General features: G+C 68.3%; 66 protein-coding genes and 3 pseudogenes (1 of these 69 only partly in view). 44 read left to right on the forward strand and 25 right to left on the reverse strand.

Annotated elements, in window-relative coordinates; all coding sequences use genetic code 11:
• From ABZW18_RS00220 to ABZW18_RS00230, 3 genes are all read left to right on the forward strand, one after another.
• Window positions 1-664 carry the 3' portion of a metal-dependent hydrolase gene (locus tag ABZW18_RS00220; protein ID WP_356179815.1) on the forward strand. 59 nt of this gene lie to the left of the window's left edge, so 664 of the gene's 723 nt are visible here — the last part of the coding sequence; its start codon lies beyond the left edge, outside the window; its stop codon occupies window positions 662-664.
• Window positions 664-1242, forward strand: coding sequence for an XRE family transcriptional regulator (locus ABZW18_RS00225; protein ID WP_356179817.1), 579 nt, complete (start codon window positions 664-666; stop codon window positions 1240-1242). The genes ABZW18_RS00220 and ABZW18_RS00225 overlap by 1 nt, the downstream gene beginning before the upstream one ends.
• A gap of 203 nt (window positions 1243-1445) precedes the next feature.
• The gene (locus tag ABZW18_RS00230) at window positions 1446-2429 is read left to right on the forward strand and encodes a DMT family transporter (RefSeq protein WP_356179818.1); all 984 of its coding nucleotides are present in this window, start codon (window positions 1446-1448) and stop codon (window positions 2427-2429) included.
• A gap of 535 nt (window positions 2430-2964) precedes the next feature.
• Here ABZW18_RS00230 and ABZW18_RS00235 read toward each other — a convergent pair.
• A complete protein-coding gene (locus ABZW18_RS00235) occupies window positions 2965-3852 on the reverse strand; it encodes a Ku protein (RefSeq protein ID WP_356179821.1) in 888 nt (295 codons plus the stop codon).
• 335 nt (window positions 3853-4187) lie between these two features.
• Here ABZW18_RS00235 and ABZW18_RS00240 point away from each other — a divergent pair, with 335 nt between their 5' ends.
• From ABZW18_RS00240 to ABZW18_RS00275, 8 genes are all read left to right on the forward strand, one after another.
• A complete protein-coding gene (locus tag ABZW18_RS00240; protein WP_356179824.1) occupies window positions 4188-4670 on the forward strand; it encodes a hypothetical protein in 483 nt (160 codons plus the stop codon).
• Window positions 4671-34829 carry a UvrD-helicase domain-containing protein gene (locus tag ABZW18_RS00245; protein ID WP_356179827.1) on the forward strand — a complete coding sequence of 10053 codons (30159 nt, stop codon included), beginning with the start codon at window positions 4671-4673 and terminating at the stop codon, window positions 34827-34829. It abuts the gene before it with no gap.
• Window positions 34830-35867: 1038 nt separating this feature from the next.
• Complete coding sequence (locus tag ABZW18_RS00250; protein WP_356179829.1) at window positions 35868-50180, forward strand: hypothetical protein; 14313 nt, start codon at window positions 35868-35870, stop codon at window positions 50178-50180.
• A 12-nt stretch (window positions 50181-50192) separates the two neighbouring features.
• On the forward strand, window positions 50193-52247 hold the full coding sequence (locus ABZW18_RS00255; protein ID WP_356179832.1) for a hypothetical protein: 2055 nt from the start codon (window positions 50193-50195) through the stop codon (window positions 52245-52247).
• Window positions 52248-52279: 32 nt separating this feature from the next.
• Window positions 52280-52474: a hypothetical protein gene (locus ABZW18_RS00260; protein ID WP_356179835.1), complete on the forward strand. Its 195-nt coding sequence runs from the start codon at window positions 52280-52282 to the stop codon at window positions 52472-52474.
• 605 nt (window positions 52475-53079) lie between these two features.
• Complete coding sequence (locus tag ABZW18_RS00265) at window positions 53080-53619, forward strand: winged helix-turn-helix domain-containing protein (protein WP_356179838.1); 540 nt, start codon at window positions 53080-53082, stop codon at window positions 53617-53619.
• A complete protein-coding gene (locus ABZW18_RS00270) occupies window positions 53616-54140 on the forward strand; it encodes a transposase (RefSeq protein ID WP_356180116.1) in 525 nt (174 codons plus the stop codon). The genes ABZW18_RS00265 and ABZW18_RS00270 overlap by 4 nt, the downstream gene beginning before the upstream one ends.
• An 86-nt stretch (window positions 54141-54226) precedes the next feature.
• Window positions 54227-54697 carry a DUF5959 family protein gene (locus ABZW18_RS00275; protein WP_356179841.1) on the forward strand — a complete coding sequence of 157 codons (471 nt, stop codon included), beginning with the start codon at window positions 54227-54229 and terminating at the stop codon, window positions 54695-54697.
• Between the two features lie 319 nt (window positions 54698-55016).
• Here ABZW18_RS00275 and ABZW18_RS00280 read toward each other — a convergent pair whose 3' ends face one another.
• Window positions 55017-55730 (reverse strand): NUDIX domain-containing protein, encoded by a 714-nt coding sequence (locus ABZW18_RS00280; RefSeq protein WP_356179844.1) that lies wholly within the window; start codon window positions 55728-55730, stop codon window positions 55017-55019.
• Window positions 55731-57124: 1394 nt separating this feature from the next.
• On the reverse strand, window positions 57125-58459 hold the full coding sequence (locus ABZW18_RS00285) for a hypothetical protein (protein ID WP_356179847.1): 1335 nt from the start codon (window positions 58457-58459) through the stop codon (window positions 57125-57127).
• 376 nt (window positions 58460-58835) lie between these two features.
• Between ABZW18_RS00285 and ABZW18_RS00290 the strand changes: the two genes are divergently transcribed.
• From ABZW18_RS00290 to ABZW18_RS00325, 8 genes are all read left to right on the forward strand, one after another.
• Complete coding sequence (locus ABZW18_RS00290) at window positions 58836-60101, forward strand: TfuA-like protein (protein WP_356179850.1); 1266 nt, start codon at window positions 58836-58838, stop codon at window positions 60099-60101.
• A complete protein-coding gene (locus ABZW18_RS00295; RefSeq protein ID WP_356179853.1) occupies window positions 60088-61236 on the forward strand; it encodes a YcaO-like family protein in 1149 nt (382 codons plus the stop codon). Before ABZW18_RS00290 ends, ABZW18_RS00295 begins: the two co-directional genes overlap by 14 nt.
• Window positions 61233-62117, forward strand: a complete 885-nt coding sequence (locus tag ABZW18_RS00300; protein WP_356179856.1) for a class I SAM-dependent methyltransferase — start codon at window positions 61233-61235, stop codon at window positions 62115-62117. Before ABZW18_RS00295 ends, ABZW18_RS00300 begins: the two co-directional genes overlap by 4 nt.
• Window positions 62114-63127 (forward strand): NAD(P)H-dependent glycerol-3-phosphate dehydrogenase, encoded by a 1014-nt coding sequence (locus ABZW18_RS00305; RefSeq protein WP_356179859.1) that lies wholly within the window; start codon window positions 62114-62116, stop codon window positions 63125-63127. The genes ABZW18_RS00300 and ABZW18_RS00305 overlap by 4 nt, the downstream gene beginning before the upstream one ends.
• 68 nt (window positions 63128-63195) lie before the next feature.
• Window positions 63196-63549: a hypothetical protein gene (locus ABZW18_RS00310; protein ID WP_356179862.1), complete on the forward strand. Its 354-nt coding sequence runs from the start codon at window positions 63196-63198 to the stop codon at window positions 63547-63549.
• On the forward strand, window positions 63536-64390 hold the full coding sequence (locus ABZW18_RS00315) for a hypothetical protein (RefSeq protein WP_356179865.1): 855 nt from the start codon (window positions 63536-63538) through the stop codon (window positions 64388-64390). The genes ABZW18_RS00310 and ABZW18_RS00315 overlap by 14 nt, the downstream gene beginning before the upstream one ends.
• A 436-nt stretch (window positions 64391-64826) precedes the next feature.
• Window positions 64827-65810 (forward strand): hypothetical protein, encoded by a 984-nt coding sequence (locus ABZW18_RS00320; RefSeq protein WP_356179868.1) that lies wholly within the window; start codon window positions 64827-64829, stop codon window positions 65808-65810.
• Window positions 65807-66460 carry a hypothetical protein gene (locus ABZW18_RS00325; protein ID WP_356179871.1) on the forward strand — a complete coding sequence of 218 codons (654 nt, stop codon included), beginning with the start codon at window positions 65807-65809 and terminating at the stop codon, window positions 66458-66460. The genes ABZW18_RS00320 and ABZW18_RS00325 overlap by 4 nt, the downstream gene beginning before the upstream one ends.
• A gap of 239 nt (window positions 66461-66699) precedes the next feature.
• Here the strand turns inward: ABZW18_RS00325 and ABZW18_RS00330 are convergent, their stop codons facing one another.
• From ABZW18_RS00330 to ABZW18_RS00365, 8 genes are all read right to left on the reverse strand, one after another.
• Window positions 66700-67257, reverse strand: coding sequence for a hypothetical protein (locus ABZW18_RS00330; RefSeq protein WP_356179873.1), 558 nt, complete (start codon window positions 67255-67257; stop codon window positions 66700-66702).
• Window positions 67250-69106, reverse strand: coding sequence for a TraM recognition domain-containing protein (locus ABZW18_RS00335; protein ID WP_356179875.1), 1857 nt, complete (start codon window positions 69104-69106; stop codon window positions 67250-67252). The genes ABZW18_RS00330 and ABZW18_RS00335 overlap by 8 nt, the downstream gene beginning before the upstream one ends.
• A gap of 220 nt (window positions 69107-69326) precedes the next feature.
• Window positions 69327-70685 carry an ATP/GTP-binding protein gene (locus tag ABZW18_RS00340; protein ID WP_356179878.1) on the reverse strand — a complete coding sequence of 453 codons (1359 nt, stop codon included), beginning with the start codon at window positions 70683-70685 and terminating at the stop codon, window positions 69327-69329.
• Between the two features lie 6 nt (window positions 70686-70691).
• Window positions 70692-72197, reverse strand: coding sequence for an SCO6880 family protein (locus ABZW18_RS00345; protein WP_356179881.1), 1506 nt, complete (start codon window positions 72195-72197; stop codon window positions 70692-70694).
• 18 nt (window positions 72198-72215) lie between these two features.
• Window positions 72216-73511 carry a hypothetical protein gene (locus ABZW18_RS00350; protein ID WP_356179884.1) on the reverse strand — a complete coding sequence of 432 codons (1296 nt, stop codon included), beginning with the start codon at window positions 73509-73511 and terminating at the stop codon, window positions 72216-72218.
• Window positions 73511-73927 carry a hypothetical protein gene (locus ABZW18_RS00355; protein WP_356179887.1) on the reverse strand — a complete coding sequence of 139 codons (417 nt, stop codon included), beginning with the start codon at window positions 73925-73927 and terminating at the stop codon, window positions 73511-73513. Before ABZW18_RS00355 ends, ABZW18_RS00350 begins: the two co-directional genes overlap by 1 nt.
• A complete protein-coding gene (locus ABZW18_RS00360; protein WP_356179890.1) occupies window positions 73917-74711 on the reverse strand; it encodes a hypothetical protein in 795 nt (264 codons plus the stop codon). The genes ABZW18_RS00355 and ABZW18_RS00360 overlap by 11 nt, the downstream gene beginning before the upstream one ends.
• Complete coding sequence (locus ABZW18_RS00365) at window positions 74711-75028, reverse strand: hypothetical protein (RefSeq protein ID WP_356179893.1); 318 nt, start codon at window positions 75026-75028, stop codon at window positions 74711-74713. The genes ABZW18_RS00360 and ABZW18_RS00365 overlap by 1 nt, the downstream gene beginning before the upstream one ends.
• A 362-nt stretch (window positions 75029-75390) precedes the next feature.
• On the opposite strand from ABZW18_RS00365, the gene ABZW18_RS00370 reads away from it, so the two are divergent.
• From ABZW18_RS00370 to ABZW18_RS00385, 4 genes and pseudogenes are all read left to right on the forward strand, one after another.
• The gene (locus tag ABZW18_RS00370) at window positions 75391-76479 is read left to right on the forward strand and encodes a M23 family metallopeptidase (RefSeq protein ID WP_356179896.1); all 1089 of its coding nucleotides are present in this window, start codon (window positions 75391-75393) and stop codon (window positions 76477-76479) included.
• A 69-nt stretch (window positions 76480-76548) separates the two neighbouring features.
• Window positions 76549-77244: a hypothetical protein gene (locus ABZW18_RS00375; protein WP_356179899.1), complete on the forward strand. Its 696-nt coding sequence runs from the start codon at window positions 76549-76551 to the stop codon at window positions 77242-77244.
• A gap of 141 nt (window positions 77245-77385) precedes the next feature.
• Window positions 77386-77592, forward strand: a complete 207-nt coding sequence (locus tag ABZW18_RS00380; protein WP_356179901.1) for a hypothetical protein — start codon at window positions 77386-77388, stop codon at window positions 77590-77592.
• A 34-nt stretch (window positions 77593-77626) separates the two neighbouring features.
• Window positions 77627-77731: pseudogene (locus ABZW18_RS00385) on the forward strand (IS5/IS1182 family transposase); the annotation flags it as partial.
• A gap of 22 nt (window positions 77732-77753) precedes the next feature.
• Here the strand turns inward: ABZW18_RS00385 and ABZW18_RS00390 are convergent.
• Entirely contained in the window at window positions 77754-78731 is a 978-nt protein-coding gene (locus tag ABZW18_RS00390) for a proline dehydrogenase family protein (RefSeq protein WP_356179904.1), read from the reverse strand.
• Between the two features lie 478 nt (window positions 78732-79209).
• Here ABZW18_RS00390 and ABZW18_RS00395 point away from each other — a divergent pair, with 478 nt between their 5' ends.
• Window positions 79210-80319: a hypothetical protein gene (locus ABZW18_RS00395; protein ID WP_356179906.1), complete on the forward strand. Its 1110-nt coding sequence runs from the start codon at window positions 79210-79212 to the stop codon at window positions 80317-80319.
• 283 nt (window positions 80320-80602) lie between these two features.
• Window positions 80603-82477 carry a hypothetical protein gene (locus ABZW18_RS00400; RefSeq protein ID WP_356179909.1) on the forward strand — a complete coding sequence of 625 codons (1875 nt, stop codon included), beginning with the start codon at window positions 80603-80605 and terminating at the stop codon, window positions 82475-82477.
• A 235-nt stretch (window positions 82478-82712) separates the two neighbouring features.
• Here the strand turns inward: ABZW18_RS00400 and ABZW18_RS00405 are convergent, their stop codons facing one another.
• The 5 genes and pseudogenes from ABZW18_RS00405 to ABZW18_RS00425 all read right to left on the reverse strand — a co-directional run.
• A complete protein-coding gene (locus ABZW18_RS00405; protein WP_356179911.1) occupies window positions 82713-83582 on the reverse strand; it encodes a hypothetical protein in 870 nt (289 codons plus the stop codon).
• Between the two features lie 348 nt (window positions 83583-83930).
• Window positions 83931-84659 (reverse strand): tetratricopeptide repeat protein, encoded by a 729-nt coding sequence (locus ABZW18_RS00410; protein WP_356179914.1) that lies wholly within the window; start codon window positions 84657-84659, stop codon window positions 83931-83933.
• The gene (locus ABZW18_RS00415; RefSeq protein WP_356179916.1) at window positions 84617-85939 is read right to left on the reverse strand and encodes an NB-ARC domain-containing protein; all 1323 of its coding nucleotides are present in this window, start codon (window positions 85937-85939) and stop codon (window positions 84617-84619) included. Before ABZW18_RS00415 ends, ABZW18_RS00410 begins: the two co-directional genes overlap by 43 nt.
• 231 nt (window positions 85940-86170) lie before the next feature.
• Window positions 86171-86416, reverse strand: a pseudogene (locus tag ABZW18_RS00420) (BTAD domain-containing putative transcriptional regulator); the annotation flags it as partial.
• Between the two features lie 56 nt (window positions 86417-86472).
• Window positions 86473-86829, reverse strand: a pseudogene (locus tag ABZW18_RS00425) (winged helix-turn-helix domain-containing protein); the annotation flags it as partial.
• Window positions 86830-87163: 334 nt separating this feature from the next.
• On the opposite strand from ABZW18_RS00425, the gene ABZW18_RS00430 reads away from it, so the two are divergent.
• From ABZW18_RS00430 to ABZW18_RS00440, 3 genes are all read left to right on the forward strand, one after another.
• The gene (locus ABZW18_RS00430) at window positions 87164-87724 is read left to right on the forward strand and encodes an RICIN domain-containing protein (RefSeq protein ID WP_356179919.1); all 561 of its coding nucleotides are present in this window, start codon (window positions 87164-87166) and stop codon (window positions 87722-87724) included.
• Window positions 87725-87755: 31 nt separating this feature from the next.
• A complete protein-coding gene (locus ABZW18_RS00435; RefSeq protein ID WP_356179922.1) occupies window positions 87756-88268 on the forward strand; it encodes an RICIN domain-containing protein in 513 nt (170 codons plus the stop codon).
• 238 nt (window positions 88269-88506) lie between these two features.
• Window positions 88507-89277: a hypothetical protein gene (locus tag ABZW18_RS00440; RefSeq protein ID WP_356179924.1), complete on the forward strand. Its 771-nt coding sequence runs from the start codon at window positions 88507-88509 to the stop codon at window positions 89275-89277.
• Window positions 89278-89631: 354 nt separating this feature from the next.
• On the opposite strand, the gene ABZW18_RS00445 is transcribed toward ABZW18_RS00440, so the two are convergent.
• Window positions 89632-91311 (reverse strand): hypothetical protein, encoded by a 1680-nt coding sequence (locus ABZW18_RS00445; RefSeq protein WP_356179927.1) that lies wholly within the window; start codon window positions 91309-91311, stop codon window positions 89632-89634.
• Window positions 91312-91600: 289 nt separating this feature from the next.
• Here ABZW18_RS00445 and ABZW18_RS00450 point away from each other — a divergent pair, with 289 nt between their 5' ends.
• The 4 genes from ABZW18_RS00450 to ABZW18_RS00465 all read left to right on the forward strand — a co-directional run bounded on the left by ABZW18_RS00450 (window position 91601) and on the right by ABZW18_RS00465 (window position 95547).
• On the forward strand, window positions 91601-91975 hold the full coding sequence (locus ABZW18_RS00450) for a hypothetical protein (RefSeq protein WP_356179930.1): 375 nt from the start codon (window positions 91601-91603) through the stop codon (window positions 91973-91975).
• A complete protein-coding gene (locus ABZW18_RS00455; RefSeq protein WP_356179933.1) occupies window positions 91972-93639 on the forward strand; it encodes a hypothetical protein in 1668 nt (555 codons plus the stop codon). Before ABZW18_RS00450 ends, ABZW18_RS00455 begins: the two co-directional genes overlap by 4 nt.
• A 37-nt stretch (window positions 93640-93676) precedes the next feature.
• Window positions 93677-94861 (forward strand): hypothetical protein, encoded by a 1185-nt coding sequence (locus ABZW18_RS00460; protein ID WP_356179936.1) that lies wholly within the window; start codon window positions 93677-93679, stop codon window positions 94859-94861.
• 224 nt (window positions 94862-95085) lie between these two features.
• The gene (locus ABZW18_RS00465; protein WP_356179939.1) at window positions 95086-95547 is read left to right on the forward strand and encodes a DUF3263 domain-containing protein; all 462 of its coding nucleotides are present in this window, start codon (window positions 95086-95088) and stop codon (window positions 95545-95547) included.
• 112 nt (window positions 95548-95659) lie between these two features.
• Here the strand turns inward: ABZW18_RS00465 and ABZW18_RS00470 are convergent, their stop codons facing one another.
• Window positions 95660-96961, reverse strand: coding sequence for an ATP-binding protein (locus ABZW18_RS00470; RefSeq protein WP_356179941.1), 1302 nt, complete (start codon window positions 96959-96961; stop codon window positions 95660-95662).
• 618 nt (window positions 96962-97579) lie between these two features.
• Between ABZW18_RS00470 and ABZW18_RS00475 the strand changes: the two genes are divergently transcribed.
• From ABZW18_RS00475 to ABZW18_RS00495, 5 genes are all read left to right on the forward strand, one after another.
• On the forward strand, window positions 97580-97942 hold the full coding sequence (locus ABZW18_RS00475) for a hypothetical protein (RefSeq protein ID WP_356179944.1): 363 nt from the start codon (window positions 97580-97582) through the stop codon (window positions 97940-97942).
• Between the two features lie 22 nt (window positions 97943-97964).
• The gene (locus ABZW18_RS00480; protein WP_356179947.1) at window positions 97965-99461 is read left to right on the forward strand and encodes a DNA polymerase Y family protein; all 1497 of its coding nucleotides are present in this window, start codon (window positions 97965-97967) and stop codon (window positions 99459-99461) included.
• Window positions 99454-102579, forward strand: coding sequence for an error-prone DNA polymerase (locus ABZW18_RS00485; protein ID WP_356179950.1), 3126 nt, complete (start codon window positions 99454-99456; stop codon window positions 102577-102579). The genes ABZW18_RS00480 and ABZW18_RS00485 overlap by 8 nt, the downstream gene beginning before the upstream one ends.
• Window positions 102580-102873: 294 nt before the next feature.
• A complete protein-coding gene (locus ABZW18_RS00490; protein WP_356179953.1) occupies window positions 102874-104460 on the forward strand; it encodes a hypothetical protein in 1587 nt (528 codons plus the stop codon).
• 159 nt (window positions 104461-104619) lie between these two features.
• A complete protein-coding gene (locus ABZW18_RS00495; RefSeq protein ID WP_356179956.1) occupies window positions 104620-105759 on the forward strand; it encodes a hypothetical protein in 1140 nt (379 codons plus the stop codon).
• Between the two features lie 26 nt (window positions 105760-105785).
• Here the strand turns inward: ABZW18_RS00495 and ABZW18_RS00500 are convergent, their stop codons facing one another.
• From ABZW18_RS00500 to ABZW18_RS00515, 4 genes are all read right to left on the reverse strand, one after another.
• The gene (locus ABZW18_RS00500) at window positions 105786-106181 is read right to left on the reverse strand and encodes an HNH endonuclease signature motif containing protein (RefSeq protein ID WP_356179959.1); all 396 of its coding nucleotides are present in this window, start codon (window positions 106179-106181) and stop codon (window positions 105786-105788) included.
• 279 nt (window positions 106182-106460) lie between these two features.
• A complete protein-coding gene (locus ABZW18_RS00505) occupies window positions 106461-106895 on the reverse strand; it encodes a hypothetical protein (RefSeq protein ID WP_356179962.1) in 435 nt (144 codons plus the stop codon).
• 277 nt (window positions 106896-107172) lie between these two features.
• The gene (locus tag ABZW18_RS00510; protein WP_356179964.1) at window positions 107173-108150 is read right to left on the reverse strand and encodes a restriction endonuclease; all 978 of its coding nucleotides are present in this window, start codon (window positions 108148-108150) and stop codon (window positions 107173-107175) included.
• A gap of 80 nt (window positions 108151-108230) precedes the next feature.
• The gene (locus ABZW18_RS00515; protein WP_356179967.1) at window positions 108231-108797 is read right to left on the reverse strand and encodes a hypothetical protein; all 567 of its coding nucleotides are present in this window, start codon (window positions 108795-108797) and stop codon (window positions 108231-108233) included.
• 192 nt (window positions 108798-108989) lie between these two features.
• Here ABZW18_RS00515 and ABZW18_RS00520 point away from each other — a divergent pair, with 192 nt between their 5' ends.
• From ABZW18_RS00520 to ABZW18_RS00530, 3 genes are all read left to right on the forward strand, one after another.
• A complete protein-coding gene (locus ABZW18_RS00520) occupies window positions 108990-110186 on the forward strand; it encodes a hypothetical protein (protein ID WP_356179970.1) in 1197 nt (398 codons plus the stop codon).
• A 222-nt stretch (window positions 110187-110408) separates the two neighbouring features.
• The gene (locus ABZW18_RS00525; RefSeq protein WP_356179973.1) at window positions 110409-110657 is read left to right on the forward strand and encodes an antitoxin MazE7; all 249 of its coding nucleotides are present in this window, start codon (window positions 110409-110411) and stop codon (window positions 110655-110657) included.
• Between the two features lie 4 nt (window positions 110658-110661).
• The gene (locus tag ABZW18_RS00530; protein WP_356179975.1) at window positions 110662-111039 is read left to right on the forward strand and encodes a toxin Doc; all 378 of its coding nucleotides are present in this window, start codon (window positions 110662-110664) and stop codon (window positions 111037-111039) included.
• A 91-nt stretch (window positions 111040-111130) separates the two neighbouring features.
• Here ABZW18_RS00530 and ABZW18_RS00535 read toward each other — a convergent pair whose 3' ends face one another.
• Both ABZW18_RS00535 and ABZW18_RS00540 read right to left on the reverse strand, forming a co-directional pair.
• Window positions 111131-111490, reverse strand: coding sequence for a hypothetical protein (locus ABZW18_RS00535; protein WP_356179978.1), 360 nt, complete (start codon window positions 111488-111490; stop codon window positions 111131-111133).
• Between the two features lie 103 nt (window positions 111491-111593).
• Window positions 111594-112220 carry an HAD family phosphatase gene (locus tag ABZW18_RS00540; RefSeq protein WP_356179981.1) on the reverse strand — a complete coding sequence of 209 codons (627 nt, stop codon included), beginning with the start codon at window positions 112218-112220 and terminating at the stop codon, window positions 111594-111596.
• Window positions 112221-112396: 176 nt separating this feature from the next.
• Between ABZW18_RS00540 and ABZW18_RS00545 the strand changes: the two genes are divergently transcribed.
• From ABZW18_RS00545 to ABZW18_RS00560, 4 genes are all read left to right on the forward strand, one after another.
• Window positions 112397-113620, forward strand: coding sequence for a helix-turn-helix transcriptional regulator (locus ABZW18_RS00545; RefSeq protein ID WP_356179985.1), 1224 nt, complete (start codon window positions 112397-112399; stop codon window positions 113618-113620).
• 82 nt (window positions 113621-113702) lie between these two features.
• Window positions 113703-113942 (forward strand): hypothetical protein, encoded by a 240-nt coding sequence (locus ABZW18_RS00550; protein WP_356179988.1) that lies wholly within the window; start codon window positions 113703-113705, stop codon window positions 113940-113942.
• A gap of 235 nt (window positions 113943-114177) precedes the next feature.
• Window positions 114178-114606, forward strand: coding sequence for an ATP-binding protein (locus ABZW18_RS00555; protein ID WP_356179990.1), 429 nt, complete (start codon window positions 114178-114180; stop codon window positions 114604-114606).
• Window positions 114607-114947: 341 nt separating this feature from the next.
• On the forward strand, window positions 114948-115148 hold the full coding sequence (locus ABZW18_RS00560) for a hypothetical protein (RefSeq protein WP_356179993.1): 201 nt from the start codon (window positions 114948-114950) through the stop codon (window positions 115146-115148).
• Window positions 115149-115343: the final 195 nt, after the last annotated feature.

Genomic DNA, 115343 nt, shown 5'->3' on the forward strand with positions numbered 1-115343 from the left:
CACGTACCTGGATCAGGCCGATACGCGGGTGATCGCCGTGGGTGAGCGGGACGGTGCACCGTGGGCAGCCGTCGAGCACTGCCTGTTCCATCCTCAGGGCGGCGGCCAGCCCGCCGACCGGGGCTGGTTGGAGGACGTGGAGATCGTCCCGGTCCGGGACCGCGAGTCGGGGCTGGTCGTAGCGGTGGCACCCGAGGGCGGCGATCTGCCGCTCCTCGCCGAGGGGCAGGAGGTGCGGGCACGGATCGATGTGCAAGCCCGTACGACGCACGCTGCACTGCACACGGCAGGACACCTGGTCGAGGCGGTTGGGCGGATGCAGGGGTGGGAGATGCTTAGCAACATCCACTTCCCCGGTCAGGCACGCATCGAGTTCCAGGCGCCGCAGCCGGACGCCCGGCTCGCCAACCCCGAGGGGCGGGAGGAGGTCACCGCCGCTTTGCGGGTCGCGGTGGCCGCCGCGATCGCCGATGACCTGCCCGTCTTCGCGCGATATGAGAGCGAGGGGCAGCGCGTGGTGCACCTGGACGCACTGCATGCCGCTCCGTGCGGGGGCACCCATGTGCGCAGCCTCGGCGATCTGGACGAGGTGGTCCTGCCGACGCTGAAGGTGAAGAAGGGCCGTATCCGCGTGTCCTACACCGCGACCCACCGGAGTCCCTGATGGCTGCGACGTCTGGGGCCGGTCGGCAGCCGGTGAGCAGTACCGCAGTCGCGGTCGGCGCGAAGATCCGTCTGCGCCGCCAGCAGCGCGGCATGAGCGCCGCGGAGATGGCCCGACGCGCCGGGCTGAGCAAGGCGACGCTGTCGCAGCTGGAGGCGGGCAAGGGCAATCCGACGATCGACACCCTGGACGCGATCGCCGTCGCACTGCGCATTCCGCTCGCGGATCTGCTGGCGCGCGACGCCGACACCGGGCCGGTCTACCGGCCGGGCACGCCCGCCGAACCGGGCGAGGTCGCACGGGAGTTGCTGCGCCGCATCAGCAGCGGCAACAGCCTGGAGATCTGGCGGCTGCGTATCCCGCCCGAGACGGAGATGGCCGGCGTGCCGCACGCCACCGGCACGATCGAGCACCTGCTCATCTCCGCCGGGCACGTGACCGCCGGTCCGGTCGATGCCCCGCAGGACCTGGGCCCCGGCGACATGCTCGCATTCGCCGGCGACGCCCCCCACTTCTACCGCACCAGCACCGAGGCGGTAGACATCACCGTCGTCTTCGCCTCCCCCATCAGCACCTGACGGCAAGGAACCCCACCCATGAGCACTTCCACCGATGCCGTACCCTCCGGCCGGGCCGTCATCAGCGACAACAGGGCGGCCGCACCCGGAACAGCGCACTATTCGCTTGTCTCCAAAGACTTGGATCTTGCAAGCTTGCCGCTCACGTGCGCACGCAGGGCGCACGCAGAGAGCTACGGGAAGACGCGATCGTGAGTCGGCGGGTGGGAACGGCAGCGGCGGATAGTGATGCCAGGTCCGCGAGCAGGGCGGATGGCCGCGCGCTCGCCGCGGCCTCTGTCACCGTGCTGCTGTGGGCATCGTCGTTCATCGCGATCCGCAGCTCCGCTGCGCATTTCGGGCCGGGCGCGCTCGCCTTCGGCAGGTTGGCGGTGGCGTCTGTCGTGTTGAGCGCCCTCTTGCTGGCTCGGCGCGGCGGGTTCCCGCCCCGTGAAGCGTGGCCCGGCATCCTCGCCTCGGGAGTCCTGTGGTTCGGCGCGTACATGGTCGCGTTGAACTGGGGTGAGCAGATCGTGGATGCCGGTACGGCGTCCCTGGTCGTCAATGTCGGGCCGATCCTGATGGCGCTCCTGGGCGGGTGGCTGTTGAAGGAGGGCTTCCCGCCCAAGCTGATGGCGGGTGTGGCGGTGTCGTTCGTCGGGGCTGTGGTGGTCGGGCTCTCCACGTCCGGTGGGGGAGGGTCGTCTCTCATGGGCGTACTGCTGTGCCTGTTCGCGGCGGTGGTGTACGCGGTGGGTGTAGTGGTGCAGAAGCCGACGTTGAAGCACGCCACACCGATGCAGGTGACGACGTTCGGTGCGCTCGCAGGAGCGGTGGTGTGCCTGCCGTTCGCCGGGCAGTTGGCGTCGCAGGTGAGCCAGGCTCCCGTGTCGGCGACGTTGCAGGTGGTGTACCTGGGCGTCTTCCCGACGGCTCTCGCGTTCACCACGTGGGCCTACGCGGTCTCTCGTACGACGGCAGGGAAGATGGGTGCCACGACCTACGCGGTACCGGTGCTCGTCGTCTTCATGTCGTGGCTGTTCCTCGGCGAGGTGCCCGGCTGGCTGACGCTCCTCGGCGGCCTCCTGTGCCTGTCTGGGGTCGCAGTGTCGCGGATGCGGGGGAAGGCGCCGGCGCCCATCCCGGAGGGCACGCAACCGAGCCGAGCGGCTGCGGAGCCCGACGTATCAGCGGAGTCTGCACGGTAGGCGGCGGTGTCGGGGTCGCGAGCGATGATCCGCGACTACATCGACTCCTGGAACGAGAACGCGAAACCCTTCACGTGGACCGCGACCGCCGGTGAGGTGCTCACGAAGGTCCGCCTCGCCCCAAACCAACATGAAGAAGCTGGTCAGGAATAACTCGAAGTGACATGAACGGAATCACGAGACACTAGCTCAACACGGTGCAGGTGCGGCCGGCCTGCAGTTTCGATCGCGAGAGCCGACCTCGCGTTCTCAGGAGCCGGAATCCAAGTAGCCGCGCGGGCCACTGGATCTGTTCAGCCAAACGGGGGTCAGTTGGACCCACCCTGGGAATGTGCGATGACCGATGCCTGTGTCAGTGGCGCAGTCAGAGGCAATGTCGCGCGACTGGCTGACGGTGCCGGGAGGCACGCTCAGCTCAACGTTCACGGCCTCAAGGCTGCCGATCCTGATAGCGGCCTCTTGTGCCAGGTCGAAGTCAGTGGGGACAAGGAGCACGTGGAGCCCGCCTGCGGGACCTGGACTCTGTGGGGCGGGGTCAGGCCCGCTTGCGCGGCTTGCTCGTGGTCTTCTTCGCGGGCGTCTTCTTCGCGGTCTTCCTGGTTGCCGTCTTCTTCTTCGCACCCGATTCCTTCGGCTGTCCGCCGCGGGCTTCCTGGGTTTTGCGGACGGACTGTTCGAGGGCGGCCATGAGGTCGACGACACCTCCGCGCGGCGCCTCCGGCTGCTCGATCTTCGGTGGCGGCCGGTGCTCAAGCTTCGCCGTGACGACTTGCTCGAGGGCGCGGGTGTAGTCGTCGTGCAGCTCCTCCTCCGGCACCTGGTCCATGGAGTCCATCAGCTCGAGGGCGCGCTGGAGTTCCTCGTCGGTGAGCTGCACCTCGCGGTCTGGGGCCATGCCGGCGTGTGGGCGGATCTCGTCCGGCCACAGCATGGTGTGCATCGTGAGGGCGTCGTCGACGACACGGATCATGGCCAGTACTTCTTTGCCGCGCAGGGCGACTTTGCCCACGGCCGCTTTCCCGGAGCGGACCAGTGCGTCGCGGAGCAGGACATATGGCTTGGCTGCCGCTGGGCCGTCGGCTTGCATGTAGTAGGCGCGGTCGAGCTGGAGAGGGTCGATGTCCTCGCCGGGGATGAACGCGAGGATTTCGAGGGTTTTCGCTGTGGGGATGGGCATCTGGTCGAGCTCGTCGTCGGTGAGTGTGACGACGGTGTCCTTGCCGACGGGATAGCCCTTGGCGATGTCCTCGTTCGGGACTTCTCCGCCATCGATTTCGCACACTTTCCGGTTTCGGACGCGGCTCGAGTCGACGGTGTGGACGCGGTGGAGGCCGAGGTCGTGGGATTCGGTGGCGCCGACGACCTGTACGGGGATCGTGACCAAACCGAACGAGATCGCCCCTCGCCAGATGGGTCGCGGCATGGTGGTTCCCTTTCGCCCGGGGTTGCCACGCTAGGTGTGGTCGGGCGGTCTAGCGACCTGGGCTGAGCCACCAAAATAGAACAAACGAACGACTTTGGAGGTTGGGTAAGCCCACCTGGCGGGAGGACCCAGGCCGACCGCCCTTGAGTCACCGTTCCCGTCACATAGGACGCGGAGCAAGATCCTTCCCACTGCTGTTCCGTCTCGCGAAACGAGCGAGGTCACAGGCACATTTGCCTGTCGTTGCACACCGAACATCGGCTCTGGTGGTGCAGCGCACCCGCGCGAGCCCTTGATCGCTCTGCCCTGCCCACCGGACGTGGGGAGTGGTGGACATGAATGGGTACGGGCGCCGAGCACAGCGGCACTGGCAAGAGTTCCGGCCGCAGCAGGCGGCGGGACTGGATGACCCCGAGGCGTTCTTCGCACAGCTGGGCACAGACGCCGCGCGTGAGGTCAGCACCCTGTGGAGTGCCGAGCGCCTGGCGGAGCCGCTCGTCGAAGGCGAGTCCTTCCTGGAGCGCGCAGGGCGATTCCAGCGCATGCGACAGGAAGCTGAGTCCGCGGTCCTGGGTGAGCTGGTCCTGCTGCCGGCCGAGGCCGATCCGGACCTACTGGACGACCCGCACCTCGACAGCGCTGAGCTGGCCGAGGAGCAGTGGCGCGAGCACCATCTTCATGGGCTTCTGGCTGGCCGGTGCGCGCCCGGGGACTTCACCGCGGGGGAGCGGGAGCGACTGAGGGCCGATGCCCCGGCACGTCTGCTGGAGCTCACGGGGCTGTCGGATGCCGCTCTGCGGCGTCAGGGGCTGCTGTAGATGGCGGCCGATGAGGAGGGCTTCCGTCCCCAGGACCAGAACGACCTCGCCCCTGCTGCGCCGATGGCCCGCTTGGAGGCCAACCTGGAGGCCTTGCGCGTACTGCGCCGCATCCAGGCAGAGGAGCGAGCCGCGACGGACCAAGAGCGTCGCGTCCTGGCGCGCTGGTCGTCCTGGGGCGCGCTACCGAACGTCTTCGACCCGTCGAAGGAGAAGAGCAAGAGACAGCGCCGGCAGTTCGAGGAAGCGCAGGAGGAGCTGCGGGAGCTGCTGAGCGAGAGTGAGTACGCGGCAGCGCGGCGCACCACGCTCAACGCCCACTACACCGACGCCGGGTTCGTTCGGGTGATCTGGCGGGCGCTGCAGGCGCTCGGCTTCCAGGGTGGCCGGGTCCTGGAGCCGGGCAGCGGGGCAGGCGTGTTCATCGGCATGGCGCCCGAGGGTGCCGAGATGACCGGTGTGGAACTCGACGGGGTGACTGCGGCGATCTGCCAGGCCCTGTACCCGGAGGCGCGGGTCCGCAATGAGGGATTCGAGGACACCAGGATCCAGATCGGCGGCTATGACGCGGCGGTCGGCAACGTGCCGTTCCACCGCACCCCGCTGGTCGATCCGCGGCACAATCCCGGCAACTATCCGATGCACGACCACTTCATCATCAAGGCCCTGGAAGGCGTGCGGGTCGGGGGAGTGGCTGCTTTCATCACCTCCACCGGCACCATGGACAAGCCCCGTAAGGCCGCCCGCGCGGAGATGGCGGAGCTGGCCGACCTGGTCTGCGCGATCCGGCTGCCCAATGGCGCCCACGCAGCGGCGGCCGGCACCGATGTCGCCACCGATCTGCTCGTCTTCCGGCGCAAGGCCCCGTCCCACAAACGGCAGGGGGCAGCGTTCGCCAAGACACTGGAGATGCACCCGGTTCCGGGCGACGAGAAGGTCATCGACCTCAACGAGTACTTCCTCAAGCACCCCCGCAACGTCCTGGGTCAACTGACAGCGGGCCGCGCCCGCGGCGACAAGCACCGCGCGGAGGTGGCCTCACGCGGAGGCGACACGGCGCAGGCCCTGGAGCGCGTCCTGGAGCGGGAGATCGCGGCCGCGGCCGAGGCGGGCTTGGTCATGACCCCCAACCCGGCACGACGCGCGGAGGAAACGGGCGGGCCGGACGCCCAGGAGCTGTTCGGGGCGGATGCGGCCCGGTTCGACGGCCGGATCGTCGAATTGCCGGACGGATCGTTCTGGTCGGCGCACCTGGAGGACAGCGAACCGCACGCGTGCGCCAAGACCCAGCGTGGCGAGCTCAGGGCGCTGTTGGCGATCCGGGACGCCGTAGTGACGCTGCTGGATGCGGAGACGGCACCGGTCTCCGATGAGACGTGGCTGGACTTTCTGCGGGCCGGACTCAACCAGGCATACGACACTTACGTGGCCGAGTACGGGCCGGTCAATCGCTTCACTCGCAAGGAGATGACGCGCAGGCTCACCTGGGATGACCTGCCGGAAGAGTTGGCCGATGAGATAGCCGACGCCGCGCTGGCCGTGTCGGGGCGCCGGCTGGGGCCGAAGCAGCGGCAGGCGTTGGACAACATCGGTGACGGCGTGCTGCAGGATTCTGACCTGGAGATACTGCTGGGCTGGGATCCCGACAAGGCTCCGGGTGGTCTTGGAAAGACGCTGACCCTGTTGCGGGCCCTGCGGGAGACCGCGCGCGAGAGCGGTGCGCTGAAGGTGTGGGCGCGGGTCCCGCCGCCGCAGGGCGGCTTCGCCGACGACCCGCATGCCGCGCTGGTGTATGCGCTGGAAGAGTACGAGGAGGAGTCCGGCACCGCCCACAAGGCGGAGATCTTCACCCAGCGGGTGGCGGTGCCCCGCAGCATCCCCGACCGTGCGGACACTGCTGAAGAGGCCGCGGCGATCAGCCTGGACCTGCACGGCAGCATCGACCTCGACATCGTCGCCCGCCTGCTCGGTCTTGCGGATGCGCGGGCTGCGCGAGAGGCCCTGGGCACGATCGTGTACGAGGAGCCCCACACGGGCCGACTGGTGCCGGCCGCTGAATACCTCTCGGGCAACGTCCGTCTCAAACTCGCCCAGGCCCGGGACGCTGCCGACGTCGATGACAGGTTCGCCGTCAACGTTGCGGAGTTGACGCGTGCCCAACCGCCGGATGTGCCGCCGGAGGAGATCCGGGTCAAGCTCGGTGCCCCGTGGGTGGCGGCTGCCTACGTCCAGCAGTTCCTGCGTACCACGCTGCGTGATGACTCGATCAAGGTGGAGCGGGCTGCCGGGGCTACCTGGACGGTGACCTGCGGTCGCGAGATGACGGTGATGTCCACCAAGGTGTGGGGCACCGAGCAGATGAACGCGGTACAGATCGTGACCGCGCTGCTCAACCAGCGCCCGATCCGCATCACGCCGACGTTCCCGGAAAAGGCCACACGGGCGGTAAAGGCCCAGTTGCGGGCTGAGGCGATGACCGCGACCACGGTCGCCAACAAGCAGGCCGGCCGACTGAACGAGGAGTTCCGCAGGTGGCTGTGGAGCGATCCCGATCGGGCCGAGGAGCTCGCGGCGCTCTACAACACGCGCTTCAACTCCGTCGTCCTGCGTAACTATGACGACCACCCGCCGATGGCGCTGCAGGGCCTGTCGACGGCCTACACGCCCCGATCTCATCAGACGGCTGCGGTGGCGCGGATCGTCAACGAGCCGGCCGCGCTGCTGGCGCACGAGGTCGGGGCCGGCAAGACCCTCGAGATGGCCATGGGCGCCATGGAGTTGCGGCGCCTGGGCATGGTCCGTAAGCCCGCGATCGTGGTGCCCAACCACATGGCCGAGCAGTGGACGCGCGAGTTCCTCCAGGCCTACCCGTCCGCGAAGCTCCTCACCGCCTCCACCAAGGACCTGGGCAGTCGGCGCAAACGCAAGCGGTTCGCCGCGAAGGCCGCCACCGGCAACTGGGACGCGATCATCATGACCTACGGCGTCATGAAGGCCATCCCCCTCTCGGCCGCGGAGCACCAGCACTACATTGCCGAGCACCTCGAGGAGTTCGACCACGACCTGGAGCGCCGCCGGGAGCGCTTGAAGGCCGAGGGCAAAGACCCCAAGGACGACCCGACCTTCAAGGAGGTCGAAGGCAAACGCCTGGTGCGCGAGCAGGCCCTGAAGAAGCGCATGCGCAGCATGGGCGATACAGGGATCTCCTGGGAACAGCTTGGCATCGACTATCTCTTCGTCGACGAGATCCAGAACTTCAAGAATCTGTACAACCCTTCCAACAACGCCGGTCTGTCGATCGCCGGGTCGGTCCGCGCGACCGACCTGCACATGAAGCTGCAGTACATGCGCCGCATGCATGGCGAGCGGGTCATCACTGGGGCGTCGGCCACCCCGGTGGTCAACTCCATCGCCGAGGCCAACATCTACAACAGACTGCTGCGTCCCGACATCCTGAAGGGGATGGGCCTGGCCAGTTTCGACGACTGGTGCGCCAACCATGCCGAGATCGACACCAGCATCGAGATCGCGCCCGAAGGCGGGCTGCAGACCAAATCCCGCTTCGCCCGCTTCACCAACATGCCGGAGCTGCTGACCGCCTGGTGGATTCCCACCGACGTCAAGCTCGCCGAACACCTTAATCTCGAGACCCCCCAGCTTGCCGGGGGTGGGCCGCAGATGGTCCACTGCCCGCCCACCAGCGTCCACCCCGAGATCGCCGAGATCGCCAAGAGCCGGGCTGCGGACATCCGCTCCCGCGCGGTCGAGCCCGACGAAGACAACATGCTCAAACTGTCCAGCTGGATGCGGCAGGGCGCGCTGGACCCCCGCCTGATCGGCTACGAACTCGAACCCGGTGAGATCACCAAGATCTCGATCGCTGCAGACAAGATCGCCGAGCTGTATCACGCCCACGCCGGCGACATCTACCAGGGCAAGGACGACACGGAGCCCGACCCGCTGCCGGGGAGCCTCCAGCTTGTCTTCGCCGACCTCGGCACCCCCTCGAAGGATGCCATCAAGCAGGGCAAGTGGACCGTCTACGACGGGCTGCTGATGGAACTGGCCGACCGCGGTGTGCCCGTCGACGGCATCCGCTTCATGCAGGAAGCCAAGTCCGACCGGGACAAGGCCGCACTCTTCCGAGACTGCCGCAACGGCAAGGTATCCGTCCTGATCGGCTCCACCGAGACGATGGGCACCGGCACCAATGTCCAGCGACGCGCCATCGCCGTGCACCACCTGGACTGCCCGTGGCGCCCCGTCGACCTGCACCAGCGCAACGGGCGCATCCACCGGCAGGGCAACATCAACTACCTGCTGAACCGGCCGGTCCACATCTTCAACTACGTCACCGAGAACAGCTTCGACGCCTACGTGTGGCAACTGGTGCTGTACAAGGCGAAGTTCATCCAGCAGCTGATGAGCGGGAAGATCACCGACCGCGTCATCGAGGACATCGCGATGGACGACTTCGAGCACATGCTCGAAGCGATCAGCATGGGCGCCGGCGACCCCCGTCTCCTGCAAGTCGGCACGCTGCAGAACGAAATCCTCGTCATGGAAGCCGAGAAGTTCGCGCACAACAGCGCCCAGGAAGGCCTGCGCCTCACCATCGAGGACGAGACGCGGCAGGCCGAGCAGATGCAGCACGACATCGACCTGCTGACCTCGATAGTCGGCGACGGCACCAGCCCCGGCCTGCGGCGCTCCACCCGCGGTACCGCCTTTGAGATGACTGTCTCCGGGCGCACTTACACCAAGCGCAAGGACGCGGCAACCGCGCTCGGCTACCGGCTCGAGGATGCCCGTGACGAACTGAGGCAGATGGCAGCCGCCGCCTACGAGGGGGGGAAGACCTCGCCTGAGCCGACGATTGAGGTCGCGGTCCTTGGCGGTGTGCCCATTGTCGCATCGTGGCACTGGCCGGAGCTGCATCTGACCTTCGGCGCCGGTGAAGCGACCAAGGTAGACCTCGAGAAGGGAGCAGGGGCAAGCAGCGGCACCATCCAGTCGCTGGAGTACCGGCTCGCCAACCTGGAGCAGGACCTTGCCCCCGCGCACGAGGAGCGCACCCGGGCGCTGGCGGAGGTTGACAATGCCCGCGGTCATCTGGGCGTCGCCTTCTACGAGGATGACAAACTCGCCGAGGCCACGGCGCAGATGGTGCAGCTGATGGCCGAGCTGGAAGCCGAGGCCCCGGCCAAGAGCGGAGGGCCGGAGGGGGCGATCCCCGGCTACGCGGCGAACGCCGACGCAGAAGACGAACCGGTGCTGGCCCGCTCCGGAGCTGGCTCTGGAGGCGGCTCGGGCCGCTCCCGTGACCGTCGCGGCGGAGGAGGTTCGGGAGGAGAGCCGGGCGACGAAGACAGCGGCACTGCTTATCGCCTTTACACCGACCGGCTCGGCACCCTGATCGCCGACCGGCTGCTGCACGAAGCCGTCCGCGCAGTCCTGACCAGTCACCCAGAGGCTGCCGCCTCCCCGGCCGGCCGCTCCCTGACCGAGGCCGTGAACCGTCTGCACGCGCAGACTCGCGAGCTGCGCGCCCAGCGCCGGGACGGCCAGCCCCTGCCCGCCTCTGCCGCCATCGTGTCACCCCGCCGGTGGGCCGAGGCAATCGACCAGGCGGCCACGGATCTGGGCCCCGAGCCTGCCGCCCGCGACCTGAAGCGGCTCGCCCGCCTGGCAGGACAGCACGAGGAACGCTGGACGGCCACCCTCGCCAACCCCTCGGCGCTGGCCCTGTGGGAGAAGTCGACCGAACCGGCACCGGACCCCTCCGGCGCTGAGGACGGCCGCGAATACGTCCGCCTGAACGAACTCAGCCTCTCCGCCCGCTACACCGTCGGCACCGAAACCCTCGCTGCACACACCCTGCTGCGGCGGCTGATGGACATCAGCCCCGGCCTCCTGGCCGTCACCAGTTCGGGCCGCCGCCTTCACGCCCGGCGCCGCGACGCACAGGACATCGAAGCGATCACTACAGGAGCCCGACCAGCCGCACTCGGACGACGCACCCCCGAAGCACCGGATGCCACCACCGCAGCCGAACCGTCACCCGCCCAGCCGGCAGAGGCCCCACCCTCCTCTCCGGACACGCGCTCCGAGAGCACGCCGGAGCCCGGACAGGCCGCGTCGCAGCCCGAGGCTCCGGCCGCAGACCAGACCTCGAACGCGCTACGAAAACTGCGCCGGGAGTACGGCCGCACGCTGCTTGCGGCAGCCGTGACCGACCCTGACCTCCTCACGGCGCACCAGCACGCCGCCCAGCGCGACGAGGAAGGGTGGATCGGCGCGGTGCGGCGCTGGTACGACGATGCGAAGGAACGCGGCCTGGTCGACCTCGCCTCGATTCTCGGCGACGATGACCCCGTCGAGCTCGAGAAGGACCTCCTCCAGCACCTCGCCAGCGGGATCTTCCAGCAGGCCGGGCGCATGGGGACCGATCCCGAACACCGCTTCATCCGCCTCATCCAGGACACGGGCGTCCGGCACCAGGTCACCTACCCCCGAGAAGGCGGGCTGCGGCACACCTTCGACGGACAGGCCATGACCGTCGCTGCGGCAGCCGAACGCTACCTGGGCATTGACTCCCGCCCGGTGCCCGGCCACGACGGCTACCGCATCCGCCCTGCCGGCCTCACACAGCACCCGAACTGGGAGGTCTACCACCCCCAGCACGGCGTCGTGAACGACGGTTTCGTCTGGCATCAGGCGGACACGGCGCCCCCCGGATGGCGGCCCGACAGTGACCCCGAAGGCCCGCTGCACGACCGGCCGGAGCAGGCCGCCGCGCGCGCCCTGAGCATCCTGCCCGTGCCCGCAGCCGAAGCCGGGCAACTGGCTTTGGAGACCCCGACGCCCGCCCCCGCCGAAGCCAAGGGATCCGACGACGCCGACGAGCAGGCTCACCGCCGTCAGCAGGAGGAAGCAGACGCCCCAGTCGCTCGCGACACGGGCCAGGCGCCAGACCAACGCGCGGCCGGGCCGGATCAGAGCCGCGCCGAGGCACCGGACGTCACGCCGCGGGCCCCCCGCGACGCCCGGCCCGGCACAGGCGCAAAGGCGCGTAGCCCACAGCGGGAGCCCTTCACACCAACGGCGGTCGACATCGGCACCCAGGCGTGGACAGATGCCGCTGCCGTACCTTTCCCCAGCACCCCCGAGTGGCAGCGCGCCATGGCCGCCGTCGATGCTGCAGAGATTCAGCTCAGCCACGCGGCCGCCCAGACCTGGAGCCGGGACGACAAACCGGGCGCCTTCGCCCGGCTGCGCCATGCCCTCTTCGCCGCCGTCGCGGCTCAGGACGACCGCGACTTCGCCGACGCCGAACGGTTCCTCACCGAGACGCTTGACCGCGCCAGCCGCCTGCTCGGCTCACTCGACGACCGCGAGCGCCCCACCCTGGGTGCCACCCTTGCCTCCTTCACCACCCTCACGCGCGAATTCCTCGCCCGGCACCGGGCGACCCTCACCCAGCGCGGTCACGAGGACCAGCAGAGCCGGGACGCTGAGGCTGTCGACCGCGCCCAGTTCGAGGAATTCATACGCAGCCTGCAGGAGCGCACCGGACCCTCGTCCGAGGACGAGGCCCCCGGTAGCCCCAGAGAGGGGGCCGCGATACCCGCCGCGGCGCAGGCGTGGACCCTGCCCGATGTGGCCAAGGCGTACCCGGACACCGGCGCCGTCACGCAGGCAGCCCAGCATCTGCAGCGGCTGTTCGCCGAGTGGTGCGAGAACCACCACGACCGGGCCGAGGACTTCGAGGACATCGTCACGCTGCGCACGGCATGGGCCCAGGCCGCCGCCGAGACACCGCAGGACGGCCTCTCGCAGCTGCCCCACTACCTCGCCCACACGCACGCACTGTCTTGGATCCAGCGCCTGCACGACGACCTCAACGCCGTCGGCCGCCGCAATCGCAACGGGCCCTGGGCGGAACAACTGCGCCACCTCATCCGCGCCACCGACAATCACCTCGACCGCGTGGCAGCCACCCTGGTCACCAGCGAGCGAGCCCCCGACCAGCCGGCCGCTGCGCTCGCGCCCTTCGCCAGCCAGGAAGAAGCCGCCGCCAGCCTCGCTGACCTCGAGGAAGCCCTGTCCGCAGTGCGGGATGCGGCCGGAGACCTCACACAGATCGAGGCCCCCCAGCACCGGTGGGCCCTGAACCTGTACGCGCTGCTGGAGCAGCCAGGCCGATTCGGCTCCGCGAGCGCACATCTGGCGGCCGTCGACAGTGCCCTGAACCAGATATGGGAATGGCACCGGATGCCCGGCGCCACACCGGTCGCCGGTCCGCTCACCCCCCTCAACGCCGCAGCATCCGACCACTTCGCGCGGGCGGCCGCCACCGCCCGCACTAACCCCGAGGTGCTGGCGGCAGCCGTTACGGCGACAGCGCCGGCTGTGACGCTCACCGACCGTCTGCTCGGCCCCGGGCTGTCACCGCACACTCTCGAAGAGTTCTGGACCGACCAGCAGAGTCTCCTCCAACGCGGGCAATCCCTCCAGCAGCGCGGCGCGTTCCGCCCGGACAAGCTGGCCAGCGAACGGCGCGTGGCAATGCTCCTGAAGGAACTCAACAGCCACACCGCCGACACGGGGCTGCCCGACCCGGTGCTGCCCGCGCTCTGCACCACCCTCAGCGACCTCGTACGCCAAGTCGTCACCGAGCGCCGCGAGGAGAAGTTCCGCTACGGCATGGGCGACGAGCTCAGCAGCTGGGCCACCCGTGTGCGCAGCCACGCCCGATCCGCACAGAGCCTGCTGCACGAGAACGACCCGGACTTCCAGACCGAGTTGGCCGCCCTCACCCAAGCAGCCCTCGCCGACGACACGCTGCTCGACAGGCTGCACCACACCTCGCCCACAGCCGAACTGCCGTACGCGCCCGCGTTCTGGGAGTGGCTGAACCAGCGCTCGGCGTCGATGACACCGACGGTGCGCCGGGCACTGGACAGCAGCATCACGCCCTCCGGCCTCCGAGGCGCTTTCGGACAGATGTGGCAGCAGCTCAAGGACGCCGCCCCTGATGCTGTACCGGCGCAGCCGCTGAGCGAACCCGACCCCGGCCTGCCCCTGCCCTCTCTGTGGCAGCACGTTGGGGAGTTCGTCCGGGACCTGGTCGATGCCGCCAGCGCCGATCGGCGCCTGGCGCAGCTCATCGTCGCCAACCCGCCGGACAACAGCCTCGTCGTCCAGGAAGTCGTCGACTGGGTCGCTGACTACTTGATCGACCACGAAGCACGGTGGCCCAATGAAGACACTGTCGTGTGGGGCTACTTCGGCGAGAACCCTGACTTCAGCGACTCCCTCAACGCCCACGTCCACGCTTCCGTCGCCCGCCGCGCTCACTACGCCAAGACCCTGCAGCCGGACACGTACTACCTGCTCACTGGCGTCGGGGAACCGGTACTGCTCACCGGTGACAGGGTCGACGAACACCTCACCTCCGCGCTGGGACGGCCGCGGATGCGCCTGGGCGACGAGGCGGACACCCTGGGCGTGTACGACGGTAGGAGCCGCCAGGGAGCCCTGCTGCGACTGCCGCATCAGGGCGAACTGGCCGCGTTGGCCCAGGCGGTGCAGCCCGGACAGTCGCCCCTTGAGATCGCACGCCAAACCCCAGCCGCGTTCGCCGGGCTGATCAAGGCATGCGACGCGAACGAGGACCTCCGCGCCGCTCTGCACCAGCCGCGGCCGGTTCAGGAGAGCGCCGCTGCGGAAGCGGACGCCCGGCCCGCCGGCGCGGACTGGGACCTGGGGTCGAGCAAGCCACGCCCCTACGCCGCTGCCACATCCGACGACGGTGACAGCGCATGGGACGCCGCGCAGCGCCTCCACCGCGCCCACGAGGCATGGCTGGCCAGCTACGTGCCCCGCCTCGGCGACACAGAGGGCACCGAACTGGCCGCCCTGCTACGGCGGTTCAGCTCCTCCTGGGGCGTCGCGCGCGTCTCCGCCCAGCGGCACAGCGCATACACCCAGCAGCTTCTCACCGTTACACGCGCCATCGCTCGCGCCACCGACCTCCTGCGGCACCCCGAATTCCAGCAGCGTCCCACTGGCGGGGGAGACCCTGCGCTGCGAGCGCTCATCCGCCGCGCCGGGGATCACCTCGACCGGCTCGCTGCGACCCCCTGGCCAGGGCCCAGCCGCGAACGCCTGTCCAGCCTTTCCCAGGATGCGGCTGCCTATCAGGACGCGGAGGAGATGCGCGCCGCAACCGCGGCCGTCGACGTGCTGTGGCGGGCCGTGCAGGATGCCCTGCCGCCCACCGGCGCCCCACGCCCGCGGAACGCAGAGGACCTGACCGCCGTCATGGAGGCCCGGATCGACGGGCCGGAGCTGGTGGAACGGTTCGACGTCGCTCACTACGCCGCCGAACAGCTCGCCCAAGGCGCACCTGAGCCCCTGGGCAGCGCGGCCACCGCCCTGGCGACAGCCCTGCAAGAGCACGTGGCCCGAGCGGCGGCCACCGCCTACCGGTTCCCGGCTGAACGGCTCGAGAACATCGAGGACGACCGGTGGCGCGTCCGGCTCGATGACGTCCGGCCCGGGCCCGCCACGCCCTACGAGAACGCCGACGCCTTCACCGCCGCCCACGCCCAGCTACAACACCGCGTCCGTCAGGTGCTCAGTGCCCTGCACGCCGACCTGGACATCACCAGCGAGCGCTTGTTCACCTACGTCGGACAGATCCTCCTCGACACACCGGCCCTCACGCCGCAGGGGCTGCCGGACGAGAAGTGGCCTGCCGTCAGCGCGGAGCTGCGGCGCCTGGCCCACCGGGTCACGGCCGAACGCCGCGACGAGGGCAACCACCGCGGCACCACCGACCTAGAGAGCCTGGCCCGCGACGCTGCGCTCCACGCCCGGCGCACCCACGCCCTGATCAATGAAGCGTCGCCGCAACTGCAGGAACACATCGCCGCCCTGCGCGAGGAAGCTCTCGCCGACGGCCTGCCCACAGCTCTCGCCATCCCGGCCTCACCGCTGACCGAACACGCCCCACTGCCCTACGCCCCAGCGTTCATGAAGTGGCTGGCCGACCGCATCCCCACGATGCCCGCAACGCTGGCGCACGCCCTGTACAGCGACATCACACCGCAGGGACTCACAGGCGCCTTCGGTGACCTGTGGCGCGACCTCACCGACGCTGCCCACGGCCCGATGGCACCGTCGGAGATCCCCTGGCCTCTGAAGCCCATGCTCCCCGTGCCACCGGGCTGGGAGGACCACGCCACCCCGATTGAACAACTGATCGACCTTGCCGGGTCCGACCCCGTCCAGAGCGTTCTGACCCGCGGGCAGGCGCTCGACGAGGACACCCTGGCAGCTCTCACCAAGGACATCTCCCGCGCGGCGCTGGAATTCTTCAAAGACGAGGGCGAGTTCCTGCGCAGGTACTTCGACTCCACACTCGACGACGGTGCCGTGCTGACCACCTACATGCTGGCTGAGGTGGTCCAGCGTGAACGCCTTGAGCTGCTACCCCGCGCTAGCGAGCAGCCATACCTGCTGGAGCTGGACGGGCAGGCACACGTCATCACCGGCCAGAATCTCGCCGAGGCACTCAACGGCTTGGACCAGCCCCAGCTTTGGGGCGGCGGCCGGCTCACACAGGTCCTCGCCGACCACCACGGTGCACGAGGCACCCTCGTCACACTGAACTCCACCCAGCTGGACGCCTTCGTGCGCGCCGCCGAGAGCGGCACCGCAGAACAGGCCCAGGCCCTGCTGCGCGCGAATCGCTCGCAGTGGTCCGATCTGGCCTGGGTCGCACACCAGCACGAGTACTACCGCTCGGCGCTCGTCGCGCACGCCACCGCGTCCACCGGCACCGAGCACACCGCCGACGCGCCCGAGACGCCTGCGTCCCTGAACGCTGCCGCGATCGCTGCCTGGCAGGTGCCCGATACCAATGCCCTGTACGACGATGAAGACACGGAGGCGTATCCGGACCAGGAATCCGCCCGCGCTGGGGCGCTGCTTGTGGTGGCAGCCCTGGGGGAGTGGACGCGCACTTGGAGCGGCCGCCAGCACCGGGCGGAGAAGGATCTCCGCTTGATCGCCGATGAGGCCGCCGCGGCCCTGCTGGCCGATGCGCTTGCCGACCAACCGGGCGCCAGCGGCGCGGCCGCCCGCGCGTGCCGGCAGGTGGCGGATCTGGGGTACGAGTTCCTTGCGGTGCTCGAAGACGACTTCTTCCGCGAGCGTACGGCGGCGGCCCTGGCCGAGCGGGCCTTCGAGCACGTCTGGAGGATGCACGCCACTCACGAAATGCTCGCCACCAGCGGCACTACCTGGCTGCCCGGAACCGCCACGGCCGAGCAGGCGGCATCGCACGGCCGGGCAGGAAGCATCGCCGGGCAGATGCCCGGTTCCCAACTGATGCGCGCTGCCGGCGCAGAACGGTACGACGAGGCTCAGACCTACACCGCGGCGGAACTGTACGCCCTGGCGTCAGGCAACGGTGCCCAGGACCCGGACTGGTCGGACGATGTCCTGCAGATCACCGTGGGCGAGGAGCAGCACGTCTTCACACCTGTGGCCGACGGCGAAGCCATGCGTCTGTCCATGCGCTTGCCCGGACGGAATCGGCCCACGTTGGAGGAGCGGGCCGAGCATGTAGCCGCGGCCACCCCGCCTGCCGTGCTCACCCAAGCGGAGCTGGAGGCCGCAGCCACCGCACTCGACGAGCTCCACGAGGACGCCGTACTCCTGTTGCGCCAACGCCTTGGCAATGCCCCCGAGATCGCCGCGCTGGACCAGGCGGCGCCCGGACTCGGCAGGCCCTACCAGACCTGGTACCAGCAGGCAGCCCAGAGCCGGGCGTACGCGGACGCAGCCCGTACCGGACGGCGCGTTCTGGAACAGAAGATCGGCAAGCGGCGCCGTGACACTATCGCCGACCCCGCCCACGCCGCGCTCACCCTGCTCGAGCGCGCAGCCGAGCAGCTCGCCGGGAGCCTTTCACCGGAGATCCGCGCAAACCCCGGCTATCCGAACCCGTACGAACGAAGCCACGTCCGGCGTGACCAGCAGACCATTGCCGCCCTGGTATCGCTGCTGCGCACTGTGCCGCGTCCTAGTGATGCGGCTGCTGAGCTGGACCAGGCCGTCGAGGACGCCTGGGGGGTGACGGACGGGCATCGCCAGGTAGGCGGGATCGCCGGAGAGATCCACCGTCACCGGGCGCTCGATCAGGCCGTGGTTGCCCTGGAGCGGGACGGTCGCGGCAGCGGGGGCGAGTGGGCCAAGCTCCTGCACACCCACGTCAACCACCACATCGACCGCCTGACCCGCCACCTTGCGACCTTGTCCGACGGCGACGAGGGAGCGAAGGCAGAACGCGCACTGCTCGCCGCCGATAGCGGCCAGCAGAACTCCGCGCATCTACCGGGCGGCACCGCCTACACCGATCCGGCCGCAGCACGGGCCGCGCAGGACGAGCTGCTCGACCTCCTGCTCGCGGTTGCCACCGACAACGACTACCCGTTCCTCACCGGGTGGGCGCCCGTCGTACTCGCGCAGTTGCTGCAGGCCCAAGCGCGCGGCGTCGTCTACAGCGACTACGCGGTTCTGCATGAATTCGCGGTCCAGGCCGACCGCACGGCGCAGTGGCGGGTGGCCGAGCGTGTCCCCGGCGTCCAGGATTTCTTCCCCCTGGCCGAGGCCGCCTGGACACATGCGCTCAACTTGTCGGCCACCGCGCAGGACAGCGATCCGCGTCTCGAGCTGGCGCTGGTGAAGCTGCAGCGCCGGGCCGAAGCCGACGCGCAGCTGATGAGCTATGCCGAACCGGGCGTCGACCAGGCGCTGAGGCGGGCGGAGTTCAGCAGGTGGCTGGGCGAGCGGGACTGGCACGAGGGCATGTCGGACGAGGAGTTCACCCTCATCGAGGACGCGATCGCCCGCGCGTCCACTCCCTCCGGACCGCCTGAAGAGGCCCCTGACTACACGGGTGCGATCGGCGCGATGTGGCAGCGCATCCGTATCTCCCGCCCCCGGACCATCGCCGCCGCGCTGGCCGAGGAGTTCCCCGGCGGGACGATCCACAAGTCGATCACGCCGTTCCGTACCCGCCGCACCGAGCTGCTGCTCCTCGCCGAGCCGGCCCTCGCCCTGCCGGACGTGGTGGAACGCCTTTCCAGCCCGCACCTGGACGACCTGGGCGCCGCAACGCTCCAGCACGCCGTCCATGCTCTCGACAGCGACGCCGATCTGAACCACCGCGCCGTTGCCTACCGCAACGCCTTCGACCTGGCCCGGGCCGCCCGCTACACCGAAGAGCAATCCCAGGCCCTCAACCTCCCTCCCGGCGAGTTGGCCGCGCTGACCGCCCTGCGCACGGCTGCGGAGGAGACTGCGGCCGCCTGGGCGGCCTCCGCCCAGGACGACACGGCGCGGGCCCGGCTGTTCCCCGACGGGCGGGGCGAGGAGGTGCCGCTGTGTCCGCCCCCGGCGAGCACAGCGCCCGCCGGCGCGGTCACCGACGCCGAGCGGGCCGCAGCCGCGGTCCTCCAGACCTGGCTGCTGGGAGTCAACGGGCTGCCGCACGCCGCGTGGGGAGGCGCCGGCTACCGCCTTGACGCTCGCCTCGACGGAAGCTTGTCCATCACGCTCACGCCTCTGTGGGACGAGGCATCCAACGCCCGACAGCAGCGTCTTTATGTACTGCGCCAGATGGGCTGGAGCCTGCAGGTCACCGAGGACGGCGAGCACAGCCACCTCCACCTCCAGCACCTCATCGCCGAGCTGCCTCACGGCGCCAGCGCCGAGCAGTGGAAACTCGCTCACGAGGTCCGCGGCATTCTCAGCACCGGTGGGCCGACCAGCGTTCGGCCTGACCCTTGGCCGGAGGTGCGCCCCGCGACCGAACGGGACTTCCCCGGCGGCGCGGCGAGCGGCGCCGTGATCGTCAGGCGCGCCCCGTCGCCCGAATACGTTCTCAAGCAGGCCGGGTACGCAGTAGTGGGCGCGATGGACAGCGGGCTCGCCGTGTGCAGACCCGATGGTGCCGTTCCGGTCGGTAAGCACTCGCCGGCCTGGAACGCGCGTCCCACCGCAGTACGCCTGCGGACCGTTACCGCGGCCGCCACCCAGGTGCACGCCCAGCTCACCGCGCTGCTTGAACCGGTGCACCAGCGCCACCCTGAGCTGATCCAGATCGACAGGCTGCAGGGCATATGGGACGAGCTCGCCACGATCGACACCGAGCACCCGCTGCCGACCTCACCGCCCGGCATCGTCCTGGACATCTCCGACCGGCGCACTGCCGTACAGGGTTCACACATTTACCGCCTGCTCACCCAACTCAAGAGCGAGGAAACGACGGCCGGGACCCGGTTCGAGGCCCTGTACGGCCCGGGCGCCGCCCGCTACGTCAGCGGCCTCGCATCCTCGCTGCAGAGCCTGCTCAACGAGTACGCCAGCGGCCGCACCGACTCCAGCGAGCGGCACCTGAACCCCGGACGCCACCTGGCCCCGGGCAACCGCCCGGACGCATCGCAGGAGATCTGGGCGCGCTATCGGGAGATCGTGGCTCAGGGCGCCCAGCACGAGACCTCCGCACCCGCCAACACCAGCGCCGACCACGAGACACCGCCTCCAGCGGCCAGCGGGGGAGCAAGTCACGATGCCACGCCGCCCCCTGCCCCGGAAGGAAACGAGGAACCCGACCACGTCGCTCCCTCACCAACCGTCCGCGCAGGCCGCGCAGCCGCCTTCGCCGCCGACCCCTGGCGACTGTATGCAACCTCGCGCCACGGTGAGCTCAGCATCCTCGACGGCACCGAACTCACCGCGCAGCTCGAGCCGCTGCTCGCAGGCGGGGGATACGCCTATGTGGACGCCGATGACGCAGTCGTCGTGGAATTGCCGCCCAATGACCGAATGGTCGCCATACCGGTGACGGCCGAGGAGGCCGTCGCGTACCTGGCGCGCATGCCCCGCCATGCTGTGGGTCCCCTGCCCCTCGAACGCCCCCGCTTCGCCCTGGCCGACGACGTCGAGGACCATCTGCGGGCGGGAGGAGCCGAACTGGCAGACCCCGGCAGGGCGTTCGTCAGCGACGCCCGACGGGCCGTACTCCACGAGATCGCCGACTCCGCCACCCTCACCCTGTCGAGCGCGGGGCGCCTCGCCCTCTACCGCGATGCGGCCCTTCAGTGGCACATCGCACTGCCCGGGCCCATGACCGACCTGCCCGGCCTGGAGCGGACGTTCGCCGACAAGCGGGCCGCGCACAACTTCGCCGGAATCGTCGAAGACGCGCTGGTCAACCGACACGACGAGCGCTTCCCCTTCGACTCGCCCTTGGCCGCCCATCTGATGCGGCTGTGGCCCACCGTTCAAGGCGACAGCGCTCTGCAGGCCGTCGCCCGGCTGGCCGCCCGGCACCTTGACCACCATGACCCCGAGTCGGAGGCCAGCGCACGCTACGAGCGCCAGCAGGCAGAGATTGCCGCCGGCTACACCGCCACCCTCACCCGCCGGAGCCTGAGCCAGGGCGACCAGATCAGCTTCTCCCACCAGGTCACCGCAGCCGATCTTGCCGCACGCCGCTTCCCCCACGCGCAGCCCGACGAAGGCGAGTGGATCACCATCCGCGGCACCGTGGCGCATGAACCGTGGATCCAGAACGAGTCGGCGAATATGGACGGGAGTGGCGATCAGGCGGCCGCGACGGATCCGTGCGACCACCGCTACCGGTGGCTCTACGTTCAGGCCGAGCAGCCCGGTGGGCACATCCACTCCTACCTGACCTGCGAATGCGGCGGCCAAAGGCTGGGGAACTTCAACCAGCGCACCTCCACCCTGGCCAAGGTAGGCAGCATCAAAGCGGCGTCGACCCAGGCTGCCGAAGGCGTCGCCGAGCGCAACAGCTGCGAGATCACCAGCACATGGACCGTCGTGGACCAGAACACCAAACGCGCCGCCGTCCGCCGGACCCTGGAGTCCGATAAGCGACCCGCCGCGACCCCGCAGGCGGCAGACGCCGAGCAGACGACAACTCCCATCGGTGAACCCACCGGACACCGTGAAGAAAACGACGCACTAGAGCGCTGGATCTCGCTCAGGGACGCGACTTGGCACGGGCACGGCACGGACGCCGCGGGCGCGGTGACGTGGGACGCCGCCCCAGCGCCCCGCGAGAACATTCGCCGCATGCCGCCCGTTCCTGCGGTTCTGCGTGCGACCGCCGCGGACCTGTTGGACCTCTGGCCCGAGATCCCCCGCGACTACGACAAACGCCACCACCCCGGCCGCAAGACCTGGAAGGCACTGCCGCCATTCCAACTTGCCCGCGACCTCCTCACCGGCCTCGCGGCAGGCAACACCTACACCGGCGACCCCCACTACGACCTGCGGCTCGCCCAACACGAACTCGGACACGTCAGCAACCGGGTGGGCGACGAGCCACACTGGCGCGCCAAGATCGCACCGCTGACAGACGCGATCGAAACCGTTCTGCAGCAACACCCAGCAGACCGGCCCGCACGTGGTACCGGTCCCACCGGGTGGCCGCTCGCCTACATCTGGGAGCTCACCGAGGGCGAGATCTACACCGCCTACGGATACTCCGACAGCGCCGTCCCCGGCAACCCACCCCACCGGACACAACTCACCACCAAAGCCAGAGGCCACGGCATCGAAGGCAAAGGATTCTTCCAGCGGGGCCGCGGCAAGACCCTTCGCCGGGGCCATCACGTATACGGCGACAACTACGCCCTCTTCCTGCCGCTGGGCGACATGGTGGAGGTCTACCCCCGGCGGCTGCGCCTGCCCGCTCTGACCGCAGCAGCGTCACCCGCCCAGGCTGTGACCCCAAGCCGGGAACAGGAAGCTGCTCCCGGACCTCAGGTCCCGGAACCGGCCGGTGTGGACGACAGCGCCGTCCCCGCGTCGGTCCATACGGGTGCGGCCGGGCCTACGGCAGGCGCTGGCGCGGAGGCTGGCGAGACCGGCCAGCCCGGCCCTGTCACAGCGCCCGCGGCAGACCCAGCGCCCCCAGTGCCACAGGCATTCACCGGGCGCCGCCAGATCAGTGCCCCACCGGCAACCGGCAACCGCCGCGTAGCGGACCCCGCTGCGGAACTGGCCGAAGCCAACCGCTCTGTTGACGCTCCGGAGAAAGAACTGCCTCCACACCAGCGGGGCCGTGTCCTGTTCGTACAACAGACCAGCACGATCCCCTTCGTCTATGCCTCCAACGTGCCCGCTGACGCAGTGGAGTTGGTCGAGTCGTTCGGCTTCCGGCGCCTGGAACCCGCTCCGCAGGATGTGATCGGCGCGGCCTGGGCACTGCCCGGCCCATGGGGCGAGGAGATGTGGCGGCGGCGAACCGCCGCAGCGGCCGGCGCCCTCAACGACGCCGGATTCCCATTCCACATCACCGACCCCACCCTGCCTGAGCAAGGCTTCCTTTTTGCTAGCACAGTCGCAAAAGCAGGCGGCGCCACTGCGTTCACCGACGACGCGGACTACCAGGCCAGCCAGCAGCACGTTCTGGACCAGCTGCGCACCTGGGCGGACGGGATGCTGTTCGGGCACGACCCGGAGCACACACTCCTGCCTCTCCCGGAACACCGGCTGCCCTCCGAGCAGCAGGCCATCGCCGCCGTCCTGGGGCTGGCGTCCGAGCTCATCACTGGATGGGCGCGGCCGCAAGACCACATCGTCGACGCCTACCGCACACTGCTCACGGCGGTAGAAGCTCTGGACCGCGACAGCCTGGAGATGCACGCCGCACAGGCAGCCATCGCCCTGTTGAATGCGGTGGACCTGCATGTGTCCCGCGTTGATGCCACCTTGGCTCGGCGCGAGAGCTGGCGGGACTCCCTGACGGAAGCGGCCCAGAGCGCGGCCGTGGCTTCCGCCAGGGAACTGCAGGAACTGCTGACGGAGCCCTCGCACGAGCAGCGGCGGCAAGAGGCGGTCGACCGCGCGCAGATCAAGGAGCCGTCCGAAACCGGACGCCAACCGGTGCTGGTCGACGGCGAACTCGCGGGGTTCCTCTGGCAGGACGGCGCCCTGTGGCGGTTCACGGATGCCGAGCAGATCGCCGTCACCGACCCCTACGACACGGCGCAGGAGGCCCTCACCGACCTCGTTCACGCACGCGACGTCCGCTGCGCTGCCCACCGCGAGCAGCCCGTACCGGTTCCCGAGATGCTGGCCGAGCACTACAGCGCCGTGCAGTGGGTCGTCGAACAGGTCGCCACATGGCCCTGCCTGAACGCGGCACTGAACACATCCGGGCTGCCCGCCCTGCGGCTGAACCAGCTCATCGACCGGCGCGTTGCCCACGCCATAGGACGCCTTCCCGCGGCGTTGGAGAGTGCAGAGCTGCGCACCGCCACCCAGCATGCGCTCGGTCGCCGGGAGCTCAACCGCTACCTGCGCCCGCTCGTCCGCCAGCACACCAGCCCCGGGGCCAGCACCGACCTCGACCCCGCGATGCCGAATGTGCAGCCCAGCCCCATCGCGCAGCCCCCCGACCTGACCGTCAGGCCTGCGGCGCCTGAGCCGGCGCCACCGACCCTGGCGCCAGCCGAGTCCGCAGCCATCACCGCTTTCACACATTGGCGGGACATCAGCGCCCCGCGCCGCGCCCTGAGCCAGTCCGTACGAGTTCTGGCGCGCACCACACTCTTCCGGCAGCGGGCCGCCAACCCTGGCGTCGAGAGCACGCTGCGCGACGCCCTCAACACCTTCACCCGCGCCACCCTGCGGCAGCCCTCCGACTTCCATGAGGCGGTCGAGCACATCACCGCGGCCATCACAGCCGTGCAGGACGCGTGGAACGGAACGGGCCCCCAAGCCGACGCCGCCACCGCGCTGGCAGAGGCCGCTCAAGCGGCTGATGCCTTCACCGCCGCCTGGCGCGCCACCATCACCTCTGACGCATGGAATGCGCTTTTCCCCGACACCCCCGCCCCCCAACCCCCTGCCGAAGCGGTCCGCGACTGCCCCCCGGGATTCTGGCTGTCCTCCAGCGGCCCAGACGAGAACGACCCCAAGGAGATACGCACGCTCAGCTCGCCGGTCGCTGACCTGCACCACAACGGGTACGCATGGACCGGCACGGTCAAACCTGGCAACGCCGTCGTCCCCATCCCGCCGAGCCGCGACCTTCAGCGGGCCGCTGGCGACGCCGTCCGCATCTGGATGGTCGAGACCGGCTCAGCCTTCGAAGAGGACGGCGCGTACGCCACCCAGGCCGAACTCGGACAGGGAATCGACCGGTTCTCCCGCTACAGCACCGCCCTGCACGAAGCCGCTGTGCGCGTATGGCCCCTCACATACCTCAAACAGCCAGAACTCGCCGCCGTTTTCGACGCGCTCAACTCGGGACTTGCCCAGACCGGGAAACGTGGCCGTGCTGAACTGTGGGCCTTGGCCGACACCCTGGAACAGCTGGAATCTCCCCTCACCGCCCTCCGCGACAGGTTGAACACCCAGCCAGAGGGACGCGAATGGCTCTACGGCTGGCTGACCCTCATCATCGCCGACATCAAGGACGTAGCGCCGCGGCTGCGCGCCACCGCGGACCTCCTACACGATGCGGCACGCCTCAGCCTCAACAAGCAGAAGCTGGATGCCGCCCTCGCCCGCACCCAGCGAGGTGAGAGAGCCCGCGACGGGCGCATTCCCATTACCATCGACGGCACCACGATCGGCACCATCCACCAGCGTTCGGACGGCTGGGTCCCAGAACCGCAGGACGGCAACCTCGCCGTCGAAAGCGACAGGCCAGCGCCGTTCCACACAGACAGCGGCGCGATCGGCGAACTCGTCCGCCGCTTCGACACCCCCTACCCGGAGAACACGAACGGAACGAAGACCCGACCAGCCCCGGCAGGGGAAGCAGCAGAGTCCGCGCTCACCACAAAACCTGCGCCAGAGGACTCCCGCACCAGGGATGCCACCTCCGAGCGTGACACACCGGGCGACAGCAATGAGACGGGCCACAGGCCTCTAGAACGTGTTTGGATCCAGCACGACCCCACCCAGCGCGGACAGACCCTTGTTCACGGGATCGCTGCCGACCGCAAGACCGCCCAGGACCCGCAGGCCGCCGCCGCGCTCCAAGCAGCCAACTTCGTGCCAGCGCCTGACCAGGGAGTGTGGAAGCAGACACAGAACACCGGGGCACAAAAGCGGCACGAAAAGACGGCCAGATTCGTCACGGCGATGCTGCGCCAGGGCCGCAGCATCGCCGTGCACATCTCCGCCGACGGTGCACCCGCAGACCCACAACTGCCAGAGCTCTACGAAGAACGACGGGCTGAACTGGTGCGTCTTGGGCAGCGAACCCGCGTGGCACGCTGGTCCGCCGTCGACTTCTCCCCAGGCGACCAGGTGCTCACCCAGGCCTGCCCCTGGTGGCAGACCGTCCAGAGCGTCACGCACGACGGGCTGCAACTGGACAGCAACGGCGAAACGCAGCTCCTGGCTGGCGTCCTCGCCCGTCGCCGAGACAACGCACTGGCCACCGCAGACTCCCCCGCCCCCCAGGGCAACGCCCGCCCCGGAGGAGCGCCGCCCAGCCGCATGGCCCTGGAAGACATCGCATCCGAACTGGAACGACTGGACCTACCGCTGGCCGATCCCCGCCACGCGACCCTGATCGAAGCCCGCCGAGCCGAACTCCACTCGGCACGCCAGCGCAAGACCCAGCAACGTCAGCAAGCCGAGCAACAACGCGCTGCCCGTCAGCAGGCCCTGACCGACCCCGCCGCCCGAAAATCTCTCGCCCCGGACCGCCTGACCCCGGTCAACGACGAGTACGGCACCCTGATCGGCGGTGTCCTCAAGCGCGACAAGGGCTACTTCCCGATGAGCCGCGATGGGCACCTCGCACCCGGGTACAAGCGCAAGAGTGACGCCCTGCAGCGCGTCTACGAACGCGCGGACGAGGACGACATCCCGTGCCCGACGGGCTGGAGGCGCGCCCCGTGGTCCACCCTCGGCCCCGGCGACACGCTGCGCCTTCCGGAGCCGATCACCACACCCGGACGCGCGGACCGGGTCGTGGACCCGACCACCTGGGGCAGCCCCCTCGCCCTGAGGAGCCTCAGGCGGCTCCCCGACGGGGCCATCCACCTGGTCGCAGAGCGCAACGGGGCCGAGATCGACACGATCCTGTCCAGGCGGGATGCCCTGATCCCACCCGCGCGGGAGGCAACGGGGATTCACGCCGTACCGGCAGACCAGCAGGTCTCCAGGGCAGCCCGAGAGGCTATTGCTGAGATATTCGCCGTTCCGCACCACGTGCCCCTGCCTGGACCCGGTGCCAAGATCTGGGGGGAGTTCCGGACGGCGGTCGAGCGAGTGCAGCGGCGGCCAGCGACGGCCGCGGAACTGTCCTCTCGCCTTCGTGAAGTAGCCGCCTGCGGTCAGCGTGTTGCCGAGGCTGCGGAGCCCCAGATGTCGACGCCGGGTATTCCAGGCGGCGAGGACCTCGCCCGCGGGGCATCCGAAGCCGCCTCGGTGTGGGCGAGGCGGCTGGAGAACCCCGAAGTCGCCGTCGCCGAGATGGACCGGACAAGGACGGAAGCCCCTGGGGATGTTGCTGCCTCGCCCGATGAGGAAGCCAGGGAACCAGACGCCACCAGGGAAGCCCCGGAGCCGCAGCAAGCCTCTGCCGACCTCCATGACACCAGCCACGTGCCCGCTTCACCCAAGCAGGCGGCCCCAGCAGATCGGACTGAGCAAGGCGCAGCGCCCACCGGAACCGAGAAGACCTCAGTCGCCCCCAGGGCAGAGGTCCGCGACCGCTATCAGCCTGGGGACGCGGTCTGGGTCGCGCCGAACTGGGATCCCACGAAGCGCCTGTGGGTCGGCGAGGTTCAGCACTACACCCGCAACGACTCCTTCCGTGTCAAGGAGCCCGCCTACGGCACAACCCAGGACGTGCACGTCGACCTGCTGTCTCCAGCGTCGCAGGACGAGGCCGACGCCGACCGGGCGCGTCAGATCGCCGAGCGCGAGGAGCGTGCCGCCGAGCGGGAGCGCCGCTCAGAAGAGGCCCGCGCGCGGCGAGCGGAACGGGACGAACAGCGCGAGCGGGAGGAACAGAAGGCCGAAGCCGACCGTGCCGCGGCCGCTGCAGAGGCGCCCGTCCGTGAAGGCGGCGCGTGGGATCCCGATTTCCCTGTTCCTGACACCCTCGGGCAGCTGTGGGCGACGGCGCGGGCACGCGGTTGGACTATGACGCGGGAGACAGAACGGCGCGAGTACTCCCAGCGCCTGTACATCCACATCGACGGGCAGACAGCCGTCGGCCGGTGGGCATTCCGTCTGGCATGGACGGTGAAGAAGGGCCGCTTCTCGGCGGACAAGCAGTCATCGTGGGCACTGTGGGCGGACGACCGCACCGGCCCCCGAGGTGGCGAGATCCGGCCGACGGTCGGAGACGCCCTGCAGATCATGCAGCAATACACGGCCAGGGCCGCAGAACCCGCACAGCCGGAATCCCCCGCACGAGATGCCACGCCCGTCGCGACACCGGAAACTCCTTCCTCCCCGGCAGACTCCGAGCCGGCAGGCGAGCCAGCTACCACGCCGGCCGTGGGTACCTCTGTCCCCTCGGCAGAAGCACACTCCCAGGCCCTGTCCCGGCAGGACATCAGACCCGAAGACCCCCCAGGACGCCCAGCATCCTCAGCGGAGCTGGCTGGCATCGCGGACGGGAAGATGGCGATCGTCACCGATCCGGCCCCAGACGCCGACCGGGCCGCCGCTCCCGCCACGGCTGAGCAGACCGCGTCGTCGGACTATGACCACCTGCCCAAGGGTGTACCGGCGGCTCCGGACGAGGCGGGGCCCGCCAACGGGCCGCAAGAGACAGTCAACGAGGAACCCTCTGCCTCAAAGGCGCCCGTCCCGGACGACGCCCTCGCTCGGCAGCTGGTGACCTACACCGAGGGCGGAAGGGCGTTGCAGCGCCTTGAGGTGGGGCGCGGTCCGATACCCAGCCTGGAGTACGCGCACGAGCTGCTGAACCAGATCCTCCAGTGGACGGCAGACGCCCTGACCAGCATGCGCCCTCACGAGGCGCTGATGGGCCCGGACCTGACCGCTCTCTTCGACGACCTTGACATGCAGCTGCTCCCCGGCGAAGTCGACGACGACGAGACTGTCAACGAGAACATCGCCAGCCTGCACGGCGGCGTCGCAGAAATCGAGGAACTGACCGGGGAGATCACCGAACTCGCCCAGGAGCGCGAGGACCTGCACCGGTGGCCAGAGATCGAGCGTGAGCTGGAGGCACTTAGGGACCGCCTCGATCAGTTCACCAGCCGTCTGCAGGCCGGAAAGCCCCGCAAGAAGGCCAAGGATGACGATCCCCGGCCGCCGGGCCCCCAGCCCGCCCCGCCTGTCGGGCACACACTCCGCGCCGAAGACGCTGAGATCGGTACGGGCATCGTTGCGCGGGACGGACTGCCCGCCACGGTCACCGCTGTCACGACGCTGGCCGATGGAACCGTGCGCATAGAGACCGACGCGGGCGAGGCACCACTGGACTTGGACCCGCGCACGCGCCTCACCCCGGCATCCGCCAGGGACACCGGCCTGTATGACGCCCACGGACGACGCATCGGCGACCAAATCCGCCGCTCCGCCCTGCGGCCCGGCGACCGCATCAGCGTCGACACCGACTGGACCGCTGTGGCTTCCGCCTACGCCGACGTCGAAGAGGCGTTGCGGCCGACGTGGATGCGGCTGCAGGCCACCGTGGCCGCCATCCACCCGCCCACCGACGGACAGCACCCCGCGTTCCACCTGACCGACATCCTGGTCTCCTCCGGGGAAGATGAGGCCGCGCCTCTGCCTGATGTCACACAGGCCCACCTCCCAGGCACCGTCGCCCGCCTGGGCAACGGCACTACTGCGATTCCGGAAGCAGCAAGCGAGTCCGCGGCCGTTGCGCTGCAACAGGCAGCGGAAGACAAGCAGGCCGCGGTCGACAGCGCAGCCTCACCGGAGGGCCACCCGACCAGGCCTGAGCAGCCGACGGCAACCGCACCGCAGGCGGCGCGCGCTGCCCTGTCCGCCGACGATGCCCTGCGGCCGGGCGGAGAGGAGCACGCACAACAGCTGGCCGCGCGAGCCACACTGGGGGACCCCGAACGCGACGGAGCCGGGCGGCGCGCGCTGGCCCCGGTACTGCTGGAGGAGACACGAATCGGCTCCATCGCCCCCGCCATCGGCGGCGGCTGGATGCCCACCAGCATCGACAACTGGTCCAGCAATGAACCCTTCGACACACAAGCCGGGGCCATCGCCTGGGTCGTCAATGCCTACGACGCCTGGGAAGCCGGCCGTGAGGAGCGCGAGGCGCGCCAGCGCAAGTCTGAGGAGCCGGAGCGGCAACCCGCCCTCGCTGAAGGCGAATTGCCCTCCGACGCCGTGCCCGTGCCAGGCCACCCGGGCTACCACCAGGCCAGCAGCCACCCGGACACCGTGGTGTACGGGCCGGACAACACGCTGATCGGCTCCGTCGAAAAAGGGGTGTACCGCCAGAGCAAGCGCAAGATCAAGTACGGCGAGCACACGCTGATCGGCCAGAACACCACTGCCGAGGCCGTCGATCACCTGGCCGAGCTCCACGCCACCCTGACCGGCCCGGTGGGAACGCGGCCCGAGGGCGAGGTATGGATCGAGCACCATCGCGACCACACCTACGTGTGGGGTGCAGAGCCCGGCGACCGCGAGCTGGCCTTTGCGATGGAGGTCGCGGGCGGGCCCACCGGCTTCAACCGCCGCGCCGACGGCGACAGGTACTCCGGCGTCTACCACCACGTCATGCCAGGCGGCTGGACACACCGCGTTCGCAGCAGCAAGATCAACACCCTGCGCGCCCTGCTGGCCGCCCGCGGCCGCAAGATCCCCATTTTTGAGAGCCAGGCGGCCAAGGAGGCCGCCGCCACCGGTGCTGCCCTGCACGCGGACAACCGGGCACTGCGGTTCACGCCCGTGCCCGAGATCGAGCCGGGCGAGGCATTCACGCATACGCGGCAGCTTCAAAAACTACTCAAGGACATCAAACGCGAGCACAACGAAGGCCTGCGCTACAGCAATGCCTGGAAGCGCATGACCTCGCGCGCGGCGGACGGGCGGCCCGACGCCCGGCGCCTGCAGGACGCCCTGAACGCCATCGCGGAGGAGAAGCTGTTCGCCGCCTCCCAGCCCATGGCGCTCGCCCGCACCGTTGAGCTGGTCCGTGCCGCGCGAGGCGTGGCGTGGCGGCTGCGCGGGGAGAACACGCCCACCTTGCACGGCCATGTCCACCAAGTCGCCGAGTACGCCCAGGAGCTCGCCGAGCGGGCCGCGGCCACCGCGGCCAAGCCGGGGACGTGGTCGGCCGTATTCAAGTCACCGGTCGCGCCCGATGACGCGCTCGGCGACTACCAGCGGGCGCGGGCCAAGGCATGGGCGCAGTGGTGGCCAGTGGCCGGCGCCGGCTTCAAGATCGTCCCAGGTAGTGACGTCGCCGAAGCCGTGAAGGAGCTGCAGACGGCCATGCAGTCGCGGGCACTTCCGGAGAAGGCCCAGAGCGCAGATGACGCGACACAGCGCCTGGCAGCGCTCCATGTGTCAGCTGCCGCCCTCGTGGGCGTCCTGAACGACAACCCCGAGGAGTCACATCCTGACGTTGAGGTCGCCGTGGCCACGATCGCAACGGCCACCCAGGCCTACACCACGGTGCCAACGGAACCGGTTCAGATCCTGCCGGGCGATCGCCAGGCGGCGCAGGTGCAGCATTCGACCGATCCCGGGCCCGCGGCCCTGGCTGCCCTGGCAGCGGACGCCGAGCCGACCGCACCCGAGGACCGCGACATCCAGGACGCCGGGGAAGGCCCGCACGGGCACAAGCGTCACTACGAGCGTTTCCCGCTGCCCGATGGCGGCTGGGAAGTGTTTTCGACCCTGCCCTCCGGCCGGGCGGGCCTGTGCCACCTCGCCCGTGAAGGCGACGGCTTCCGCGCCCACACCGGGGACATCACGACCACAGGGGACACCTGGCGGGAAGCCGTCGCCCGCTTCGAGCAAGCTCAGCGCAAGGATCGCGACCGGCGAGCCCTGGAAGCAGCTCAGCAGGCGGCCGCAGCCGAGCCGCTCGCCGCGGACCCGCCACAGGAAGCCGCCCCTGCATTCAGCACTGCGCAAGCCACCGATGAAGACGCCACGACGCCCTCGGGCAGCAACAACCCAATGCCGCAGAGGACAGGCGTACCACCGGAAGACCAGGTCCCGTCCGTACCCGGGACCGTACCGGTGGCGGATCCAGATGCCCGGCGCCGCTGGGAGGAAGTCAACCCCCGGCCATCAGACCGCCTCGCCGCGGTGCGTACCCGCTCCAACGTGATCGTTACCGGTACTGAACCGGGCGAGGACGATGCCCCGGTCCGGCAGTGGCTCAAGGACCAGGGGCTGTACTGGGTCAAGGAGGAGGGCCGGTGGGAGTTCAACAGGGGCGGATGGCGGACGCGCGGCAACCCGGCGCGTCTTGCCGCCCGGCTGGAGAAGGACGTCAAGGCCTACTTCGAGAGCCTGGACGCGCCCTGGGAGCGTGCCCGGGACCGTATCGGACAGGCCCTCACACCGGAGGCCCGCGCAGAGTATGAGGAGAGTGCGGCGGACGCCGAGCCCTACCCGCTGACCGCCCAGCAGCGGGCGATCATCGAGGCCGCGCAGGACGGCCTCAACGTGGCCGTACAGGCGCTGGCCGGCACGGGCAAGACCAGCACCATGGTCGCCCTCGCGCGCCGCATGCTGAACCGGCGCATCACCTACCTGGCCTTCAACTCGGCGAACGCGGTCGACGCAGGAAGGAAGTTCGCCGGGCTCCGGCACGTCAGTGTCTCCACCGCCCATGCCCTTGCGGCCCGCGACCTGAAGGCCACGGACCTCGCGGACAAGGTCGCGGCTGGAAAGAAAGAGGGCGGCGTCGGTACAAACTCCAACGCAGATTGGGCCGAGCTCCTGGGCGTACGGTCAGCGCCCGCCGCGGACGGGGGGGACCAACTTGAACCCGAGAGCATCGTCGTCATCATCAAGGAGACGATCAAGAACTTCCGTAACAGCGACGCCGACACCATCGACCTGGCCCATGTTCCGGGAGCCGATCATCCCCTCGTGGAGATCGCGGCACGGCCGGGCCGGCTGCGCCGCGCCGTCCTCGACCACGCCCGCGATGCCTGGCAGGACAAGATCGACCCGGCATCGCGGCAACTGAACTTCCACCACGACGACTACCAGAAGATCTGGGCACTGACCCGACCGAAGATCCACGCCGACACGGTCGTTTTCGACGAGGCGCAGGACATCAACCCGGTGCTCCGCAAGGTCGTACTGGACAACATGCGACCTCCTCACGGACCGGCTGCCCAGGTTGTCATTGTCGGCGACCCCAACCAGGCGATCTACGGCTTCCGCGGGGCGGAAAATGCCCTGGAGGACTGGCCGGCTGACATCGAGCTCCCGCTGAACAAGTCCTGGCGTTTCGGTCCGGAAGTAGCCGACATCGCCAACATCTTCCTCAAGCTCCTCGGCGCCGCCTACCTCATGGAAGGCAACGACGGCATCAGCACTGCTATCGGGCCGATCGACAGCCCCGAAGCCGTCCTGGGACGCACCAACGCCGGCGTTGTTACTGCGGCGCTGGATGCTCTGGGGAAGGACCGCAAGGTCCATATGGTCGGGGGCGGCAAAGAGCTGCAGCGCATGGCCGAAGGAGCCAAAGAACTCCAGGAAAAGGGAAAGACGCGCAAACATCCTGAGCTCGTTCCCTTCCGGTCATGGAAACACGTCCGCGAGTACGTGGACAAACACGACAGCGCGAAGCAACTGGAGGCCTTCGTCCGCCTGGTCGACGACTTCGGCGCCGACACACTGATCGACATGGTCGGCAAGCTCACAGAAGATCCGCAGCGAGCGGACCTCATCGTGTCGACCGCACACAAGTCCAAAGGGCTGGAATGGGGCCTGCTGCAGGTCGGCACCGACTTCACCGGCCCGAAGTCCAGTACAGACCCCACGCAGGAGGCGACGCTCCCCAAGGACGAGGACCTCCGGCTCGCCTACGTCGCGGCAACCCGAGGCATGCGCGGCCTCGACCTCGGATCACTGCAGTACATCGAGGACCTGCGAGCCGTCGCGGACGAGCGCTATGCCGCACGCCCTTCAGGGACATCAGCCTCAACGCAAGAAGCTCCCAACCCTGAGCCCGTCGCTGCGAGCGAGACCCCGCCCCGCCCCGCCCCGGTGCCGCCGCCCACCGGCACCCCGCTGACGCCTCCGCCGACGGACCGGCACGACAAGACCTCCACCCCGCCCGATGCCGGAAACGCGGTGGAGAACACCGGGGGTCCCACGACCGAGGGCATGGCAACGCGCATCGTCGAGCAGGCGGAGGACAGTCAGCAGCCTGCACGGTCCGAGGCGCTACGGCAGGACCTCATCCGTCTGCTTAACGACGCCCATGCGCCGACATCGCCGGTCGAGCACACCACCGTCGACAACACCCCGCTGTACGTGCGAGTTGCCCGAAGCCAGAAACATGGCAGGGTCCTGCAATTCGGATTCGACCGTCACGCTCCACGCGCGGCAGCCCAGTTCACTCATGCCGAACTCAGCGGCGCGACCGGCCCTCAGGTACTCCGGGCCATCATCGCGCACAAGCCGAAGCCCGAGCGCCCCGATACAGCCCGTCTCGCCGCCGACCGACTGCGTGAGGACTTCCTCCGTCTCATCGAGTCCCCATCCGCACCCAGCACACCATCACTCAGGGGAACCCTGACTGCGGTACCGCTGTATGTGGCCGTCACACCGCATTCCAAGCACGGCCGGGTGCTGCGTTTCGGCTTCGACCCACACGCCCCCGCAGCCGCACAGTTCACGCGTGCCGAACTCCAAGGCGCCACGAACGACCAAGTTGCCACAGCGCTGGAGAGGCACGGTTCTGCGTTCGTCCAGGGCATGCTGCGAGCGCACGAGACCCGCGGACGGCTACGAGCCGGAGCGAGCGCACGCCGAAACGGCATGCCGCAGACACCAGTAGAACGGGAAGCGCTGCACGCCCAGCACGACCCCGCTTCTCAACCCGCGCCAGCCACGGCCGCGGCCCAGTACCGCTAGGGACCTTCCACGTTCCGTCAGAAGGGACCACCAGCAAGATTCCCGGGCCCGATATCCGCTCAGGCGGGAGGCGAGGGCCAGTACAGCGATCCCGACTCTCCTGGATGCCTAGCGTCGGTCCTTCAGACCTGCCCAGGGGAAGCAGGCGGCAAGGCCGCCACCCGTGAACGCCGACGAGGTGTCGAATTGGCCACGGTTCCCGATGACCCGATCCACAATCAGAGCCCCTCACAGTGGGCGGAGGAAGAGAACGTCCCCTCCGCCTTCGCCACGCCGCAGCTCAGCGCCGCATGGGGGGCCGGGGACGACGTGCCCTCGGCCTTCGCCGAGCCACCCGCGCAACAGGCCAATCCAGGCGCCGGGCAGGAAGCGGCGGAGTTGGTACCCACCACTGTCGGTCAGCCAGCCTCACCCGGCAGATGGGCGGACGATGATGACGTCCCCTCCGCGTTCGACCCGCCGGAGTCGACGGCTGCGCCTCCCAGGGCGCCAGCTCCGTGGGCAGCGGGCCAGGAGGTGCCCTCCGCCTTCGCCGATCCACCGCCGGAACCCGAAGCCGGCAACGCATGGGCGTCGGACGATGAGGTGCCGTCGGCGTTCACCGAACCACAGCGTCCCATGCAGGGCCCGCAGCCGTCGCCACAGTGGGCGGGGGAGGAAGTTCCCTCGGCATTGCACTCGAATGAACGTGCCGCCGGTGGCTTGACCGCTGAGGACGAATCTGCCCGGGGCCCCGGCCTGCCCGAGGAACCAGGGGTTGGATCGGCTCACACGGCCGGATGGGCGGCAGCCGAGAAGGCACCATCCGCACTCGCACATGAGCTGCCCGGATGGGCAACGGGCGACGACGTGCCATCCGCCTTCGCCGGACCAGAGCCACAGGCAGGGTGGGCGACAGAAGAGGACCTGCCTTCCGCCCTCGCAGAGCCCCGCCCGGGCATCAAGGGCACCGAAGTATCAGGGGTGTGGGCGTCGGAAGGTGAAGAGCCGACAGCGGCCGACGGTCCCGAGCCCGCCGCGAGGCGAGCGACGTTCGAGGTGCGAGGTCTGGACACTCCCACCGGCCGACGCTGGGCGGTCATAGCCACCGATGATGGCGGAGTCACATGGATCAAGCAGGACGACCGCGTGATCGAATGCCTCTTTGCCGTCAAGGATGAGGCGAAGCGCACCCGGGACGCACTGATCCTCGCCCCCGAGCTGCGGGCAACAGCCCCCGGCAGTTCAGGCCAGGGCGGGCTGGCAACGCTGCAGACGCACCGGCCGGAGCCGTCGGCAGCCGGATACGGCAGCCCGGGCGAGGCCCTCGCGCCCACCCTCGGCGAGGTCATCGCCAAGGAAGTGCGCGGAACTGACCAACTAGTAAAGGTCCGGCTGGACGCCGACGACACCACTCCCAGCATCACCATCCTCACCTGCTGGAACCCGGTGGGTGGCGCCCAGGTCGGCGTCGGCCAGTCCGTGTTCGTGTCCGGCACACTCGGCGCGGCAAGGCCATTCAACGGGCGGATGGAGACGCCCGTCGAGGGCGGCACAGTTGAAGCCCAAGCCCTGGTGTTCGACCGGAGGAACCTCTCGGTTGCAGCACCGCACGGCTGGATAAGCGCCGACCGGATCGTGCTCCCGGCCATCGAGGTGGGCCAACAGGTCCGCATCCCCGACCCGCACCATCCCCGCCTTCGCAGTTCAACCGGCGCGAACGACCAGGCCACTGCCCAGCCTGTCCCGTTCAGCACGGTCACGGTCACCTCGGTGAGCGGCTCCAGCATGGGCGGCACTACCCCTGACGGGCGAACCCTCACCTTCACACCCTCCCTGGTCGCAGCAGTTCCAAGCGGCTCAACCGACCTGACCCCGCAGGCAGTTGCCCGGGAGCCCACACAGGGCCCCGCAGCACCTGACAGCCTCGACCTTCCCGAGGCCAAAGTCACCGAACTGCGCGGGCTGCGGACCAGCGACCGCGCCGAGCTTGCGGCGACACTCGATGAGCTCCAGCCCCGAGACGACGGAACACCCATCCAGATACTCCTGCGCCAGGAGCGGGAGTGGGCGACAGTCGCCTGGTGCGGCGCCTACAACTTGCGTGACGACAGGGGCCACTACCACAACCTCGAGGAGGTCCTGGCCTGGCATGACGGGACCCGCCTCGTCACGCTGCTTGACCGCAGACCTCACACGGCCGCCCCTGAGCCCGTCAACGCACCGATACCCACTCAGCCGGATGCGCCCCGACCCCCGCTCGTCCCCCGTCCGCTGGAGAGCCTGCTCCCTGAAGAACTCGAGACCCACGCCCACGAACTCGATCAGTGGATCAAGGGGCACACCAGCGCCGGCGACACAGGCGCGTCCGTGCGCGCCGTACAGCAACGCGACGCCATATACATCGAACTCAAGCACCGGCAGGATCGGACCGCCGACGCGGAGCAGCTCGGCGGGTGGGAGGCCTTCACCCGAGATCTCGCCACCCTCACACTCGAAGAACCCGGACGCGACGGTGTCCAAGGCGTCGTGCGCGACGGGATTCGCCTCGGCACGATTATCGCGACCGTCGCGGGACACACATACGTCCACGACGGCGAGCCCGCCTCATCCGATGCTCCCGCGTTCCACAGCGCCGAGGGCGCTGCCGTGGGCCTCGCACGTGCCCCGGCGGAGCAGGAAGCCCTCGAGCAAGCGGCCGTCGTCGTCCCCCAACCGGTGCCCGCCGCCCACACCTCCACGCGTCAGCCGTCGCCCATAGCGGAAGTGACACCGCGGTTCGTGGTGCCCGTGGGCGAGGCGGACGCTCGGCAGGATGGCGACCCCAACTACAAGCTCAAGGCGCACCTGCGCAGCGTCCGCCCTGACGCCCACCATCGGGATCAACGGGGGCAGCGCATCCTGAGCGAGGCCTGCCACAAGCACGGAGCACGCCACGCAGGAACCCACCTCAGCAACGGGGGACGACTGGCGATCATCACGATCGCTCCTGAAAAGTACGAAGTGCGGGCCCCCGACCAGCTCCTGCAAGTCGGAGGCCCCTGGGGCAAGAACATCCGAAGCCGCGAACAGGCCAACAAGATCGCGGACGCTCTGGAGAGCATCCGTGACGCCCAGGGCCAGCCCTTCCCGTGGGACCTGCCAGACCCCATGCAGCGCGCGCGGTGCTTCCGGGACGCAGAAGGCCGCGACTTCAAGAGCGCGATCCTGCGTGCCCTTGTCACCCACAACCTGGACCCCAAGGGTAAATATGCCAAGGCATACCAAGCCCGTATGGGGCAGCGTCTAACGGGAGACGCCCAAACCGCCGCCACCCCGGATGGGCCCGTGGAGCGACCCGCCCCGGATGCTGAGGCAGGGTCGGCGGTACCCGTGGACGGCCCACCGTCCAACGAGGTCTTCGAGGTCACGGTCTTCGGCAAAACCGGTGAGATCGCAGGGGCAGACGGCACCTTTTGGTGGCGCGGTGAGGTAGACAACCCCCACCAGGCGGACCGCCCCCGCACGACCCTCAAACCCCTCGACAAGCCAGTCCTGGTACGCATGCGGCTCGGGAAAAAGGGGAAGGGCTGGGTCCTCGTCGAGGACGCCGCAACGGGTGAATTGGTCCGGCAGATACGCACCACCAGCCATTTCCAGGCCGCCGCATCCACGCACCCGTCCCAGAACCGCACTCCATCGTCGGGAAACGCACCCTCCGGGGACCGCAATCGGCGTTTCACCAGCGTTGGTCAGGTGCACACGCACTTCGCGGCCGCCACTGTCCCCGCGCTCACCCCCGAGCGGACCAGAGAGCTGAGAGCCATCAAGGCGAAGGAACTCGTCGCGCTGTCCGACGATGGTCAGTTCGTGGTACGTGCAAAGGACGGACAGCACGAAGTGATGCCGTCCGGCAGCGGTCTGCCATTCTCCGGCCTGCTCCCCGACGTCTTCCTGGCCGGAAGCGGCATTGAAGCGCTCCCCGAGCCCCTGAAGGGCTTGCCCACGTCCGAGCAAGCACTGGAGTTCGCGGGCCGACTGGCGAGCCTGCGCGCTAGCGACGGTTCTCCGATTGACTGGAGCGACCCACAGCTGCCGGGACTGGTGCGCGGGGACCAGTACACCCAGCTCAACCACGCGGTGCTCGGAGCGCGCGCGCTGTTCGACCGCGAGCATGGCCGCAGCAGCTCCCTGGCTTCACGCCTCTGGCGGCTCTTCGAACTACAGTCAGACCGGGGTGAGCGCCTGGGAGAGGACCGATGGGCGGACGACATCCCCGTGGGCGACTGGGTGTGGCTCACGATCGACGACCAGTACAAGCTCCGGGAGATCCTGAGTCGCGAGGAGACTGGTTTCGGCACGGTCCGACTCACCTTGGACGACGGCGGTACCTGGCAGTTCCCCCGCAACCTCCCCATCGAGCACGCCGCGGCTGACACAGTGCTCGGGCCGGACGGCCGACCCATGGGCGTACGGATCGCGTCGGACTTCGTCCTCGATGAGGACATCATCGAATTCGATCTCGACCGGGACCTGAACCCGATCACACCATCCGGCCAAGGCGACCAGAACGATGCCGGCCTGACCCGCATCCGCGGCCGCGCCATGTTCACGCGGAAGCACACCCACGGTCCCGGTGAGCGCACCTGCCTCCTGGACGCCACCCTTGTAACGAGCACCGGCCCGGAGCCGGCGCCCACCACGACCGCGGGCACGGCGTTCCAGCTGCCGAGCCACGTGATTCGGCTTTCCAGCCGTGCCCCGCTCGCGCAACAGCCCCCGCCCACCCAGGCCACAGCTCCCGCGGCGAGCCCAAAGGCCGACGCACCCACCACGTCCGAGAAGGCTGCCGGCTCCAACGGTGACGAAGCGGCCGCGGACACCCGATGGGACGGTGAGGGCGATCCCCCGCCTGGGGATGCGGTGCCCATCCAGTCCTCGACGGGCGGAGCGCCGGTCGCTGGTGATGAAGAGACGCCTCGTCCGGACGAGATCACAGGCACCCAGCCCACGGGGGCCGATAGGCCGCTTGCCAAGGGCGATGAAGTGGTCACTCCTGAAGGTCTGGGAACGGTCGAAGCTGTCAGCACACGTGAGGCCCTCGTCCAGACCCACCGCCTGCACCCCTGGCCTTTCCACCAGCTCAAGCGCCCCGGGAGCGACGCCCCGATCCTCGCCCCCGGCGACAGAGACAAGGCACAAAAGAACCAGGCAGACCTCGCACAGGCCAGCACCGCCGAGGGCCTGGAACTGCGATTCACCGACGGAAAGCGGCTCAAGGACCTCAATGTCGCGGCAGGCCACGGCCTCATCGTGGACCGCGACGGCACCACCATCGGCTGGGTCCGCGCCCGAATCGGCGACGACGGTGAGCGCTACTGGTGGGCGCAGGACGCAGACGGCGGAGGGCCGGACAGCAACGCCTTCCACGAGAACCTGCCCGTCACGGCAGGAGCCCCAGCGGTCCGTGCAGCCAACAACGTAGCGGACGATAGGGCGAGGGCCATGCAGACTGTCGGGGGTAAGACGAGCCCGCGTGCGCCCGTCGCCCCGGCGTACGCGGCGAAGGAGGTCATCTTCACCCCGGCGCAGGTGCGCGAACTCAGCCAGCTCACCGTGACCGGCACCTTCCCCAGCGGTACGCCGATAAAGGGCCCTGAGTGGGTGAGCAACTACCGCAAGTACGTGCTGAACGTCGCGCAGATGCAGGCGCTCGGCGTTGCCGCCCGTGCCGCCGCGACTGAGACGCACCAGAGTACGGCCCAGGGGAGTCGCAACAGGAAGGTGCTACTGGCCGCTGCGCAGAAGCTCGACTTCGAGCAGTACGACGCCGGCCGTATCGCAGCGAGCATCCCCCCGCCTGGAGAGCCAGACCCGTACGAGAAGCCGTACGCCCCGCGGTCGGAGGACACCAGCACCCCTGACTTGGGCACCGCGACGAACGCGGTCAAAGACCGTCATGGCTCCCAGGCGTCTGCTCCGAGACCCAAGGCGGCCAGCGGCAAGGCTAAGCGGTGGGTGCGCGCCGAGATACCAGCCTCCCACACCACCAAGAAGCGGCTCGGGCTGTTCGGGCGCGCCGGTGGCCGAGACTGCGACCGGTGCGGCAACGAGGGTGATCTTGTGCTCTTGGTGTGGCACTGGAGCGGCCTGACGGAACGCAGCGGGATCACGGGCGCCCTGTGCCTCCCGTGTACCGAACTGGAGACCGGCATCCCGGGCAACCAGGCGCGCGAGCGAGCCGAGGCTATCGATGCCGATAGGGGCTATTCCCTGGTGCTGGGCCCGCGGTACGTCGACCGCCATGGCGTGTCCGTGGCGCAGACTGGGCCGAAGCAGTGGACGGCCGTGCACCTAGCGACCGGCAACCGCTACCGGATCGCCAAGGAGAGTGAGAGCGGCTCCCGGGGTTACGTCGTGCGCGACCTCGACGGCATATCCGTGGGCGCGGGGGTGGGCGTGGTGAGCGGCTACGACATCGCCGCACGGCACGCCGTCGAGCGGACGACGGAGAGCCACCCCGACATCGGCGACCGCTTCGTTGCCTTCGGATACCGACAGAAGCTCAAAGCCGTGAAGGCGGAAGACTTCGCAGAGGGCGAGCACGCCTCCGAAGTGGAACGCACAAAGGACGAGACGGGCGCCTACCCGTCCGGGCCGCTATGGACGCTAACGACCGGTGACCAGCCGTTCCGCGTCGAAATGGTCTACGTGGAAGGCCCGAAGGACGCCGACGGCCATCAGCTCACCGTCTCCGACCAGTCCGGCACCGCGGCCACATTCGTGACCTGGGGCGAGGTGCTCACCTGGGCACGCGAGCGGGCCGGTGTGGACATGACGACAGTGCCGAAACCGCAGCGTTACAGCCGCGCCCGCGTACCTGGCAGCCATGGCCAGTGGTCCGTGTACCGCGACGGCCGTGAGGGCGAGTTCTGCAAGGTTGAGGAGGATGGCGAGGGCGGATGGATCGCGCATGGGAAGGGTGTGGCGGACGCCACCGGCTTCACGTGGGAGGAAGCCTGTGAGGCGTACGAGATGGGCCTCGCCGTCGAGGACCTGCCGCACCCTGCTTCGAGCGGATACGTTCGGGTGCCACAGGTGACCAGGGCGCGGGAGGTACTGACTGCAGCCGGGTACAGCGACCGTGTGGTGACGCCGGCGGAGCCCGGATTCGAAGTGACGGGAGAGCTTCCACACCTGGGTCCGGGGTCGCTCGCGGTGCACTGGAGCGGGCGAGCTCCTGATGAGGCACTGGCTGCGATGCGGGCGGACGGCTTTACGGAGATCAGGCGCCAGGCGGGCGGTTTTACAGCGGTCTCGGCCACGGTCGCCAAGGTCGTGGAGGATGAGGGGAAGCGGGCGAAGCTCCCGGCCAAGCTCGACCGACAGGCGGAGCTCCATGGCATCCCCCGGACTCCGGCGCACTACTGGGACACGCCCAATGCCAAGGACGACGCTCCCAAGGTCCTCGACCTCTGTGCCGGCCCGGGAGTCCTCCTCGACTACCTGGCCGCGCACTATGGCAGGCGCGAGGATGCGCCAGAAACCGGGACCACGCAACCCCTTGAGAGGGATGCCAGCGCCGAAGTAGAGATCCCGGAAATTACCCTCACCCCCCGCTCCTACGTGCATAAAAACGTGCCCTACGACTGGAAGGCGGCCTGTGGCACTCGCCAGGGATACTCGATCACCCACGACTGCCAGGGCCCCGGCAACCGAGGCGTGAAGTTCAGAGCCTTCTGGTACACCCCCACACACGGCGGCCGCGCCTGGACACTGGGCATAGGCGGCAGCCTGGAGGAGGCACAGGAGTTCATCCGCACGCACTGGCGCGAGTCCCAGAAGCGGGACACCGAGCAGACCGCGGCGGAGATGAACTTCGTCTCGGGCGCGTGGGTTCTCCCCAAGGTGGGCGAGGGCGAAACGGTCGAATGCGTCGGCCCCTCCCGCTGGAACGTCACCGTCGTCGAGGGCATCACGTACGAGCTCAAGCACCCGCACGGTGAGCCGTACACGGTGAGCCTGGGCGCCGACTGGGTGAAGCACCCCGAGAGCTTCGAAGACTGCCTCGCCGCGATCCGCGAGCACGCGGCCGCGCAGACGCCTGTCCCGGCTGTCGAGGAACTCCAACTCGAGCTATCCGACCAGGTGGCCGCCGCTTCCACGATCGAAACGGCGGAGAATTCGCCTCAGGGCCCCTTCGCGCCAGAGGTTCCGTACGTCAGTTCTCCTGCCGCCGCCCAGGAGGCGCACGAAGGAAGGCCGCTTCGCTCCTCTGGAGCAGGAGACCAATCACCGTCTCCCGCCGTCCAGAACGAGAACACGCCGGCGCCAACCCCGACCACGGATGAGGCCACGCCCGCATCACCGGCCCCCGCTGAAGCTGGCGGGAATGAACTCGAGACCGAGCAGCCGACGCTCGCGTCGCCCAGCGACCGGGTGGACAACACCCCGGTAGGTGAGGACGAGCGCCCGCCCCGCAAGCACGGAGGGGCGAGTGAGCCCAACGCGCTAAGGGCTGGCCCCGCTGCCGATCCACCTGCCGGCCGTGACCTGCCAGCAGCGGATGAGTACACACCTCAGCAGGAGGAGACGATGGAAGCATCCGCGCCCGCCGCCAATCCGCCAGCAGGCCCGGGTGAGGACGCGGCACTCTACGCGTTCCCTCGTGAGGCCAGCGAGGCATGGCAGCGTGTTCTCGATTCGTTCGACGCCTTGGACCGGGCGCACAAGAGCTGGCCTCACACCAGCGGCCACAGCGTCGACCTCAGCGACCTGCGACGCCACAGAGACGTTCTGCGCCGCCAACTGCCCGCCGCCTCGCGCGGGCTGGTGGAATCAGCCCACCAGCTCGAGGAGATGACGCGGCATCTCGTTGAGGTGCGACAGGACGTGCAGCGCTCTGCAGACACCGACCTTCAGCAGCTGCTCATTCCGGCCATCGACAACCTTGCTACCGCCGTCGAGGCAACCAGCGAGCGGACCCGAACCACATCCGGACAGGTACGCGGGCTCCTCCATCCCTGGGACACCACGCTCCCTGAGGCAACCGAGCCCGTGACCGAGCCTGTCCCGGCAGGCACGCCTGCTCGGCCCGGACGGATCCTGCACCCCGATGGCACCGCAGTGCACCACATCGGAACAGACAAGGACGCCGAACCCCGGGCAGCGATCACCGTCGGCGCCGTGCCCGCTGCCGACGGAGCCGGCCGATGGCAAGCCATCCGCTACGCAGACGGAACCTACACGATCGCCCATCCCGCCCTGCTGCAGCCTGACGGCCAGGACCCCTACCCTCTGGGGAAGAGCAAGATGCAGCCGCACAGCTGGTCCCATCGGTGGCGTACCTTCGACCGCGCCGAGGCAGCCGGGCACTCCACAGCGTTGCTCGAGGCCTTCTACCTGCAACGCGGTGACATGGTCACCTTGGAAGGGCAGAAGACGGCCCGACAGGTGACCCGGATTCAGCGTGGCGCTCAGGGGCGCGACAGGAAGCGGCTGCGCGCCCAGCGCACCACGGGGATACGGATCCACCACGTCGGCCTTCAAGGAGGCAAGGAGCGGGACAACTTCTTGCCCGGGGCGTTCGATCCCGTCGCGACGCGTCTGCCGGAGACGCACCCTGCCGTGACGCCCCCACCTGGGGAAGAGCCAGCACCCGTCGTTGCGCCCTCGGTGGAGGCCACACCCGGCGGGGACGCAACACCCGCTGTCCGGACGACGCCTCCCAGAAAAGCAGCCCCGAGCGGCCAGGACTCCGGCTTGCTCGTGGATTCCACTTCGGGCGACCGGGAGCCTGGTGAGGGCGATCCGGTGGGCGACAACACGCTGTCGATGGGGACGACTCAGCAGGACGGTACGACGCAAGGCGTCGCGCCTTCCCCCACCAGCGTGGTCCCCGAGACCGGCAGCACTGCAGCTGCCGACGACCAGGGCGCGGCACCGGTCGACGAGCGGACGCCTGCCTCCAGCGCGCCTTTGGCACCGGAGCAGGCCACCCATGCCCAGACCACCGCAGCGACCGCCCCCGCCCAGGGGGATTCTGGTGCCGTGCCCCTCGCCGCCGGCCTGGATGAGGAGGCGCATACCCCTTACGCCGACCGCGCCGCTTTCCAGTCCGCACACCACGCTCTGGTCCGCGAGGCCCTCTTCCACGAGCACTGGAAGGGTTCCGCCTCGCACAACGATGAACACCTCACGGCCCTGAGCGAGGCGATGACAATCGTGCCAGTGGACGGGTACGCGCTCATTCCCGACGCTGTGAAGCTCCTGCCACGACTGGCTGAGGCAGCGCAGCGGGTCCACCAGAAGTGGCAGAGCACCGGCGCCCCAGCCCTCTCCACAGCGAGCCTCGGCGCGTTCGCTTCAGCAGCTCAACGGCACAGCTCCCGGTCCCGAAGCACCGTCGCTGCTCAGCTCGCCCAGGAGGCGGCTCAGGAAACGGAACTCGCAGGGTTGCACGAGCACTACCTCACGGCGAACCGCCAGAACTGCAATCTCCTGGAAGTCCCGGTGCCCACCCCCACGGGCACGATGGAACTCGGCGCCTTCCTCACCGAGCGCGCCGAGCAACTGGAAGAACAGCTGCGCGAGAAGGGATCTTCACGTACCGGGCATGAGCGGGATCCTGAGCCGACGGCGGGCCGGGGGCCGCATCGGCCTCTGATGGATCGGGCTCGAACCCTCGTCGATGCCGTGCTTGAGGACCTCGAGCAGGGCCCGGCCTCGGAGCGGATCTTGGATCCGCAGGCTGTGATCGTCAAGGGGGACGAGCACCGCTGGCTGGTGAGCTTCCCCGCGAGCGCAGACCGGCGTCAGGACCGGGCGCTGGCACGCGACCTCTTCGTCCGGATCGTAGAGGCCATTCGCCAGACCAATGACGCGGAACTCGCCGAGTCCACCCTCACCGTGGACCCAGAACCACCCAGGGGAACCACCGCTGAGCCGGCGAGCGATCCAACAGGGACAGTGGTCCCTGTGCAGCCATCCTCAGCACCAGCGGACGCCCGCCAGGAACGTCGTGACACCGGCCGGAAGGACAGCGGTCCTTCGATCCTGGAGCGCGACAACCGGGTCTACACCACGGAGGCAGACGCGGGGGAACGCCTGTATCAGGACGTCCAGCATCTGATGGCCACAGAAGACCAACCGGCCCCGACCGTGTACGGCCAATTCCTCGGCCGCCAGCTGTTCTACGCAGTGAGCCAAGACCCTGAAGCGGGCCCCCAGGCCACGACGGCCACCATCTACTTCGGGTGGAGCGACAGTACGGAACAAAGGCAGCCGATCGCCTACCTCCCAGGAGCCGAGCTTCCTGCCCTCAACGGGCAGACACTGCTGCGGGAACTCACCCACTGGGCCAACGATCCACCCCCCGTGATGACCGCACTGCTGCCACCCGCCTCGCCCACCCCCGGCACAGCCTCGAGCCACGATGCCGCCCCAGCCCCTGACCGCCCAAATCCGGCCCCCGGCTCGCACGCGACACCACCCGGGGCGGCGGAACCCGCGGCCCCGGAAACCTCCGCACCCCACAAACGGCCACCAACGAGCGCCCCCTCCACCACCGCCGAGACCGCGGGTACGGCCACCGACGCCACAGCCGGGCTGTCACCCGTGCCCGAGCAGGGGCGTGGCGAAAGCACGGTGCTCGCGGATGGGCCCGAAGCCGACACGCCCACCGACCAGCCAGCGCAGAACCAGCCCGCGGATGACGCCACGGCCAGCAAAGCCGCAGCCACGCCTGACGCGCCGCAGACATCCCAAGCACCGGTGCCGAGCATCACCGATCGACTCTCGGAGCTGGCCCGAACCGCCCTCATCCCCACCGGCGTAACCCCAGACCTCAGCGTCATGGCCAACGCCGGTCAGCTGGTCATTACCTACGGCAGCAGCGGAGATCCACGCCTGGACCAGGAGGTTGAGCGCCAGCTCCGCACCGGCATCCACGACCAGATCAAAGCCACCCACGACGACGAACTGGCCCGCTACCGCCTGGAATTCCGCCGAACTCAACAAGTGGGGCAGACGGCGCTCTCGGACACCACCGCGCCGCAGCCGAGTACGCCGACACACCCGGATCCGGAAACGGAGCGTCTCCACTCACTGCTGGAGCGCGCAGCGACCCTCTACACCGAGGCTCTGCATTCCGACAGCGGAGGGCAAGCCCGCCGCTACCTGAAAAACCGCGGGCAGCCAGCCGACGGGGAGGCGTCCCGGCGCTGGCAGGTCGGCTACGCCCAGCGCGGCAAGCAGGGCAGCGTCATCGACAAACTGCGTCAGGAAGAATTCACCGACCACGAGTTGCTGCGAGTCGGACTGCTGGCCCGCAACCACGCGTCCGGAGAGCTGTACAACGCCTTCTACCACCGGCTGATGTGGCCGGTACCGGACCTCAACGGCCGCGTTGCCGGCTTCACAGCACGGAGGATGCCCGCCAGCAGCAGCAACTCCAAGTACATCAACAGCGCGGGAGAGACCTCACTCGGGCCGACCCTCTACAGTAAGAGCCGACTGCTGCTGGGCATGGAGCACCTGAACTCCACCACCGGCCCCATCTTCATCTCCGAGGGCCCCTTTGAACTCCAGGCCCTGGACGTCGCCCACACCTCCGCAGGCCTCGAGCGGCCCGCACTGCTCGGCACGTGCGGGACCGCGCTGACCGCCGAACACATGCAACTGCTCACCGAGCAGTGCGACACCTCCCGGCCATTGATCATTGCCTTCAACAACGACGACGCTGGCCGCAAGGCGCTCCTCCGCGCCTGGAAACACCTGCAGCACTGGCCCGGCCAGGTACTCGCGCTCTTCCCCCAGGGCGCCCAGGGGGAGGACTTCGGAGCCATTCACCAAGATCACGAGCGTGGGCCGCGTGAAGTGCTGCGCCAGGTCCAGCACAACCAGCTCCCCGGGCTCGACGCCGTGGTCGAGGCGGCTCTGCAGACCATGGCCACACCGGAAGAGCGCCACACACGGGACTTCCAGCCCACAGATGCAGATCACGCGGCGGCAACGGTAGCCGCCGGCTATATCCGGGACGCCGCACAGGCCTCCTCACCCGGCGATGTGCCCTGGCTGGAACACCAGGCGCGGCACTGGGCCCGTCGCCTCAAAAAGCAGTGGAACATCCCGGTGCAGGTAACAGCCCACCAGATCCTTCTGGGACCCGAAGAGCACGGTCACGACCAGGAAAACGCCGTCTACCAACGCTCCCTGGATGCCCTGGCCGAGGATCCACTCCTGGCGACCGACCCCTTCGTCCGAGGCCGCGATTCCGCCCGCTTCGACAGCGAGGACACCCCCATGACCACACCACCCCCCGCCGCCGGCACCGACGCCAACACACCGGACAGCCCGGCGTCCAGCCCAGGCAGCTGGCCGGCAGGCACCAGTCCCACCGCCACGCATCAGGCGCACCCCGCCCCGTCTATAGCCTCAGCACCCGGCGCCGATCTGCAGTTCACCATGACGACAACAGGCCCGGATGGCACACAACTGGAGAATGCTGAGCGCATCCCTGCCGCGTACCGCCTCTACACCGACATGCGCGACCGGATCGACTTGCACGCGGCCGAACAGAAAACCAATTCGCTCGGCTACGGGTCGATGCACGGCGTCCCCCTGTCCACATCCGGCGACAACTACACCTCGGACAACCCGACCCTGATCATCTGGATCGGACGGCCACCCAGGGATGCCCTCCGCTACACCCACACCGAACTGCAGCAACTCGGCCCGCGGCATCTCCTGGCCGCCGTCGAATGGAGAACCGCACACGCGGTCGGCAGGCTCGGAGAGCCCCTGAGCACAGAGTGGATACGCGCCCTCCGCAGCATTCTCCCCAACAGCTTCCCCGGCGCCCCGACCCCCGACGCCCTGATAGACCTACTCCGGACCATCACCTCCAACGCCCCCGACGGCGCCCTGGAGACGACCCGCACCAAGGTCTCTCAGGCACTCGAGCGGTATACCGCGGGCGACACCCAGTCGGCCCTCGAGCACCTCGCCGCCCCGGGACACATTTGGGTACTCCGCGACGACGGCGCCTGGGTCGAGGAGACCACCACCCAGGGCCCCGACCCCGCCTGGGAACAGGTGGACGCGAACCTCAAGGACCAACGCCGCGAACTGGAGGAGGTCAGCAAGGACGCCGCGTCACAGCCCGCCGGTGACCCAACCACTCCTGCGCCGCCCGTCGCGGCCGACCTCACCGTCGCCCACCACGCCGCGCACGAAGCCATGGCAGCCCTGCGCCCGTACTCGATCGGCCTACCCGGCACCGTGTATGAGAAGATCACGGACCTGGTGGCACCGATGGACGGTGGCGTACGGAAGCTACAGCGCCTGCGCGGGCCGGACGGAGAACGGCTGATGCACCGGGCCAAGACCACCTTCGTGCGCGTCCTCGAAGGCTTCGCCACCATCGCCTCCAAGCTCCGGCTGACCGGGCTGAGCGAACGCCTGGAGCGCGTCGTGGCGCGGCTACGGCTGCAGGATCTCGCCCACATCGAACGTGACCTTGAGCGGCGCATGGCCGCACCCGGCATCTCCTTCGACGAACGCGGAGCCCTGCAAGAGGAATGGATCATCAACCGGGCCCGGTGGCGCGCCCAATACCAGCACACCAACGGCCGTCCAGCGGAAAGCGACTTCCTGCCCGACAACGGGCTGATAGCCGGCGCCCCGCCCATCCCCAACCTGATCGACGCCCACAACATCCTCCTGGCGCGACTCCTGCGGCGCGTGGCCGAACTGCGCGACGAGGACCCGGAAAAGGGCAAGCTGGGCAACCGCTACGATCCCAAGGGCGACCTGCTCAACGGCGTGGCGTGGGCCTACCAGCAGCGTCTGATCGGCTTCGTCCCCACAGGGGAAGATCCCGAAGGGCCGATCCCCGACTCAGTGTTGCGCAAGGCCGCGCTCACGGTCACCAGCCACCGCAACGCGTCGCCGCTCACGGTGCGCCGGGCCTTGGGCGTGTCAGCCGAGCGCGCCGACCGCATCCTGCACCGGCTGGAATCTCACCAGGTCCTCGGGCCCTACCAGAGCAACGCGCCGCGGCCCGTGATAGCCCAGCCAGCCGACATCGACACCCTTCTCGCACAGCCCCCGCTCGCCCCGCCCCGCTCCCCACACACCGCCACGCCCCCCGCCGCCAAGGCGCCACAGCAAGCGGGCGACGCAGCACAACCGGTTCGCAGCGACCCCGAGTCCCTCGAGTACTGGGCAGCGCAGATGGCACAAAAGCTGCGCGCGGGCCAGGCGGAGCGCACCGACGCCCCACCGCCCGCGCAGAGCAGCGAAGCAGCGCCACCCACGCCCGATCGCCGACGCGAAGCGGAGGACAACGCCCGCACCGGCCCCACAGCCGCGCTCACCCCGAGCCGGTCCTGACCTGGAGAAATCATGACGACACCTACCGCGCCGGTCCCAACCTCGGCAGTTCTGCCTGCCCCCTTCCTCCCGCCGAACCCCTCCGCGGATGCCACCGAGGCCGAGCTGGTGCGCCTGGCCCGCCTGGGTCTGCGACATGGCCCGAGGAGGTCCCGGGCGCTGGACCTGGAGGGCCCGCCGCCCGCCGGCCCGCGTGACCTGCTCGGTCTCGAAACCGCCATGGCCGGCGTCCACGCAGACGCAGCGCAGGATTACTACCTCCCGCATCCCTCATGGGTCGCCATACAGCAGATCCACGCGCAGGCCGACTCTGTACTGCAGCAGCTGAATGTCAGGGCGGAGCGCATGCCTCAGCTCGCCGTCCAGGCGGCTCACATCACGGTGCTGGCCAGCAGCCTCATCGAACGGCACGCCGCCGAGATCAGCACGTATCTCGAAACCCACCAGCAGCACGCCACCCCAGGCGCCGCGGCCATGGGCATGCTGAAGCAGGCGGCGGAGCGGAACGCGGCCCGGGCGGCGGGCATCGACCCGGGCACAGCCCTGAACACGCCCAAGACCTTGGGAGCGCACCTTCGGAAGCTGTCCAAGGCCATCCAGCAACTGCCGCCTCTCCCAAGCCCGCCGCAGAACACCTCTGGCAGGATCGACCAGGACGAAGCTCTGCTGGACACCGCCCTCACCATCGGCGCACAGGGTGACCCAGACCTGGCTGAGGCCTCCCATGTGATGTCCGCGCTGAGCAACCTCGGCCAGGCAGCTGCCCAGTCACGCCTGGTCCTCGACGTCCGCCTGCACGGGACTGTCGAGACAGCCCAGCTGCGCGGATTCGAGATGATTTCATCACTTGCCCGCAAGGCTGTCGCACGCTACGACAACCAGGGGCGAGGCGACGACGGCCGCCGCGCGATCGCCGCACTGGTCCACCACCTCGCGGAGCAGCGCCTGGAGCGGATGCGCGGCACCCTCGCAGAGAACGAACGCCGCAGCCACGGGTACTACTACGACAACGGACCTCGCGACCCTCACTTGGACACCCTGTTCGAGGAGTCACGCACCCTTGGAGACGCTCTGCGGGCGAAGTTCCTGACGCCGCAGGACCGGACCGACCTGCAAATCAGCTTCCTGCTGACCCAGAACGCCATCGGGAAACGCATAGGCATGGGATACCCGATGGACGCGAACTTCCCGCCCAAGCAGTGGGTGGCAGGGATGGAAACCGACACTCCAGTCGAGACACGGATCGCCCTCATCGACGCCCTTCGCCATCGCGTCGAAAAGGCCAAACGCCACCCCGACGCACCCTTCCTCAAGCAGGCAGCCAACCGGTTCGCCCTCGAGATCGCCGGCCCTGCCGAACTCAGCCGTGATGCGCTGGACGCAGAGATCACCGCACAGAACGTAATCGACGTCGCCCAGCACCTGGTCCACAGCGACGCATTGGCCTCCCCGCTCGCCCTGGCCAGCACCCCAGAGCTCGGGCTGACCCATCCGCAGGCGGAACGCGCCCTCCACGTACTCCACACCCTGAACGTCGTCGGCCCACGCGAAGGTATCCAGCCCCGAGCCACCACAGCAACAGCCCCCGACCTGCCGACCCGGCTCAACGATCTGGAACAGCGGCTCCCCGAACTCCTCCAAGCACAGCGCCCCCCCGCTACGCCTGATCAGGGTCGGTCGCTCCCTGGCAGTGCGGCCAGGGAGCCTGAAGCCACGCCCAGGCCGCCGGAATCCGCGGCGCCGGAGCGCCCGGAGCGTCCTGCACCGCGGGGGCCCCGGCCGGCACTGCCACGGCGGAGGCGAGGCGATGACCGCCCAGGACCGGCCAATATCGCCCGGCCACCGCAGGCTCCCGCGGGCCGGGGGAGCGAGAGCGATGTCGCGCAGCTCCTTGAGGCCAGGGCCCCCGAGATTGCGGGTCGCAGCCAGACGATCATCGAGGACGGCAGGCGGCGCACCCCCGCTTCTCCCGCGCCGGCAGCCACCCATGTGAAGCCGGTCTCCCCAGCTGACGAAGCACAGCGCCAGAGCCAACCCCAGCCCCCCGCCGCGGGTGTAGCCCGCTGACACCCCCCGCAACCCAGCCGAAGGAGCAAAACGTGACAACGCACGAGCCATTGGTGACCGAGGAGAAGGTCGACCAGGATGCTGTCCGAAGGCGGCTCACCACAGAGGCCAGGCGCCTGGCCCAACTGCGACAGGCTCGTCAAGCCCAGGACGAAGCCCGGGATTCCCAGCAAGGAGACGAGCGCTACGCGGAACTGCCCAAGCATGGCCCGTCGGGGATTCGTTGACGGGCGCACTTCCCCGGTCTGACCGGTCGCCGCTGGACGGATGAATTCAACACGTGAGCCGTGACGGCACGCAACGCTGTAGGTCACCGCAACAGCGGGGCATCCAGCTCGTGCCTGGCTCCTGGGTGAAGGGCACGCCTTTCTGTTGCACGAGCCCTGTCGCTGGCAGCAGCGGAGGAGGCACAGGCGCCGGGGGGCAGCCGCCGCAGGGGCATCTCCGTGCGGAGTCGCAGGGGTTCGAGACCACCCTGGCAGGGCGGAATAGAAGCTCCAGGCCATGCGCGAGGCCACGAACCGCAGCACCAGCATCAGCCTCGGCCCGACATCCGCCGTGCGACAGGAAGATCAGTCGGGGTGGCATCCTTGCCGGATGCTCGTTCCCTCCACCTCCCCGACAGACCCGGCGACTTGAGTGCGTACGCATCGAAGACCCCACGGGGTGCCACCAGTGGTCGGGCGTTCCTGGAACGACCCCGGAACGTGGCTCGACACCGAAGAGCCGATTGATCTTCAGCGCACGCCATCGAAATAGTTCGGTTACTGAGCTTGAACTCATGGTGTCGTGGGGTGCTGACGGTTCTTGATCCCTGCGCTATGCCGTGGGTATGCGGTACGCGCAGGGCGGCGGGCTGACCGCCGAGCGACGGGAGTTCCGTGAGCGGTTACGCCTGGGGGCGTCTGACCGGTTCGCGCGGGGTGAGACGAACATGGTGATCGCCAAGGATCTGCGGGTCAGTGTGCGGTCGGTGCAGCGGTGGCGGCGGGCCTGGCGGGAGGGCGGCACCCGTGCCCTGGCCTCAGTCGGCCCGGCGTCTTTGCCCCGGCTCGGTGGCGCCCAGTTCGCACAGCTGGAAGCGGAGCTGGCGAAGGGGCCCGTGGCTCACGGCTGGGACGACCAGCGGTGGACACTCTCGCGGATCAAGACAGTGATCGGCCGCCGGTTCCACAAGGGCTACACCATCCAGGGTGTCGCCAAGATGCTGCGGCGGAACGGCTGGTCGTGTCAGGTGCCGGCCCGGCGGGCGGTGGAACGCGACGAGGACGCGGTGGCCACCTGGGTGAAGGAGACGTGGCCGCAGGTGGAAGCACCGCGGCGGCGCTCGACGCCTGGATCGTCTTTGAGGACGAGGCCGGAATGTCGATGACGCCGCCGACCGCCAGGACCTGGGCACGGCGCGGCCGCACCCCGGTGGTCAAGGTCCGCGGCCGCTCGCGCCGCCGGATCTCGATCGCCGCCCTGACCTGTTACAAACCCGGCGAGCGCTCGCGTCTGATCTACCGGCCCCGCCTGGACAGCCGGCCGGACGGGCGCAAGAGCTTCGCCTGGACCGACTATCGCGATCTGCTGACCGTCGCCCACCAGCAGCTCGGTGGCCCCATCGTGCTCATTTGGGACAATCTCAACACCCATCTGACCTCGGGTATGCGGGAGTTTGTTGCCGCCCGGGACTGGCTGACGGTCTACCAGCTGCCGTCCTATGCACCCGACCTCAACCCGGTTGAGGGCATCTGGTCCCTGCTGCGACGTGGCTGGTTATCCAACGTCGCCTTCACCACACCCGAACACCTGATCCGCACGGTCCGACACGGCCTGCGCAAGATCCAGTACCGCAGTGACCTCATCGACGGCTGCCTCGCCGGAACCGGTTTGGCCGTCGGGGCGTGACCCTCACTGTCCTGGGCCGTCTGCGTCGTCGACGTGTCGATGGGAGAGGATGCAGCTCACCCCACCGTAAGAAAGCGAGTGTCGCGATGACGGAACCTGCCCCGGCGGATCTGATCCACCTGGAGGACACGGACGGGAACCGCTGCATCGTACGCGTCACTGGCCGCTTCCAGCCGGGCGTACTGACGGGCCACGACATCCTGCGCGCCGACGTGCTCGTATCCGCCAGCTTCATCGACGCCCGGCTAGACGTCTACCTCTTCCAGCGGGACCTAGACGCTTGGCAGCGGGACCTGTCTGACCTCGCCCCAGGCCGGCAAGCCGGTATCGGAGGGGATCGTGGCCTGAGCCTCGCCCTTCGCGTGCACGAAGACGGCTGGCTGTCGGTCACGGTCGAAGACCCGGACCGTCTCACCGCGCTCCTGGGAATCCGCCCGGAAGAGAACTGGGTCAATGACCATCAAGAGCGTCTGGAACAGGTAAGGCAGACCTGGCCCAGTGAAGTCATCGAGACGGCGCCGATGGCCTACGAGTGGAGCCCCAGCCGCAAGCGCTGAGGTGTGCCACCTGTTGCTCTGGCCGACATCACGAGTTCAAGCTCAGTAGAACCTGTGTCCGCTGCCCTGTTCTCATCGTCAGTCCTACCGAAAGGCCCCGGCTCGAAGAGATCCGGAACAATCTTCACGACCGGATCGCCGAAGCACGCCAGCCCCACACCACCGCAGAAGAAAGATCACACAACTCGACGCACGACAGCAACGCTAGAATCGCCCGTGTTCCTGGGGATCCCCGCATTCGACCAGATTGCAGGCCGCACCAGTCAGTAAGAGTTGGCTGGACTGCAGGCTGCCCCTACGTATCGGCGGACGACCGGCTCTAGGTAGTCCACTTGCGACACGACCCACCGAGGTCCGCCAAATCGGCCTCAAAGTGAATCAGGGCCATCTGGTCAAACTCCGGCTCACGTCCCAGTGCTCTCTCCGAGGACACCAGAGCTGCGAACCGCTGCTCCAGCAGCTCGGCCGGTCGGCTCGGAGCGCGGAACAGGAAACCAATGTTCCCGTTCTCTCCGCGCGTGACAAGCCACAGGGTCAGATCCTCGGGTGGCGTGTCAACACCCGTCTCTTCGACAAGCTCCCGAGCAGCATGGCTGCGCAGCACAGCCACATCGAGCGGCTCGTCGTGACGCGGCGGCTCCACGGAACCGCCGGGCAGTTGCAGTCGACCAGGGGCGGCCGTTGACGACGACATGCGCCCCACCAGCAGACGTCCATCATCTGTCGGCTGTAGGGCGCAGACGAAGAGGGACGGCAGGGAGGTGGCGCCCGGGACCCGACGCAGGGCGTAGTGCCGGTAGGTCACCCTTGCCCAGGTGACGGCCAAACTGTGTGGCCCGTCCCAATCCAGCCCGGCGCACGCCACCGCTGGCCCGTCGAAGAGGGACGGGTTGGCCTGGACCGCCTCGTCCCAGACACGGTTCATGGCCAGCCGATCTTCGGCCGACAGTCGAGGCGCATCACCATCAATGAAGCGGAGCCGGTGAACATCGAGGAGTTCCACGCCGGTGGGTTGCAGCGGTGGGTTGGTCACGGGCTCAGGCTTGCACACCACTGAACTGATTGGGGTTCTGACCAAGAGTTCGGAGAAGTTGGTTTTCACTTCCGTGCTTCGCGTCGGCCGGCATCAGTGCTACACGAACAATTCGCGGCTCTGGTGTCCACGGAGACCGCACTGGGCCAACACCCAAAATTCGAACAGATCGCCGTTGTCCGCGGTGTCGGCGAACTGGCGGACCTCGGTGCGCTACAGGTGGACTACCTGGAGCCGTCGTCCGCCGTTACACGGAGGCAGTCCCACCGGTTGATTCGTGATACCCGGTGAAAGCGTCCAGAGCGAGTCGGCAGCTGTTGTGCACTCTTCCAACGACTTCCGCCGATCCGGACAGCGCCGGCCTTGCCAGTGCGGTTCTCCGGACTCGTGAGCATGCGCCACTCTGCTGCCGACGGCTGCACCTCCGTTCTGGCCATGGGGGACCAGCGGCGGCGACATGCCGCGGTGAGTGCTTCCGCGCCTGTCGTCGCTGGCACCGGTCCGACGCTGTCGGGATCCCGGCCAGATCCCCGAGAGCAGGACTTGTGGAACGCACACCCGGCTGCCCCCTTCTGATAGCCCCGCGGCAGGGTGGCAACACAGGCCAACCGTCCGCAGAAGCGGTGATTGCACCTGTGGTCGAGAACAGTTGCTCCGACTACCGCCACAGGCTCCTCAAGCCAGGCCCGACCCGGATCGCGGGGCCCCGCCGCGGGGAAACCTGATCGGGGGCGGCTCCTTTCCGCGCCCTGGAGCTCGGGTTCACCGTCGCATGCATGGTGCGGCCGAGGCCGGCGGCTGGATAGCCTTTCGTCATGGAGAGTCCCAGCCCAGCCCACGACTGCCAGGGAAGCCCCTGGTGCCAGAGCGCCGAATACCCGGACATCCCCAACGGCCCTTACACGCCGCCGGGTCAGCCAGAGCGCGACCGGGCAGCGTGGGGCGGAGGTGACGGCCGACACCGACCTGCGCACCCTGCCGCCGCGGCTTCGTGAGCACTTGTCGCTAATGTGGCTCTTCGTTCGGGCTCGCAGCCGCGGCTACAACGACTTTTGGGACTTCAGCCTCGAACCGTTTCAGACGGGAGTCCCGCTCGGACCGCTCTCGACCGTGCAGGTCTACGCCTCCGACCCGGTCGGCGAGGAGTACAGCCCGAGGGCAGAGCCGCCAGCGGGCCGGGCCGAGCTCCGCGCTCGGGTCAGCCCGTACTCAGCCGCGGACGCTGCGGCACCCATTGCTGCATTCGCTTTCACGGAGCCCCCCGATCGGCTACCTCGGGCACATTTCCTTGAGCGGAAGCCCGCACAGCGACTGATCCAGTGCCTTCACGAAGAGGATGCCGGACGAGCGCTGCTCTCACGCGATCACCGAGGGCAGAAGGACTGAGGGACGGCTTAGGCGGCGAGGACGTCGCGCAGCTCGCGCACGGCGACCTCGCGGTGGTGATAGGTGGGGATCGAGCGGTACAGGTCCATTGCGCGCCGGTGAACGAGTCCGGTGCGGTAGTCGGCCGGGAGGCTGTCCAGGACGGCGACCGTGCCCTGGCACGCCTGCTCGGTGTCGCCGTCGTGGTGGAAGCAGGCCGCCCCGTCGATGGTCAACAGGGAGCGGGTCATGGTGCTGGTCGGCGCGGACAGTTCCAGCGCCCGCTGCTGGCTCTCGCGAGCCGACCGGGTGTCGCCCAGCGCGGTGAACGAGTGAGACAGGTGGACGTGGTGTTTCTGCTCGCCATGGGTCAGCCACGTGTCGGCCCGCGCTCCGGCGTCGAGCCGCTCCATGAAAGCGTCGGCGGCTGCGACCGCCTGGCGGGCCTGTTCGGGCTGGTGGGACAGGGCGTAGGCGCGGGCGGCGACGGCTGCCGCCAGGGTCGCCGCAGCGGTCGGCCGGTTCCCGGCGGCCTGCCGGGCCTGCTCGGCGAGGAGCGCGGCGGCCTGCGGGGCACCGTAGTTGAGCGGGACCATCGCCTCGCGGGCCAGCACCCACCCATGCAGCTGGCGGTCTCCGGACTCCTTGGCGGCCGTGGAAGCGGTGGCGAACCATTTTCGGGCCTCCTTCCTGGCGCCGAGGTCGTGCAGCACGATCGCGATCATCCCCGCCATCTGCCCGGCGGCGCGGCACACCCGGATGCGCGTGGCGACCGGCTGAGGGCTGTCGAGGAACGGCCGGAGGTCGGCGAAATCGCCCGCGATGTCGGCCAGAACCCGGGTCGGGGACTGGCCGTGATAGCCGTAGCCGTACGCCTCGGCAGCTGCCTCCAGATCGGAGAGGTCGGCCGGGGCGGTGTCGGCGGCGAGGGCGAGGTCCAGCGACTGGCGGGTGTCGGTCAGGGCGGTGAGCGCCGTTCCGGTGAGGCCGGCGGCGAGCGCGCCGCGCAGCAGATGGCGGCGGTTCATGGGGTCCTCTCCATCGTCGGACTCCGCGTGGGGTGTAGGGGAGCTGTGCTCCCAGGGTCGCGCAGCAAGGCCCAAAAGGGCACCGGGAATCCGAAGTGCGTCCGCAACACGCTCGATTGTGACAAGCGTGGTCACCCTCGCCTCGCCCCGCGCGATCTTGGAGACCCGCTCGGCCTTCATGCCGCACGCCTCACCGATCCGGTAGAAGCTGATCTCGTTCTCGCGAGCCATGGCGAACACCGCCGTGAAGTCGCGGTTTTGGACGGCACGGACGAATGACGGATCGGTCAGCAGACGGTGCGGAACCTGGGCTGGTGACGGCCGTAAGTCGTCCACAAGTCCCCCTCGGACCTCGTAGCGTGACGGAGCGTCGGCCCAGACGATACCCCCACGATGGGCCCCCATGGTGGGGCTTACCAGTCGCGGCGGTCTTGGCTTCACTGGCGGATGTCAAAGGCCGAGCCGATCGGCCGCTGAATCGCTTCCGTAGGAGGAACCCCATGGCATCCAAGTCCCAGGCCGCCGCCGCCAGCACCTCGGCGTCGACGCAGGAGACCGGGGAGATCACCGGGCCCGTGGTGGTCGCCGTCGACGTCGAGGACGAGGAGTAGTCCTCTCTCGCATTCGCGTGCTGACCTGGGCGTCCCTCCCTTCTCATGGGTCCTGTGGGCCCGGGGAGGGGCGCCCCTCGTGCTTCATCGTGGAGGTCGCAGTGATTCATGTGTTCGTCGGGCCAACGCTGCCGAGGTCCGAGCCGCAGCTTGCCGCGCCGGGCGTATGGGTGTGGCCGCCGGCGGGGCACGGGGACCTGTTCGAGACCGCGATCCGCGGCGGCGACACGGTGGTGCTCATCGACGGGGTGTATCACCAGGCGCCAGCGCTGCGCCACAAGGAGATCCTGGCCGCGATGGGCCGGGGGGTTCAGGTGATCGGGGCGGCGAGCATCGGCGCGCTGCGGGCGGCCGAACTGGCGCCTTTCGGGATGCTCGGCGTCGGCACCATCTACACCGCCTATGCCCGGGGGGAGATCGACGGCGACGATGAGGTGGCGGTCGGGCAGACCCCGGACGGGGAATGGGACGCGCTGACCTGGCCGATGGTCAACCTCCGGCATGTCCTGGAGCTGGCCCGGTCCGCTGGGGTGCTCGATGGCGAGCGGGCCGCCGGGCTGCTGGTGGCGCTGCGCGCGGTCTACTACCCGCAGCGCACCACGGCCGCGGTGCGGGCCGTCTGCCGCCGCCAGGGCGAGACGGAGTTCGCCGGGTGGCTGGCCGAGCGGCGCGAGCAGGACCGGCACTTCGGCGACCTGAAGCGCGCCGATGCCCTTGCGGCCGTGCACGTCGCACTCGACGGCCGGGCGCCGCAGGTCGACGCCCAGACGCCGCCTGCGGTGTGGGAGACGAGCTACTTCCGGCGCTGGTCCAACGCCTTCGCCCGCGACCGCGTTGACGGGCTGGAACTGTCCACCGAGGACCGCCTCGTCTACCAGCAGGTGTTCGACCCGGCGTTCCGCGAGACGTGGGCGGCCTACCTCGAACACCGCTCCCTCCACCCGGCCAACGGGCCGGGCTTGCCGCTGGCGGAGCGGCTGGCCCAGGTCACCGGCGGAGACCTGCCCGCCGACCGCGTGTTCCACCCGGCGATCGACCTGCGGGACGAGGCGACCGTGGCCCTGCTGCTGGCAGGCGAGACCGAACAGGACCGCCAGGCGGTGGCCCGGTACGCCACCGCCCTCGCGCGCGCCCGCCGCAGCCTGCCCGGGTTCTCGACCGCAGCGGTGCGCGACGACCTCACCCGCCGGCTCCTGCTGCAGGTGTGGCAGTGCCCTGAGCAGCATTTCGACGCGGAGGCGTCCGCGCGCGGGCTGGCCTGCGGGGCGCGCGCCGTCGAGGCGGCCAAGCGGCTCATGCCCGGGCTCCTGGACGAGGAGATGACCGAGACGACCGAGCGGACGGAGGCCCCCCGTGGTGGGCGTTGAAGATCTGGTGGCGCTGCCGGGCACGGTGCGCGCCCGGACCCCCGATCAGACGTGGGAGGCGGTGGCCGGACGCCTGCCGGACTACGGCATCACCCGGGTCGCTGACCTGACCGGCCTGGACTGCATCGGGCTGCCGGTCTGGACGGCGATCCGGCCCGCCTCGCGGACCCTGAGCACGTCCCAGGGCAAGGGCACCACCGACCTGCTGGCGAAGCTGTCGGCGGTCATGGAGGCGATCGAGCTGTGGCACGTCGAGCAGCCGCTGCCCGTCGCGGCCCACGGGCCAGCCGAGGACGTCGCTCCCGACTGCCCCGTGACCGCGCTGCCGCTGACCGTCCCGTACCCCGAACACATCCTGGCCCGGATGGTGTGGGAGTGGACGCCCGGCACCGGCCTGGTTGGCGGCGAGAAGGTGCTGCTGCCGGTCGATCTTGTCCGACGCCGGTCGCAGCGGCCCGAGTGGAGCCCGGATCTGCTGCGCGCGACCAGCACCGGCCTGGCGTGCGGCAACAACCGGGACGAGGCGCTGCTGCACGCGCTGTTCGAGATCGTGGAGCGGGACGTGCTGTACCGCGACGGGCAATCCGGCGGGCGGCTGCGCACCCTCATCGCGCCCGGGACGGTCGATGACCCCCACGGTCGGGAGGTGATCGAGCGGCTGGTGGCCGCAGGCATGGCGCTGGAGGTCGCGCTTGTGGACGGCCCGTACGGACTGCCGGTGTGTGTGGCCTACCTGTGGTCGGAGGACTATCCGGTCGTCTTCGCCGGCGGCGGCTGCCACAGCAACCCGGCGGTCGCGCTGACCCGGGCGCTGACCGAGGCCGTGCAGTCCAGAACGACCGCCATCGCCGGGATGCGGGACGACCTTCCAAGCGACCCCAGCAGCTTCGACATCCCGCCCTTCCGCCCGGCGCAGACCACGGGACTCGCGCCGTGGCCGAAGGTGACGGACCACTTCGCCGCCGCCGACGGCGGCTTCGCCGAACAGGCCGGGGACACGGCGCGTCGGGTCGCACACGTCACCAGTTACGAGCCGGTGGCCCTAGACCTGTCCGACCCGGCTGATCCGGTCCACGCCGTGCAGATCGTCTGCCCCGGTACCCGCTCACGGATCAGGAGGTCGATGCCACGATGAACCCCACCACCACGGCGGCACCGCCCGCGCCCGGCAAACAGCGCTCCGCCCAGTACGACGCCTTCCACGCCGCCCGCGCCCGCACTGCGCTGGTCGCCCGCATGTACACCGCGGCGATGGGAGAGGACTACCCGGCCGAAGTCGCCGCCTCCAGCTCCTGCGACTGGCCCCTGCTAGGGCTGATGACCGCGCGGCTTTGCATGTGCCCGGGCCAGCTCCTCGTAGACGCCGGCTGCGGCACCGGCGGCATCGGAATGTGGCTGGCCCGCGCCCTCGCCCTCCGCCTGGAGGGCTTCGACCTCTCCCCGATCGCCGTCGCCCAGGCCGCCGCCCGCCGCCCCCACTTCTTCGGCGACGGCATCGACCGCGCCGCCTTCCGCGTCGCCGAGCTGGAGGCCACGGGCCTGCCCGACGGCCACGCCCACGGCATCGTGTGCGTGGACGCCCTCGGCCGCGCCGCCGACCGGGACGCGGCGGTGCGCGAGCTCGGCCGCGTCCTGGCCCCGGGCGGCCGACTGGTCCTGACCCGGTCGCTGCGGCGCGGCGCAACACCGGCCTGGCAGGAGCAAGCCCGTGCCGCCGGGCTCACGGTGGAGCACGTGGACGAGCGCCCCGCAGAGCCCGAGATGTGGAATCGGCTCTACCGGCTGTGGATCGACCACGCCGACGAACTGCGGCGCGAACTGGGCGAGATCCAGGCACAGAACATGCTGCGCGAGGCTCACCAGGTGCTACCCACACTGCCCGGCCGTCGCGCCGTCCTGGTGACCCTGCGGCGCCCCGCGGACGCCCCTGCGGCACCCGGCGCGGCCGATAGGATGACCGGGCCCGGCCGCCACCCCGGCGACAGGCCCACGCCCAACGAGAGGACCGCGCAGTGAACCAGCACCGTTCCGCCCGTGCGGCGGTGTTCTCGGCCGGGTCCTGGGGCACCGCCGCCGCCAAGATCATGGCCGACGCCGGCACCGCCGTCACCGTGCACGCCCGCCGGAACGAGATCGCCGACGCGATCAACACGGTTCACCGCAACCCCGGCTACTTCCCGGACGTCGAGTTGCCCGCCTCCCTGACGGCCACGACCGACCCGGCCGCCGTGCTGGACGGCGCGGACTACCTCGTGCTCTCCATCCCCGCACAGTCTCTGCGGACCAACCTCGCCCTGTGGGCGCCGCACATCGGACCCGACACAATGATCGTGTCGCTGATGAAGGGCATCGAACTGGGCAGCGGGCTGCGGGCGAGCCAGGTCATCACCGAGGTGACCGGCGTCTCTGCTGACCGGCTCGCAGTGCTGTCGGGCCCGAACCTCGCCCGCGAGATCATGACAGGCAAGCCCGCCGCCGCCACCATCGCCTGCCCCGACGAGGACGCCGCACGCCGCGTCCAGCAGGCGTGCCACACCCCCTACTTCCGGCCCTACACCAGCACCGACGTGACCGGCTGCGAGCTGGGCGGCGCGGTGAAGAACGTCATCGCCCTCGCGGTCGGCATCGCCACGGGCATGGGCCTGGGCCACAACGCCGCAGCCATGCTCATCACCCGCGGGCTGGCGGAGACCACCCGGCTGGCCACGGCCCTGGGCGCCCACCCGGCCACCCTCGCCGGTCTGGCCGGCCAGGGCGACCTGGTGGCCACCTGCTTCTCCCCGCTCTCCCGCAACCGCACCTTCGGCACCCACCTCGGTCACGGCCTGAGCGTCGAACAGGCGACGGCCGCCACCCGGCAGACCACCGAGGGCGTCAAGAGCGCGGAGGCGATCCTCGCCCTGGCTCATGCCCACGACGTCGAGATGCCGATCACGGAAGTGATCTCCGCCCTGCTGCACGAGAAGGTCACCCTCGACGAGGCCGCGGCCGCGCTGATGCAGCGGCCCCCCAAGCCCGAGCGCTGACTCCTGGCGCCCCGGTCGCGGGGCTGACCGCCACCACCTTCACCCTCCCATCTCGGAGGCTCCTGCCCATGCATATGTCTGTGCTGTCCGCTGTCCAGATCGCCGTCACCCTCGCCCTGATGACGTGGATGATCACCGGCTTCACCCGCCTGCCTGGCCGCTGGCTGCGCTGGAAGATGTTCTGCCGGGCCACCTTCACCATCATCACGCTCACCGGCACCAAGAACGGCCGCACCGAACCGGTGAACGTCTATGACTATCTATCCCCTGGCTCCTTCATCCTCGGTCCGCCTCAGCTCCAGGCAATCATCAACTACCTCACCCGCAGCGGCCGGTACGACAGGCTCGACGGGAACGGCCGCGTCCTGTCCGCCCGGGGCGAGCAGCCCATCGAGGTGAGGGACAGCCATGTGGTTCTTTGACGCTCTCGCCTCCGGCTTCCAGCACCCCACCGACCCCGGACGGCTCCAGCTGTTCCGCATCGTCTTCGGCACTGTCCTTGCCCTGCGGTTCGCCCTCTCCATCGGCCAAGGCGGCTGGGACCGGTTCGCCCCCGGGTCGCTCAGCTCCCACCTGGCAGAGCAGCGCTTCGGCCCCACACGGGCCAGCCTCCTCGCCTACGCCTACCGACCCGTACTCATCGCCCGCACGGCCGCCGCCCTCACCCTGGCCTCCGGTCTGGCACCCCGGCTGTCGCTCCTGCTGGTCCTGGCCGGAGCCGCCATGGAACTCCTCTACCTCAAGAGCCCCAACGCCATCCGCTACACCCTGCTGACCGGAGCCAGCCTCTTAGCCGCCGGCGACCTCGGCCACGGCCTCAGCATCGAGCACGGCCCCAGCACGGCCAACACCTGGGCAACGTCCCTCCTCGTACTGATCACATGCGACATCTACTGGAACAGCGCCTGGCAGAAACTCCGCTCTCCCCAATTCCGTACTGGCCTCTACCTCGCTCAATGGATTCACGTCTACGCCCAGGTCAAGGATCAGCTGCCCTACCGGCGCCAGCACGCCGTCCCCGGCTTCGTCCGCCGCTACATGGGCAACCTCACCGACCGGGACGTCCGCCTCTGGCGCCTGGTCGCGGCCACCGCCATCGCGATCGAGATCGCACTGCCCCCCGCGCTGCTCATCCCGCAGACGATGCCGTATGCCGTGGTCGTCGGTATCTGGATGCACACCGCCTTCACCTGCCTCAAGCCCCGCCAGCTCATCACCTTCTCCGGCCTCACCGTCGGCACCTACTTTGCCTTCGCCACCTGACCCGAGGCGGTGGACGCGCGGCCAGGCATCGGCGGCGGCCAGCTCGAAGAGTGGCTGGTGGCGGTAGCCGCCGACCGGCAGGGAATCTTTCCCACTGTCGTCGACTTCTGCCCTCCGTGGGCAGGGCGGTGACACGCCGGTGGTGGAGCCGCTTCGTGAGCGTGAGGCTCTCGGCGTAGAGATTCGCGCTCACGGTGGCGAGGGCATCGAGTTTCCCTTGGGTCTCGGTGAACTGGCTCTTGCCTGGCGTAGCTGCTCGCGGAGTTCGGCGATCGTCTCGTCGCGCCGGACTTAACCCGGGTGTTCGCAGGACCGGGCGGGCGGCTACGCCCGACGGCAGGACCCAACGCGGGCGCATCCAGCAACGAAATCATCTGCATCGAGCAATGCAATCAAAAATGCATCACGCTATGCACTTTGCGGTTAGGGTGCTTCCATGCCCGACACCACACCTCCGACGCCGGCTGTGTACTTCGACTCGCCGGCCGAGGCGTACGAAGCCCTGGTGACCCTCCGGGACGAGCGCGCTGTCTATGACGCGGTCCGCAACGGACTGGTCCTAGGAGCCCTGTCCGTCTTCCCCGCCCACGGTGGCGTGAGCCTGGCCGCCCGTGCCATCGGCATGACACGGCCTACTATCGATCGCATTCGCACCGCTGGGCGGCTCGTCCCCGTTGTGACCGAACGGCACCACCCGGACCTTCTGTCCTACGCCGAAACGCTTGCGGTCCGGGCCGACCGGTCCGACTCGGAGGCACGCGGTACCGCGGACAAACAGATCCGCGAACGCCTCTATCTGACCGAGACCTCGCTACGTTCGCTGGCCAAGCGGATCGAGGACTGCCCGCCCGACGACATTGAGATTCACGCCCTGGTCGCACACCTGCGCATGGAAGCCAAGCACCTCCGCAGCGGCACCGTCGACCTGTACGAGGGGCGGGTACGCCATGACCCGCGCAGCATCGAACTCGGCTCGCTGTCCGCCGATCTCTACGACGAGGTCGCCGATCAGCTCAACCAGATGCGCCTGCATGGGGATGCCGCGCTGGATGCTCTCGACGGGGCACTGCTCGATGAGGCCCGGCAACGCATGCGGGCCGCGAACGAACAGCACATGGTCCAGCTGTTCGCCGGCGAGCGGTACGTCACCGCGGTCCGCACGGGCACGACGGTGCACGGCGATGAGGACGCGGACCAAGCCGCCGTCACCTTGCTGACTCTCGCCGACCAGAAGCGGGCCCTCGAGCGCCAGGCAGCGGAGCTGGCCAGTGAGGCACTGGAGCTCGTCGACCAGGAGGCTGGCCTGGACGCACTGCGCCGGGCCGCCGCCGCCGACGCCGGCGTGCGCCAGGCACTCGAACATCTTCTCGGCCAGGACGCAGCAGCCGCATTCCTCACCCAGAACGGGGACCGATCATGAGCGCAACCCTCCCGCCGCTCTTCTCCCACCGTGTGCCCGCTGAGGCGCTCAGCCAACTGGAGCCGTGGCTCAACCCCGGACCGCCGCGCGACAACCTGCACGACTCCTACAACATGGCCTGCACCCTCCTGGCCGCCGCCACGACGGCCCTCCGCCAAGACCGGGACGAGGACACCGAGGAGGACCTACACGGGCTAGTCATGCAGCGGGCGTACAGCAGTGGTCGCGCGGTCGGGGTGATGACGGAGACCCTCGGCACCTACATCGGCATCCCGCTCTTTGCCGGCCGCGTCGCCTCTGAGGCTCTTCGCGTCCGGAGCCAAACCGACCCCTCGACAGCATGTGACGAGACTCTGCGGGACCTCCTTGACACCGGGATCAGCCGACTGTGGGAAGCCCCCGACATCCCACTCGAACCGGGCGGCGAGAGCGTGCTGCGCGGGCTCGCGATCATGCGCCACGTCAAGAACCTCGGATACGAGCGAGAGATCCCGGGACTGGACGTGTTTGGTCGCACCGTTGCCTGCCAGCCGGAGCGCTACCAGCCGCACCTGCGCACGTTGAACCGAGCCGTCTTCACCCAGCACGTCCGAGGACGTCACCAGGCTCCACGATCGCCTCTGGCGCAAGCATTGTGTGGCCTGCTGTGAAACCAGGACCTTGCCGATTCGGTCCCATCCCCGCGAGGACAGAGGGCGTGTGCTGGCTGCGCGCCTGACCGTCTCTGCGACGCAATCGAGAGACCACAGCTCACCGGGGGCTCTCGCCACCGCCGGGTCATGCAAGGTCTCGGCACCCGATGCGCGTTCAGCGCACTTCTCCAGTCCTACCAGGGCCCGTTCCAGGGCCAGTTGAAGACAGCCGACTGTCGGTCACTCGCTTGGGGGGATTACGGCGGGCTGCTGCTGACACCTGGAGGTCCTGCATCCAAGGTCTTCTTCCTGTATGCAGGATCAGTGCCATAAATTGTTCTTGTTTTACCGCTGTGATACCCATTTGTGCATTCCCCCAGCCACATTCTGCCGATGCGGTCAACCCCGCGGGAGAACGCGTCGTGCCACAAGTACGGTCCGGCCGCAGCATCGTCCTCGCTTGCGTACGCGGACTCCCATCCCGTCCACAGCGCGGTGAGCTCCGCTACGACAGCGCCGTGCTCCCACCAGCAGGCGTGGGGCAGCTGTTCTGTGGTCAGTTCGTACTCGTCGGCGATGCGAATCACCCAGGACGTGAAGTCAGCCCACAACTTCACGCGGTCGGCGACCTCGAGCTTGTGCCAGATCACCGGTGCCCCCGGCGTACGGGCGTCGGCATCCGGGCCCCCGCCGCTGCCAGCACTCCCACGGATGGACAAGGCGTCCTCGAGCCGGACCATACGTGCGGTAAGGCCAGTGAGCTCATTGTTGATCGATTCAAGCGCGTCGAACAACGGACCCAGGGGATCAGGCATGGGCATTCACCTTCTTCAGGGCCTCCTTCGTCGCCGCGGCGATCTCCCGCGCCCGCGGCCCCTCATGGATGCGCTCGAACTTGACGCGGGTAACCGGCGTGCGGCGATGCACCACCAGGCCCTCGCGCTCCTTGATCTGACGGATGTCGCCCGGCTCGAGGACGGCCCGGCGCCGCGTGCTGACGCTCACCGAGGCCCGGTCACCGTCGTCGGAGATCGACTCGGTATCCTCTTCGAACTCGCCGGCGAGCGCGGAGTAGGCCTTGAGCTCCTGCTCATCCGAGACACCACCGAGGATGATCTTCACGGTGGCGGCAGCGAACATCTTCCGTACCCCCAGCTCGCCCCACCGTTCGTGGGCTTGGGCGAGGGATTGGAGAACCGCGACCATGAAAATGTTCTGCGACCCCGAGACGGACATCAAGGACGGAATCTGTGGCAGCGGTGCGACGTTGGCGATCTCATCGCCGAGCAGAGCCAGCGGAGGATCGAGCCGGCCGTTGGGCATCCGTGCGGCGATGGACTTGGCCGTGTCCAGGATCGCGCGGGAGAAGGCGGCCAGGATCGGGGCGAGCGAGGAGCCCTCTTCCTCCTCGCCGATCAAGAAGACCGTACCGCCCTCGGTGAGCCACCGGTGGATGGAGAAGTTGCTCTCGTCGCCAGGAGAATGGCCGAAGATCCTTGAGACCTTCTCGTCGTACAGGGCGAGGAAGGACTGCTCGGCGGTGCGCCAACTCGCTGAGCGTTCCTCCGGGGCCGCGGCATGCTGCGCTGCCAGCGCGCGGGCCAAGTCCTGCTTTCCGTGCCGGGCGAGGATGTCGACCGGTTGCCGTTCGCTGGGAGAGGTCGCCCAACGCAGCAGGTCCATGGCACTCAAGCCGTCCAGAGCCGCGGCATGCAGCCAGCAGGTCATCAGCATCTGTGCGTTCATGACGAAGTAGCCGCCGTTCTTCGTCCCCTCGTCCGACTTGGTGGTCCCGGCGAGCGTCTCAGCGCGCTTGCGCGCGGTGGTGAAGTCCTCGCAGCCATCGACCAGGCTCCACTGCAGCTGCAGCGGCCACCCCGACAGGCCGGTGGGATCGAGGACCATCACCGGTCCGTACTCCTTCCGGAACTCCGCCGTCGCGTAGAGCACGTCAGTCTTGGAGGAGGTGGCCAGCACACTGCCAGGGAAGTCCAAAATCCACGGAATGATCAACTGTGACGTCTTGCCTTCGCGGGGCGGGGCGACGATGAGCGCCGTCTCCTCGAAGGGGATGTACAACTTCACCCCGGTGGGAATGGCAGTGCCACAGAACACAGCGACCTCCCGCACCTCCACATCGGTGACCGAAGGCCGCTGGGCGCCACGCCAGGGCAGGACACGCGGGAGTACCTTCGCCTTCTCCAAGCTGGGACGTGGAGTGCTCAGGCTCGGTCGCAGCGCACCCAGCCGGGACAGGGCCTTGGCATCGCCCATGGCTTCCTCGAGCTGCGCCGCAGTAGCCAGACCATCGGTGCCCTCGTCCCGCATGGAGCGCCACCGCCGCCAGCCGACGCGCACCCCCCAACAGGTGCCGACAGCGGTTGCGACAAAGGGCGGATAGAAGGCGAGGGGGCCGCCGACTCCCGAGCCGGGCGGGAAGGCGTCCTGGGGGCGCAGCGGCGTGAGCAACAGCCGCGGAATCGACCCGGCGGTCTGCGGCCAGGTCAGCAGCGCGGTCGAGCCGTGTGTGAGAAGACCGGACAGCAGGGCTGCGGCCCAGGTCCACAGAGTGAGAGCGACGGCCGCAATGCACAGGGAAATCCACCAGGCGTCCTTGTAGAGGTGCATGCGGTTTCCCGAGTACGGGGAAACGACCTTGGCCATTACGCCGCCTCCCCATCGGTGCACACCGCTGACCTGCCGGATACAGGCGAGCGATGCCGCGGTCGTAGCCTGGGATCGGCGGCCGCCAGGCCCCCCGCTACGGGAGAACAGCCGGTCGCTCTCGCGCCGGGCCGGTGGCTCAACCACCCGATGGGCGGTTGAGCCACCGGCCCGGCGCCGCGAAGGGCGGCCTTCCAGGCGGTGGCCGATATCCGGGCCATTACGCGGCGCTCTTGCGCATGGTGATGAGCGGCACGGCGGGGCCCTCCTCGCTCGAGGGGGCCTCCGTCATCTTGCGGTTGGTGTTGGTGAGGCCGGTCTCGGTGGCGCTGCGGATGTGCTCGACCAAGTGCATGCGCTGGCCGACCTGCCACACTGCGCGGCCGGGAGCGCAGCGGCTGGCGCCGTCGGTCAGCGCTTCGCGGGCCCAGTCCGGCAGCTGCAGGTAGTCGGCTGTGACATCGGCTTCCGCCTTGTCCATGTGGTACAGCACGCGCGTTGCTGTGAGCTTGAGGATCGCGGCTGCCTCCGGGGCCTCCTCGACCAGCAGGTCGCCGAGGTGGTGCAGGATGGCCCAGAAGCTCAGCCCGAGCCGGCGCCCGTACCGGACGAATTCTTCAAAGAGCCTGGCCACCGGGCGATGGGAGAGGATGTGCCATGCCTCTTCCACGATCAACGTGCGCTTGATCGAGTCCCCCGGCTTGATCCACGCATAGCGCAGCCACGGCCCGATGACGCTCATGAGCAGCGGCATCGCCTCTCCCTCGCGCGGCAACCGGGTGAGGTCGAAGACGATCAAGCGGGAGTCCAGATCGATGCCGGGCGTCGTCGGCCCGTTGAACAGGCCGGCCAGATCCCGGGTGGGGGAGCACAGCTGATCCATCGCCAACGACGCGGGCTGCCCCCAGCGCACCATGTCCTCGATGCCCACTTCCCGCTGCCCGAGCATGGCGGGTTGAGGGTTGGTGAGAGCGTCATGGATATCGGCCAGCACGGGCACGCGCTGCTCGGCCGCGGCTCGCCTGCGCGCGGTGGAGTGGGCGACGGAGAGAGCGAACTGGGACTCGGAGGCGAGCGGACCTCCGATGATCTCCACCATGCTGCACAACACCTTGAACTGGTGCTGAGCGGGGATCCGTGTATCGAGGGGGTTGAGCCGGACCCCTTCTCCTTCCTCGCCCCCGTAGACCAGACGGATCGGGGTCACCCCCAGGGCGTGCGCGATGCCGTCCCACTCGCCGACGCCGTCCTCGCCCTGGGCGTCGAGAATCGCGAAGGAGCGGTCTTTGAAGCGCAGTTGCCGCAGCACGTAGCACTTCTCCAGGCTCGACTTGCCGAACCCGCTCTTGCCGAGCACCAGCGCGTGGCCGGAGGGCAGACGCTCGCGCGCCGAGGGGTCGTACAGGACGAAGGGGTCATAGATGTAGGCCTTGCCGGAGTAGATCTCCCGGCCGATGATCACTCCGCGGGGGTCGGAGGACGGCGCGCCAACGGCCGGATACAAGCCGCACGCGGAAGCGGAAGTGGTACGCAGGGCGCGCCGCCGTGTCTGTGACTGGGGCCGTATCAGCTCAAACATGACGCATCAGTTCCTCAGCAGACCGGTGCACAGCGGCAACGTGTTGGCGAAGGCCCGGTGCTGCTCTGAGTCGCACCACTCCAATGCCAGCTGACTCTTGGTGGCCGCGGCCCGGACGTTGTTGCGCTGCTGGGTGAGCAGCTCGGGGTCCGGCGCGGTGACGGAGACCCAGCCGGTCAGCCGGATACCGGCCGCGCCGTTGGCCAGGTCGTGCATCGTGGACGCCGAGGCGCCCAGTTCGCGTTCCTCGCGCGGGTCGACGATCTTGCCCGGGCTGTTGTCAGCCTGACCGGCCTCGTTGGTGACATCGGCCATTGCGTCTTCCAACGCCCGGTCGGTCGGCAGCAACTGCATCGTCACCCCCACCGTGAGGATCACGTCCGACACGTAAAGCAGGAGCGGCGCCAGGAAATTGACGCCGACCGGCAAAACCGGAAACTGCTTGATCCACGCGGTTGCCGTGTACCAGGGGTCCGCACCTTCCCAGCTGCGCGCCGCCATGCGGGTGGGCTCCCGGGCGTCCATCTCTGCCGGCCAGCAGCTGGCGCGGTCCATGCCGCGGGTGTCATTGATCCAGTGATCGGGGGCGTATGTGTGATGAATGAGGGAGGCCAGTGCCGGCTCGTCCAGGTTGCGGACCCACCGCAGCTGGGCGCCGGACAGACTGCGGATGAACTGCTCGATCTCCTTGCCCAGTACCTCTCCGTATCCCTCATGCAGGGTCCGGTACTGCAGCGCCTCGGCTGCCAGGTCCTGGGTGTAGGGGATCCCCAGCGTCATGAACAACCGGCGGTCCTCCGCGTAGACGGCGACCATGTCCACCAGCTGGCTGTAGGACTGGTCCAGCCATGACGCGGCAGCGGGGTCACGCCGGGAGGCTGCGTCGTGCGCATGGGCGTTGGGATCGGTCGGCAGGACCCTGGCCAGCCACTGCAGGTACCCGATCCGCCCACCGGACTCGGCTGTCTCGCGCAGCAGGTACTCATACGCGGCGATCAGAGATTCCTTGTCGGCACCGTCCAAACCGCCGAAGTTCTTCTGGCCCTCGACCTCCAGGGACGCCACGAACATGCCCTCAGCGGGCTGGAGCAGCACCGCGATGTCCCCATACGCCGTCCTCGCCGAGATCCACTCCAATGATTCGGGGATCCCTGCCGGCTGCGCCACCGATGCGGGCGTACCGTCTCCGCGCCGACCCGCCAGCGGTGCCGTCGACCGGTACAACAGGGCCCCGTCGCGCAGCAGACGCCGGTAGGAGCGCCGGATCTCATACCACTTCAGGAAGGTGCGTCCTTTGTAGGGGACAAGGGTCGCCCAGGCGCAGCTGCCGGCCACTGCCAGGAAGGCGAGGATCTTCAGAACGGCGCCGGGCAGCGCCGCGAGCAGAGCGACGCTGAGGGCGACGCCGCCGAGGAGGACCAGTTGCTCGTCCATTTCGAACCTGCGCCCCAGCAGGCCCCGCGGGCGAGGCCTTGGGAAGGAAAAGACACGGTCCACTACGGCTCCTTTCACAGACGGGGATGTCGGCCGTCACCGGCCGGGCGGGGGAGGCGGGGGAGGCGGGGGCGGCGCTGGGGGAGGCGGGGGAGGCGGGGGCGGCGCTGGGGGAGGCGGGGGAGCCTGAGGCCCCGATGACGGTGGGGGCGGAGGCGGTGACGGTGGTGGAGATGCAGACCCGCCTCCACTTCCGCCGCCGCCTCCGCCCGAGCCCGCCCCAGCGCCGCCCGAGGGACGGGAGCCGGAGGATGCGCCCTCCCCGCTCGTGTTGCCGGAACCGCCGCCCCCGGAACCGGAGGAGGAGCCGGATTGCCCCGCCCCCCCAGCGTTGGTCACGCCGTTGGCGACTGCTCCGCCGACCTGGTTCTGGGTCTTGCCGATCCCTTGCTTGACGGCCATGCCGGCAGCTGACGGACCACCGGCCGCAGCAGTTCCAGCCCCTCCGGCGCCGCCACCTGCCGCACCGGCGGGCGACGCGCCCTGCGCACCGCCGCCCTGCTGACCCTGCGCACCGCCGCCTTGCTTCTTCTGCCCCGCGCGCTTGCTCAACACGTCGTCAGCAGCGGCCCCCGTCTGGCGGCTGCGGCTGACCATGTCGCTCTTGGCGGACTGCATGGACTGGATTTCGTCGCCGACGAATGGCAGGAACTTGGCGACCTGGAAGGGCATCAGCAGTGCCATGAGCATGAGCGCGACAAAGGTGATCGCGCCACCCAGGGCTTGCGGAATGGTGACCTTGTCCGGGTCAGTCGCTCCGTCGAGGATCGCGCCGGCCAGCGCCAGCGCCAGGTAGATCCCCAGCTTGCTGAAGATGATCCCGCCCATGATCCCCACCCACCGGCGGGTGTGTCCCCACAGGTCCTTGTCGACCAGCCCGGAGAACACCAGCGGGCCGAAGATCAGCCCAAGCAGAATCAGGGCATCCCGGAAAATCAGCATGATCCACAAGCCGAACACGGAGAACATCAGCATCAGCAAGATGGGAAGTGCGATGATTCCCCCCAAGCCCGAGGCTGAGATCTTCGCGAGGAGTGCGAATACCATGACACCGACAGTCCCAAGCTCGGCCCAGTAGTCACCGAGAATGGCCTCGGCGAACCCGTCCACCAGCTCCACCGTGTAGGCCACCGCCGCAGGCGCAAAGCCCGATACGGTGACGGCCGCCATGAGATAGCCGATGTTCTCCATCAGCGCCTGGCCGAGGGGGACACCGCGTACGGCCCGTTTGACCACGGAAATCATCCACATGATCGCTGTGAGGACCGTGGCCATTCCGAAGACCAACCCATAGAGCCGAAGGAAGCCTGGGTTGCCCCAGTTGATGTCCATCACTGGTGCTTCCCCTTTGGCTGCTTGCCGCGGTCCCTTCCCTTGAGCGAGCCGGGATTCTTCCCCGTGAGCTCCTCACCGAAGGCCTCGAAAAGTCCCTGTGTCCCCGTACGCAGCTTCTGTTCGATGTAGCCGAGCGGGTCGGATGCGAAGTCCACGGCGCCGTTCACGGCGCCACCGACCTCGTCGACCGCCGTGTAATCCTTGCTGAACTTGACGACCCCGTCTGCGCCCTTCTTGACGAGGTCCTCGCCTTTCTTTACGAGCGGGCAGACTGTGGCGCCGCCCGGGAGGGAGCACGGGCTCCAGGCGGCGTGCGCCTCGGGGGCTGAGGGCGGTGCGACAACGAGTCCGGTCGAAAACAGGGCCGCAACGACAGCGCGTGCCACCCACCGCCTCGCGGATTCAGCCTGCATACGGCGGAGCATCGAATTCCTCATTCGCTGTGCGCAGATCGCCGGTGGAGGTGGTGGCTGAATCGGAAGCAACGAGCGGTGTCGGGCCTTCCGACCTGCTGATGGTCGCGACCTTCCAGTCTTTGTCCTGCCACTGCAGGAGGAGGGTGTAGGTCGACCAGGTCCCCGAGACCGGCATGGGCGACTCTTCACGCGGCACGCCGACGATCTCGCTCATCCACACGTCGACCGTGGCCGTAGAAGAGGAGTAGGACCCGAGTCGGGTCCCCATGGGCGCTGACCGCATCACCAGTTGCGGCGCCGCATTCGAGGTGAGCCCGAGTCCCTGCAGCAAAGCCTCGGTCGCCTGGCCATCCTGTTTGAGCTGACCTGCCCGAGCCTCGCGAGTCATCACGGTCTCCACCACCTGCCGCCGCAACGCCTCGTCGGTGAAATAGCCCGGGCTGGAACGTGCGGTCTGGTAGTTCACAGCAGCCGCGACTGCACCGGTCCGCGTACGCGGATACGCCACAGGCACGCCGTTCCTGACTTTCTTCGCGCTGGCGCTGGACCCGCTGCCGCCGGGCTGGCTGGTCGGCGCTGCAGACGTGTCCGGTTCCTTCTCCGACTGCCCCCCGCCGCCGAACAGACTCAGCAGGATCCCGAAGAGGAGGACGACGCCGAAGGCGATCGCTCCGATTTTGGCGCGCCTCCACGGTGACGGGTTGCCAGATCCCCTGGGATCAGCCGCCGATGGGGGAGTGAAGCTCCGCGTCCCTGACCACGGTGTCGGCTTGCCAGGCATCAGATTCCCATTCCGTAGACAATTCCGAAGATTGTTGCCATGGACGCGATGACGAACAGCCCAAGAAGAGAACTGGCCACCATCGTCTGACCCTTCTTGGTCTCCATCGTGTTGTGCTGCTGATTTCCCACACGAATATGCACAGCCCCAACGATGGAACTCCCCAGAAGGAACAGAATGGCGCCAGCCATGATGACGCCGATCACAGTCCTCGCACGGTCACCCAACGCTCCGAACTCGGCCCATTCCGGCGCAATGTCGTCGACGAGACCACCAATTCCGGCGGCGATGGTGATGAACTCCTGCGCTGCGTGCACGAAACCCTCCCAGGCTGCGTAAGCCTGCCCCAGTCCGCACGGAGGACCTGGACATCCGGTCATAGAGAGGATCCGGGCATCACACCGAAATACGCGGCCCCTGGCCCCGGACGTTGATTACGCGAATCACCGTTCCTGCGATTGCATTGACGCATCCGGAGGCAAGTGCCATAGAATCCGACGCGAGTTGTCGACTCCCCTGCTGCTTTCACTCGGCGCAGACGTTAGCCGCGCACCAAGCGGCTAAGAACCAGCGCATTTACAGCCCTGGGACGCTCGGGTATCCGGACGCACCCCATGGAACGGGAACTACGTGCCTCGTCCCACAGGGCGGGACATGTGTCGATGACTGGGGATGGGAAATGAGCAAAGGCGCCGGCATAGCCGCAGGCGCGGCTGCGGCGGTATGCGGAGTCATCCTTCTGCCGCTGATCTTGGGAACAGGAGGGATGAAGGACGGCGCCGCCTGGGAGGACTCCTGCACTGCAGCCACATCAGCAGACCAGGCCGCGGACGAGCAGCGCAACGCCGCACCACCTTCCACCGCGGGAGGCAAGGTCAGCGTCCCGCTCAACCCTCAGGGCCGGCAGAAATCCCGCAAATGGACCCAGGAGCAGACCCGCTGGGCAAGCGTCATCACCAGCGTCGCCCGCAGCCGCGGACTCGCTCCCCGGGGCGCAGTCATCGGAGTGGCAACGGCCATCCAGGAATCAATGCTCGACAACATCAACTACGGCGACCGCGACAGTCTCGGGCTGTTCCAGCAGCGACCATCACAAGGGTGGGGCACTCGCGCTCAGGTAACCGACCCGGTGTATGCCTCCAACACCTTCTACAGCCGCCTGGCCAAGCGACCGAAGTGGGAGAAACGCCCATTGACCGTCGTTGCCCAAGAGGTCCAGCGCTCCGGCTACCCCACTGCATACGCGAAGTGGGAGAAGGCCGCAGGCGAGCTCGTGGCCAAGAGCTGGGGCAAGGGCGCGGTGCTGACCACCACCTCCGGCTGTGACCGAACCGGCAACGTTGCTCACACCAGCAGGACCGGCGCGTGGGCCCTTCCAGTGGAGGACTCCCACATCAGCACCCCCTACAAAGCCGGTGGCTCCGCCTGGTCATCCGGCTACCACACAGGGGTGGACTTCCCCGTGCCCGTCGGCACCCGCGTCCAGGCCGTCGGGACCGGCACCGTCGTCGAAGCAGGCTGGGGCAGCGCATACGGCAACAACATCGTGATCAGGATGTCCGACGGCAAGTACACCCACTACGCCCACTTGGCCAAGATCTCCGTGGCCCGTGGGCAGAAGGTCACAGCCCACAAACAGATCGGACTATCCGGCAACACCGGCAACAGCAGTGGTCCCCACCTGCATTTCGAAGCCCGCACCGGGCCCGCCTACGGCTCCGACTTCAGCCCCCTCGCCTACCTGCGCAGCCACGGCCTCAACCCCTAACACCTCCACTCATGAAGGGAGTATGGGCCACCAGGCACGACTGCGGTGCCCGGCCGCCCAGCCGACACCATGACCCACCACCGCGTCCGCATCACCGGCATTCACCAGCTACTCATCGACGACGAACTCCAAGAGATTCCGGAAGGCGTCGACCACCAACAGGCCGCCCACCACTTCCTGTACCTCGCAGCAGCCGGCGCCGGTGCCCCCGTGCTCGCCCACGTCGTCGACGAGCGGAGCGGGGCCAGCTTCGAGTTGAAGGTCAATCCCGACGGGTCCACCCAACCGCCGGGCGCCCCGCCCTCACCGACCACCCCTGAACACGCCGAGGACCGCTTTGCGCAGCGCATCGCAGCCGCCCAGCAGGCGGGCCGAGCTCGTGACTTCGCCACCGCCGTCGCAGCCGCCGATGACATCCTGCGCGAGCTGACCGCGGAGGACGGCGACACCGCACCGACCACTCTGAAAGCCGCGCAGTTCCGCGCAGATCTCGCCTACCTAAGCGGTGATTCCGCCTATGCCACAGCGTCGTGGACCTGGATCGCCCTCGCCTGGTTCGACCGCCTCGGCCCCGGGAAACGCCTCACACAACAGGCTGCCTCGCGGGCCGCCGCGTCCTGGATACAGCTCAACGCCACGGACGCAGCACGCCTTGCACCCGAACTCCTCGACATGCTGCTCGAAGTCGCCGCACCCGAGCGCACAGCCACGATCAGAGGTCAGGTCCAGCAGCGCCTCCAGGAGCTCACGAGCCGTAACCTTTGAGCCCCAGTTGGCTATGAACAGCTACCCCGTTGGGTATTGACAATGGGCTGAACGCTACTCCTGCTATGGTCTTTTGATCGCGACACTTTCCAACATCGCTGTCGCTGTACACCGACCACACGGCGGAGAGGGGCGAGGTCGATGAGCGCACGGCATGTCCTGAGCACCTCTCTCCAGCTCGTTGCCGTCTGCTGGATCATTGTCATGGCTCCGACGCTCTTCATCATCGTGAAGTCCCGTGGCGGCGTAAGCATCGAGATGCTGGGAGTCCTCGCGATGATCGCCGTCGGCTTCGCCGCACTAGTCTTCGCGCGCCGCTTGGCCACGGGCCGCTGGCGCCGCCAGTGAGGCAGCCGGCCGCGCCTCGCCCTATCGAGGGCCCAAGAACTGGAAGATCCTGCGCGACTGCCGCCTGAAGGGCGACGGCGTGTTCTGGGCCACCAGCAGCGTCGCCCACATGCACAACCTCGCACTCAGCCAGACCTGATCACAGTGCTACCAAGGGGGCTTTAGTCGCCTGCGGCGTCGGCAACGGCGCGGAAGAGCCGCTCGGGTTCCTCAGCGATCCGGTTGCAGACGTACAACCACCACTCGGTGCCGAACACGACGTACTCCCGGGTGGGATGACCCTTGGCGCGCATGACGGCGAGCCGGCCGGGCCCGAGGCCGAGCAGGGTCTCGAACTCCCAGGGCACGACCCCGGTGCGAGGGCGGCCGGTGAGCATGCGATCCAACTCGCCTAGCAAGTCCCAGTCGTGGGTGGCGAAGGAGCACAGGTGGTCGCTGTCGAGCAGGGCGCCGGCGCAGCGTAGGTACGCGTCGCGCAGCTCGCGGCTGCCGCGCGGGAAGGCGATCGTCTCCGGCTCCAGGAAGGCGCCCTTGACCAGGCGGATCCGTCCAGGGCGGGACAGCAGGACGGGCAGGTCGTCGGCGGTCCGATGCAGCCGGGCCAGGATGGTCACCCCGACGTGGTCAAACTGCTCACACAGCGCCCCGTGCACGTCGAGCACGGCGTCGGCACGGTCCGAGCCCTCCATCGAGATCATCATCTCCTGGCCCGCCGCCACCGTCGCCTCCGCGAGCCGCCGGGCGTGGCGCAGCGCCAGCGCGGGATCGATGGCGAGGCCGATGTGGGACAGATCCAGGGAGACGGAGCAGTCGTGCCCGGCTGCGGCCAGGCTCTTGCTCAGCGCCACGAAGGCGTCCGCCTCGGAACCGGCGCGCTCGGCGTCGTGGCAGCTCTCGCCCATGAAGTCCACGGTGGCGCGATGCCCATCCCGATTGATCTCGGCGATACGCGTCAGCGCCTCGGACGCCGTCTCGCCCGCCACATACCGGCGGGCTGCGCGCCAGACCAGCGGGCCGAGCACCGGGTCGGTCGGGATCTGCGCCTTCCACTGCTCGTTGAGCGCCAGCTTTCGGAACACGTCGGCGACCCGGGGGAGGAGGTCGCCGTCCTCGGTGCGGGCCGCGTCTGCCTGGGTCATCTGCCACACCTCACCGTTGGGGGTCAATTTTCCCCGCAAGCTAACCGAACGATCGGTCGGGCCGCAAGGGAAAAGTCCATCCTTGCGGATGATCCCCCCCAGCCGCCTGGACGTCCGCCAGGCGCTGCTGGAACTGACGTGACAAAGCCCGGTGAACAACTCCGCCCAAAGCAGCACCGTCCACGAGTTCCGACCCAGGCTTTAGGGGAGGCCCCGATCCGGACTGTGGTCCGGCCCTCAGATTTGCGCCATCCAGCTCCCCGTGCTGCTCTGGGAATGACAGGTTGTACAGCCAAGAGGCTGGTCGTTCGGCCCACTCGTGTCTGAAGAGCCCGATGACTCCAGGCACAGACAGGCCGGTCAGCTGACCTCACACAATCAGCAACCGGGACAGCGGCGGTCGCAACAAATTCAGGAATCTGCCCTAGCCACTCTCGCGGCCCCTGCCGGTTGTTCCCGCAGGGATACCTGTCCAACATTGGACGGCTTCAGCTGCTCCCATATTAATCAGCCCAGGGATCGCAAACTGCTCGATTTTATCGCCGCGCAGATTGAGACGAAGCGGATCATACCCACAGTCCATGTCGGCGCCGGTGTCAAGCCTCCCCAGCAGGAGCAGGCTGGCTGGAATGACAGGAGGTACGACCTTACCTGCGATGACATCGCCAAGAATCCAGTCCCCGTCGACATCCACAAAGGTAAGGGAACTGCGACAGGCGACAAGTTGGGCAGCGATGCCTATAAACGCTGGGAGGTGAAAGTCCAGCAGATCGTCCACGGGTCCCTCCCCAAACTCGGAAAGGTGACTGCCGTACTCTTCTCCTGCAGCCCCCAACCGAGCAACTTCGCCGTGCAGGAGCTGCATGTATATCGCACGGATGATGGCAACAAGATAGGCCGCACGCCAACCTTCGATGTCTCCGGGTTGTCGCCGCAGTACCAGGAGAAGACCGTGGCCTTCGAGAACGGTCACCTCGCCTCCGACGTCAAGTTCTACGGGCCAGACGACGGCCATGCCACAGGCCCCTCGATACGGCGCCATGTCACCTGGACATGGAATGGCCAACGATTCGATACGCATCACGCCGAGCCCGAGGCGGAGGCCCCAGGGCGAGTTGACCTGAGCCGCCAACCCATCACCGTCGATGGAATGGGGCCCTTGAAGATGGGCATGAGCCGAACCAAAGCAGAGAAGGCAGTAGCTGCACCCATACCGGATGGCCCCGGAGGGCCGCACTGTACGGACCTCACGGTAAAGGGCGGGCCGGAAGGACTAGTTCTGCGATTCGCACGGGACAAGCTTGTCGCGATCTCCGTGTTGCCATCTGGAGCGACGTCGATCTCAACAGCCTCTGGAATTCACCGCGGCAGCACACGGGAAGAAGTGCTACGAGTATACGCCGGGCAGATTTCATCCCATCCCATCGATTCATCCCATCCCGAGGGTGGCGAGGAGCTCGTCTTCGCGCCCAAGGCTCCCGAGTTCAAGAATAAGATCATCAAGTTCCACACGACGGACGGCAAGGTGGAGACCTTCATCGCCGGGGACCGGAACTTTGCGGAGCTTCTCCCATGCGGCGGGGACTGACTCCGACACCAGCACCGACCACGGGTAACCAACCCTGAAATGAGCAAGCCCGGAGACACGTCTGTCGCCTGACCATTTTCTGGCCCGGAGCTCGTCCGCACGGTAAAATGAGGAGCAGAGAGGCTCCAAGGTTAGATGTCGCGTCTCGTATGAACGCGCGGAAGAAAATATTGAAGGGTGTCGCATCGCCGTAAGGCGTTGCAGTAGTGGCGCAATTCAACATCTCTGGTGCACCGGAGTTCTCTACCCTCGGGGCCTCTCCCCATCCGCCGGAGGTCGTCACGTGTCTGAACACGCGGGCTTCGCTGTCGCGATCACCCTCAGAGAACGAGTGCTCAACGACTCGATCCTCCTCTCCTACCACGCCGGAAACGCCCCCCATCAGCTGGCCGGGCAAGCCGGTCGTATTCCAGGTGATCCACCACCGGTGCGCGTCGACTTCTTCCTTGAGCCCCCGCGCATTCACTGTTCGGGCGACGATCCGGATCGATTTACCGTGCTACTCAGCGGCTGGGGGCGGCTGACGATCGTCTGGGGTGGCACGAACCACGTGCGGACCATCCGGTGGAGTATGCGCCTGCTGGTCCGCGCCCGGTTCGTGGTTGCCGACACGGAGATCAGGCTTAGACCCGAGCCCGGGGACGTGACGCTCGACGATTGGGAGTTCGACGTCCTGGCCGGTGCGGCGTATCCGCCCGACGTCGACCTCTACCTGCGGGGCGGCATCTTCGCCGACCGCTTGCAGGCCGCGGCAACGAACGCGATCGCCTCCCGGCTCTTGGACTTCCCGCCGATAAACGCCGACTTCCTCGGGCCGGTCGTGCAAGCCGCAAACATGGAGACCGGCGTACGGGTCGTGGACGGCGCGATCGTCGTAGGACTCGACATCATGGCCGACGACATCACCACCACCGGAGACGCAGGACTGCTCGCCGACTTCGCGAGAAACAACGACATCGCCGCGGTGACCAATCCTGTCGCCGTCCCAGTCATCATGCGGAAGGCCGAGCAGAGCGTTCGCGACGAGGCCGCGAGCCGCGGCGCCACTCTTGAGCGCCTGACCATCACCGCGCAGGAGGGACACTTCCGAGTGGCGGGCCGGGCGAGTCATTGGGCCGGTTCCGTCTCGTTCTCGCTGAGCGTGATCCCGGTCATGTTCGGCTTCCGGCCGGGTGCCTTCTTGCCGTTCCCCAAGAAGACCGTGGTAGTCAAGGCCCGGACGTGGCCCGCCCTTGCGTTCCGTACCGCGGACGTCGACGTCAGCGTCGACCGAGCCTCGTGGGTCGTCCTTGTCGAGGCCGTGGGCGCACTCCTGGGCGGTATCGTCCCAATGATCATCGAAGACTTCGTTCGCCGAGTGACGGCGCAGGTGACCTTCGCTGCGAAGAACACCCAGGTCCAGGCACCGGTGCCGCGGGTCCGACGACTACCCCCCCTGGTTCCCGGCGACCCCGCCGTCCGCGTCGAGATAGCGGAGTTCGAGATCCATACGACCGGCGTGTTCACCGGCATCACGCTCCGGCCCGAAGCGACGCCGCCAGCGTTGACCGGGCTGACCTCCATCCCTCAGGACATCGATCGCAGTCTCCTCGAGTACCGCGTGCAACTACCCCTGGATCTCCTGCAGGACGACCCGATGTTGCGCATCCGGTGGACGATCATCGATCTCGACTCGGGAACCGTCCTCGTCAACGATGACAATGTCGCGAACGGCCGGCTTTCGTTCGAGTTCGTCCCGGCCGTCATCGGCGCAAGCACAAGTCGATTCGGCATCATGTGCCGCGTCTACCGCACGCTCGGCGCCCACATCACCGACTACCTGAACGACGGGATAAGGCTCGACGTTCATGCGCCGCTCCCGCCAGGTTCGTACGTGAGGTGGCGCTACAGCGTGAAAAACCCGCAGGTCGCCTACAGCGAGCGCGGCAGTAGCTGGTGGTACGCACACCCAAGCGAGCTGGTTGTCGACCGGTGGTCGGCCCTGCACCGGCTCGACAAGCCCTGCAAGATGGTCACTCGGCGGTCAAGATACGCGCAGCGCAGGGTCGAGTATCTCGATGCCCTCCCCTTCCCCGTGAAGTACATCCTCGATCGACGAGACACTGTGTGCGAGTACTGCTTTTTCGGCGGTCCGGGAAAGCTGCTGCCGTCGCTCTGATCACATGTGGCGGCTGAGGCGGGCCGTCCCCACCCGAGACCCGGTAGGGCAGCGACGATGCTCTGCTCTATGGCCATGTGACCCGCAGGACGGCTCGGGCGGGTGCGATCCTGCACGGCGTGGATCAGCTTCGGCGCCGCAGGCACGCCAATCAGGTCAAGAAGCTCTGCTGCAGTGCTGCACCTGCTCCGAGCCGATCGCACTGCCGGCTGTCCCTCGTTCGAGCAATCTCTGGTCACCGACCCCTGTGCGGAAGGGAGAGTCGGTGCCGCGAGTCGAGGGCCTCGCTCGCCTGCGGCGGAATGGTCAGGACGCCCTCGAGGAGCCGGCGGGCCTTGGCATACGCCGCTCGGCGTTCGTCGCTGGCACCGCCGGTGTCGAGGGCGGTTGCGAGCAGCTTTCGGGCCTGGTCGATGGCTTTGCGCTCGGCGGCGGGCAGATGCCGGGTACCGGTCTTGCGTGCATGGGCGTCCGCCGCCTTCCACGCCGTTTTCAAGGCGGCCACGGCCTGGCAGTAGGCATCGACGTCGTCGCCGCGTTGGGCGTCGTCGGCACCGTCGAGGGCGTGCAGGAGCGCTGCGGTCTGCGGCACGCTGACGTCCTCCAGGGCTGGCCGGTCCAGCCATTCGAGGACGTCGGCCAGGTAGCCCCCGTAGGCAGCGCGTACTGCGTCGTGGCCGACCTCCAATGCATCCCAGCGTGCGCGAGCGGCAACCGCCCGCTGTCGTTTCTCGGTCTCACGCTTCCGCCAGCGGGAGATGCCTGCGGAGCCGAGCAGCAGCACAACGACGGCACCCAGCCCGAGTGGCACCCACAGCAAAAACTCCGTCGGAATATGGAAGCCCCCGCCGTTTACTTCCTCGCGCGCGGGCTGGCCGGAGGGGGGCTTCCTCCTCGAACCCCCCAGCGCCTTCCGGAAGATGACGCCGAGCACGCTCGAGCCGACTCCCAGAGAAGTGCCGGTAACGAGCATGCTTCGGCCGTCCGGGACCAGGAATGGGCGCTCGAGGCGGCTTCCAATAGCTATCTTGCCCACGCCAGTCATCATGAGAATGACCCCGGCTAGGGTGCCCAGCCGGGGAGCCCAGGTGATGATGTCAGCCACGGGACCACTCTTGCTGAGCATGGAGCGGGCGTCGACGTCGGTTGCCCGTCCAGTCCGCCCGGCGGGAGTACGGTGGCCCGGGAGGACCGGCTGGAGGAACAGCGCCGTGTAGGGCAGCTGCTGATCCAAAATCCCGCGTTCGACGTAGGCGCTGGGCGGGGGCAGGTGACACGCCGTTCTCGCGGTTGCACACCCCAACGCAGTATGTCGGGGAGGGTGCCGTGACGTTGACGTTGCGCAGCCCCGCACTCCCAGCTCCGTCAGCAGTATGGCGGATTTTCCTGACTGCCGCACCATTCCGGGCCGTGTGTTCCGGCGGTCAGCTTGCGGCCGGGTAATCCGACAAGCTCAGGGCGGGGCTGCCAAGAGGGTTCGGGTGACAGCCGCATCAGGTCTTCCTAGCTCGTCGAAGATTGCCAGGGCCTCTTCCCAGCAGGTACGCGCCCGGGCGTATTGCCCGAGCTGCTGGAGAGCCTGGCCGAGCACTACCAGCACACGTCCGCGCCGCCAATCGCTGCCGACGTCGCTGAGCAGGACCAGCGCGCGTTCCGCATGGCCAACGGCCTGACCTGGCCGCATCGCGGCCAGCTCTGTCTCAGCGATCCGCAAGATCGTCATGCCCTCCCAGAAGCGTTGCCTATTTTCCTGGAACACGGCCAGGGCCTGACGTAGCGTCGCCAGCGCCTCGCTGTGGCGGCCGGCCTTCTGCAAGGCGATGCCGAGGACGTAGTAGCCGTTGCCCAGACGTAGTGTGGCCCCGAGTTCCTTATATGAGGCCACCGTCTGCTCGGAGACGGCGATGGCCTGCTCGATCTGGCCGCACTCGGTGTAGACCCGGCCGAGGTTACCGAGCGCGGCCGTCGCGCCGTAATTTTCGCCGTCGGAGCGAAAGGCATTGAGGGCTTGGATGAAGTACTCAGCCGCCTCCTCGTACAGGTGCAGATCGAACGCTGCTATGCCCTGCAAGTTCAGAGCATTACAGCAGGTCAGCGGATCTTGAGCAGCCTCGCCGAGGGCGAGGGCGCGCGCCGCCTCTACAGCTGCTTCCTCCGGGCGGCCGTACAGGTCGTGCACCATCCCGAGAAGAAAGCGTGCCCACCTTCGCTCCGGAGGTCCTTGAGGTGCTGCGCGCTGTCGGCCACCCGCCGTGTTGCCGACTCGTACTGCCGTGCGTATGCCCCTGACTCCATCAGCGCCTGCACAGCGAAGAGAACGTCGGTGGCCTTGTGCACCAGATTCGGATGGCTCGCGGCCTGCTGCACGGTGGCGTGTATGCACGGTCCCTCGGAGAAGAGCCAGTCCCGCGCGGGCTGGCCGTGGTCGAATAAGAGTCCGGCGCGGGTCGTCACTGCCATGTGTTTGCTCAGGCGGTGGCCGGGGTTCTCCAGCATATGGGTGTGGCAGGCGGTGGCGAGGTAGAAATCAAGGAGCCTCGATAGCGCGGCCTCGCGCTCACCGTCGGTGTCTTCGGCGGCGGCGCGGTGGCGGGCGTAGAGCCGGAGCAGGTCGTGGTAGCGGTACCGGCCCGGGCCGGCGGACTCCAGCAGGCTGACGTCGACCAGCGACTCCAGGAGCGCCTCGCTGGCAAGATCTTCGTGTGGGCGGTCGAGTACGGCGGCGGCTGCGGCGAGCGAGAGGTCGGGCCCGTCGGGGAGCGCGAGCAGCCGGAAAGCTCGTGCCTGGTCCGGGGACAGCTGGCGGTATCCGAGTGCGAAGGAGGTGTCGACGGCGCGGTCTCCGGCCTTCAGCTCGTGGAGTCTGCGGCGCTCGTCCGCCAGGCGAGCGGCCAGTGTGGAGACGGTCCAGGCCGGGCGGGTGGCCAGGCGGGATGCTGCGATGCGGACGGCCAGCGGCAGATAGCCGCAGGCGGCAACGAGCTCACAGGAGGCCTCGGGCTCGCACTGGGCGCGGTCCTCCCCAATGATGTGGGCGAGGAGGGCAAGAGCCTCATCACGGCTCATGACATCAAGGTCGATCAGAGAGGCTCCGTCAAGGTCGGCGAAGCGGGTGCGGCTGGTGATCAGAACCGCGCAGCCGGGGGCACCGGGCAGCAGGGGGCGGACCTGGGCGGCGTTGTGTGCGTTGTCCAGCAGGATCAGGACGCGGCGGTCGGCGAGAGTGGAGCGGTACAGCGCGGCCCGCTCCTCCCAACCTTCGGGGATGGCGGGATCCGGGACACCCAGAGACCGGAGGAACACATTGAGCACGGCTTCGGGCTCGACCGGGCGGGGACTCTGGCCGAGCAGATTCACATATAGCTGTCCATCAGGGAAGTGGCCGCAGACGGTGTGCGCCACGTGAATGGCCAGAGCGGTCTTACCCACGCCGCCGAGCCCCTGCACAGCAGAGACAGCCATCACCGCACCCTCGGCGCCCCCCAGGTGATCGCTCAAGCGGCCCGCGACCTCAGCCCGGCCGGTGAAGTCAGCTAGTGCTGACGGTAGTTGTGCCGGGCTTGGCGTGACGTGCGGTGCTAGGCCCTGCCTGGTCAAGCGCCTGTGGGTGGCGGTGAGTTCAGGGTCGGCGTTGAGGATGCGCTGGTGAAGCTCGGCCAGACTGGGGACTGGATCCACCGCCAACTCCTCGGCGAGCAGACGGCGGGTATCTGCGTACACGCCCAGTGCCTCGGCCTGCCGACCGCTGCGGTAAAGGGCGAGCATGAGCTGCCCGGCCAGGCGCTCGTCCAGAGGGTGTTGCTCGGCTCGCACAGGCAGTTCGGCCAGCACCTCCGAGTGGCGTCCGAGGCGGAGCAGGATGTCGTTGCGGTCCAGCTCCGCTGCCAGCTGTTCCTGGCCCAGGGTGGCACGCAGGGCGCTGAGCCAAGGAGTTTCCAGGGTCCGAACGCTTCACCTCGCCACAGGGCGAGCGCCTGCTCGGACAGGGCCGCGGCGCGATGGTCATCATCCAGTGCACGCGCTTGGTCGGCCAGCTCCCGGAAACGGTGCAGGTCCACCGCAAAGGCGTCTGCGGTGAGGACGTAACCGCCGGCCTTGCGCACGATATCCGCGTTGTCCGCGGCGGCGAGCGCTCCACGGAGACGGGAGAGATAGCTGTAGAGCGTGCCGCGGGCGCGCTGCGGAGGGCGTTCGCCCCATACCCGGTCCATGAGCCGGTCGACCGACACTGTGCGATTGGCGTCCACCAGCAGGGCCGCTAACACGCACTGCTGGCGCGCGTGTCCGAGGGACGCCGGCTCGTCGTTGATGCGCACCTCGACATCGCCGAGTACGCCGAACCACGTCCCCATTCCGCCCCCTTGTGGCTTCGGTGCTTCAGGCCGCGACACGTGTCATCTCGGGCCCCCTCAGGTGATTCCAGGTCCCCCCAAGGTATGCCCATCGGCGTCGCAGCACAGTGATGTCTGCCTGAGGGGGCCACACCGCCCCGGGCAGTTGCGGATCAGGAGCTGACACCAAGTCCAGTGCAGAACGGGAGGACGGCACGATCCGCGGCTGCCGATAGCTCGGTGTCACCGGGACGAGCAGCTCATGTCGTTCCCGGGGCGGATTCAGGTGCAAAGACAGCCATGCACGCACGCGGACCGCGATGGTCCGGGTCGGGTGCCGAAAGGATGGGGAAGCATGTCGATGAAGATCCGAACCGGGCTGGCGGTGGTCGCCGCAGTGGCCAGCACCAGCGCAACGCTGGCGACAGCATTACCGACGGCCGCGGGAGCGGAAGCGAAGACATCCGCCAGCCAGGCAGCAACACGTGATGGAGGCGTCTGGTATTTCAAGGCCAAGCACAGCGGCAAGTGCCTCACTGTCCACAGGGCCAGCACCGCCAAGGGCGCCGCAGTCAACCAGTACACCTGCCTGAACCGGCCGAACCAGCGCTGGAGGGTGCTCTACACCAGCCAGTGGGGAGTCGCCTATGTCATCGCCGAGCACAGCGGAAAGTGCATGGACATACAGGGCGGCAGCAAGGCCAACGGCGCCAAATTCATCCAATGGGACTGCAACGGCCGCAAGAATCAGATTTTCCATGCAAGGAACCTCACTGGTTATGTGGCCCTGAAACCCCTGCATGCGGGGCAAAAGTGTCTGGACATCCCGGGTGCGTCCCAGCAGAACAACGCGCAGGCGGTCCTGTGGAAGTGCAAGAACGTCAGCAACCAGCAGTTTCAGATGGTCCGTGCCTAGGTGCCGTGAGCCCTCGGAAAGGAGTGAGACAGTGACGAAGATCAGGCATCTCCCGGTGGTCATGCTGGCCGTGGCGAACATGCTGGGCTTGGCATCACCCGCCATCTCAGACCCTGCGGGAGCAGCGCCTATTCCAGGCGTGCACTACATCAGGCCGGCCCACGCATCCAACAAGTGCGTCACCGTGCACGGCTGGGACACCAGTACCAGGGCGAAAATCGATCAGTGGACCTGCCAAGGTCAGCAGAACCAGCGATGGAGCTTCATCGACAACGGTTACTTCCGGTACTGGGTGAAGTCCGAGTCCAGCAACAAGTGTCTCGACGGCGGAGACCTCAAGAAGGGCCGCAAGGTAATGCAGTGGCCCTGCCACAGCAGCGGCCTGAACCAATCCTGGCATCCCGTCTCCCGCGGCGGCAACACCTACTCGATCCACGTGGGCACCAAGTGCCTGGATGTAGAGGGCGGCAGTAAGAGCAACGGCGCCCGCCTCATCCTGTGGAAGTGCAAGAACGTCAGCAACCAGCGCTTCTATCTGCAATAGCGGCCGCCACGCAACGCGGTGGCGACCCGCTTCCCGGACCAGCCCGTACCCGGCAGTCTGGGAAGCGGGTCGCCCACTGTTCAGGAAATGACCTGCGGGCCCACACCTTGACCCGAACGCGGGCCGCTGCACCGCTGAATTCCCGCCAGGCGGGAGCAGTGGACGAAATACTTCCGCTCGGCGGGAGAGACGGTGCATCGATCGCATTTTTCGTGGCGACATGCGGACACTGCGGAGCATGCCGAAAGTACTGATGAAGAACACGCGTGCACTGTCCGTCCGGCGCATTGCCACCGCGCTCGCTTGCGCCGCGGTACTGATGCCGCTGGCGGCCTGCCAGGGGGATGCCGACCCAGCGCCCGCAGGTGACACGAACCAAGCGAGCGATGACCTCGGGGCTGGGACACGGGCTCAGCCGAACGGAGTCGAGAGGCTCCCCGCCCGCGAGATCTACGAAAAGGGCACCCAGGCGAATGCCGACGCGGGCTCGTTCCGGGAGAGGATGACGCGCAAGGACGCCAAGACCGACATCCGGATCTCCGCCACGGAGTGCGTAGGGACAGTCGAAAAGCAGCGGATCGGCTCATTCGAGATCATCCGCAAGGGCAACGACGTCTGGGCCAAGATCGACACAAAGTTCGCCGGCTTCGCCAAGGCCAGGGGTGCCTCGCTCCCCGCCGGTAAGTGGATTCATGGCCCGCAGAGTAACGGGCTGATGAGGGGGCTGAGCAGCTACTGCCACCACGAGCGGTTCACCGCCCCCGACAAGGCATCCACCAAGATGACCAGAGGCACGGTCGCACAGGTGGACGGGCATTCCGCGGTGCCGGTGACGACAAAGTCCGAGGACCGGTCGCTGGCCTTTTACGTCGCGACCACAGGCAAGTCGAACATCGTCAAGCAGGAGAGCACAGGTGTGAGCAAGTACGGGGACATCGTGTTCACCGAATTCGGCAAGCCGGTCGGCGCAAAGGCGCCGACCGGCGAGGTCATGGAAGCGCCGAACTGAAGCCGGTACGGCCTCGTCGCTGGCGCCGCGTCGGACCGCGGCCCAGCGGCATCCGTGCACCGCTCCGTGCACCCGCAAGCTGAGCGGTGAAAGCGCCACAGTACGAGTCGGTGGCGCCCACGCCAAGGTGGACACACTGTCGGATACGAGGTCGAAGCGGCGAAGGAGCGCGGACCGTCCGGCTGACCAGCTGGTTCCCGAGCGCTGCCCGAGAACCACCCGTATCGCGAATGGAATCCGTCAGAGGAACGGTCCTAACAAAGGAGAAGGCCAGTCATACCCGCAGGCCTTGCGGCTGCAGGATTTAGCGCCCAACTCGTCGGCTGGGCCCGTGTCGATGACTGGCCTTCCTCTTCAGTTAAGCACACCTTCTCCGCCCGCCGTCGACACATCGGCCGAAATACCGGTCACGGCTGGCCCGGACAGTGCCTCAAGGAGACATTGCGTACGGAACGGCGCGACGATCCAGGCTTCGATGACGTGGCCCAAACGGTCAACGGCGTCAGGGTACTCAGCCACGCCAGCGCGCCGAGCAGCGTGCTCCACAGCCTCCGGCTCAGCTGGGAGCGGCTCGCGATCCGACAGACATAGCGCACTGCGGCGCAGCTGTTGGAATGACAACGGAGTCATGCCTGCCGGCCCTTCGAGCCCACGGAAGCCGTCGTAGCAGTAGAGCGCCATCAGCAGTGCATCACGCTCCGCCCGCAGCTCGGCCTCGCGACCGACGCTGGCCACGCTCAGATCCACCGCATACCGGCGGCGCCACCTGGGATCGTCGGCATGCGCACCAAGCTCCTGGCGCACCTCCTGGCGCGCCACAGCGGCCAGCTGTTCCCTGTCGGGCAGGGGCATGAGGAGCTGGGAGACCTCTGCCCGAGTGCGGGCGATCTCGAATGCTTCAACCACAGCGGGCAGCCGGGCGCCGGCATCCGGGATGCGCGGGATACCGGAACGCTCGGCAGCTTCCTGCAGAGCCGCCAAGTCGTTGGCCGAGGGCAGCGGTGACTTGGGCGCCAGCCCCAATGCCTTCCACCGCATCTCCACCATCTGGCTTCGGGCGATGCCGAGGGAGGTATGCAGCCCCTTGACCCCATCGTGCAGATGCAGCGACATCGCCATAGCCATCCGCTCGTGCCCGAGGGAGCCCACCGACGAGCGCGCATCACGGTTGACCTCCAACACTCTGCGCAACCGTCCCGGAAAAGCAGACTCAGCCGAGATCTCGGCCTCGACCTGTGCCCGTGCGGCAGCCCGAATCTCGTCAAGGTCCGGCGGTGGAGGCGCTACAGGCCGACCTCCCCGGGTGGTCGGCCTCAGCGTTGCAACCTCGATGCGCTGCCCAGCCAGCGCGAGTCGCAGAGCCCGCCCCACCGAATGATGCGAAGGCGAGTGTGACCGCCCTCGCTGCGCCATGAGCGCTGCCGCCTCACGCTCGGCACTGGCTCGCAGCGTGGCTGCGCGCCGTCGCCGCGCAGGCCCAACGGGCACCTCCCGCAGCTTCTCGCGCACCTGGTGCGCCGTGACACGCAGCGGTACGACGAAGGGACGGCCCCCTTCCTCGGCGGCCCCGGCCACCTCCAGCACCGAACGAGCGACTGCCAGCGCGCAAACCAGTTCCGGCAGCCGGACCGCAGCATCGGCTACTTCCTCGACCCCGGCTCTGCGGGCCGCCAGGGCTCGTTTGGCCACACTCTGCGCAGGGATGATCGCGGTGTCCGTACCCGTACCCAGGGCGCGGCGATAAATCTGCTCCACACTCCAGCGACTGCGCAGGGTCCGCTCACTGAGCTCGCTGATGCTCATCCCATCGCCGTAAAAGAGCAGCGAGGCGACGAGCCGGTCCTGCTCAGCTCTCAGCCGCTCGAGAGTGTCCTTGGCTTCTGCCCGCAGGGCCTGAACTCGTGCCCTGCGGCGATCCCACGCTTCGGCGGCCGCCAACTCATCCAGTTCGTCAGCGGCTGCGAGCGCAGCATCCACGATGGCCGAGAAGTCCGGGTAAGGGACGGCGGTTGCGGCACGGGCCTGTGCAGGCATCAGTAGATGTCCTCACCAACACGGAGCGGGTACGACCAGGCACAACATCCTGCCCGGCGCCGCGACGAACAGTACACCGGGCCCGCTGCCGGGCATCTCCGGCGGCCGCGGGGCTCCCGTTCGCCACCGGGCCGTGGCTGCCCGTCCCGCTGCAAGGGACTGCTCAGCAAGTTCTTTCGCGAACGGACTCACCCCCTGGACCAGCACCACCAAGGTCCATTGCCGGTCCCGGGCGCCCAACAGAGCCTGCCAGTACTGCCCGCCTTCCTTCGCACGAGGAGTACGGCCCATGCCTGAGCCCGCCGCCTACCCCGAAATCTGGGCCGACCGGCTCACGACACTGAAGGACTCTGCGCACCAACGTGTCCTCGCTGCCCCCATGCCGGCGGCCGCCATGACTCAACTCCTCGAGACGGGAAGAGCGACCGAGCTCGGCCCCTTCGCCCAGAGCCCGGTCAGGTACCTGGACCGCTGGTGGCGCGAGACCGAAGGAGAGGGATGGGTCGCCCTCGACGCCGAGGGCAGCGCCCAAGTCGACAGGCACGCCGAGCGCTACTGGGCCGCGACGCGAATTACGACAACACCCGCCGGGGCGCCGGAGACGGACATAGCTGTACCGCCCCCTGACACCGGGGTGCGGCTTCCCCGACGGGGGACGGCATGAGCATCCCGTCCGGCCCCCCGCACGAACGGAACGTGATCAGCGGCCTGCTGCGTAACGAATTCCTCGCCCACGAGCAGCTCACCACCGACCGCCACGCCCTCACTCCGCAACCCTGGCTCAAATCGAAGCACTTCCAAACAGGGTGGCTCGGCGAGATCTACGACGTGCTCGTCCACGGCGGCCTCGTCGACATCTACCAGCATCTGACAGCACACCCGGGCACAGACCGCACAACGGCCGTCGTCCAGATCGTCACCCAGCACATGTGGCGGCGCTATGAGGAAAAAGCCCTCGCCGGACTACCCGGAGAGGCACTGGAAGATCCGCAGTTCTGGCAAAGTCTGCAAGGCCAGCTGCGCGACATGGCCGACCCCGACCGGCCGACCGACCTGCGGCATGTGCGGCACGACGCCTACGCCATCCTCCAGCAGGCACCCGGCCCCCCTTCTCAGGCGTCCGGTCAGCCCTCCCGGCCCCGGCAGCGGGACGAATGGGGGCTGTGGGGCGAACTGGCCGTCATCGACGCGGTGATCGACAACCCCGCATGGGGCCGCCCCGGCCACGACGCCAAATTCTGCTACACCCCCTCCGACCCCGAGGCGTCACCGTACTGGCTGCAACCCCAGGACTTCAGCGACCATACCTTCGCTGAGGTCTGGGACGCCCTGGTGACCGGGCCCGACCCCGCGGTCGCACTCCCCGAGGCCTCCGACCCCACCCTCAGACCCGAACAGCGCCGACAGGCCATAGCCGAACACATCTGGCAGCGCCTGTGGCACAACGACCGTGCACGCGCCGCTGACGATCCCATGGCTGCCGCCCGCCTGAAAGACGACACCTACCCCGCGCTCTGGACGTTTCTGAACGGCGGCAGCCCGAACCTCCATTCCAATCCGGAGCTTGCCACGCACTACGCGGTCGAGCACGTCCTCGAACCCAGCATCCCCTCCGCGATCCACGCTCTCGCCGGCCAGGTGGCTTCTGACGGACAGATGGACGCCTCACTGCCGGACGTGGCGGCGAAACTCAGCGAAACACTGGCCGCTCTGGACGCCCTGAAAGAACGCATCAACCAAGGACCGCGAACGTCCACCACCTACAGCCCGGCTGACCAGGGCCCCGGCGCAGTGCCCCAGACCAACAACGGCTTCGCTGACCTCGACAAAGAGCGACGTGTCGTTCTCTCCCTGATCAGCGACCCCACGCAGTTTGCAGCCGACTGGCGCGTGCAGCGGCTCCATCGCCACGACTTCACCAAGCCTGAGCACCGCTATCTCTTCCAAGCATCAAAAAACTCCCTCAACCAGCAAGGACTACCCCACGACCCCGCGCTCCTGGCCCAGGAGGCCGCCCGGCTCGCCCACCACGACCGAGCCGCGCCGCTGAACACCATCGAGCTGCTCCAACTCCAGCAGGCCGCAGCCTCCCAGCAGGCGCCAGCTGCGGCAGGCCAGGCAGCAGGACACCTCATATTCCTCACCGTGCGCCGCGCCACACAGCGGGCCAGCACCGTCATGAGCACTGCAGCCAACCGGCGTGGCGCGCACCCCGGCCACCTGATCGACCAGAGCCGGGACCAGATCGTCCAGGCCACCAACGAAGCGCTGCGCTACGACTACGCGCCCGCGCCGGATCGGCCCAACACCGCCGCACCCGCAGGGTGAGCGGGCAACCCGCAGGACCTGAAGGGAGAGGAGAACCGTGGCCATCAGCCAGCCCGCATCCGAGTCGCACGACGGGCACGGATCCGATGGCAACATCGTCCAAGCAGCGATCCGTTGGTTCGATAGCGACACCGCTCCAACGCCTCAGGTCAGCCGTCGCGGAATCCGCGAACCCAGGGCTCCCGGGACTCTCCTCAGCACCGCCCGCGCCGCTCTGGAACTCGACCAGCTGCGCCCTGGTGCCGGGCACCAGCGTCACGGGTCCGCCGAGGAAGATGCCGCCCTGGTGCAGGCACAGGTGAACTGGCTCATCCGCCGCCTACCAGCAGAACACCACCCGACCGCACTCGACAGCGCGCAGCAAGTCGGCCGTGCGTGGGGCGTCCTGATCGGCGGAGCCACCAGCATGACCGGAGAGGCTGGCATCCTGCCCACTGATCAGGTCTTGGCTGCCTTCCGGCACAGCACCAACCTGACCCTCGAAGCCGCCGAAGAGCTGGTGTTCCAGGCGCGAGAGACCGCCAAAGCCTTCAACCGCGCGGACGCCCTCGCACCCTACGATCACACGTCCCAGGAGAGACTGATCGTTGATTGGCACCGGCTGGCAGCGTGCGGCCCTGAACTCCCTGATGCCGCCAGGCTCGCAGAAGATGTCCTCGAGCTGCTGGAAGCACGCGCATCGGCCACCATCCAGCGAGACTGGATGACTCCCTCCGAACAGTTCGTCGCGGACCGCTACGAAACACTCGCACGACTCAACACCACCCTCGAGCCACTTGCGCGTCTACTACCGGCGGCACCGTCCCCTGCCTCCACCGCCATCCTCGTGCAACTCGCCGCTCCACCACGGCAGGATGAGCTCACCGAGGCGGCCACCGCTGCCGCACGGGCCCGAGCGGTCGCCGACTGGTTCAACAGGAAGGGCGCCGCCGAACCGAGCAGGCCCCACATCGTCGAAGCGGTCGTACCGCGCATGCGGACCATCACCAACTTGAGCATCGCCCTGGACCACCTGCTGCACCCAGGGCGCCCCACAGGACCGGATCCGCTCGCCTCTCCCCGGGTGACTGAAGTCTTGCGACGCCTGACCGCGCTGCCCGTGCCGGAGATCCGCCTGCCACAGCCTCCGTCTACCGGCCGACACCCAACACCCGGGCACACAGACCAGCACCAGCACCCGCCATCCACCGGGCCCAGCGGACCGCCGCTCCCCGGCCCGTGACCGGTCTCATGCCACGCGCCAGAACACGACCTGACACGCCACTGATGAACCAACGCGATCGCGTGTCCCGCAACGGTGACCGCGTGACCACCTCGGCATCGAGACACCCTCAAAGTTCGCCCTTGCCACACTAATCACCGGGCTCCGTACGGTCCTTACCGCCGGTCTTGGTCGATCTCCGCCCAGATCCCACCGGCCCCAGACCGCGCATCCAGGAGCTCATCATGCCCGCGACACCCAATCGTCCCCGGCCCCCTTCCCGGACAGGAACCACCTCTTCCGACAAGCCCCGGCAGCTCGACAGCCCCCGGCTGCAGGACACCACCCCACCCCGCCCGGCCGGACAGGACGAGCGCGCCCGTGCCGGTGAAGCTGCTGTCCGGCGCACCTCATACGTTCCCTACCGTCCTGACCGCCACTACGAGGGCCTGAGCACACAGGATTCGAATGTCCTCGCCCTGGCCGCCGCAGAGACCCGATCCGACCCGCCCTGGAGCGCCGGGACTCGCGACCGGCACATCCGCGAAGGCCTTGACATGTCACCGACCGGCTACCATCAGCGGCTCGTCGCCCTCCTGGCGGAGCCGAACGCGCGCAAGGCGGAGCCCATCGTGCTCCGTCTCCTCGAAGAAAAACTCAACCGTCTTCGCCAGGCCCGGGGAGAGAGCCCGCTGCGCTGGGAGTAGCGACTCATCCTTCAGGCCTTCCATGCGCGCGGGTTGGGTGTGGGCTCTTGAATGGGTGAAAACCGCGTCAGCGTGCGTGGTCGCCTGAACACAGCGGCTCCAGGTGCTGCTGCTAGGAGTGCAGATCGATACCGAACTGGTTCAGCAGCCCACTGGCCAGCTCCTCGGCGCAGGCGCGCAGCGTCGTGTCGTCGACGGCCGGAGATAGGGCCGTGGCGACTGGCAGAAGCTGCACCGGCTGTCGGGCCCACTCGACTACTTCCGGCCGTCCGGATTCGCTACGGAAGGGCACAAAGGCATGGCCCGCCCGATCAGGCCTCCCTCCCTTGGTCTCCAGGTCAGCCGACACGGCAGCAGTGATGTCCACGGGACTGTCTTCGCCCCTGGCCTGCTGATACTCATGAAGCAGCGCCACTGTCTCGTAGACGCTGCTGACGAGGACGTCGGTGTCGACACCAAAGTCGGCGAAAAAAACGGTAGTCAGGTTCCACGACAGCTCGACGGCAACAACAACTGACCCGTCGTCGTGCAACTCGAGCATGACGCCGCGGGTCTTCTCACGGCGGCTGGGAACCATGAAATTGGTTTCAACCCAGCGCCGAAGCCCGACGCGAAGGTCGTTGTGGAGATGCGACGACAGGACCGCCGGCTGTGCCGGGGAGTGGCCGCGCAGGCGGGCGGCCGCTGTGGCCGAGCGCTGCACAACGATCTGGGCCTCCGCACGCTCGGATCGCGGTATCAGCCCGGGCGTCGGCCGAGCCTGCCGTGCCGCGATTACGAGCCATGCCGTGGACTTGCCCGGGAATGCGCCGAACACGGTCTCGGTGGCGTGGGACAGGCAGCGTTCCATAGCGGCCTCGGCCGATGCCTGCCGTCCGAACCGTTCGGTGTAGGTGCGTGCTATCTGGTGTTCTTGCATGTACTCGGTTCTATCCCGGATGCGGTAGGGAGCGTTGAACGTTGCCCGGTCCTTGTCCCTTTGTTCCCATCCGGAGTGGAAGTGAGGAGCCATCTCGCTCTGGGGCACGTCGACGACCAGGAGGTCGAGTCCGTCGCCGGCCGGGGAGGGCAGCGGCACAAAGTCCACGCCGGCGATGTACGGCTGGACGGAGTTGGTGAGGGCCTTCTGCAGCTGTTGGATGTTGACCTGGGTCAGGTCGATGCCCACCAGCTCAATGGCATCGCTGACACCGTAGATCAACAGGCCGCCGCGGGTGTTTCCCATGGAGGCAACATCCTTGGCGAACTCGTTCCAAAGCCCGGGCTTGCGTGCGAACGAGGGCAGGGTCTCCTTCCAGTCGAGGTCGTCGCTCTCGGCGAGTTTGTCGGACACGGCCGAGGCGACCATTTGATAGTCCAGGGGGCTGGGCGGGGCACCGAGATGTGCGTGCAGAGGGGTCCAGGAGCGTGCCATCGGCTCAGCCTAAGTAGGAGTCCTCCGGCGCCCGAGCGTTTTTCGGCCCGCGGATGCTCGAAGGCGGGCACGTCGATACACAGAGTGACCATGCTGGGGCATCGGGGCTTCATCGCCCGGAAGCCATCATTGAGACACAGGCAATGGGGCTGCGCATGACAATCGCCCCCTTCGCACCCACCACCGCGCCGGCAGGGTGATCGCCAGGCTGCGCACGGCAGTTGGCGGCCCGCGCGAACTTGAGATGCGCCCGGGCGGGTGACATGAGATGCGCCAGACTTGCCGATATCGCACGAGTGTTCGAAACTCGCTTTTGTGCAGGCAGTGACGGTGGCAGCAGAGCAGGCCCGAAGCGGCGCGCGCCGAGATGGGTACCCGGCGGCCCCCGCCTTGCGGTCCCTGCTGCCCCACGGCAGGCTTCCGCCCGGAAGCGCCGTCAGCGTCCTCGGAGACCTGCCCCTCCTCCTGGCGCTGGCTTCCCCCGCAGCCGCGTGGGCAGGAGCCTGGGCCGCAATCGGGCTGCCTGACCTGAGCCCTCTTGCCGCGACGGCCGCCGGTCTGGATCTAACTTGCGGCATGTGGGTGGACGCCCCCGGCCGACGCTGGCCCGATGCCCTGATGGCTGTCGCGGAGACCGTCCCCGTCGTCCTGCTCGGGTCGCTCGGCCGCGTGCCCGACCGCACAGCCCGACGCGTGGCCGCCGTCCTGCGACGCAACCGCACTCTGCTACTCGTGGCCGGCCCGTGGGACGGCGCTCAGCTGCGGGCAGAGGTCACCCATGCCTCCTGGGTAGGAGTCGGGCAAGGGCACGGCCTGCTGCGCGGCCGCCGCGCAACCGTGATGGTTTCCGGACGCGGAGCCGCGGCCGCCGAGCGAGCCGTCGACCTGTGGCTGCCCGGTCCCGACGGCACCGCACGGCCCATCAGCGACCCCTCCGACGCCCGACCCGGCCCGCGCCCGGCCTTGCGCACGGTGGGGTGAAAAGACGGTGAGAGTCCTGGTCGTGCGGGTACCGCACTGGCCGATCGTGGCCAGCGGCGCCGCCCCGGAGGAGCCGCTGGCCATCACCAGCGCCGGACGGATCGCTGACTGCTCTACTCCGGCACGCGCCGCCGGCGTCCGCCGCGGCATGCGCATCCGGCAGGCGCAGAGCCGCCTCGAAGGCCTGCGTCTGCGCGAGCGCGACATGCAGGAGGAGACCCGCGCGTTCGAACCGCTCGTCCAGCGCATCGAAACCGACATCACCCCCCGCCTGGAAATCATCCGGCCAGGGCTCCTCGCCCTGCCCGCCAAGGGCCCGGCCCGCTACTGGGGCGGCGAACACAACCTCGCCGAACGCCTGACCACGACCGCAGCCGTCATACACCTCGACGTCACCGTCGGAGCCGCCGACACCGTTTTCGCCGCAGCCCTCGCCGCCCGCCGCGCCCACCTCGTGCCCGAAGGCACCACCAGGGCCTTCCTCGCGCCCTACCCGCTCGGGGTACTGGACCGCCCCGCCCTCGCCGACCTCCTCCTGCGCCTGGGCATCACCACCCTCGGCGAATTCGCCGACCTTCCCACCGAAGCGGTCCTCGCCCGCTTCGGCGCTGACGCCCTCACCGCCCACCGCACCGCTCGCGGACTCGAACAGCGCGGCCTCAACGCGCAGGCCAGCAGCCCGCGCCACCACGTCGCCACCGACTTCGACCCGGCCGAAGACCGCCTCGACCCCGTCGTCTTCGCCGCCAAAACCCTCGCCGCGCAGCTGCACACCGAGCTGCGTTCCGCCGGCGTCACCTGCGCCCGCCTCGAACTGCGTATCCACCTCAACTCGGGACGCGCCCTGCATCGGTTGTGGCGGCACGAGGGCAAGCTCTCCGACCTCGCCGTCGCCGAGCGGGTGCGCTGGCAGCTGCAGGCCTGGCTGGATTCCGCCGCCCTCGCCGATTCGGCGGGGTCCGGCATCAGCCGCCTGGAACTCCGCCCCGAGCAGCTCACCACGGCGCCAGGCGAACAAGATGCCCTGTTCGGATCCCGCCCGGCGGCCGAGCTGGGCCGGGCTGCCGCGCGGCTGCAGGCAATGCTCGGCCACCGCGCCGTCACCCGGGCCGAACTCTCCGGCGGCCGAAGCCCACGCGACCGCGTCCGGCGTGTGCCCTTCGGCGACGTCGTCGACAGCGGCCGTCCCACCGTCGGACCGTGGATCGGACAGCTGCCCGCACCCCACCCTGCTCACGTCTTCCCGCACCCACTCCCGGCGCGGCTGCTGGACGCCGCACAACACGACATCGAGGTCTCCGGCCGCGCCGTGCTTTCGGCAGCCCCCGCCCGCCTCGGGGTGGACGGGTGGCCCACGGCCGCCGTGACGGGATGGGCTGGGCCCTGGCCACTGGTCGAGGACTGGTGGCAGCCCAGCTCCCACCGGCGTGTGGCTCGCCTGCAAGTCACCACCAGCGACGGACGAGCGTGGCTGCTGTGTCGCGTCGGCGACTGGTGGGCGGAGGCGCTCTATGGCTGACCGCTCCCCTCTGTCGCTCGCCACCGCACCCGCCTCCGATCAAGATCCAGCCGGTTGGGCGGAGCTCCACGTCCACTCCGGCTTCTCCTTCCTTCAAGGCGCCTGCGCACCCGACGAACTCGTCGCTGAAGCGGCGCGACTCGGCATCGAGGTCCTGGCGCTGACCGACCGCGACTCGCTCGCCGGAGCGCAGCGCTTGGCCCAGGCCGCCCGCACCTACCGCCTGGCCACCGTCTACGGCGCGGAACTGTCTCTGCACGACCATCAACTGGGCCCGGTGGTCGTCATCGCACGCAGCCTGAACGGGTACGCCCAGCTCTCCCAGGTCATCAGCACCGCCCAGCTCGCGGGCCGCAAAGGAGCCCCCCGCTACAACCTCAGCCAGCTCTCTACGGCCGCGGCCACCGGCCACTGGGCCGTGTTCACCGGCTGCACGGATCCTGCTGACCCGGACGCCACCGTCATCGAACACATCGTCCGCCGGCTCACCGCCCTGCAGGAGGTCTTCGGCACCGCCGTGCATGCCGAGCTCATCGACCATCATCTGCCCACTGACAGCATCCGGAACGACGCCCTCTACGTCGCGGCCCGCCGCACCGGCACACCGGTGGTGGCCACCAACGCCGTCCACTACGCCGCCCCGCGCCACGCGCGCCTCGCCCAAGCCCTCACAGCCCTGCGCCGCCGTGAGAACCTCGACCAGGCCGCCGCCCACCTCAACGCTGCCCCCACTGCTCACTTGCGCCGGCCCGCTGAGATGTCCACCCTGCTGGCCCGCTACCCCGGCGTGCACGCAACGACGTTGGCACTGGGCCGCGACAGCGTCCTCGACCTCGCCGAGCTACGCCCTCAACTGCCCGGCTTCCCCGTCCCCGACGGGCACACCGAGCACTCATGGTTGTGCGAGCTCGCCGAGCGCGGCACCACCGCACGCTATGGGCCCCGTGCCAGCCCTGCGGCACGGGCTGCGTGGCGGCAACTCGACCACGAGCTCACCGTCATCGGTGAACTTGGAATGGATGGCTACTTTCTCATTGTGGCGGACATCGTCGACTTTGCCCGCCGTTCCGACATCTGGTGCCAGGGCCGCGGATCTGCCGCCAACTCCGTCGTCTGCTTTGTCCTGGGTATCACCAACGTCGACGCCGTACAGCACGAGCTACTTTTCGAACGCTTTCTGTCCACCGCGCGAACCAGCCCACCCGACATCGACGTGGACTTCGAGCATCGGCGTCGCGACGAGATCTTCGACTACATCTGGGAGACCTACACACGTGCCCATGCCGCCCAGGTCGCCAACATCATCACCTTCCAACCGCGCCTTGCTGTCCGGGAGGCCGCGCGCGCCCTCGGCTACCCCACGGGCCAGATCGACCAGATGACCCGCCATATCCACCACGAGCCACCCGCGCCTGACGCGGCCATTCCCGTCGACGTACGCGAACTCGCCGCCCAACTCCACGGCCTGCCACGGCACCTGGGCGTTCACACCGGAGGCATGGTCCTCACCAGACAGCCCCTCGCCCAAATCATGCCGATGGAATGGGCCACCGCCGAAGGCCGCACTGTGTTGCAGGGCGACAAGGAAGACATCGAAAATGCGGGTCTCGTGAAGATCGACATCTTGTCTCTCGGCATGCTCAGCGCCCTGCATGACGCTTGCCGTCTCATCGAGAAACACCACGGCGCCACCTACGACCTTGCCAGCATCCCGCCGGACAACTCCGCGGTCTACGACATGATCTGCCGGGCCCAGACGGTCGGTTGTTTCCAAATCGAGTCCAGAGCGATGATGTCGACACTCCCACGACTCAAGCCGCGAACGTTCGCCGACCTGGTCGTCGCCGTCAGTATCATCAGACCGGGACCTATACAGGGGGGCTCGGTCAGACCTTACCTGCGCCGCCGCGCAGGCACAGAGCCCGTCACCTACCCGCATCCCCTGGCCGAACAGGCCCTGCGCCGGACCCTGGGCGTCCCTCTGTTCCAAGAGCAGATGCTCCGCCTTGCGATTGACTGCGCCGGCGTCCCGCCCGCCGAAGCCGACCAGATTCGCAAAGCCCTCAGCGCCAAGAACGCACCCGAGAGAGTTGCAACATGGCGCCAGCGGCTCATGACAGGCATGGCGCAGCAGGGCATCCCGCCGACGGCCGCCGAGGAAATCTACGACATGATCGCTTCGTTCAGCGGGTACGGCTTCCCGGAGAGCCACGCGACGAGCATGGCGCATCTCGTGTACGCGTCCGCATGGCTCAAATACCATTACCCGGCCGCCTTCACCGCCGCTCTCCTGATCAATCAGCCCATGGGCTTCTACGCCCCGCTGACACTCATCGGTGATGCCCGCCGCCGGGGCATCACCGTCCGCCCCGTCGACCTGGCCGCCTCCGGCGTCCATGCCACCCTTGAGCAGGATGCGTCGACAACCGGTCAGCCCGCCATCCGGCTCGGCCTGTCCACAATCCGCGGACTCAGCCCCGAGACCGCCGGGCAGATCGTCAACGCCCGTCCGTACAGCTCGGCGGAGGACTTCGCACGCCGCGTCAACCTGCCCGTACACACCCTCGAAGCACTCGCCACCGCAGGTGCCTTCGACTGCTTCGGTTTGGACCGCCGGGCCGCCCTGTGGCAGGCCGGAGCCCTCGCCAACCTTGACGACACCTCTCTGCCGGGCAATGCTCAAGGCTCTGATGCGCCCCGGCTTCCCGCCATGGGCCCGGTCGAAGTCACCTTCAGTGACCTATGGGCCACCGGCTCTTCCCCGGACAGCCACCCCGTGCAGCACCTGCGTGAGTACCTGCAGGGCTGCGGAGCTGCCACGACCGCGGGTTTGCGAACCTACGCTGACCGCCAACCCGCTTTGCTGGGCGGACTCGTCACCCACCGGCAGCGGCCCCCGACTGCCAAGGGCACCTGCTTCCTCTCCATCGAAGACGAAGCAGGACTTGCCAACGTCATCGTGCCGCCGCCCGTATGGGACCGATACGCACGTATTGCGACGGAACACGCAGGCCTACTCATCCACGGAAGCATCGAACGCTCCCAAGGCGTCGTCAACCTCGTCGCCCACCGCATCGCCCCCCTACGGCTTTCCCTGCCAACCCGGCGCCGCCGCTGAACCGCAACGAGACAGGACAGTGTCCGAGAGGAGTGCGGTGGCCGACACCGGCGCTCCCTATCAGAGCGGCGCCGACGCACCCCCACCGCCCGCGGTCAGCGACCACCGCCTGAGTACCTGAGTCCGTCGGGCAGAACGCTGGCAACACCTGTTCGCCTTCTCCTCCCGTCGCACGGGACAGCAACCGCCGACAGCCCCAGAGCCCCCAAGGCTCGGGGCATGCTGCCGCCAGCCGCAGCCCGTCCGCAGACGCACCCGGGCAGCGCCGGAGACCAGCGCGAGAAAGGGACCCGTATGAGCCAGCCGCCACCTGACGAGCTCGGCCAGACCGCGTACCGCTGGCTGAACGACATGGGAGACGACGGCTACGCCTTGGTCTGGGTGGCGCAGGAGGAAGACCTCCTCGGCGAGCGACGAGCACCCGTGGTGGGCAGGGCCGGCGCGGAGGAACGGGACTTCGACTTCCGGCGACTACAGCTGGAGGAAATCGCGCGCGGCGGGCCCCGTGCAGCACTGGAGCGCTGGCTCAAGCTTGATGACGGCCGACGTCAGCTGACCATCATCCACGCCAATCCCTTCGAGCTGCACGAGTACACCCCTGGAGACTTGGCCAGCACCCTGTTCTTCAGCGAGAACGGCGATCGGCACGAGTCATGGCTGGTCGACCAGCTCAGTTCCTGGTTCTACCGTCGTTTCACCGACGCTCCCCAAGGGCCCCAACGGGCGTGGGCGGCGGCTGCCGCCGCGTGGGCGACCCACATGCGCGCCTTCGGCACCTCACCGCCCGGCACCGTCATGGCCCGGGTCCTGGAGCGAGCAGGAGAGGCAGACGAACAGGGCGAGCTGGCGCGGTACCTCGCCGAGACCGGACTCCTGGCCGTGACCCTCTTCGACGGCTTGCAGAACCCCATCAGCCGGAACCAGATCGTGCAGGACTGGCTCACTCTCGAGCCGTTCGCTACGGACATACCGGTACTGAAGGAGGCCTCCGACTGGCTGCTGGACCAGATCGTGCTACGCGACGCCACCGCCCAGGAAATGCGCGCCCGCCTCACACCGGACATCAGTGACCATCTCGAAGACCGCAGCCACTTTCGATCCATCCTTCCGCCCCACGCCCCCGCCCTGGATCCCCAGCGCACCGAAATGCTGCGCCATACCAGCGACGTCGTCCGCGCCTACACCGCTGCCCATTACAGCGGCCATACCGACCAGGCGCAGCAACTCCTCGCTGCAGTCACAGGCCCGAGCACACCGGCACCGGCCAACGGGTGGGCGGCAGAGGAATGGGAGACGCGCTCACCGTTCGAGCGGATCGCCTTCCGACAGCTCGATCACCACTACGACGACCTCCCCGATCTCCAGGCCCGTCCCGCGGTGCGCGGCACAGAAAGTCTCCATGCCACCCACGCCGGTCTACGCGCCCGAAGCGCGCACCTGTCGGTCCTCCACGACACGCTCGACCGGCTCTCCATGCCGCCGACCGACCCCGCGCCGCTTCCGGAATCTCTTACCGGGCTCCCGGCCGCCCACAGGCTGCGCGGCGTCCTGGAGGCGTTCGGCACCGTGGAGCGGGCGCGCCAGTTCCTCGCCGGCCGCATCAGCTATCTGCAGCAAGAACCTGTCCCGCACCATCGCAGCGCAGTCACCGCCAGGGAAATCGAACGGCTCCAGACCGCGCAGCAGAACCTGGCCGCACTAGCACCGGCGGACGGCTTGGTCCTCGACGAGAGCCACGTCCAACGCCTGGCCGCCCTCACCCGCTCGGCCCCCGACAGCGCCCCCGCCGAGATACCCGCCAGACAGCAGCCCGAACCGGGTACCGAGCAAAGCCGCCACCGAGCGATCGTCCACCCGGACCAGCCCGGCGTGAGCGTGTGACCGGCCGCACACCGCGGAGCTCTCTCGTTGCCCATTTGGGGGGCGCCTGCGTTGTGCCCCGTGCCGCAACCGACGCGAACTCCTCGGAGGCCGAGCCGGTGATCCCGGCGCTCTGCAGTTGGGGTTCGACCTGGCTCACGTCCTTCGGCAGCGCAGGCCTTGCTCGATCAGATCACCCACCTCATCTGGCAATGGCCCGCCAGCACGCATCTGTCAGGCACAGGCTTCCGGTTGGAAGCCAGTTCTCGTACCGCAGCGCAGCCCCACGCTTCGCTGTCCCCCCAGTGGAGGTTCCCGATGACGTACCACCGGCCTTGGAGCCGTCTTTTCCGCTTCTGCGCTGCTGTCGGCATCGCAGCGCTCTCCACCGCCGCATGCTCCGGCACTGACGCTTCATCGGAAGCAAAAGAAAAGCGTCCTGATACGACGTCGGAGGAACCCGCACGCGGGGTAGTGGGTCCGGCGGCGGCCAATAATCTCCTCGACCGCTACGAGAAGGTCAACAACAAGGCCAACAAGTCGCAGGACGCGAAGCTGCTCTCGACGGTGGAGGGCGGCAACCTGTTCGAACGGAGCAATGCCGACTACGAGCAGTTCAGGAACATGTCTTCGAAGGAGAAGAAGGAGTACGAGACGCCGTTCTTCTACGAGGACCGCCAGTTCTTCATCCCCGCCGGGGGGACATGGTTCGTGGTCACCGCCAGGGCGACCGAGTCCAAAAAACCTTCTCTGCTTGTCTTCGACAAAAGCGGTGGCTCCTGGAAGATGACGGCCGCGCTGCACTCGTGGGAGAAGAAGATCCCGGCGATCGCCACCAACTCGGTCGGCCTGGCCAAGGCGGTGCCCACCGATGCCAAGAGCGGTTCGCTCAAGCCGGACGACATCCCGGCCGCATACGAGGACCTGTGGGAGACCGGCGGGAAGGAAGCAGGCAAGGCACTCTCCCCCTCGGCCCCGGCCACCCAAGCGAAGGCATCCTACCGCGACCGCGACGACAAGTTGGGAGCCCGGGGAGCCCGGACGAACTTCTTCAGGACCCAACCCAAGTACACCCAGTCGTACTCCGTGCAAACCAAGGACGGCGGAGTCCTGGCGATCGTGCCGCTCTCCCACAAGCAGGAAGTCATCGTGACCCGGCCAGGCCTCCAGCTGAACCCTGACCCCGACGAAGCCCTCTACAACAGCACCCCTCGCGCGGTCATCACCTCCGATTTCCATGGCCAGGCCCTGGCGCATCTCCCCACTACAGGGAAGCCGAAGGTCTCCTCCGTCGAGTATCAGATGGTCGACTCTCATTGACCCGAACCACGACAAGCCACCAGCGATCACGATGCTGGTCGCGCGACGACGAGCTGATGAGCCGAAGCCCGATAGATGTCTGCGGCCACTGCCCGTAGAGCTCTTCTGGGCCCACCGACCAGACCCAGGGCATCCAGTCCGTCCACTTCGCGGGCGAACTTCCAGCCCACCAACACTTTGACCGGGTATTCGTCGCTGCCGGTGCCGTCGACTTCCTCGTGATGCGGATTGCACAGCAGGATGAGGTTGTCGAAGCTGTTGCGTTCCTTCACCGACCAGCTCGCATCGAAGCGCTTGCCGCCTTCCTCGAAGGCCCGGATGTGGGCGATCTCCAGGTTGAGCCTGGGGACGCCGTTGACCAGGCGGATGGTGGGAATGTTGCAGCCGGGCCAGAAACAGCCTCCACGAGCCAGGGTCATCAAAGCGCGATGGTGGCGTTGCTGTAGTAGCGGCGTGGCTTGTGGTTCACGTGCCCTCCCTCGACATGACGGACCGTCCTGTGGACCGTAATGACGGGCACTGAACCTCCGGCCCCGCCAGTTCCTCCCGGTCGGCTTCAAGCCACATGAGGGGAGCCGGACTTGGACCGTCTCCGCGCGGCGGACCGAGGGCCCGGCACCCCCAGCGAGCCGGGGTGGACATGTCCGCCCCCGCATAACCGGGGACAGGCTTGCCCGGGCGGCGAAAACGAGGGCTGGTAGCTACGAGCAGGCCCTCTCACGGTGTTCATGGCGCAGGGCATAGGCGGCCTCGGCCTCGACGACGCACTCGAGGAACGGGGTGAAGGCGGCGTCGACCATCTGCACGCGGACGGTTTCGATGACGATGGCGGCCCAGTCCAGGTAGGCCGGTTTCTGCCCCTCGGGAAAAACCTCGCGCAGGGCGGTGTCCCGGCACAGGGCATAGCTCGGTGCCTCCTCGCGGAGGTAGCGCTGGTGGGCGGCCAGCGCACTTCGGGCAATGGTCGGGAATGCCGTGTGGCCGGTCAGAGAGCTGACAGTGCCCAGCAGGGCACGGGCCGCCTCCGCGTCGGACGGGAGGTCGATCCAGTCGTCGGCATCGGCCGCCGGACCCGCGTAGAGGCGAGACAGTCGGCGGTCCAGTTCGACGCGGAAGAGGAACTCGTGAAGGTCCATGGGCCATGGCTACCGCCCGCGGCGTCGGCCGGTCCGGCCGAGAGCGCCGACACGGCCGCCGGTTCACTGGTTCAGGCTCCGATGAAGACCTGGGGAAGCTGCCCGATCGCCTCCAGGACGGACCGGTAGTGTGCACGCGCCTGCTGGATGAGCCGGACGTCGGCGATCAGCTCCTCGTACAGCTCCTGGGCGTCCTTGCCCCTGCGCTCGTACTTCTCCTTCAGCTCTTCGAAGCACCGCTCGGCTCTGGTGGGATGGGCCGACGGTTGAGGCTGCGTCAGAGGGTGTCGAGGATTTCTGGCAGCGGTACGCCCCAGGTCGCCCAGTGTTCCAGAGTGGACCAGTTGATGAGGGCTATGTCCTGCGAGCGAGCAAAACGCCTGGCGGGGTCTGAATAGTGGCCATTGGTGACCGCCAGGACGACGTCGGCGCGATGGACTTGGCGGGCAGTCCCGTTGAGTCTCTGCAGCGCGGGGGATCCAACCGACGCTCCGGTGCGGGTGTGCTTGCACTGAATGACTACTCGGGTCTTGCCGTCGGGGGTGATCGCGATGACGTCGGCTCCGAGATCGCCGGCACCGCCCCGTGCACGCGTGACCTGGTATCCGTCGCGTTCGGCCAGGATGGCGATGGTGCGCTCGAACTCGCTGTGGTGCATCGCGCGTATGCGTTGCATGCTGAGGCTGGCCGGGCTGGAGCGGTAGGCGAGCATGCGTGCTTCGTCCAGGGCCATGGCGTGGGTCCGGTTGCGGTCTGCGGCCATGATCGCGTCGACGCGAATGCTCGCGTCGATGTAGGCGTCCCAGAGCTTGGCCAGGTCTTCCATCAGCGGTGACCCGCCAGACGTGTCACGGCTGTAGCGCTCGCGTATCGCGTCGAAGTCGCCGTAATCCTCGCTCATGGCCCGCCAAACCTTCTGGGCCTCCTGGTAGTTGCGCTCCGCAACCTGGAGTTCCCCATCCAGGTCGTACTCGGTGTACGAGGCGATGTCAGTGAAGTCCTCGTGCAGAGGCGCCTGTGAGAAGTAGCCCTGTTCTTCGCGGTGTCGGGCGTGATCGAGTTCCCGCTGCACCCGGGCGCGGTGCTCCTCGTGGTACTGGCGGACGGCCCGGGCGAGGCGTCCTTCGCGGACCCAGAGGAAGGACGCCAGCAGGTCGTCGTATCCGGCCTGGCCGATCCATGAGCCCATGATCTTTCGGAACACCGGCTCGGGGTGGCGGGGAGGGACGACTTCAGCGTTTCGGTCGATGATCACCGCCGGAGGCTACACAGAGCCACTGACAATGCCGAATCGCGCCGCTGTGTGATACTCCCAGGTCAGGTGTCTCGCGCCGTCTACTGGGTCGCCTCGACCTCGCCGTGGAGCGGGCACCCGAAGGGGAAGCGAGGCGGGTCCTCAAACTGCTCAGCGTTGTTCTGGTAGACAAGCTCCCAGCCCTGCTTGTCGTACTCCGCTACGTGGACAGGCTGTTCGGCGGCCATCCCCGTCATGTCTGTGACGATGTACGGGAATTGGTGCCGCGCGGCGGCGATCCGGGGGTCCGTCTTCCCGGCGCGGAAGGCTACTGCGGGATTCACCCAGATCCTGGCGAGTCCATCTACTTGGCCGTCCAGGGCGATGTAGCCGTGTTCCGCCAGCCACGCGATTCTCGCTCGCAGGGTCTCCTCGTCCATGTTCAGCTCCGACGCTTCATCTGCGTAGTTAAAGCGCACAGGAGCGTCACCCTCCAGCTTCGTCACCAGACGCATCATCAGGGGCAGCATGTGGCCTGCGTCCGCGGACCGGCGGCGCGTCTTCGCGCTGGACTGCTCGGTGGTGCGCAACTGGTGCCGGTACTGAAAGTCGGCCGCGAGGAGGCCCGGCCCATGGCAGAGGACGTGATCACAGGTGCATGTCTGCATGGTCTGACAACGAAAGGCAGGGGCTGCAGGACGCCAATATCACCTGCTCAGCCCTCGTCGTCGCGCCGGATGGCGGCGTGGGAAGTGGTGTAACAGGCGGAAGCTGCACTGGTTGAGTGAACCGGCAGCGCGCTGGCACTCCAGGCGGGGCATGAGTGGTGACTCCGGTCTTCGGTCCGCGTTGGACTGGTCGTGCCGAAGTCTGCATCCAGCTCAAGCAATGTCAGCGCCGCGCCGGCCGGAAAGCCTCAGCAGCTGCCGTTCCTCTTGTCCTCCCAACAAGGTGAAGCGGCCCGCACGCTGTTGAATTATGTGGTCTCGCTGGGCCTTCCTGGCCCCGACGCCCAGCTCGTCGCTGTGGTGGTGGCCATCCGGGCCGCACGCGGCGGCGTCGGCAACCTCACCGGGACGGATCTGTCTGCCTTGCGGCTCGGCGATGCACGTCGGGCGGTTGATGCCCTTCGTGCTCTGGGCTGGCAGATGGACGACGCCCTCTTCGACGGCGATCCGGCAACGCCGCTCCCCATCACCGTCCCCGGCCTGTCTGAGGCGGCCGACCACCCGCTGACCTTCGGGAAGAACGTGCGCTCGCGGGTGTCCGGCTGGACCACACGGGTCTTGTCGGCCAAGCCGGTCAAGAAGCTCCCTCCCGCCGCACGGCTGGCCGGGTTGTTCCTCGCAGCGCACAGCACGTCCAAGCTCCTTGGGCAGATCCCACCCGATCTTCCCGAGGCCTGCCGGGCTGCCTTGCCCGACCTGGTGCGGAAAGGCTTCCTCGCGGAGCTGTCCGAGGACCGCTACCGCCTCGACCCCGCTATGCGCCATTTCTCGGGTATGCGTCGCCCCGCTCCAGACGAGCAGGCGACTGAGCCGCCGCAGGTGAACGTCAAGACCGCATCCCCTTCAACTCCGGAGTTCCAGTTCGACGCTGACGCATGGGTGCAGTGGAAGAGCACGGGCACCGCTGCGCTGAGGCGGCACGTCGAGACCGTCGAGCACTGCGCCGTGTGCGCACTCCCTCCGGAGCAGGTCGCGGCGGCATTCATGCTTCCCGTCCCCCCTCAGTTCTTCTCCAAGAACATCAAGGCCGCCTACGGCGAATGGAAGAACGATCATCCAGACCGTGGGCCGCTGGCGGCCGAGTTCACCGTGGCCTTTCGGACCGAGCACGGGCATGGCCCCTCGTACACCCAGCTGTGCTCGGGCTTGGGGTGGGACCTCAATCGCTCGCTGCGCGGCTTCGTCGTGCGCCGTCTGCTGGCGAATGAGTGGCTGACGGACACCGCCCCGGTGCCGTGGACGCTACGCCCGGGGAAGGCGGCTCAGGCCCAGGGCATCGCGCTGCCCAAGGCGCGAGGCTCGGCCGTCGCCACACATGCCGGCCCGTAGCCCGGTGATCCGGGCGACTGGAACGAGGACTCCACCCTCGCCGACGACGTGTACAACCGGCCGGACGGCTCGATCGACATCAGCAAGAAGGATCCGCTGGACGCCATGCCACTCTTCGGGCACCTCGGTTCGCCAGACCCAGCCCAGGAAGAAAACCCCAGCTCACAGCCCCTCCCCGAGAAGGGGTAGCGGAGGCGGCATACCACTCGGCATACTCGAAACATGGCAGACACCAGCGTCAAGATCGACGACACCACACGAGACCGCCTCAAGGCCCTCGCCGACGGGGCGGGGCTGTCCATGAAGGACTACCTTGCCCGGGTGGCCGAAGAGAAGGAGCACGAGAAGCTGCTCGACACGGCCACCGCCGCGTTCCGCCGCGTCATCGGCGAGCCGGGCATCCTGGACCGGTTCGACGCGGACTTCGGCGGGCTCCCGCCGGTCGCCCACGAGACCCCGCGGGCGGCCTGAACCTGTGGAACTGCTCGTCGACTACCGATGGCTCCTGGCGCGCCAGGAAGACATCCTCCGCACCGACCTCACCGTCAACGACCTCTCCGTGCTCGTCGGCATGGCTGCCCGCCACAAGGTGAACACCCCGCGGCTCGACCAGGCAGACCCGGACGCCTTCTGGCGGGCCGCCGTGTTCCTGGAGGAATGCGTACTGCTGCGCCCGCTCCCGGCCCGCAACGAGGCCTACGGTTACGGCGTCGCCATCGCCTACCTTGAGGCCTCCGGCGAGCGCGTGGAGACGAAGTACGACCTGTGGCGCGACCTGATCAACGACATCCGCTCCCTGCGCCTGGACTCGTACGGCATCGCCGATCGGCTGCGGTCGTGGCGGACACCATGATCATCCGGGCGCGACGGTAGCGCGCATGGTGCGGCACGGTCCGCGCCATGTCGCACCGCGCCTCTGTCACCGGCCGGTACGCCCTCGCCTGCTACCTGCTGTGCCTCGCCTTATCCCCCATCCTCACCGCACAGATCGGGTTGCTGCCCGTCGGGTTCGGGTTCACGGCTCCGGCGGGCACCGCCGTTTCCGCCGCCACGGTGTGGGCGCGCGGGACGGTTCTGGACTTGTACGGGCGGACGGCCATGTTGCTCATGCTCATCCCGGGCAGCGGTCTTGCCGCGCTGCTCGCCCCGCCCGCCCTCGTCGTCGCGACAGTCGCCGCGTTCCTGGCCACCGAACTGGTGACGGCGGCCGCGTGGCGCCTTCTGCGGCCGTACGGAAAGTGGCCGGCGGCCGTGGCGGTGCTGGTGGCGGGCATCGCGATCGACGTGGTGACGTACGTGGGCATTGCCGGGCTACCTGCGAGCGCGGTGACCGCCGGGAAGCTGCTTGCAAGCTCTGGCTCACCCTGGGGATCGCCTCGGCGGCCACTGCGATACGCCGCCTGCGGGTCAGGCCGCAGTCTGGACGAGCATGGCGTCGAGCTGGGCGGCGGTGGCCTCGGGATCGACAGTGTGATGGATGGTGCGGATCCCCAGGGCTTCGGCCGGCGGAAGGTTCTCGGCGTGATCGTCCACGAAGACGCACTCCGGCCCGGTGAGCTCAAGGACTTCCAGCGCTCGCTGGTAGATGGCCGGTGATGGCTTCCGTACCTTCTCGACCTCGGAGAGGATCAACGCGTCGAAGGCGTCGTACATCCCGAGTTCCTTGTACGGGTTGAACGGCTCCAGGCCGAAAGAGTTCGAGAGCATCGCCACCTTCACGCCTGCCTCGCGGGCACGCTGCGCGGCCTCCACGATGGCTGGTTCTGGCCGCAGGTTCGCCAGGGCGCGGCGCATGAGATCGGTCGGGTCGATGCCCAGGATGCCGCCGATTACCTGGTTCCACTCCTCCTGAGTGGCCCGGCCGACTTCAAGGTCCGTGTAGACGCGTACGCCGTCAGGGTGCTCGTTGAGGGCGTGGAAGTAGGCGCCCGGGGTGAGCCCTTCGGACCGCTCGAAAGCCTGACCGTTGAGCCTCATTCGGGTGGTGAGGACACCACCGAAGTCGAGGATCAATCCGCGGTAGGAGGGGGACAAGGAGACTCCTTGCAAGACGTGCGTTGTACGGGAGGGCGGCGGTCCCCTGCCGCGGACGGCAGGGGACCGTTGAGTGCCCTCCCAAAGGGAGAGGCCTCCAGTATTACTCCCCTGCATCCGAGTTGGGCATACGCTCTTAGTGAGTGCCCTACCCACGCGGATGAATAGGTCAATCCATGCTGAACACGCGCGAGTTGTTCACAATCGGGCAGCGGATCAAGTACCACCGAGAGCGCCGCGGAATGGCTCAGAGGACCCTTGGTGAACTGATCGGCCGCACGGAGAACTGGGTCTTCAAGGTCGAGCACGACCAGATCCCGATCGACCGCATCTCTCTCCTCGTCTCGCTCTCCCGGGTGCTGCGATGCACCATCGAGGACCTGACCGGCGGCTTCCTGTCCGGCGTCAGCGCCGGGATCGACACAGAACACGTGCATGTTCCCGAGATCCGCAGCGCTCTCTCCCTCCCGCCGTCGCTGCTGCCGAACAGCGTCGGCGGAGTGAGCGTCGCCGACCTGAAAGAGTCGGTGGATGACGCGTGGAAGGTGTATGAGACCCAGGCCAAGGATCGGTACCAGGACGTCGGCGGCCGGCTGCCAGGACTGCTCCGCCAAGGCCATGCCGCCCTCCGTGATGCCCAGGGAGAGGAAGAGCAGGTAGCCCTGCGCCAGCTCATCAGCCTCTACGGGCTGCACCAAATCTGGCTGCGGCGAGTTGGTGAGCCGACTCTCGCCAGGCTCGCCGCAGACCGCGGACTGGCCCTCGCCGACAGCGCGGGCGACCCTGCCTTCCTGGCGGCCGCGGCCTGGAACCTCTCCTGCGTCCTCACGTCCGCCGGGGACGTCGACGACAGCGTGGAGCTGGCCCGGCAGACCATCGCGAGCTGCAAGCCGGGCGACGACGCATCCGTCGAGCACTGGTCTGCGTACGGCGCTCTTCACCTTCAGGCCGCAGTCGCCGCAGTCAGGGCGACCAAGGGACCCGTGGCGTGGGACCTCTACCGCGGGGCGAAGGCGGCAGCCGACCGCATCGGTCACGATCGGAACGATTGGCACACTTCCTTCGGCGTCACCAACGTGGCGATGCACGAGGTGCACCTCACCGCCGAGGAAGGCAACGCGAGCGAGGCCCTGCGCCTGGCCGACGCGGTCGAGGTCAACCCGGAGCTGCCGCTGGAGCGGCGAACTCGGTACCTGATCGAGGTCATGAACTGCAACAGGATCCAGCGGGATGACTACGCGACCGTGCACGTCCTGGGCAAGCTCCGTGAGCAGTCGCCGGAGGAGATCGTGTTCTCTCCGCTGGTCAGGGAGGCGGTTACGGACCTCCTCAAGCGGGAGAAGCCGCTGTGGCGGGATGACCTCCGCAAGGTCGCCGCGCACGTCGGCATCGCCGCGTAGGCAGTTGCACAACCCTGAAGTGAGATCAGCCCTGATTTTTTTTCAGGGTTGATCTGCTCAAGTGGCCCTACGTTCAAGTGTCATGACGAAAAGTCACGAGCCGTCATCGACGGCGACCTTACCTGGTCTGCGCATTCAGCGCACCGAAGGCCGGGCGGCCCACCACACCCAGGCTGGCCGCATCGCGGTTCCGCTGACGCTCCTCCGCGGCGCTGAGCACGTCGAAGACGTCGTGCTCGTCCTGACCGCCGAAGAGACAGCCGCGTTCCACCTCGAACTCGGCAACGTGCTGTACCCCCCGGCCGAGGGGGAAGCGTCATGACTCCTCCCCGGCACACCGCCGCCCAGCGCATCCGGCGCCTCGCGCTCGCGGACGCAGCCGTAGCCCCGTTTCCGCCCCACCTGATAACGATGCCGGGCCACCCCCGTCGCGGTCCGTACCGGGGCCCGGCCGCGCTTCCCAATCCGCCCGATGGCGATACCAGGGGAGGCGGACCGCAATGATGGCTGGATCCGCTGCAAGCCTCGCCGAGCGACCGACGCTCACCCCGGAGACCGTGCGCGACGACCTGGCCCTGCGCATCGAGCGCGAGGCCAGAGCGGAAGGCGAACCTATGCCGGAGTACGAAGGGCAGTGGGTCGGGCGCCTTCGCCGGATCGGAGCCGCCAAGCTGCGCCACTGGGGACTCCCGTGCCTCGTCGAGAGCGCAGAACTTTTGATCAGCGAACTCGTCACGAACGCGCTGAGGTATGGGACGGGCAGCGAAGTCGCCTTCCGTTTCCTCCTGGCCATGGATGTGCTCGTGATCGAGGTAGGCGACGGTTCCCCCGGCCGGCCGCGCGTCAACGAAGCCGACCCGGATAAAGAGAGCGGCCGCGGCATGCTCATCGTCGCCTCGGTTGCCGCGACCTGGGGCGTTAGCACCGACGGAACCACGACCTGGTGCACCCTCACGATCCCCACAACCACGCGGAGGAGCCGATGACCGCCCCCGTGACAGAGGCTCCAGTGGTTCTGCAGAGGGACGACAACGATGTTTGAGGCGCATCCCTTGACAGGGATTCGGCCCGTCGATCCGCCTGCGGAGCGCGACGAGTTGCCGTGGCGCACGCCACAGGAGGCGGCCAAGAAACTGGACGAGGAGCACGCATCGAGGATGGAGGAGCGCCCGCCCGACTTCTTCCAATGCAGGTGCGCCCCAGAAGTGGCGGCATCTGCACCGCGTGCTCACCCGCGAGGAGCCCGAGACGTGACCGTCATCGGCTTAGGCCTCGTCGTCGCGATCGGCGCGCTCGTCCACTTCGGTCCGAAGTGGAGGCGGCGCCCGTGATCGCCACACGGAAGAAGAAGCGTCTGCCGCGGCTGCGGTTCGCCCTTCGGCACCCGATCAAGACACTGCGCCGCAACCAAGTCAAGTCGATCAACCGGACCGGGTTCGGGCTGCTGCAACTGACGGGCATCGGCGTATTCGTCGTCGGCGTCGTCGGCTGGGTGGCCATCCAGTTCTTCTCAGTTTCTTCCCCCTAAGCCGGTCATCTCCGCGCAGCTGGACCCCCGTCGTTGCGTGGAGATGACCTACCAACTGGGCTCCCTCCGATCCCGCCGAGACCACCGTGCACGACACGTGCCGGGCCGGTCCCGGGATGCCCGCGGCGGAGGGAAGTGGCGCCGCTCGACACCCCCGTCCGCTCCGGCCAGAAGGGAGCGGGGACAGCGAGCGCC

The organism is Streptomyces sp. NPDC004647, assembly GCF_040609575.1.
In the GTDB taxonomy this organism is placed as follows: Bacteria; Actinomycetota; Actinomycetes; order Streptomycetales; family Streptomycetaceae; genus Streptomyces.

What these genes read in the sequence shown, in the direction of transcription:
- ABZW18_RS00225 (WP_356179817.1), top strand. Translation starts at nt 664, where the DNA reads ATGGCTGCGACGTCTGGGGCCGGTCGGCAGCCGGTGAGCAGTACCGCA.
- ABZW18_RS00235 (WP_356179821.1), bottom strand. Translation starts at nt 3,852, where the DNA reads ATGCCGCGACCCATCTGGCGAGGGGCGATCTCGTTCGGTTTGGTCACG.
- ABZW18_RS00240 (WP_356179824.1), top strand. Translation starts at nt 4,188, where the DNA reads ATGAATGGGTACGGGCGCCGAGCACAGCGGCACTGGCAAGAGTTCCGG.
- ABZW18_RS00245 (WP_356179827.1), top strand. Translation starts at nt 4,671, where the DNA reads ATGGCGGCCGATGAGGAGGGCTTCCGTCCCCAGGACCAGAACGACCTC.
- ABZW18_RS00255 (WP_356179832.1), top strand. Translation starts at nt 50,193, where the DNA reads ATGACGACACCTACCGCGCCGGTCCCAACCTCGGCAGTTCTGCCTGCC.
- ABZW18_RS00265 (WP_356179838.1), top strand. Translation starts at nt 53,080, where the DNA reads ATGCGGTACGCGCAGGGCGGCGGGCTGACCGCCGAGCGACGGGAGTTC.
- ABZW18_RS00270 (WP_356180116.1), top strand. Translation starts at nt 53,616, where the DNA reads ATGACGCCGCCGACCGCCAGGACCTGGGCACGGCGCGGCCGCACCCCG.
- ABZW18_RS00275 (WP_356179841.1), top strand. Translation starts at nt 54,227, where the DNA reads ATGACGGAACCTGCCCCGGCGGATCTGATCCACCTGGAGGACACGGAC.
- ABZW18_RS00300 (WP_356179856.1), top strand. Translation starts at nt 61,233, where the DNA reads ATGAACCCCACCACCACGGCGGCACCGCCCGCGCCCGGCAAACAGCGC.
- ABZW18_RS00310 (WP_356179862.1), top strand. Translation starts at nt 63,196, where the DNA reads ATGCATATGTCTGTGCTGTCCGCTGTCCAGATCGCCGTCACCCTCGCC.
- ABZW18_RS00315 (WP_356179865.1), top strand. Translation starts at nt 63,536, where the DNA reads ATGTGGTTCTTTGACGCTCTCGCCTCCGGCTTCCAGCACCCCACCGAC.
- ABZW18_RS00320 (WP_356179868.1), top strand. Translation starts at nt 64,827, where the DNA reads ATGCCCGACACCACACCTCCGACGCCGGCTGTGTACTTCGACTCGCCG.
- ABZW18_RS00325 (WP_356179871.1), top strand. Translation starts at nt 65,807, where the DNA reads ATGAGCGCAACCCTCCCGCCGCTCTTCTCCCACCGTGTGCCCGCTGAG.
- ABZW18_RS00330 (WP_356179873.1), bottom strand. Translation starts at nt 67,257, where the DNA reads ATGCCTGATCCCCTGGGTCCGTTGTTCGACGCGCTTGAATCGATCAAC.
- ABZW18_RS00335 (WP_356179875.1), bottom strand. Translation starts at nt 69,106, where the DNA reads ATGGCCAAGGTCGTTTCCCCGTACTCGGGAAACCGCATGCACCTCTAC.
- ABZW18_RS00340 (WP_356179878.1), bottom strand. Translation starts at nt 70,685, where the DNA reads ATGTTTGAGCTGATACGGCCCCAGTCACAGACACGGCGGCGCGCCCTG.
- ABZW18_RS00350 (WP_356179884.1), bottom strand. Translation starts at nt 73,511, where the DNA reads ATGGACATCAACTGGGGCAACCCAGGCTTCCTTCGGCTCTATGGGTTG.
- ABZW18_RS00355 (WP_356179887.1), bottom strand. Translation starts at nt 73,927, where the DNA reads ATGCAGGCTGAATCCGCGAGGCGGTGGGTGGCACGCGCTGTCGTTGCG.
- ABZW18_RS00360 (WP_356179890.1), bottom strand. Translation starts at nt 74,711, where the DNA reads ATGCCTGGCAAGCCGACACCGTGGTCAGGGACGCGGAGCTTCACTCCC.
- ABZW18_RS00370 (WP_356179896.1), top strand. Translation starts at nt 75,391, where the DNA reads ATGAGCAAAGGCGCCGGCATAGCCGCAGGCGCGGCTGCGGCGGTATGC.
- ABZW18_RS00375 (WP_356179899.1), top strand. Translation starts at nt 76,549, where the DNA reads ATGACCCACCACCGCGTCCGCATCACCGGCATTCACCAGCTACTCATC.
- ABZW18_RS00380 (WP_356179901.1), top strand. Translation starts at nt 77,386, where the DNA reads ATGAGCGCACGGCATGTCCTGAGCACCTCTCTCCAGCTCGTTGCCGTC.
- ABZW18_RS00390 (WP_356179904.1), bottom strand. Translation starts at nt 78,731, where the DNA reads ATGACCCAGGCAGACGCGGCCCGCACCGAGGACGGCGACCTCCTCCCC.
- ABZW18_RS00410 (WP_356179914.1), bottom strand. Translation starts at nt 84,659, where the DNA reads ATGGTGCACGACCTGTACGGCCGCCCGGAGGAAGCAGCTGTAGAGGCG.
- ABZW18_RS00415 (WP_356179916.1), bottom strand. Translation starts at nt 85,939, where the DNA reads ATGGCTGTCTCTGCTGTGCAGGGGCTCGGCGGCGTGGGTAAGACCGCT.
- ABZW18_RS00430 (WP_356179919.1), top strand. Translation starts at nt 87,164, where the DNA reads ATGTCGATGAAGATCCGAACCGGGCTGGCGGTGGTCGCCGCAGTGGCC.
- ABZW18_RS00440 (WP_356179924.1), top strand. Translation starts at nt 88,507, where the DNA reads ATGCCGAAAGTACTGATGAAGAACACGCGTGCACTGTCCGTCCGGCGC.
- ABZW18_RS00445 (WP_356179927.1), bottom strand. Translation starts at nt 91,311, where the DNA reads ATGCCTGCACAGGCCCGTGCCGCAACCGCCGTCCCTTACCCGGACTTC.
- ABZW18_RS00450 (WP_356179930.1), top strand. Translation starts at nt 91,601, where the DNA reads ATGCCTGAGCCCGCCGCCTACCCCGAAATCTGGGCCGACCGGCTCACG.
- ABZW18_RS00455 (WP_356179933.1), top strand. Translation starts at nt 91,972, where the DNA reads ATGAGCATCCCGTCCGGCCCCCCGCACGAACGGAACGTGATCAGCGGC.
- ABZW18_RS00465 (WP_356179939.1), top strand. Translation starts at nt 95,086, where the DNA reads ATGCCCGCGACACCCAATCGTCCCCGGCCCCCTTCCCGGACAGGAACC.
- ABZW18_RS00470 (WP_356179941.1), bottom strand. Translation starts at nt 96,961, where the DNA reads ATGGCACGCTCCTGGACCCCTCTGCACGCACATCTCGGTGCCCCGCCC.
- ABZW18_RS00475 (WP_356179944.1), top strand. Translation starts at nt 97,580, where the DNA reads ATGGCTGTCGCGGAGACCGTCCCCGTCGTCCTGCTCGGGTCGCTCGGC.
- ABZW18_RS00485 (WP_356179950.1), top strand. Translation starts at nt 99,454, where the DNA reads ATGGCTGACCGCTCCCCTCTGTCGCTCGCCACCGCACCCGCCTCCGAT.
- ABZW18_RS00490 (WP_356179953.1), top strand. Translation starts at nt 102,874, where the DNA reads ATGAGCCAGCCGCCACCTGACGAGCTCGGCCAGACCGCGTACCGCTGG.
- ABZW18_RS00505 (WP_356179962.1), bottom strand. Translation starts at nt 106,895, where the DNA reads ATGGACCTTCACGAGTTCCTCTTCCGCGTCGAACTGGACCGCCGACTG.
- ABZW18_RS00515 (WP_356179967.1), bottom strand. Translation starts at nt 108,797, where the DNA reads ATGCAGACATGCACCTGTGATCACGTCCTCTGCCATGGGCCGGGCCTC.
- ABZW18_RS00525 (WP_356179973.1), top strand. Translation starts at nt 110,409, where the DNA reads ATGGCAGACACCAGCGTCAAGATCGACGACACCACACGAGACCGCCTC.
- ABZW18_RS00535 (WP_356179978.1), bottom strand. Translation starts at nt 111,490, where the DNA reads ATGCCCACGTACGTCACCACGTCGATCGCGATGCCCGCCACCAGCACC.
- ABZW18_RS00545 (WP_356179985.1), top strand. Translation starts at nt 112,397, where the DNA reads ATGCTGAACACGCGCGAGTTGTTCACAATCGGGCAGCGGATCAAGTAC.
- ABZW18_RS00550 (WP_356179988.1), top strand. Translation starts at nt 113,703, where the DNA reads ATGACGAAAAGTCACGAGCCGTCATCGACGGCGACCTTACCTGGTCTG.